81 protein-coding genes and 2 tRNA genes (1 of these 83 running past the window's edge) are annotated in these 115,343 nt (G+C 41.9%); 36 read left to right on the top strand and 47 right to left on the bottom strand.

The genetic code is table 11. From position 1 onward, the window contains the following. Positions 1-261, top strand: the end of a protein-coding gene (locus tag BWI44_RS01605; RefSeq protein ID WP_007667929.1) for a thymidylate synthase. Its footprint begins 534 nt before the window's first position; 261 of the gene's 795 nt are visible here — the last part of the coding sequence; its start codon lies off the left edge, out of view; its stop codon occupies positions 259-261. Positions 262-279: 18 nt separating this feature from the next. Continuing rightward, on the top strand, positions 280-768 hold the full coding sequence (locus BWI44_RS01600; RefSeq protein WP_195208328.1) for a dihydrofolate reductase: 489 nt from the start codon (positions 280-282) through the stop codon (positions 766-768). Between the two features lie 3 nt (positions 769-771). Here the strand turns inward: BWI44_RS01600 and BWI44_RS01595 are convergent, their stop codons facing one another. Beyond that, complete coding sequence (locus BWI44_RS01595; RefSeq protein ID WP_007667933.1) at positions 772-1,248, bottom strand: Lrp/AsnC family transcriptional regulator; 477 nt, start codon at positions 1,246-1,248, stop codon at positions 772-774. 216 nt (positions 1,249-1,464) lie between these two features. Between BWI44_RS01595 and BWI44_RS01590 the strand changes: the two genes are divergently transcribed. Both BWI44_RS01590 and BWI44_RS01585 read left to right on the top strand, forming a co-directional pair. After that, the gene (locus BWI44_RS01590) at positions 1,465-2,742 is read left to right on the top strand and encodes an IgA Peptidase M64 (protein ID WP_007667935.1); all 1,278 of its coding nucleotides are present in this window, start codon (positions 1,465-1,467) and stop codon (positions 2,740-2,742) included. Positions 2,743-2,772: 30 nt separating this feature from the next. Continuing rightward, positions 2,773-3,309 (top strand): GNAT family N-acetyltransferase, encoded by a 537-nt coding sequence (locus tag BWI44_RS01585; protein WP_117707788.1) that lies wholly within the window; start codon positions 2,773-2,775, stop codon positions 3,307-3,309. A gap of 60 nt (positions 3,310-3,369) precedes the next feature. On the opposite strand, the gene BWI44_RS01580 is transcribed toward BWI44_RS01585, so the two are convergent. The 9 genes from BWI44_RS01580 to BWI44_RS01540 all read right to left on the bottom strand — a co-directional run bounded on the left by BWI44_RS01580 (position 3,370) and on the right by BWI44_RS01540 (position 9,339). Then, complete coding sequence (locus tag BWI44_RS01580) at positions 3,370-3,834, bottom strand: ExbD/TolR family protein (RefSeq protein WP_007210400.1); 465 nt, start codon at positions 3,832-3,834, stop codon at positions 3,370-3,372. Further along, on the bottom strand, positions 3,834-4,427 hold the full coding sequence (locus tag BWI44_RS01575; protein ID WP_118296224.1) for an ExbD/TolR family protein: 594 nt from the start codon (positions 4,425-4,427) through the stop codon (positions 3,834-3,836). The genes BWI44_RS01580 and BWI44_RS01575 overlap by 1 nt, the downstream gene beginning before the upstream one ends. 36 nt (positions 4,428-4,463) lie before the next feature. Beyond that, complete coding sequence (locus tag BWI44_RS01570) at positions 4,464-4,949, bottom strand: hypothetical protein (protein WP_007218977.1); 486 nt, start codon at positions 4,947-4,949, stop codon at positions 4,464-4,466. A gap of 5 nt (positions 4,950-4,954) precedes the next feature. Then, a complete protein-coding gene (locus BWI44_RS01565; RefSeq protein ID WP_007659875.1) occupies positions 4,955-5,758 on the bottom strand; it encodes a MotA/TolQ/ExbB proton channel family protein in 804 nt (267 codons plus the stop codon). Between the two features lie 80 nt (positions 5,759-5,838). After that, positions 5,839-5,926, bottom strand: a tRNA-Ser gene (locus BWI44_RS01560). 162 nt (positions 5,927-6,088) lie between these two features. After that, on the bottom strand, positions 6,089-6,868 hold the full coding sequence (locus tag BWI44_RS01555; RefSeq protein ID WP_138292926.1) for a TatD family hydrolase: 780 nt from the start codon (positions 6,866-6,868) through the stop codon (positions 6,089-6,091). Beyond that, complete coding sequence (locus BWI44_RS01550) at positions 6,865-7,578, bottom strand: hypothetical protein (RefSeq protein WP_007659880.1); 714 nt, start codon at positions 7,576-7,578, stop codon at positions 6,865-6,867. The genes BWI44_RS01555 and BWI44_RS01550 overlap by 4 nt, the downstream gene beginning before the upstream one ends. A gap of 18 nt (positions 7,579-7,596) precedes the next feature. After that, the gene (locus BWI44_RS01545; RefSeq protein WP_195208330.1) at positions 7,597-8,571 is read right to left on the bottom strand and encodes a polyprenyl synthetase family protein; all 975 of its coding nucleotides are present in this window, start codon (positions 8,569-8,571) and stop codon (positions 7,597-7,599) included. Positions 8,572-8,652: 81 nt separating this feature from the next. Continuing rightward, on the bottom strand, positions 8,653-9,339 hold the full coding sequence (locus BWI44_RS01540) for an energy transducer TonB (RefSeq protein WP_007659882.1): 687 nt from the start codon (positions 9,337-9,339) through the stop codon (positions 8,653-8,655). 206 nt (positions 9,340-9,545) lie between these two features. Here BWI44_RS01540 and porQ point away from each other — a divergent pair, with 206 nt between their 5' ends. The 4 genes from porQ (at position 9,546) to pfkA (ending at position 13,239) form a co-directional block, all read left to right on the top strand. After that, positions 9,546-10,511: a type IX secretion system protein PorQ gene (gene porQ / locus BWI44_RS01535; RefSeq protein ID WP_195208331.1), complete on the top strand. Its 966-nt coding sequence runs from the start codon at positions 9,546-9,548 to the stop codon at positions 10,509-10,511. 22 nt (positions 10,512-10,533) lie between these two features. After that, positions 10,534-11,223: a (d)CMP kinase gene (gene cmk, locus BWI44_RS01530; protein WP_021967041.1), complete on the top strand. Its 690-nt coding sequence runs from the start codon at positions 10,534-10,536 to the stop codon at positions 11,221-11,223. A 62-nt stretch (positions 11,224-11,285) separates the two neighbouring features. Then, positions 11,286-12,158, top strand: coding sequence for a 4-hydroxy-3-methylbut-2-enyl diphosphate reductase (locus BWI44_RS01525; protein ID WP_007659888.1), 873 nt, complete (start codon positions 11,286-11,288; stop codon positions 12,156-12,158). A gap of 100 nt (positions 12,159-12,258) precedes the next feature. After that, complete coding sequence (gene pfkA, locus BWI44_RS01520) at positions 12,259-13,239, top strand: 6-phosphofructokinase (protein WP_007659890.1); 981 nt, start codon at positions 12,259-12,261, stop codon at positions 13,237-13,239. Positions 13,240-13,296: 57 nt separating this feature from the next. Here the strand turns inward: pfkA and BWI44_RS01515 are convergent, their stop codons facing one another. The 6 genes from BWI44_RS01515 to BWI44_RS01490 form a co-directional block, all read right to left on the bottom strand. Further along, complete coding sequence (locus BWI44_RS01515; protein WP_195208332.1) at positions 13,297-14,142, bottom strand: SDR family oxidoreductase; 846 nt, start codon at positions 14,140-14,142, stop codon at positions 13,297-13,299. Further along, a complete protein-coding gene (locus BWI44_RS01510; protein ID WP_007659896.1) occupies positions 14,142-15,362 on the bottom strand; it encodes an NADH:flavin oxidoreductase in 1,221 nt (406 codons plus the stop codon). The genes BWI44_RS01515 and BWI44_RS01510 overlap by 1 nt, the downstream gene beginning before the upstream one ends. A 37-nt stretch (positions 15,363-15,399) precedes the next feature. After that, entirely contained in the window at positions 15,400-16,161 is a 762-nt protein-coding gene (locus BWI44_RS01505) for a DUF1295 domain-containing protein (protein ID WP_195208333.1), read from the bottom strand. 786 nt (positions 16,162-16,947) lie between these two features. After that, on the bottom strand, positions 16,948-18,291 hold the full coding sequence (locus tag BWI44_RS01500) for a citrate/2-methylcitrate synthase (protein WP_138292921.1): 1,344 nt from the start codon (positions 18,289-18,291) through the stop codon (positions 16,948-16,950). A gap of 25 nt (positions 18,292-18,316) precedes the next feature. Further along, complete coding sequence (icd, locus tag BWI44_RS01495; RefSeq protein WP_044154606.1) at positions 18,317-19,465, bottom strand: NADP-dependent isocitrate dehydrogenase; 1,149 nt, start codon at positions 19,463-19,465, stop codon at positions 18,317-18,319. A 4-nt stretch (positions 19,466-19,469) separates the two neighbouring features. Further along, the gene (locus BWI44_RS01490) at positions 19,470-21,713 is read right to left on the bottom strand and encodes an aconitate hydratase (RefSeq protein ID WP_007659903.1); all 2,244 of its coding nucleotides are present in this window, start codon (positions 21,711-21,713) and stop codon (positions 19,470-19,472) included. A 182-nt stretch (positions 21,714-21,895) separates the two neighbouring features. Between BWI44_RS01490 and BWI44_RS01485 the strand changes: the two genes are divergently transcribed. After that, a complete protein-coding gene (locus tag BWI44_RS01485) occupies positions 21,896-23,785 on the top strand; it encodes an AAA domain-containing protein (protein ID WP_195208334.1) in 1,890 nt (629 codons plus the stop codon). An 80-nt stretch (positions 23,786-23,865) separates the two neighbouring features. Here the strand turns inward: BWI44_RS01485 and BWI44_RS01480 are convergent, their stop codons facing one another. From BWI44_RS01480 to BWI44_RS01415, 14 genes are all read right to left on the bottom strand, one after another. Further along, the gene (locus tag BWI44_RS01480; protein WP_195208335.1) at positions 23,866-25,791 is read right to left on the bottom strand and encodes an LruC domain-containing protein; all 1,926 of its coding nucleotides are present in this window, start codon (positions 25,789-25,791) and stop codon (positions 23,866-23,868) included. Between the two features lie 308 nt (positions 25,792-26,099). Beyond that, entirely contained in the window at positions 26,100-27,143 is a 1,044-nt protein-coding gene (gene ilvC, locus BWI44_RS01475; RefSeq protein ID WP_007659909.1) for a ketol-acid reductoisomerase, read from the bottom strand. Between the two features lie 52 nt (positions 27,144-27,195). Continuing rightward, a complete protein-coding gene (locus BWI44_RS01470) occupies positions 27,196-27,948 on the bottom strand; it encodes an acyl-[acyl-carrier-protein] thioesterase (protein WP_138292918.1) in 753 nt (250 codons plus the stop codon). After that, entirely contained in the window at positions 27,941-28,510 is a 570-nt protein-coding gene (ilvN, locus tag BWI44_RS01465; protein ID WP_138292917.1) for an acetolactate synthase small subunit, read from the bottom strand. Before ilvN ends, BWI44_RS01470 begins: the two co-directional genes overlap by 8 nt. A gap of 34 nt (positions 28,511-28,544) precedes the next feature. Next, positions 28,545-30,239, bottom strand: coding sequence for a biosynthetic-type acetolactate synthase large subunit (ilvB, locus tag BWI44_RS01460; RefSeq protein WP_195208336.1), 1,695 nt, complete (start codon positions 30,237-30,239; stop codon positions 28,545-28,547). A 45-nt stretch (positions 30,240-30,284) separates the two neighbouring features. Next, the gene (ilvD, locus tag BWI44_RS01455) at positions 30,285-32,087 is read right to left on the bottom strand and encodes a dihydroxy-acid dehydratase (protein ID WP_195208337.1); all 1,803 of its coding nucleotides are present in this window, start codon (positions 32,085-32,087) and stop codon (positions 30,285-30,287) included. A gap of 397 nt (positions 32,088-32,484) precedes the next feature. Then, positions 32,485-34,026 carry a Gfo/Idh/MocA family protein gene (locus tag BWI44_RS01450; protein ID WP_195208338.1) on the bottom strand — a complete coding sequence of 514 codons (1,542 nt, stop codon included), beginning with the start codon at positions 34,024-34,026 and terminating at the stop codon, positions 32,485-32,487. Positions 34,027-34,112: 86 nt separating this feature from the next. Continuing rightward, positions 34,113-36,188: a glycoside hydrolase family 2 protein gene (locus tag BWI44_RS01445; protein ID WP_394368892.1), complete on the bottom strand. Its 2,076-nt coding sequence runs from the start codon at positions 36,186-36,188 to the stop codon at positions 34,113-34,115. A 90-nt stretch (positions 36,189-36,278) separates the two neighbouring features. Next, positions 36,279-37,394 (bottom strand): glycoside hydrolase family 88/105 protein, encoded by a 1,116-nt coding sequence (locus BWI44_RS01440; protein ID WP_195208340.1) that lies wholly within the window; start codon positions 37,392-37,394, stop codon positions 36,279-36,281. Positions 37,395-37,471: 77 nt separating this feature from the next. Next, entirely contained in the window at positions 37,472-38,905 is a 1,434-nt protein-coding gene (locus BWI44_RS01435) for an alpha-L-fucosidase (RefSeq protein ID WP_195208341.1), read from the bottom strand. Between the two features lie 94 nt (positions 38,906-38,999). Beyond that, positions 39,000-43,025, bottom strand: coding sequence for a hybrid sensor histidine kinase/response regulator transcription factor (locus BWI44_RS01430; protein WP_195208342.1), 4,026 nt, complete (start codon positions 43,023-43,025; stop codon positions 39,000-39,002). A gap of 135 nt (positions 43,026-43,160) precedes the next feature. After that, entirely contained in the window at positions 43,161-44,324 is a 1,164-nt protein-coding gene (locus tag BWI44_RS01425) for an Ig-like domain-containing protein (RefSeq protein WP_195208343.1), read from the bottom strand. Between the two features lie 21 nt (positions 44,325-44,345). After that, positions 44,346-46,334, bottom strand: a complete 1,989-nt coding sequence (locus BWI44_RS01420) for a RagB/SusD family nutrient uptake outer membrane protein (protein WP_195208344.1) — start codon at positions 46,332-46,334, stop codon at positions 44,346-44,348. A 21-nt stretch (positions 46,335-46,355) separates the two neighbouring features. Further along, positions 46,356-49,613: a SusC/RagA family TonB-linked outer membrane protein gene (locus BWI44_RS01415; RefSeq protein ID WP_195208345.1), complete on the bottom strand. Its 3,258-nt coding sequence runs from the start codon at positions 49,611-49,613 to the stop codon at positions 46,356-46,358. Between the two features lie 434 nt (positions 49,614-50,047). Between BWI44_RS01415 and BWI44_RS01410 the strand changes: the two genes are divergently transcribed. Continuing rightward, complete coding sequence (locus BWI44_RS01410) at positions 50,048-50,626, top strand: FKBP-type peptidyl-prolyl cis-trans isomerase (RefSeq protein ID WP_195208346.1); 579 nt, start codon at positions 50,048-50,050, stop codon at positions 50,624-50,626. A gap of 112 nt (positions 50,627-50,738) precedes the next feature. Here the strand turns inward: BWI44_RS01410 and BWI44_RS01405 are convergent, their stop codons facing one another. Next, the gene (locus BWI44_RS01405) at positions 50,739-52,025 is read right to left on the bottom strand and encodes an L-cysteine desulfidase family protein (protein WP_195208347.1); all 1,287 of its coding nucleotides are present in this window, start codon (positions 52,023-52,025) and stop codon (positions 50,739-50,741) included. A 132-nt stretch (positions 52,026-52,157) separates the two neighbouring features. On the opposite strand from BWI44_RS01405, the gene BWI44_RS01400 reads away from it, so the two are divergent. Both BWI44_RS01400 and BWI44_RS01395 read left to right on the top strand, forming a co-directional pair. Further along, complete coding sequence (locus tag BWI44_RS01400; protein WP_138292913.1) at positions 52,158-53,291, top strand: PCMD domain-containing protein; 1,134 nt, start codon at positions 52,158-52,160, stop codon at positions 53,289-53,291. Between the two features lie 11 nt (positions 53,292-53,302). Further along, positions 53,303-54,091, top strand: coding sequence for a porin family protein (locus BWI44_RS01395; RefSeq protein WP_044534027.1), 789 nt, complete (start codon positions 53,303-53,305; stop codon positions 54,089-54,091). Positions 54,092-54,371: 280 nt separating this feature from the next. Here BWI44_RS01395 and BWI44_RS01390 read toward each other — a convergent pair whose 3' ends face one another. Together BWI44_RS01390 and BWI44_RS01385 are read right to left on the bottom strand one after the other, a co-directional pair. Then, complete coding sequence (locus BWI44_RS01390; RefSeq protein ID WP_138292912.1) at positions 54,372-55,868, bottom strand: PCMD domain-containing protein; 1,497 nt, start codon at positions 55,866-55,868, stop codon at positions 54,372-54,374. 310 nt (positions 55,869-56,178) lie between these two features. Continuing rightward, positions 56,179-57,141: a DUF4925 domain-containing protein gene (locus BWI44_RS01385; protein ID WP_138292911.1), complete on the bottom strand. Its 963-nt coding sequence runs from the start codon at positions 57,139-57,141 to the stop codon at positions 56,179-56,181. Between the two features lie 461 nt (positions 57,142-57,602). Between BWI44_RS01385 and aroC the strand changes: the two genes are divergently transcribed. Together aroC and BWI44_RS01375 are read left to right on the top strand one after the other, a co-directional pair. Beyond that, entirely contained in the window at positions 57,603-58,679 is a 1,077-nt protein-coding gene (gene aroC, locus BWI44_RS01380) for a chorismate synthase (RefSeq protein WP_007659949.1), read from the top strand. Between the two features lie 112 nt (positions 58,680-58,791). Then, on the top strand, positions 58,792-60,147 hold the full coding sequence (locus BWI44_RS01375; protein WP_195208348.1) for a dipeptidase: 1,356 nt from the start codon (positions 58,792-58,794) through the stop codon (positions 60,145-60,147). A gap of 75 nt (positions 60,148-60,222) precedes the next feature. Here the strand turns inward: BWI44_RS01375 and porE are convergent, their stop codons facing one another. Together porE and BWI44_RS01365 are read right to left on the bottom strand one after the other, a co-directional pair. Next, a complete protein-coding gene (porE, locus tag BWI44_RS01370; protein ID WP_195208349.1) occupies positions 60,223-62,223 on the bottom strand; it encodes a PorE family type IX secretion system protein in 2,001 nt (666 codons plus the stop codon). Positions 62,224-62,283: 60 nt separating this feature from the next. Then, positions 62,284-64,440 (bottom strand): DNA topoisomerase 3, encoded by a 2,157-nt coding sequence (locus tag BWI44_RS01365; protein ID WP_195208350.1) that lies wholly within the window; start codon positions 64,438-64,440, stop codon positions 62,284-62,286. Between the two features lie 437 nt (positions 64,441-64,877). Here BWI44_RS01365 and BWI44_RS01360 point away from each other — a divergent pair, with 437 nt between their 5' ends. From BWI44_RS01360 to BWI44_RS01325, 8 genes are all read left to right on the top strand, one after another. Continuing rightward, positions 64,878-68,900, top strand: coding sequence for a hybrid sensor histidine kinase/response regulator transcription factor (locus tag BWI44_RS01360; RefSeq protein WP_195208351.1), 4,023 nt, complete (start codon positions 64,878-64,880; stop codon positions 68,898-68,900). Between the two features lie 237 nt (positions 68,901-69,137). Further along, positions 69,138-70,544, top strand: coding sequence for an alpha-L-fucosidase (locus BWI44_RS01355; protein ID WP_195208352.1), 1,407 nt, complete (start codon positions 69,138-69,140; stop codon positions 70,542-70,544). Between the two features lie 44 nt (positions 70,545-70,588). Then, positions 70,589-73,702, top strand: coding sequence for a SusC/RagA family TonB-linked outer membrane protein (locus BWI44_RS01350; protein ID WP_195208353.1), 3,114 nt, complete (start codon positions 70,589-70,591; stop codon positions 73,700-73,702). 36 nt (positions 73,703-73,738) lie between these two features. Beyond that, positions 73,739-75,433 (top strand): RagB/SusD family nutrient uptake outer membrane protein, encoded by a 1,695-nt coding sequence (locus BWI44_RS01345; protein WP_195208354.1) that lies wholly within the window; start codon positions 73,739-73,741, stop codon positions 75,431-75,433. Positions 75,434-75,654: 221 nt separating this feature from the next. After that, positions 75,655-77,643, top strand: coding sequence for a heparin-sulfate lyase HepC (gene hepC / locus BWI44_RS01340; RefSeq protein WP_195208355.1), 1,989 nt, complete (start codon positions 75,655-75,657; stop codon positions 77,641-77,643). A gap of 27 nt (positions 77,644-77,670) precedes the next feature. Then, positions 77,671-80,055 carry a PDZ domain-containing protein gene (locus BWI44_RS01335; protein ID WP_195208356.1) on the top strand — a complete coding sequence of 795 codons (2,385 nt, stop codon included), beginning with the start codon at positions 77,671-77,673 and terminating at the stop codon, positions 80,053-80,055. Between the two features lie 39 nt (positions 80,056-80,094). Further along, positions 80,095-81,357, top strand: a complete 1,263-nt coding sequence (locus tag BWI44_RS01330; protein ID WP_195208357.1) for a DUF4995 domain-containing protein — start codon at positions 80,095-80,097, stop codon at positions 81,355-81,357. Positions 81,358-81,561: 204 nt separating this feature from the next. After that, entirely contained in the window at positions 81,562-81,999 is a 438-nt protein-coding gene (locus tag BWI44_RS01325) for a DUF6078 family protein (protein WP_130069860.1), read from the top strand. A 356-nt stretch (positions 82,000-82,355) separates the two neighbouring features. On the opposite strand, the gene BWI44_RS01320 is transcribed toward BWI44_RS01325, so the two are convergent. The 3 genes from BWI44_RS01320 to mutA form a co-directional block, all read right to left on the bottom strand. Further along, positions 82,356-85,724, bottom strand: coding sequence for a glycosyl hydrolase family 28-related protein (locus BWI44_RS01320; protein WP_195208358.1), 3,369 nt, complete (start codon positions 85,722-85,724; stop codon positions 82,356-82,358). A gap of 183 nt (positions 85,725-85,907) precedes the next feature. Next, positions 85,908-88,055 carry a methylmalonyl-CoA mutase gene (gene scpA / locus BWI44_RS01315; RefSeq protein WP_007659955.1) on the bottom strand — a complete coding sequence of 716 codons (2,148 nt, stop codon included), beginning with the start codon at positions 88,053-88,055 and terminating at the stop codon, positions 85,908-85,910. Between the two features lies 1 nt (position 88,056). Then, entirely contained in the window at positions 88,057-89,916 is a 1,860-nt protein-coding gene (gene mutA, locus BWI44_RS01310; protein WP_195208359.1) for a methylmalonyl-CoA mutase small subunit, read from the bottom strand. A 354-nt stretch (positions 89,917-90,270) separates the two neighbouring features. On the opposite strand from mutA, the gene BWI44_RS01305 reads away from it, so the two are divergent. Then, entirely contained in the window at positions 90,271-91,932 is a 1,662-nt protein-coding gene (locus BWI44_RS01305) for a putative transporter (RefSeq protein ID WP_021967551.1), read from the top strand. 193 nt (positions 91,933-92,125) lie between these two features. Here BWI44_RS01305 and BWI44_RS01300 read toward each other — a convergent pair whose 3' ends face one another. Together BWI44_RS01300 and BWI44_RS01295 are read right to left on the bottom strand one after the other, a co-directional pair. Next, positions 92,126-92,752: a cytidylate kinase-like family protein gene (locus BWI44_RS01300; RefSeq protein WP_007659959.1), complete on the bottom strand. Its 627-nt coding sequence runs from the start codon at positions 92,750-92,752 to the stop codon at positions 92,126-92,128. A 125-nt stretch (positions 92,753-92,877) separates the two neighbouring features. After that, complete coding sequence (locus tag BWI44_RS01295) at positions 92,878-94,230, bottom strand: MATE family efflux transporter (RefSeq protein WP_195208477.1); 1,353 nt, start codon at positions 94,228-94,230, stop codon at positions 92,878-92,880. Positions 94,231-94,453: 223 nt separating this feature from the next. On the opposite strand from BWI44_RS01295, the gene lysS reads away from it, so the two are divergent. The 4 genes from lysS to BWI44_RS01275 all read left to right on the top strand — a co-directional run bounded on the left by lysS (position 94,454) and on the right by BWI44_RS01275 (position 99,576). Continuing rightward, entirely contained in the window at positions 94,454-96,184 is a 1,731-nt protein-coding gene (gene lysS, locus BWI44_RS01290) for a lysine--tRNA ligase (protein WP_138291901.1), read from the top strand. A 101-nt stretch (positions 96,185-96,285) separates the two neighbouring features. Next, a complete protein-coding gene (locus BWI44_RS01285) occupies positions 96,286-97,281 on the top strand; it encodes an NAD(P)H-dependent glycerol-3-phosphate dehydrogenase (RefSeq protein ID WP_007210337.1) in 996 nt (331 codons plus the stop codon). 109 nt (positions 97,282-97,390) lie between these two features. Beyond that, a complete protein-coding gene (locus BWI44_RS01280; RefSeq protein ID WP_117706887.1) occupies positions 97,391-98,728 on the top strand; it encodes a glucose-6-phosphate isomerase in 1,338 nt (445 codons plus the stop codon). A 101-nt stretch (positions 98,729-98,829) separates the two neighbouring features. Next, complete coding sequence (locus BWI44_RS01275) at positions 98,830-99,576, top strand: inorganic diphosphatase (RefSeq protein WP_195208360.1); 747 nt, start codon at positions 98,830-98,832, stop codon at positions 99,574-99,576. A gap of 21 nt (positions 99,577-99,597) precedes the next feature. Here the strand turns inward: BWI44_RS01275 and BWI44_RS01270 are convergent, their stop codons facing one another. Continuing rightward, positions 99,598-99,942 carry a helix-turn-helix domain-containing protein gene (locus tag BWI44_RS01270; RefSeq protein WP_007659966.1) on the bottom strand — a complete coding sequence of 115 codons (345 nt, stop codon included), beginning with the start codon at positions 99,940-99,942 and terminating at the stop codon, positions 99,598-99,600. A 149-nt stretch (positions 99,943-100,091) separates the two neighbouring features. Here BWI44_RS01270 and BWI44_RS01265 point away from each other — a divergent pair, with 149 nt between their 5' ends. Next, entirely contained in the window at positions 100,092-100,676 is a 585-nt protein-coding gene (locus BWI44_RS01265; RefSeq protein ID WP_117706885.1) for a hypothetical protein, read from the top strand. An 11-nt stretch (positions 100,677-100,687) separates the two neighbouring features. Then, positions 100,688-100,975: a UpxY family transcription antiterminator gene (locus tag BWI44_RS01260; protein ID WP_022391624.1), complete on the top strand. Its 288-nt coding sequence runs from the start codon at positions 100,688-100,690 to the stop codon at positions 100,973-100,975. 56 nt (positions 100,976-101,031) lie between these two features. Here the strand turns inward: BWI44_RS01260 and BWI44_RS01255 are convergent. Further along, positions 101,032-101,104, bottom strand: a tRNA-Arg gene (locus BWI44_RS01255). A gap of 204 nt (positions 101,105-101,308) precedes the next feature. Between BWI44_RS01255 and asnA the strand changes: the two genes are divergently transcribed. Both asnA and ung read left to right on the top strand, forming a co-directional pair. Continuing rightward, positions 101,309-102,346 (top strand): aspartate--ammonia ligase, encoded by a 1,038-nt coding sequence (gene asnA, locus BWI44_RS01250; protein WP_007659981.1) that lies wholly within the window; start codon positions 101,309-101,311, stop codon positions 102,344-102,346. A 147-nt stretch (positions 102,347-102,493) separates the two neighbouring features. After that, positions 102,494-103,156, top strand: a complete 663-nt coding sequence (gene ung / locus BWI44_RS01245) for a uracil-DNA glycosylase (protein WP_021967653.1) — start codon at positions 102,494-102,496, stop codon at positions 103,154-103,156. A 19-nt stretch (positions 103,157-103,175) separates the two neighbouring features. Here the strand turns inward: ung and BWI44_RS01240 are convergent, their stop codons facing one another. The 3 genes from BWI44_RS01240 to BWI44_RS01230 all read right to left on the bottom strand — a co-directional run bounded on the left by BWI44_RS01240 (position 103,176) and on the right by BWI44_RS01230 (position 108,287). Next, on the bottom strand, positions 103,176-105,953 hold the full coding sequence (locus tag BWI44_RS01240) for a putative LPS assembly protein LptD (RefSeq protein ID WP_117694062.1): 2,778 nt from the start codon (positions 105,951-105,953) through the stop codon (positions 103,176-103,178). A gap of 79 nt (positions 105,954-106,032) precedes the next feature. Next, positions 106,033-106,569, bottom strand: a complete 537-nt coding sequence (locus tag BWI44_RS01235; RefSeq protein WP_117694051.1) for an HD domain-containing protein — start codon at positions 106,567-106,569, stop codon at positions 106,033-106,035. Then, positions 106,566-108,287 (bottom strand): ArnT family glycosyltransferase, encoded by a 1,722-nt coding sequence (locus BWI44_RS01230; RefSeq protein ID WP_195208361.1) that lies wholly within the window; start codon positions 108,285-108,287, stop codon positions 106,566-106,568. The genes BWI44_RS01235 and BWI44_RS01230 overlap by 4 nt, the downstream gene beginning before the upstream one ends. 86 nt (positions 108,288-108,373) lie before the next feature. Here BWI44_RS01230 and BWI44_RS01225 point away from each other — a divergent pair, with 86 nt between their 5' ends. Together BWI44_RS01225 and BWI44_RS01220 are read left to right on the top strand one after the other, a co-directional pair. Next, a complete protein-coding gene (locus tag BWI44_RS01225; RefSeq protein WP_118216614.1) occupies positions 108,374-108,754 on the top strand; it encodes a GtrA family protein in 381 nt (126 codons plus the stop codon). Between the two features lie 50 nt (positions 108,755-108,804). After that, positions 108,805-109,758: a glycosyltransferase family 2 protein gene (locus BWI44_RS01220; protein WP_195208362.1), complete on the top strand. Its 954-nt coding sequence runs from the start codon at positions 108,805-108,807 to the stop codon at positions 109,756-109,758. A gap of 12 nt (positions 109,759-109,770) precedes the next feature. On the opposite strand, the gene BWI44_RS01215 is transcribed toward BWI44_RS01220, so the two are convergent. Both BWI44_RS01215 and BWI44_RS01210 read right to left on the bottom strand, forming a co-directional pair. Continuing rightward, positions 109,771-110,622, bottom strand: coding sequence for a helix-turn-helix domain-containing protein (locus tag BWI44_RS01215; protein ID WP_167507336.1), 852 nt, complete (start codon positions 110,620-110,622; stop codon positions 109,771-109,773). 518 nt (positions 110,623-111,140) lie between these two features. Further along, entirely contained in the window at positions 111,141-112,100 is a 960-nt protein-coding gene (locus BWI44_RS01210) for a transporter (RefSeq protein ID WP_286810502.1), read from the bottom strand. A gap of 140 nt (positions 112,101-112,240) precedes the next feature. On the opposite strand from BWI44_RS01210, the gene BWI44_RS01205 reads away from it, so the two are divergent. From BWI44_RS01205 to BWI44_RS01195, 3 genes are all read left to right on the top strand, one after another. Beyond that, positions 112,241-113,485, top strand: a complete 1,245-nt coding sequence (locus BWI44_RS01205; RefSeq protein WP_195208364.1) for an N-acetylmuramoyl-L-alanine amidase family protein — start codon at positions 112,241-112,243, stop codon at positions 113,483-113,485. Positions 113,486-113,507: 22 nt separating this feature from the next. Next, complete coding sequence (locus BWI44_RS01200) at positions 113,508-114,401, top strand: MlaD family protein (RefSeq protein WP_044154614.1); 894 nt, start codon at positions 113,508-113,510, stop codon at positions 114,399-114,401. A gap of 350 nt (positions 114,402-114,751) precedes the next feature. Continuing rightward, positions 114,752-115,343 (top strand): DnaA ATPase domain-containing protein (locus BWI44_RS01195; protein WP_286810500.1); only part of this gene is annotated, 592 nt, incomplete at its 3' end.

The following is a 115,343-nucleotide window of genomic DNA, read 5'->3' as shown; positions in this document are numbered from 1 at the left end:
GCGTCTTATGCTCTACTGTTGCAGATGATGGCACAGATAACCGGATTGAAGGCAGGAGACTTCATTCACACGCTTGGTGATGCGCATATTTATCTGAATCATCTGGAGCAGGTGAAACTACAACTTTCCCGTGAACCACGCCCATTGCCACAAATGAAAATAAACCCGGACGTGAAGAGTATCTTTGATTTCCAATATGAAGATTTCGAATTGGTAAATTACGACCCGCATCCGCATATTGCCGGTAAAGTTTCTGTTTAACAAATCATAAATCCAATCATGGTTAGTATCATCGCCGCCGTAGACCGTAACTTAGGGATCGGCTTTCAAAATAAACTGTTATTCTGGCTTCCCAATGATTTGAAGCGTTTCAAGGCATTAACCACAGGGAACACAATAATCATGGGAAGAAAAACATTTGAATCTCTGCCTAAAGGCGCACTGCCCAATCGTAGGAACGTAGTGCTTTCATCCAATCCTGCAACTCTGTGCCCCGGCGCAGAAGTATTTCCCACTCTTGAAGCAGCTTTGCAGAGCTGTCAACCGGAGGAACAAGTATATATTATTGGCGGTGCAAGTGTTTATAAGCAAGCAATGCCATTGGCAGATATGCTTTGTCTGACAGAAATCGCTGCCGAAGCACCTCAGGTAGATGTTTATTTCCCGGCTGTGGATTTTGCGATATGGCACGAAAAAAGCAGGGAGTCTCATCTCGTTGACGAGAAACATCCCTGCTCCTATGCATTTGTGGATTATATCCGTAAGTAATTCCTAATCTTCATCGACCTCCACCATGATTGGCATCTGCCGCTTAATGGCTTCATGGAAAGATATCAGTGTTTCAGTGCGCGCTAACCCCAGTGGCTGTAATTTATCATGGATAATGCTCAGCAAATGGTGGTTATTGCGTGCGTAAAGTTTGATAAACATATCATATTTACCTGTCGTAAAGTGACATTCCACAATTTCCGGAATAGCTTCAAGCGCCTTTGTCACTGCGTCAAATGATTCCGGATCTTTCAGGTAAATACCAATATAGGCACAAGTTTCATAACCGATCTTTTCCGGATCGATAACGTATTCCGATCCTTTTAAGATACCTAAATTCGTCAGTTTTTGTATGCGTTGATGTATGGCTGCGCCGGAAACATTACAAGCTCTTGCCACTTCCAGAAAAGGAATACGGGCATTATCTGCAATCAATTTCAGTATCTGCTCGTCTAAAGTATCCAATTGATGATGTCCCATTTCTTAATTTATGATTAATAAATAACGATTGCTTTACCGTATTCTCATACAGTAATATGCAAAGTTAGCAAAATCTTTCCCAATTAAAATACGATTTATTACTTTTCTTGCTAAAAAATGAATAAACCCACACTCGGCTTTATTTTCTCATACATGCATGAAAGTTATGCGCTCAATTTGCATTATCTTTGCCTATAACTACAAAATAAGATTGCTATGAAAAAATATCTTGTACTTGCATTATGCTTGCTGATACTAACAGTAGGCCATGCGCAAAACTACACTGAGTATTTTGCCGATAAGACATTGCGTGTTGATTATATCTTTACAGGAGACGCTTCTTGCCAAAATGTTTGTCTGGACGAGCTATCCGTACTTCCATCATGGGCCGGAAGACGCCATCATTTGGCCGAACTACCTTTGCAAGGTAACGGACAAATTATCATGAAGGATTTGGAAAGTGGAAAAACAGTCTATACGACTTCTTTTTCTTCCCTCTTTCAAGAATGGCTGGAGACGGATGAAGCTAAGGTCATCAGCAAAGGATTTGAAAATACATTTTTACTCCCCTATCCACTCCGCCCCGTGGAAATAGAAATCACATTGTTAAGTCCGAGAAAAGAAGTGCGTACATGTCTGAAACACACTGTTCGCCCGGATGATGTACTTATTCATCAAAAAGGGACTGCACATATCACTCCGCATAAGTACCTGCTAAAAAGTGGTGAAACAGATAAATGTATCGACGTAGCCATCCTTGCCGAAGGATATACGCCTGCCGAGATGGACGTATTCTATCAGGATGCGGAAATCGCCTGTAAGAGTCTATTTTCACACGAACCATTCAAAAGTATGAAAGATCGCTTCAATATTGTAGCAGTCGCCAGTCCTTCTGACGACAGTGGTGTAAGTGTCCCCCGTTTAGGAGAATGGAAGCATACGGCTTTTAACTCGCATTTCAGCACATTCTATTCTGATCGTTACCTGACAACCCGGTGTGTCAAATCCATACACGATGCTTTAGCCGGAATACCTTATGAACACATTATTATTCTCGCCAATACTGAAGAATATGGTGGTGGCGGTATCTATAATGCATATACTTTAACCACTGCACACCATCCGATGTTCCGCCCGGTAGTTGTGCATGAATTTGGGCACAGCTTCGGAGGATTAGCTGACGAGTACTTCTACAATGATGACGTCATGACAGATACTTACCCATTGGATACAGAACCTTGGGAACAGAACATAAGTACACGCGTAGATTTTGCTTCAAAATGGGAAGATATGCTTGTCAAAGGTACTCCTGTCCCTACCCCTGTCAGCGAACAGGCTAAGTATCCGGTAGGAGTGTATGAAGGAGGCGGATATTCTGCCAAAGGGATATTCCGTCCTGCTGATAACTGCCGCATGCGTACCAATGAACATCCTACATTTTGTCCGGTATGCCAACGAGCACTGCAAAGACTAATTGATTTTTATACAAAATAATAAGAGAACTAAACTTTAAAGACCAACATTATGATCAGACTTCAACGCATCAGCACCGCTGATGGATTTTTGTATGAGTACATGGAACAGTTGATAACCGCTGCCTTCCCACCGGAAGAACACCGCCCCTTAGAGGAGCTTCGTCTGTACACCGATAGCAGACCTCACTTCTATAACAATATTATTTTCCATCATGATACCCCTGTAGGATTCATTACCTATTGGGATTTCGGCAAATTCTACTATGTCGAACATTTCGCCGTAGATCCAGCCCAGCGTAATGGCGGACATGGAAAGAATGTTTTAAATCATTTATGTCAGTTGCTTCAACACCCTATTGTCCTGGAAGTGGAAATGCCGGAAGAAGAAATGGCCCAAAGACGTATTAATTTCTATAAGCGCCAAGGATTCGTGCTCTGGGAAAAACCATATCTTCAACCTCCATACAGACCTACAGATGAATATCTTCCAATGTTGCTTATGGCTCATGGAGATTTAGAGTGTGAAAGAGATTTTGAAACAGTAAAAGACTCTATATACAAAGAAGTATATAATGTAAGGGGATAAAAAATAAAGGGTGCTTATTTCGAATAAGCACCCTTTATTTTTTATAGTTTGATTAACTTTTTACTGACGCGGTTGCGCAGAATAGTTAAGTTTCAATGCATAAGCTTTACGAAGAGCTTCTTTGATATCTGTAACGATACCCATTTTCGTATCTTGGTCAACTTTCAAAGAAACAGTCATCTGAGGCTGATCTTCCTCCTTCATACTGGCACGTTCACCAATAATGTAGTCCTGAATTTCAGCAACTTCAGCATAGCTATCATTCAATTGGATACGGCTTTCATTGCCCAGTTTCTTACGAAACTCAGCTGTAGGTTTTCCTACATAGATAAACGTAACCAAAGATTTCTTTTCCAGTTTTTCCAATTCTGTAGCTTGCGGAACCTTAAACTCAACCTTTAATGTTACCTCACGCATTGTTGTTACAATCATAAAGAAGAACAACAGAGTAAAGATAAGGTCAGGCAGAGAAGAAGTATTCAACGCAGGCATTTCGCGTTTACCAGTCTTATTAAATTTTCCCATTACTTCTTTTCTCCGTACTTTTTAGGTTCTGCCTCAGAAATCTTCTGAGGATATACATCACGAATTGCTTTTTGTTGATCTTCATCCAAAGCGGCATAATTTTTGCCAAACTTTTCCTGAGACAATTCTTCTCTCAGCTCATTATAAGCAGCCACCAGTTCATTCTGAACAGCCAAATATGCCTTGTAGGAAGATCCACGGTCGCAACGCAAAGAAACTACATGCTTTTCCGTAACCTGCATAGTACCAAAGAAAGGTATCTCTTTTGCATGCTTTTCCGGTTTGGTTTCATCATTATACGGGTTAGCAATGAATTCTTTTGCCTTATCTCTCAATTGATCTACATTGATATAGTCTCCATTAGCCATCAACTGGTCGTTCATGTTTAGGAAGACTGTCATAACGTTACGCTCCTTAACCTTATCTGAATCATCCTTTCTATCTTCTGTTTCGGGTGGTGGCGGCAAACGTCTTGCCAAACCACGGTCCGTATCCATAGAAGTCGTAATCAAGAAGAAGATCAACAATAGGAAAGCAATATCCGCTGTAGAACTTGAGTTTATATCAGGAACTTTTCTTTTTCCTTTTGCCATTGTAATTACTCCATTAGATCGAGTTCCCTCAATCGATTATGATAATTTCTTTTTAATACTACTGAAAAGCATTGCAAGAACAGTTGCTCCCAGTAAGAAATAAATAGTATACAGGAACATATCAGTAACCTTTAGCCAGAACGGAACATTATCAGTTCCACTATAACCTGGTATATTCATCTGTTCTCCACTACCCATAGACCAAGCAACGATCATTACGACAACCAATAAAATAACACCTAGTAGTGATTTCAAAGCTTTTACAGGATTATCTTTTAATGCGCTACCAAATTGCAGGATAAACGCAGCTACCATTGCAACAACAGTCAAAGCAAACAAACCATACATCAAGTACAGCAGACTTTCTGTCTGTGCAGGCTGCCACATCTCGGGATCAACACCCGTCAGTACTGCATCGCCCTGAGCATCTCCACCGAAGTAGAATAAGCCCAATACTACTAAAATAGCGGCGAATAAAACATACAGTACGTAATATGATACTCTATATGATAATTTAGCCATTTCTCTTATTTTTTGTATTTCAAGTTATATTTGATAACCATATCCAACAGAGTGATAGAAGAATCTTCCATTTCGCTGGTCAAAGCCTCGATCTTAGACAGGATATAATTGTAGAATACCTGCAGAATCAAAGCAACGATCAAACCGAAAATAGTTGTAATCAAGGCAACTTTCATACCACCTGCTACAACCGTCGGAGAGATATCACCTACTTGTTGGATCTTATCAAATGCCTGCACCATACCAATTACAGTACCCAAGAATCCCAAAGACGGAGCCATTGCGATGAACAGTGTGATCCAAGAGCAACCTTTTTCCAAGTAACCAGCTTGTACACCACCATAAGATACTACTGACTTCTCAACTACGTCAAGACCTTGATCAATTCTCAATAAGCCTTGGTAATAGATAGAAGCGATAGGACCTCTTGTATTACGTGCGATGTCTTTAGCAGCTTCTACGTCGCCTTTTTCCAAAGCAGCTTCAATAGCAGCCAAGAATTTCTTTGTGTTGATTTCAGCCAAGCTCAGATAAATGATACGTTCAATACAGAATGCAAGACCGATAACCAAAGCGATAGCAACCAAACTCATGAAAGATGCAGTACCTTCAATAAATTTAGTCTTGATTTCCTTGTGAATACCACCTTCTTCTGCCTCTACAGTAGCATCACCAGCAGGAGCTGCTTGAGCTGCAGGAGCAGCTTGTTCTGTTTGTTCAGCTGCAGGAGCATCTTGAGCCTGAGCAAGTTGAGTTGAGCCAAATGTTAAGACTCCCATCACAGCAACAATTGCAAATAACTTTTTCATTGTGTGTCTAATTTTTAAGATTAATTAATTAAATTGTTTATTATATTCATTTATTATTTTTGTTTCCTTCTTTCATTCTGCGGAGAGACGGGGATTCGAACCCCGGATACCCTTTAGAGGTATACACGCTTTCCAGGCGTGCCTCTTCAACCACTCGAGCATCTCTCCAATAGACGCCTCTTTCAAAAACGGCTGCAAATTACAAAAAAAATGCGAACCACAAGCGTTTTCAGCTACAAATGTATTCTTTTTTTCGTTCTTGCCCCTCATTCTCTCCGTTTTATCTTTAATAAAATCTCAAAATTAATAAACTTTAAAATCTTTACGATGTTATTTGAGCATTCCAAACACTTTTAAAGCGTTCTCGGAAGTAACACGTCCAACGGCCTCCGGAGACATCCGGTAGATATCAGAAACCTTCATCAAAGTATCCTTCACATAGGCGCTTTCATTTCTCTTACCACGATTCGGAACCGGAGTGAGATAAGGGGAATCCGTTTCAAGAACAATCTTCTCCAAAGGTATTTTAGTCAAAACTTCCGGAAGGCGCGACTTTTTAAAAGTGACCACACCATTAATTCCAATTAGAAAACCTGAAAACTCCAGAATCCGGGCAGCCTCATCATCAGTACCCGTGAAACTGTGAAAAACTCCTTTTAAAGAAGTATTCTTGTAAGGTTCCAGTACATTATATATATAGCCAAAGGCATCCCGACAATGAATAACGACAGGAAGGTCATATTCCAAAGCCCAATTGATTTGCTTATCTAATACAATCTGCTGTTCTTTCAGAAAAGTTTTATCCCAATAAAGATCCATACCAACCTCCCCTATTGCAATATACTTATTGAAAGACTTTAGTTCACGAGCCACAATCTCCAGTTCTTTTTCATAATCGGCATTAACAGAAGTAGGATGCAGTCCTATCATAGGAAAACAATAATCATTATAGGTATTACATACCGATAACATTGAATCAATTGTCGTACTGTCGATATTAGGCATAAAGATATGAGTGATTCCTGCAGAACGGGCACGCTCAATAACTTGCGGTAAATCTTCTGAAAATTCTTCTAAAAAGAGATGGGAATGTGTATCTATCAGTCTCATTTGTTTACTTCTTCTTTTCGTTTTTCACCGGTACGGTAATAGTAAATTAATCCGTAATCACGGCACAAATCCAAACGTTTCTCATTTGGAGAAACATCTTCAAACTTTTTTTCAACCTGGTTCCAAATATCTAAAATCAATTCATCTGCTGTGGTTCGCATAGCAGAAAGAGATTCTAAACTACGCGCTGTCAAAGCTTGCAGATTTTTTTGTCGGTCATAACTATCTGTAAAGATATCATAATGCACTCTAACCTTGGCTATTGTAGGATTATAAATAGGAATTCCGCCCTGTGAAGTTCGTTTAGCCTCTCCATCTATAATTTTTCGTCCCCATTCCACTAATGCTGTTTCTGTTGATAAATCCGGAACATTTGTACTATCTCCCGGTAAGCCATAATATGCTTTGTGAGCAACACGTACTTCCGAACGTATTACAGCTAAATTCAATACCTGAATAAAATGAGATACATACAAACGCGCCATCTTTACATTGGCCTGATGCTTATGACCAGCCTGCGACTGACGTTCAAAACATTGCAAATAATAAGACTGGGCAGCCTCAAACCTCGTCAAGAAATTCCGGGCCTCTGTCAACGTCTTCAGGGAAACTGCCAAATCATAAAGGTTCTGGACATCAGCTTTCGCAACCACTGCTTTCAGTGCCCGTATTCTCGCCTGATCTGTATTTGGTAATCTTCTATAAGGCATAAATCCAAAAAGACACTATTAAACCTCTCTATGCATCAAATTCTCTATTACCTTTTTAAGTTCTTCTTTCTTTTCCTCTGCAACACTGACAGCCGCTAAACTTTCCATCGCACGATTGCTATACTCCAACATTTGATTCTCACAAATAGCTTTTACGCCAATCTGATTATAGAGTTCCGTAACGGCAGCAATCTTTTCAACGGGTTGAAAGGCTTTTGCATGAACCCAATAATTTAACTGCTCACGTTGACTTGAATCGGCATGTTCAAATGCCTTAATCAGCATATAAGTTTTTTTATTGCAAAGGATATCTCCACCAATATTTTTCCCAAAGACTTTGACATTACCATAAACATCCAAAAGATCATCTTTCAATTGGAAAGCAACTCCTATTTGCATTCCAAAATCATATAAACGATTTGCATCTTCTGCTGAAGCACCTCCCAAACGGGCACCGATTCGCAAACTTGCAGCTAATAAAACTGCTGTTTTCAGACGAATCATTTCCAGATATTCTTCCGCCGCTACATCATTTCTCTGTTCGAACTCCATATCCATTTGCTGACCTTCACATATTTCAAGGGCTGTTAGACTAAAAAGATCCATGACTTCCTTCAAAAAGGATGGAGAACATTCTGCCATAAATTGATAAGCTAAAATCAACATTGCATCGCCCGAAAGAATCGCAGTATTATCATTCCAGACTTTGTGGACCGTTTCTTTGCCTCTACGACGATCAGCACGATCCATCAAATCATCGTGAAGAAGGGTATAATTATGATAAACTTCAATACCTATAGCCGGAGCATAGATACGAGTCACATCTTCCTGATACAAATTATAAGCCATCAACATTAATACCGGGCGAATTCGCTTTCCACCCATAGACAGAACATATTCCACCGGAGCATACAATCCCTTTGGAGTACGCGTAAACTGTAAATCAGTAATATGAGAATTAATTTTTTCGAGAAGCTCGGAAGCTGTAAACATAGTGATTATAAATTAAGGAGAATAGTAAGAATAAAAAGAGGCTGCTTTATCGGCAGCCTCTTTATTTATATAGATAACGTATTACTGCAATCTGAACATTACAGGCACTGTATATTTAACGCGTACAGGTTTACCGCGCTGCATACCGGGTTTCCACTTCGGCATAGTACCAATCACACGGAGTGCTTCTTTATCCAAATACGGGTCAACACCTCTTATGACTTTAGCGTCTACAATACTACCGTCCTTATTAACAACGAATTGTACTGTTACACGACCTTGAGTACCGTTTTCCTGTGCAATAGTAGGATATTTGATGTTCTTGCTCAAGAATTGCATCAAACCAGCCATACCACCATTTGGGAATTCAGGCATTTGTTCTACAACCTCAAAAATGGTTTGTTCTTCCGGTTCTTCTTCAACAACAGTTACAGGTACATACTTTACCTCTACTGCCTGACCTGTTTCTTCAGAAGAAGCAATAACTGTTTCTTCCACATCAGCATCATCAGCTACGATTTCCAACGTTTCGTTAATCGGAGCTACTTCTGGAGGAGGAGGAGCTACTTTTTCTTCCTGCTCAGTGATAGGAACCATTTCTTCTTCAAAATAGAGATCAGTAAGCGCCTGGCTTGTATCGATCTTGATATCGCGCTTTGTCCATTCAAATGCTATAAACATAAAAGCCAGCACAATAACATAACCAATAAGCATCCAAGTCGATTTTTTGTTCTCCAAATCTGCTTTAGGTGTTTTCTTAATTTCCATAATTATAATATTATTTTAACGTGTTTCTCATTTTGGGCAAATATAGTACTTTTTCTGCAAAACGTTCATCCGTACTATCTTTTTTAAGACAATATACACCCATTTTTGTTTTTTTTATCCTTCAAAAAGCACACCTGCGCTTTTGTGCCACAAATGTAACGAGATATTTTAAAAATACCGTATCTTTGGCAATAATTTTAAATGAAATGTTGAAAAAGTCTTTTATTACGGCGCTACTACTACTGATTTTCTCCGTTTTACATGCGCAAGACGGAGCCAGCGCCTTCCAATTTTTAAAGCTTCCTTTTTCTGCCCACGCATCGGCATTGGGTGGAGAAAACATTTCTATTATAGAAGACGATTTAACGATGGCTGTCCAAAATCCCGCCCTTCTTTCGTGTGTGGCGGATAAAACTCTCAACCTGAATTATATGCTTTATATGGATGGTGTCAATGTTGGAGGAGCTGCATTCGTACGTACAGCAGGCGAGCGTTCCACCTGGGCGGTAACCGCTCAATATGTAAATTACGGAGAGTTAAAAGAAACCACCGAAGAAAATATAGAAATCGGCACTTTCTCTGCCAAAGATATTTCCATATCGGGCATTTATACCTATGATTTAAGTGATTATTGGAGTGGTGGTGTCCGCACAAACTTTATTTATTCTCATTATGATAAGTACTCTTCATTCGCAATTGGCATTGATTTGGGATTAAATTACTATCATCAGGAGTCAGACTTTTCCGCTTCACTTGTTGCACGCAATTTGGGAGGACAACTGAAAGCTTTCGAAGAACGACATGAAAAGCTACCTGCCGACGTACAGCTTGGTTTTAGCAAACGACTGGCACATGCTCCTTTCAGGCTCTCATTTACTCTACATGACCTGACACAATGGAGTACATCAGCCACAGCAGCAAACAATTTTGGAAAGAAATTGTTAAATCATATCGCCCTTGGCATTGATTTTCTCCCAACCAACAACTTTTACCTGGCAGCCGGATACAACTTCCGCCGTGGAGAAGAAATGAAAATAAACGGCTCCAGCCATTGGGCGGGTTTTACTTGTGGCACAGGTATTCAATTAAAACGATTGAAATTAGGGATGGCATACGCCAAATATCATGTGAGTTCATCCTCACTTATATTTAATTTGTCATATACCTTATAATATATAAATAGTATAACTCAACATGAAAAAGATAACTATCGCAATCGACGGTTTTTCCTCCTGTGGAAAAAGTACCATGGCAAAAGATCTTGCCCGTGAAATAGGTTACATATACATAGACAGTGGCGCCATGTATCGTGCAGTCACTTTATACAGTATAGAAAATGGCATCTTTAAAGGAAATGAGATTGATACGGAAAGACTTCAGAAAGAAATTGGTAATATTCATATTTCATTTCAACTAAATCCGTTGACCGGACGTCCTGACACCTATCTGAACGGAGTAAATGTAGAAAATAAAATCCGTAGTATGGAAGTTTCTTCTCGCGTCAGCCCTATCGCAACTTTAGGCTTTGTACGCGAAGCAATGGTGGCACAACAACAGGCAATGGGTAATTCCAAAGGTATTGTCATGGATGGACGTGATATTGGAACTACGGTTTTTCCCGATGCAGAACTAAAAATATTTGTAACTGCCACCCCCGAGATCCGCGCACAGCGTCGTTATGACGAATTGAAAGCCAAAGGACAAGAAGCCAGTTTTGATGAAATACTTGAGAACGTAAAGCAACGGGATTATATCGATCAGAATCGTGAAGTAAGCCCACTTCGCAAAGCAGACGACGCATTGCTGTTAGACAACACAACCATGACTATTTCTCAACAAAAAGAATGGTTACAAAAGCAATTCGATAAAACCGTTAAGGGATAAAGGAAAAAGGGTTTAGCCCTTCCGATGACCTATTTACAATCTCTATATCAACATATTATATTATGGTAAAAGTAGAAATAGATGAGGGATCAGGCTTCTGCTTCGGCGTAGTCACTGCAATAAATAAAGCTGAAGAAGAGCTAACCAATGGCGGTACTTTGTATTGTCTGGGAGACATCGTGCACAATAGCCGTGAAGTGGAGCGCCTGAAAGAGATGGGCCTCATCACTATCAATCATGATGACTTTAATCATTTGCACGATGCCAAAGTTTTGCTGCGTGCCCATGGAGAACCGCCCGAAACTTATGAAATTGCCCGTCGCAATAATATTGAAATCATTGATGCCACTTGCCCGGTAGTACTCCGCTTACAAAAGAAAATCAAGCAAGAATATAATCAGAAAGATACCGAGGATAAACAAATCGTTATCTATGGAAAAACCGGTCATGCGGAAGTCCTTGGTTTAGTGGGACAAACTACCGGAGAAGCAATCGTTATAGAAAAGCTGGAAGAAGCTAAAAAACTGGATCTCACCAAGAGCATCCGTTTATATTCACAGACAACAAAGTCATTGGACGAATTCCAGAAAATCGTAGAATACATCAAAGAGCATATCTCGCCTGATGTCACATTCGAATATTATGATACCATCTGCCGGCAAGTAGCCAATCGTATTCCGAACATACGGAAATTTGCCGCTTCGCACGATCTGGTATTCTTTGTAAGTGGCAAGAAAAGTTCCAATGGGAAAATGCTGTTCAGCGAATGCAAAAAAATCAACCCTAATTCCCATTTGATAGACAGTGTTGAAGAGATAGACAATTCTCTGCTGACTGGAGCTTCCTCTATCGGAGTATGCGGAGCAACCTCCACTCCCAAATGGCTGATGGAAGAAATTTCAAAGGCCATTCAATCACGACTTACAGGACAATAAGTCACCGTTTTGAAACAACAAATTAACGTTAAATATGAATCACGCCCTCAGCTTTTTGCTATCTTTGCGTCGATTATTTAAACCAAACTAAAAGATTGTTATGGGAACAGTTAAGTGCATAGGTATTTTGACATCCGGTGGTGATGCACCGGGAATGAACGCTGCTATTCGTGCAGTAACACGTGCTGCTATTTACAACGGATTACAAGTAAAAGGTATATATAGAGGTTACAGAGGTCTGGTAACCGGCGAAATTAAAGAATTCAAAAGCCAGAACGTAAGTAATATCATACAATTAGGTGGTACTATCCTGAAAACAGCTCGTTGTCAGGAATTCACTACTCCCGAAGGACGCCAGATTGCGTATGATAATATGAAAAAGGAAGGCATTGATGCCTTGGTTATCATTGGTGGTGACGGTTCATTGACAGGTGCACGTATTTTCGCACAAGAGTTTGATGTACCTTGTATAGGATTGCCGGGTACTATCGATAATGACTTGTACGGAACAGATACGACTATCGGTTATGATACAGCTTTGAATACCATTCTGGATGCAGTGGATAAAATCCGCGATACCGCTACTTCTCATGAGCGTTTGTTTTTCGTGGAAGTAATGGGACGTGACGCTGGTTTCCTTGCATTGAACGGTGCCATCGCCTCAGGTGCAGAGGCCGCTATCATTCCAGAGTTCAGTACGGAAGTCGATCAACTGGAAGAATTCATCAAGAATGGTTTCCGCAAATCCAAAAACAGTAGTATTGTAATTGTTGCGGAAAGCGAACTGACAGGTGGAGCCATGCACTTTGCAGAGCGTGTGAAGAATGAATATCCTCAATACGATGTACGTGTTACCATCCTTGGCCACTTGCAGCGCGGTGGAAGTCCTACTGCTCACGACCGTATCCTTGCCAGCCGACTCGGCGCAGCAGCTATCGATGCCATCATGGAAGGACAACGGAACGTGATGATTGGTATCGAACATGATGAAGTAGTATACGTTCCTTTCACAAAAGCTATCAAGAATGATAAGCCAATCAAGAAAGACTTGGTAAATGTATTGAGAGAACTCTCTATTTAATTAGAATATAGTGAAATATGAAAAAGGCGCGGATGAAATTCATCCGTGCCTTTTTCATTATAGCCATTTTGCTACAATTTCTTCTGTCTTATCCCATAGTTCCTTCATCTGTACATGATGAAAGAATTTCTCTGAGAGCTGTTTAGAATGGCAACTTACATTCAATGTTCCGGTACGTTTTCCCGCATCCTCATCCAGCAACAAACTGATGGCTGTCGCTGCTCCTTGGCGAGGCGTACGTATGAAAGGGCGGAAAAAGATATCCGTCAGCGGATCAAACCACATATGCATCGTAATGATTTTGGTGGAAACAATACCCGGATCGGCAGCATTGACAATAATTCCTTTTTCTTTCACCTTCTCCGATAGAGCTATTGTAAACAAAGTTAATGCCAATTTCGTATTACTATAAATCGGAATACGCCAGAAAGCACCTCTCTTTCCACGCAAAAAGAAGTCAGGGAAATCCAGTCTACCGATGGCATAAGTACAAGACACCATATTTACAATCCGGCTTCCCTCTTCCATCAATGGTAACAATTTACGAGTCAATAGATAGGGAGCTACATAATTGACACTCACCGTACGTTCCAATCCATCTTCGGTTATACGACGTTTCGTTTCCATGGTGCCGGCATTGTTCATTAACAAGGTGATAGCTTCTCCACGCTGAAGAAGTTCATTGGCAAAAGAAGCCGTAGAAGATAAAGAAGCAAGATTGACCGGTACTATTTCCAATGCTATATTTCCTGTTTCCCGCATTATTAACTGACGTTTCTCTTCTGCGATTTCTGGATCACGACACGCCATAATGACTTTATATCCGGCGGCAGCAACAGCGCGTGTAATCTCCATTCCCATACCTCCATCTGCTCCGGTTATAACAGCAAGTTTCTGTTTCATTATCCTTTTGCTTCTATTTTTGTAATTTCCCGCTTCAAGCCAGCCGGAAGTTCTTCATTCAAATGCTGATGACATGCCATTTCAATGGAATACATCCGTGCAATACAATAATTACTATGTTTACAATTACAGCGTGCTTTCTCTTCTTCACGCATTCGGTTCACAAAACCCGGTTCATTAAGCAGGGCACGCGCCATCTGCACAGCTTCAAAACCATCATTCAGTACCTCATCTATTTTTTCACGCGAAACTAAACCACCTACATATACCAATGGTATCTTAATTCCTGCCCGGAACTTCATCGCATCTTCCAAGAAATAAGCCTCTTTGAAAGGAACGGTCGGTATCATCCACTTTCCTACCATTCGCACTCCATACTTCAGCCACCAGCAATTCATATAATGAGTCATAGTACGGATAGGCATCCGACCACGCATCACATACATAGGAGCCTTACTAACAAAGCCTCCACTTAATACTAATGCATGAGCTCCTGATTGCTCCAAGCGTTTTGCCACCTGCATAGTCTCATCCATTTCCATCCCGCCACGGAAACCATCACGCATATTCATTTTTACCAATACAGCCATATCCGTTCCGGCAGCTTTCATCACCTCCTCTATTACCATATCCATAAAGCGCATTCGATTCTCCAAGGAGCCACCAAAGCAGTCCTTACGGCGATTCGTATAAGGAGAAAGGAACTGAGAAATCAAATATCCATGTCCGGCATGTATTTCAACAGCATCAAAGCCTGCCTCACGAGCCAAATTCACAGCATGGCCGTACGCACGTGCCATCTCCGGCAATTCCTCTTTTTTCAAGCCACGAACAAAAGTCGGTGAGTAAAGATTGAAACCGGTGGAAGCTCCGACAGGAGTAACACCACAGATACTTTTATGTGACATATTGCCACAATGTCCCAACTGGATAGCTGCCGCTGCACCTTCGGCATGTACAGCATCAGTCAGTTCTTTTAATCCGGGGATAATTTCAGGCCGCATCCACAATTGGCGGTCGAACGACAAACCACTTTGGGTGACAGCTGCATAGGCCACAGTAGTCATTCCAACACCACCAGCCGCAACTGAACGGTGATAGTCAAGCAACATTTGCGAAGGGGCATTACCCGGACACATACTTTCAAATGCCGCCGAACGGATAGTACGATTCCGTAAAGTCAGCGGACCAAAAGTTACAGGAGTAAATAACTTGCTCATGAGTATTATTTATGATTTGTGATTTATAAGTGAGAGATTAATAGAGGAACGGAAAAACACGTTTCCGGTTTCCCACCGCATCTCCAAATTCCTCTTTATAACGATGCCAGATGGCATTGGCACGAGGAACCAGGTTAGCCACTGTCCACCACAGGAAAACCAGTCCGGAAACCGACCATGTCAATATAGCCCATCCCGCCCATTCTATAATTTCACCAAAGTAATTGGCAGAAGTGACATAACGATACATCCCCTGCGATGGAAGATAATGCCGCGTATCTCCCGGTTTACGAAGATGGCGGATTACATAATCCGAATACCAGTTGATTCCCATTCCGGTAAAGAATAGCAATACTCCAATAATAAACTGGGGAGTCATCAGCCAGTCCGGTGTATAAAGAGTTTCAGGAGCCAGATAAAAAAGCCATTCTCCTTGCATAAAGCCATTCAGGAGGTTGAACAGCATTCCCATCATCATAATGACAAGCGGCATACGGCTCTTTCCCTTCAGCAGGAAAGGAAACACAAAGGCGCGCTGGAAATAATGTAATTGAAATAAGAGAAAGAAAATTAGGGGAGCAATTGAATTATATCGTGCTGAATTCCACCAAAGTAACAACATCACAATAAACACAGGTGCCTCCATCAGCATCCATGCCAATTTATTATTGATAGAAATGCCCCAAGATGCAGTACGGAACATTCCATATCCCGCTTTGACAAAATAAAGTGCGATAAAAACAAACAGTGCGATGATGCTCATTGCACCAAGAAATAGCTGAAAAGTCCCTTGTTCCATACTTGTTTCGATTTAAGTACAGGCAAAGATATATAAAAAGAAGGAAAAAGAAAACTTCCTCCCCTTAATTAGTTTACAAAGACGTTAGCGAATTATTCCAAAAACAATGAATTTTAAATCAAAGTGATAAGTTAGCGATTTACGTCAGAAATGAGTACAAAGTTACTTACAAAAGCAAACAGGATGAGACATAGTTGTATACTTAGGGTATCTCAGTCCCATACTTAGGGCATCTCAGTATGATACTTAGGGTACCTCAGTCGTATACTGAGATAGGGTTATTATACGCCTCTAATAGTCAACTAGTTACAAAGACGCTTTTAGTTTTAATAAATCAGAACAAACAGTTTAGAAAAAACGGTCTCATTACTATACGGTTATGAGTTAAACCAATGCTTGAAATTTACTCTTCTATATTTACATCTGACCCGAGTCGTTATGTGAGGGTACCTCAGTCATTATGTGAGATGCAGTCCTCTTAAAATCCTGAAATACAGAGCACTACAACCTCACATTTTCATCTTTTTATTTAAAAATCAAGATTTTCGGACAAAAGTGAACGGCAATTTATCTTTAAACTTATAATTGACTACACGAAAGCAGTCGCCATCAACGGACTAAAAACTCATTTCTGAGCGGTTATGAATATAATTTTAGGCGCGGATTACGCGGATTACACGGATTAATGGCTGCGCTATCACACTATATTACAGAAAAAGAATCCGTGTAATCCGCGCCTAAATTATTATCAGCATTTAGTTCATTACTTTCCCGTTTTACTCCTATTTATCGCTTCTTAATAGGTACATAAACCGTATCTTCGAGTACATTTTTGTATGCCGGACGAATGATACGCTTACCTTCAAAATTCAATTCTTCATTACGGTGCGCACACCAGCCGACGATACGAGCCATGGCAAACAACGGCGTAAAAATTTCCTGTGGTAACCCAATCATTTCATAAACAAAGCCGGAATAGAAATCAACGTTGCTCGATACCGTCTTTCCATTGTTCTTCACACGACCGAAGGTTTCGATAGCACGTTCCTCCAAGAGTTCAAGGAAAGCAAATTCGCGCTCTTTACCCTTTTCCCGGGCAAGATCACGAGCCAATTCTTTCAGTAAGATAGCACGTGGATCGGAAATCGTATAAACAGCATGTCCGATACCATAAATCAATCCCGTCTTGTTATAAACTTCCTTATTCAGCATACGGGTGAAGTAAGTGTCGATCTCATCCACACTTGTCCAGTCCTGAATATTCTCCTGTAAGTGATGGAACATATCGGCCACCTGAATATTTGCACCGCCATGAAGCGGGCCTTTCAACGAACCGATACCTGCGGCAATGGATGAGTATGTATCCGTTCCGGTAGAAGAAGTAACACGAACCGTGAAAGTGGAGTTATTACCACCACCATGCTCAGCCTGAAGCACCAACAAAAGGTCGAGCGTACGCGCCTCCAACTGTGTATAATTACGTTTCAGCATATAGAGGAAATTTTCGGCAATAGAAAGATTTTCCTGCGGATGGCGAATATGCAATGAACGCCCGAAAGTGGCATGGCGCAGCATATTATATGCATAAGCAATAATAGTCGGGAACTTGGAAATCAAATCAATGCTCTGCCGCATCAGATTGTCACGGGAAGTATCATCGGCAGCAGGATCAAAACGATACATCTCAAGTACACTGCGTGCCAGAATATTCATAATATTACTCCCTTCCAGTTCGATAATATTCATCTTGGTTTTCTGCTCCAACGGCATATTATCATTAATCAGTTCACGGAAAGAAGCCAACTCCTCCTTATCGGGCAAATTACCGGACAGTAACAGATAAGCCACTTCTTCAAATCCGAAACGCTTCTCTTTAACAAAAGCATGAACAATATCCTCTACATCATAACCACGGTAGAACAACTTACCCGGGATAGGTTTCAAGCCACCGCCCGGAACACGTTCATAACCCACTACATTACCAATTCTGGTGAGCCCGACCAAAACACCCGTGCCGTCTTCATTGCGCAAACCGCGTTTCACATCAAATTTGGAGAATAATTCGGTATCAATCCGAACCGCTTCCTTCATATTCTCGGAAAGCTTATAAACTAAATATTCCTTCTTCATTTTCGTATCGTTTTAATCGTTAGTATTATTTTTCAATTCTTTCCACTATCTCCCGAGTAAAGGCAGAAGTGGACAAAGAGACACCGCCGGGCATGAAGCGCGCCAAGTCAGCGGTAGCACGGGCATCAAGGAAACTTTGTTCCAAGGCATGTTCTATCAAGGAAGCAGATTCTTTCCAACCGAAGTATTCGAGCATCATTACGGCAGACAGAATGATGGAACAGGGATTCACAATATCTTTGCCTGCAATATTCGGTGCCGTACCATGGGTGGCTTCAAAGATGGCATGTCCGGTCTGGTAGTTGATATTTGCTCCGGGAGCAATGCCGATACCGCCCACCATGGCAGCCAACTGATCGGAAACATAATCTCCATTCAGATTAAGAGTAGCAATCACAGAGTATTCTTCAGGAATCAACAAGGTATTTTGCAGGAAAGCATCCGCAATGCAGTCTTTTATCACCAGCTTTCCGTCAGCCAATGCTTCTCCAAATTCACGTTCAGCCAATTCGTAGCCCCACTTTTTGAAACCACCTTCGGTAAACTTCATAATATTTCCCTTGTGCACCAATGTCACGGAAGGCAGGTTATTCTCAAGTGCATACCGACATGCAGCCCGCACCAATCGTTCCGTTCCTTCTTTTGAAACAGGTTTCACACCGAAAGAAGATGTCTTGGGGAACCGTACTTTCTTTACCCCCATCTCATCGTGCAGAAACTTATAGAACTTCTCTGCCTCCGGTGTACCGGCTTCCCACTCGATACCTGCATAAATATCTTCCGTATTTTCACGGAATACACACATGTTCACCTTCTCCGGATGACGAACCGGAGAGTGAATGCCCTGATACCAACGAACCGGTCGCAGGCATACATACAAGTCCAGTGTCTGGCGCAATGCCACGTTTAGTGAACGGATACCACCACCGACAGGTGTAGTCAGCGGACCTTTGATACCCACTTTGTAATCACGGAAAGCTTCCATCGTTTCATCAGGTAACCACAGGCCACATTTTTCAAAAGCCCGTTCGCCTGCCCACACTTCCATCCATTCAATTTGCCGTTGGCCGCTATATGCTTTCTGCACGGCAGCATTCACAATAGCTTGCATAGAAGGAGTAATTTCAACTCCTACCCCATCACCGGTAATAAAAGGTACTGTAATTTTATCCATCTTTCTATCTTGCATTAAGAGCAGAACCGGCACGGAACCAGCCTATCTGCTGTTCATTATACGTATGTTGAGCCTCGAAGCTATCCTTAGTACCATCTTCGTGGTGAAGGACAATCTTAAGATTACGGCCGGGAGCAAAGTCCGTCAATCCGATTACCGAAATCAAATCATGTTCCTGAATCTTATCATAATCGGCTTTATCGACAAAAGTCAATGCCAGCATACCTTGTTTCTTTAGGTTCGTTTCATGGATACGGGCAAAACTCTTTGCCAGGATCACACGGACATTCAGGAAACGGGGTTCCATAGCAGCATGTTCACGACTGGAACCTTCACCATAGTTTTCTTCGGCTACTACAATGGAAGAAATCCTTTCAGACTTATACATCTTTGCCGTACCGGAAACCGGACCGTACGTATTAGTCGAACGATTCCAGACACTGTTAGTTTCTCCATTGAAAGCATTCACAGCACCCATCAGCATATTGTCTGAGATATTCTCCAGATGTCCACGGAACCGAAGCCACGGACCTGCCATTGAGATATGGTCTGTAGTACACTTGCCCTGTGCCTTAATCAGTAATGGCATATTAAGCAAATCAGTTCCTTCCCAGGCAGGGAATGGTTGTAACAATTGGAGTCGTTGTGAATGAGGGTTCACATTGATTTCCGTCTTCTCACAACTGGGAGCCATATACCCTTCACTACCTTCGGCAAATCCTTTCGGCGGCAATTCTTCACCCACGGGCTCGGAAAGCTTTACCTTTTCTCCTTCGCGATTCACCAATACATCTGTCAGCGGATTGAAACAAAGGTCTCCGGCAATCGTCAGTGCCATCGTCAATTCGGGGGAAGCGACAAAGGCATACGTATTCGGATTACCGTCTGCACGTTTGGCAAAATTACGGTTGAAAGAGGTTACGATAGAATTCTTACGAGTAGGGTTGTCTGTCTCACGTTTCCACTGACCAATACAGGGACCACAGGCGTTTGCCATAATTGTAGCACCGACTTTCTCAAAAGTATCTATCATCCCATCCCGCTCTGCCGTAGCACGTATCCGTTCGGAACCGGGGTTCACAATCAGGGGAGCAGCTACTTTCAGATGTTTCTCTTCAACCTGGCGGGCCAGGGAAACGGCACGACTTAAATCCTGATAGGATGAATTGGTGCATGAACCTATCAATCCGACTTCCATCTTACGCGGATAACCGTTAACCAATACTTTTTCTGCTAACTCAGAAATAGGCGTAGCGGCATCGGGAGTAAAAGGACCATTAATATAAGGTTCCAGCCTGGAAAGGTCAATCTCAATTACCTGATCGTAATACTTCTCCGGGGCAATCATGATGTCGGCATCTGCACGAAGATCACCCGCCACAGAATCAGCCATCTCTGCCACTTCTTCTCTTCCGGTAGCTTTCAGATAAGTAGCCATACGATCATCATAAGGAAAAAGTGACGTGGTGGCACCGACTTCGGCACCCATATTACAAATAGTTGCCTTACCGGTAGCGGACAAAGAAGCCGTGCCCGGTCCAAAATATTCAATGATTGCATTTGTACCACCTTTAACCGTCAGGATACCTGCCAACTTCAGAATTACATCTTTGGGAGCCACCCAACCATTTAGTGCACCTTTCAGATGTACACCAATCAAGCGAGGCATTTTCAATTCCCATTCCATACCGGTCATCACATCCACCGCATCGGCACCGCCGACACCGATAGCAACCATACCCAAACCACCTGCATTGGGTGTATGAGAGTCCGTTCCTACCATCATTCCACCAGGAAATGCATAATTTTCCAATACTACCTGATGTATAATACCCGCACCCGGCTGCCAGAAACCGATACCGTATCGGGAAGAAACATCACGCAAGAAATCGTATACTTCTTCATTTGTCTTGGTAGCAGTGGCAATATCTTCCCGGGCTCCTCTATAGGCCTGTATCAGATGGTCGCAATGTACTGTCGAAGGTACGGCAACTTGTTCGCGACCTGCATTCATAAATTGCAGCAATGCCATTTGTGCGGTTGCATCCTGCATTGCTACACGGTCAGGGCGGAAGTTTACATAATCTTCTCCCCGTTTGTAGTCTTTTACTCCCTTCTCATCAAACAGATGAGTATACAAAATCTTTTCTGCTAATGTCAGCGGACGTTGCAGTACCGCCCGCACGTGTTCCATTTTCCCCTTATAAGAAGCATAAAAGGCCTTTAACATAGTTACGTCATACACCATAATCACATTTATTTTTTAGTTTTTCAATATTGTAAAGATTACAAATTAATATAATAAACAAACTAAAATCGTTAAAGGTTTAACAAATTAAAACTTTTCTTCCTCCAAAAGCGAAGAATGATTACCTTTGCGAAAAATTTGGGCGATAAATGATAATTTATCAGCCTCTATCATTATTATATATGAATAACAAGTTCCCTTCTCCAACCGACCATCTTCAGCGACAAGAACTGCTCCTGCGTATGGAATATGAATTCGAAAAAGAAGAATTCAAAAGGCAGACTGAAACCATGGGTATCGCCCGCAAGGTGAAACGGGGACTCTGTTGGTATCCTGCCACTCCCGGACGAAGTTACTACAATTCGCTGAATCAATTAGTAATAGAAATTACACATACGGAAGATACTGATATAGAACATAATTTTGAATTCGGGCGTCCCGTCTGTTTTTTCCGCAAAGGATATGATGGGAAGATTACTTATTTCAATTCCATCGGTACCATCAGCTATGCCAACGAAACCCGCATGGTTGTTGCGATGCCCGGTGCAGGTGCTATACTGGAAGTGCAATCTGCCGAAAACCTCGGAGTGCAGCTTTATTTTGATGAAACGTCCTACCGCACTATGTTCGAAGCCCTCTCCGATGTAATTCGTGCCAAGGGTAATCGATTAGCAGAATTGAGAGATATTATGTTGGGAACTCTGAAACCCGGATTCCGTGAACTTTACCCTGTCCGTTTTCCCTGGCTGAACTCCACACAAGAGAATGCAGTGAATAAAGTGTTGTACTCACGTGATGTCTCTATAGTACACGGCCCTCCGGGAACAGGAAAAACTACTACTCTTGTAGAAGCCATCTATGAAACATTACACCGCGAACCTCAAGTACTGGTTTGCGCCCAAAGTAATACAGCTGTCGACTGGATCAGTGAAAAACTCGTAGACCGTGGTGTGAATGTTCTGCGCATTGGTAATCCTACCCGAGTAAATGACAAGATGCTTTCTTTCACGTATGAACGCCGCTTTGAAGGACATCCGGCTTACTCTGAATTATGGAGTATCCGCAAAGCCATACGTGAAATGGGCAGAAAACATCGGGGCAGTTATGAGGAACGGGAAAGTGCCCGCAATCGCATGAGCCGTCTGCGTGATCGTGCCACACAATTGGAAATACAAATCAATGCCGATCTTTTCGACAATGCCCATGTCATAGCCTCCACCCTCATCAGTAGCAATCACCGCATATTAAACGGACGTCGCTTCGGTACACTCTTTATTGATGAAGCCGCTCAAGCCTTAGAAGCTGCTTGCTGGATAGCTATCCGCAAGGCTGACCGTGTAGTGCTGGCAGGCGATCATTGCCAGCTTCCACCTACTATAAAATGTTATGAAGCTGCCCGTGGAGGACTGGAATCTACATTGATGGAAAGAGTCGTTGCCAATAAACCCAGTACCGTCTCCCTATTGAAAGTACAATACCGTATGCATGAGGAGATCATGAAATTCCCCTCACAATGGTTTTACAACGGAGAACTGGAAGCGGCTCCGGAAATACGATACCGCGGCATTCTCGATTGGGATACGCCTATCAGTTGGATAGATACCTCTGAAATGGACTTTAAGGAAGAATTCGTAGGTGAAACCTTTGGGCGTATCAATAAAGCAGAAGCCGATTTACTGCTTCAGGAATTAAAAGTTTATATTAACCGGATCGGCGGAAAGCGTGTCTTAGAAGAACGGATTGATTTCGGTATCATCTCTCCTTACAAAGCGCAGGTGCAATATCTCCGTAATAAGATTAAAGCAAGCGGGTCACTCAAACCCTATCGCAGTCTACTCACTGTTAACACTGTAGATGGTTTCCAGGGACAGGAACGTGATGTCATCTTCATCAGCCTTGTACGTGCCAATGAAGAAGGACAGATAGGCTTCCTCAACGACCTGCGAAGAATGAATGTCGCCATAACCCGTGCCCGAATGAAGCTGGTGATACTGGGTGAAGCTAATACACTAAAGCATCATAAATTCTATCACAAACTTATTGAGTATATCCAACAGATTTCAAAAACATAAAAAAGATTTCGCAACTTCATACAAGTCATTTCCTGCATGAAATTGCGCAATCTCTTATTTCCCAGAAAAGCCTCCCGCTTTTATTTCTTATACCAATCCTTATACTCGCTACCGTTAGATTTCACCCATTTGATAAACTCCGGATAAGTAATATCTACACTTTCGGTTTCAGTGGTACTAAAATCTTCCGCATCAACCAACTGAATGGCGAATGGATAATTCTCTGCCGCCACATAGTAGATACCATTGTTTGGCGAAGACAAGTCTTTGCCTGTATGGAACAAACTCATATTAGCTTTTTCTGTTGGCTTATAGTTTACCAGATGAACTTCACAACGATTGCTACCCAAATTCTCATGAACCATGATAAACGGATTATAAGGAGCTACTCCGAAAGTTTCATGATCTACAGGAGTAGTCAGGGTATTTTTAATCTTATAAGATGCTGTCTTTGTATTATTCTCTGTAGCCGAAAGAGCATTAGTAAACACATTAACCGTAGCTTTGGCAAGTTCGCGGTCCAAACCCTGACTGGTATCTGAAATGTTGTCAAACTCAGTAACTACATTCGAACGATCCGTATTCATCTGATAAGCAAAACCATTTTTAAAGGAAGCTCCAGACCAAAGTGCTGTAAATGTATCTTCTGTAGAAAGTACCTGGTTACTCGTATTAAACGACAGGACAGAATTATACTTCACAATAACATCGTTCAAATCATAATCACCTTTATTGGGCCAGTTGTCTTCAAAAGCTAAAATTCCTTTATAAGTCATGCGATAGGCGACAGAACGGTCATCATCTGTTCCCGGATCAGGTTTTACCTCCGGAACCTCAGGAGCTATCGCTTCTATAGGATTGGACCAGACATTAAACTGTACATCATTATAATCCTGATCAATCGTATAATCTTCAAATGATAGCACTACAAAATCATTGATACGGAAAGCAGCCGTATATGTACGCCCATTAGAGTTCGCTTTAGGAGTTGAATAAAGAGTTATATTTCCTTTATTACCGTTCTTCTTAAAAGAATCATTAAAAAGAAACCAGCCTATCTTTACTCCATTAGGAAATACAGTACCCTGATCTACTCCATTCTCATCAATATAATGCAGTTTGACACATTCTCCCCCCTTCAAACCAACAGGTTTTGCTTTAGCATCTCGGGTATGCGTATTAGGAAATATAATATACTTCTTTGTAGCTGCTATTTTCGCTTTAGTAGCTTCACCCCTATAACAGTAGTAACCAAAAGCACTTGCAGCTGAACTGGTTCCTCCAATAAAGCGAACGGAAATTTCAACATCTCTTTTTTCAGGATCATTCACTTCAAAATCTACAGACTGGCGATAATCAACAGGGCAATTTCCCCCTTCTGGAATCACTTTTCTAATAGTATTCAATATAGTATTGGATAATTTCAGTTCTCCTTCAGTATTCAGATAATTCGGACGACCATTAGTTTGCCACGTTCCCAGAACACCAAACCCGTTAGGAGCATTCCACGTAACTGCAGCAGCGCGTGTCTCCGGAGTATTATTAGTCAATTCCCATTCAATATCAGCATTAATCACATTGTCCGTTATAGTAGTCCGCACCAATCCCGGAACTCCAACATACGAAGTATAGATATAAGCATCCGCTCCGTGATCTGCCGCCACAATTTCTTTGGCGTGATACTCACCATTCTCATCAGTCATACGGGTAATCGCAGGGTTTATATCAGTACGCAAAACAGTCTGTCCATTTTCATCTGTAGTAAACGGATCTTCAAAATAGACATTGAAAAGCACTTTATAACCTTCAGGAACATCATACTTCACATTCAACTGAATAGTAGAAGTAGTGGCAAAATCAAAAGAATTAGGTTTATCTTCATCACCACCACCATTAGGATCATAAACATCACGGGTACATCCCGATACCATCAAAATAACCAATACACTGCATAGTAAATAGTAGAATACGCCATGTATTGCATAGAAGTTTGCTCTCTTCGTCATAGAAATATGTTTTATGTTGTTAATTCGATACAAAAGTAGCAAATTATATTCATTTATTATATTATTCGAAAAATAAATTATTATAATATGCAATTTTTAGCAAAAGATGATCAACAATTACTCTTTTTCCGAAATAGATAATGTATTTGCTCACATTACAGAGTCTATTTTGTCCAAACAGATCGTATGTTTTGGGTAATTACATATGTTTTACCCCAAAAGAAGTTATGCTTCCGGCAATTTCATACTTTGTTATACAAAATGAGAGGAGCAACTTGCATTACTCCTCTCATTTCTCCCAAGAAAGATTAGTTATTTTCCGGACGCAACTGGCGAACCGTAACAGCAGTCTGCCACATTTCGCTTTCGCGCAACTGACGAAGTTCTTCGTTCAGTTTCTCACGATAATCGGGCTGAGAGTTGCTGTCGATAGAGATCTGAGCCTCGTTACCAGACTTAACGCTTGCATACAATTTCTGAACTACCGGTTTGATAGCATCGTGGAACGGAGTCATCCAGTCCAGAGCACCGCGTTGTGCAGTAGTTGAACAGTTAGCATACATCCAGTCCATACCATTCTTTGCGAACAACGGCATCAATGACTGAGTCAATTCTTCTACAGTTTCATTGAATGCTTCTGACGGAGTATGACCGTTTTCACGCAATACTTCATACTGAGCCAACAGCAATCCCTGAATAGCTCCCATCAATGAACCACGCTCACCTGTCAGGTCAGAAGTAGCTTCACGTTGGAAAGTAGTTTCAAACAAATATCCTGAACCTATACCGATACCCAATGCGATGGTACGATCCATAGCCTTGCCTGTAGCATCCTGATAGATAGCGTAAGAAGAGTTCAAGCCACGACCTTCGAGGAACATGGTACGCAATGAAGTACCCGAACCTTTAGGAGCTACCATAATTACATCGATATCTTTCTGAGGAACTACACCTGTACGGTCGTTCCAAGTAATAGCAAAGCCATGAGAGAAGTAAAGAGCTTTTCCCGGAGTCAGGTAAGGTTTGATCGTAGGCCATACAGACATTACGGCTGCATCAGACAACAAGCACATAATGATAGTACCTTTCTCACAAGCCTCCTCAATGCCAAACAGTGTTTCACCCGGCACCCATCCGTCAGCAATTGCCTTCTCATAAGTCTTACCCGGACGCTGTCCAACGATTACATTGAAACCATTATCGCGCAGATTGCACGCCTGTCCCGGTCCCTGTACACCATAACCGATCACTGCAATTGTTTCATCTTTCAAAATTTCACGTGCTTTTTCCAAAGGAAATTCTTCGCGGGTCATTACGTTCTCAGTAACACCGCCAAAATTCAATTGTGCCATTTTCTTTTTTAGTTTTTTATTTGTGGCTTGCGCCAGCTAATGATTAATAAAATTATTTCTCTGTAAATATCACTTTCGAACGACAAACGACTTCGCTGCCATTCTTTTTCACTTCAATATCGAAAGCTCCGTCTCCCAACTCATCTTTATAAAGAGTGAGCTCGTCATCGTAATAACTTTCGGCTACATAAGCCATTTCAAAACGACGGATACGCTTTTCCTTATACATCTCTATCGGAAACAAGTCCATGATATGTTCGATGTAGCGGATACTGTTCACATGTCCGTTGATGTCGATATCACTATATTTAGCTTTCAGTGTAGCTACCGGTTCGGTAGAAGTCACTTTGATGCGTGAAGGTTTCTCGATAGGGCAAGGTTCATCGCACACATAATCTACAATGCTACCTCCATGCAATGCCAGCAAGTCGGCAGGCTTGCGGGTATTGAGGTTAATCATAGCCCACACGGAACGTGCATAGCCAATCTTCCTTCCGTCTTTGTCCAACAAAGCAAAGTTACGATCCGTGAAAAGGCGATACACATTCTCCACCCAAGTCCAGATGGTAAAGTCCTCATACTGAAAAGGCATTTCATCCAGTTCGATAGCAAGGCGGGAGAGAACCCATGTGTAGTTGTCTTCATTCAATGTAGCTATACCGAATCCACGATCGCTGGCATGAAAACCGGCGCAATTCAGCAAATGGTTTCCCAACACGCCCATGGTAAGACGCCCAGTAAAGTCCACATGGAAAGGTTCCGCTACAAACTGATATTTTCCTATCTTACTACTATTCTCACTCATTATTTTGCTCCCTTTCTTTTTTCAAGCGATATTTCGTTTCACGGTCAGCAAGATATTCGTTCACACGCTCGAAGCAACTGGTGGTGATGGCCACACGTCCCGAACGAACAAACTGAAGTACACAGTCGAGGGCACGCAATTCATCATAAAGGTTGGTGATTTCCTCACCCATACCGTTCTTTTCAACGATAGCAAACACAGCATTCACCTCTACAATACGTGCATTATACTTACGGATCACTTTAGATACTTCCGGTTTTTCTTCCAGTATCGGGGTTGTTATCTTATACAATGCAATCTCATGCTGATAGATCTCATCATCCGTGAAGTAGTGTGCTTGCAGCACATCTATCTTCTTGGTGATTTGCTTGGTTACTTTCTCAATGGTGTCTTTATCCGTCCATGCGGTAATGGTGTACTTATGTACGCCCTTGATGGACGAAGCCGAAACATTCAGACTCTCGATATTGATCTGGCGACGGGTAAACACTGCGGTTACCTGGTTCAGCAAACCGGCGAAGTTCTCCGAATGAACGATTATCGTATATAATGTCTTATCCATACTAAATTAAGAATTAAGAATGATGAATGAAGAATTAACATTCCAGCAACATCTGGTTTACCGAACCACCCGGAGGCGTCATCGGCAATACATTACCTTCTTCCATAACGCAGGCTTCCAACAGGAACGGACCATCCGTAGCAAGCATTTCCTCTATTGCCCCTTTCAGTTCTTCACGCGTCATTACACGGCGTGAAGGAATGTCGTAGGCAGAAGCTATCTTCATATAATCCGGATTCAGCATCGGAGTGAACGAATAACGACGATTGAAGAACATCGCTTGCCACTGGCGTACATTACCCAAGAAGTTATTATTCAGCAAGATCATCTTAACGGGAGCCTTCTGTTCCATAATGGTTCCCATCTCCTGAATGTTCATTTGCAGACCACCATCACCCATAAATACACATACAGTACGGTCAGGACGTCCAAAAGTAGCACCGATTGCAGCGGGAAGCCCGAAGCCCATTGTACCCAGTCCACCCGAAGTTACAATGCTGCGTTCCTTACTATACTTAAAGTAACGGGCAGACATCATCTGATTCTGGCCAACATCAGTTACCAATACAGCTTCATGATTCGTTGCCTCACTTACGGCACGGATCACTTCTCCCATACTCAACGATTTGCTTGCCGGATGCAATTCAGGACGGATCACCTTTTCTTCCTCTACTTTTTCGTAAGGCAAGAAGCTATCCAGCCATTCCGGATGAGTAGCAGGTTTCAGAAGTGCCGTAACGGCAGCAAGAGTCTCCTTACAGTCACCCAACACGGCAATATCTGTCTTCACATTCTTATCTATCTCAGCAGGGTCTATATCGAAATGAATGATTTTCGCCTGTTTGGCATACGTATCCAACTTTCCGGTTACCCGGTCGTCAAAGCGCATACCTACGGCGATAAGTACATCGCACTTATTCGTATTGATGTTCGGTCCCAAGTTACCATGCATACCCAACATACCTTTATTTAAAGGATGCGCAGTAGGCAAAGCAGAAAGTCCTAACAGGGTACAACCGGCAGGCATTCCAGCTTTTTCGATAAAGGCACGCAGTTCTTGTTGCGCATCACCTAACTCAACGCCCTGCCCTACCAATACCAACGGACGTTCAGCGCTATTAATCAGTTCAGCAGCCTGTTTCACAGCCTCTTCATCCATTTCAGGAACAGGTTGGTAACTGCGGATGTAATCTAACGTTGTAGGGGTATATTCACTTTTCTCTACTTGTGCATTCTTGGCAAAGTCCAATACAACAGGACCGGGACGACCGCTTTTGGCAATATAAAAAGCACGGGCCACGGCCCAAGGCACATCTTCGGCACTACGTATCTGATAGCTCCACTTCGTGATAGGCTGCGTAATACCTACCAGGTCAACTTCCTGGAAAGCATCCGTCCCGAGGAATCCCGTACCTACCTGACCGGCAATTACTACCAAAGGGGTACTGTCTATCATAGCATCTGCGATACCTGTTATCGTATTCGTCGCTCCGGGACCACTCGTCACCAGGCAAACACCTACTTCGCCTGATACGCGGGCAAAACCTTGCGCAGCATGAGTAGCACCCTGTTCGTGTCGAACCAAGATGTGATTCAATGTCTTCCGATGGTCGTATAAAGCGTCAAATACCGGCATGATGGAGCCACCCGGATATCCGAAAATGGTCTTTACTCCCTGATGTTCCAAGGAACGCATCAATGCTTCAGCGCCTGTTATTATATCTTTCATTCTATTAATGGATAATGGAATTCTATTTCATTTGTCAATTCTCGGTTAATCAATCAGTCTCACTGCGCCCTTATCGGCAGAACTTACCATGCTGGCATATGCCTTCAGACTCTTTGAGACTTCGCGTTGACGGGTGACGGGAGTTATCGGGCGGGCAGCCAGTTCCTCATCCGTCAGTTTGACGTTGATAGCGCGTCCGGGAATATCAATCTCGATGATGTCACCATCCTGAATCTTACCGATATTACCTCCGGCAGCTGCTTCGGGAGAAATATGTCCGATACTCAATCCTGACGTACCGCCACTAAAACGACCGTCAGTAATCAGTGCACATTCCTTGCCCAGATGGCGCGATTTGATATAAGAAGTCGGATAGAGCATTTCCTGCATACCGGGACCGCCTTTCGGACCTTCGTGTGTGATGACCACAACATCACCGCTGACCACTTTTCCGGCAAGGATGCCTTCGCAAGCAGCGTCTTGTGAGTCGAACACTTTAGCAGGACCCGTAAATTTCCAGATACTTTCATCCACACCTGCTGTTTTCACTACACAACCATCCTGAGCGATATTACCTTTCAGTACTGCCAAACCACCGTCTTTGCTGTAAGCATGTTCCAGATCGCGAATACAACCTCCGGCACGGTCAGTATCTAATTCTTTATAATAGACATCCTGCGAACCCAGTACCAGATTAAACTTTCCGGCAGCAGCGCTCTTATATTTCTTCACAGCTTCTTCGCAAACATTCGGGCTGGTAATACCGTATTTATCGATTACATCCGTCAGCGACCTACCGTCTACACGCTTTACGCTCGTATCGACTAATCCGCCTTTGGCAAGCTCGCTCATAATAGCGATGATGCCTCCGGCACGATTTACGTCTTGAATGTGATACTTCTGAGTATTCGGGGCAACCTTACACAGACAGGGAGTCTTACGTGACAACATGTCAATGTCATCCATACTGAAATCTACCTCTGCCTCGTGCGCTACAGCCAAGAGGTGAAGCACTGTGTTGGTTGAACCACCCATCGCAATATCCAGCGTCATGGCATTCAAGAAAGCCTGACGGGTAGCGATGCTACGGGGAAGCACACTGTCATCCCCATCTTTATAATATTTATAAGCATTTTCAACAATCAGTTTGGCAGCATCCTTGAACAGTTGCGTGCGATTGGCATGAGTAGCCACAATCGTACCATTGCCTGGCAATGCCAGTCCGATAGCTTCGTTCAGACAGTTCATCGAGTTAGCGGTAAACATACCGGAACAACAACCACAAGAAGGACAAGCATGTTGTTCTATCTGAGCCACATCGGCATCACTTACACTTTCATCAGCCGACTTAATCATAGCATCAATCAAATCCAGATGCTGACCGTTCCATTCGCCGGCTTCCATCGGTCCGCCTGAAACGAATATAGTAGGGATATTAAGACGCATTGTTGCCATCAACATACCCGGAGTAATCTTGTCGCAGTTACTGATGCAGATCATCGCATCCGCTTTATGCGCATTCACCATATACTCTACGCTGTCGGCAATGATGTCACGTGAAGGAAGCGAATAAAGCATTCCATCGTGTCCCATCGCAATACCATCGTCAATGGCAATCGTGTTAAATTCGGCAGCAAAGCATCCCAGCTTCTCAATCTCAGCTTTCACCTGTTGTCCGATTTCGTGCAGATGCACATGTCCCGGGACAAACTGTGTAAATGAGTTGACTATTGCGATAATAGGTTTTCCTAATTGCTCTTTCTTCATGCCATTTGCCATCCACAACGCACGAGCCCCTGCCATACGGCGGCCTTGCGTGCTGAACGAACTGCGTAATTGGTGTTTCATCTTCAAATCTCCTTTTAATTAAAAAGCCTTCCTCACATAATAGTGAGAAAGGCTCCTAAATTGATATCTTAACGTACGAATACATACACAACCTTTCTCACGCTCTTGATTCCAGGACCACGACGCGAATAATATGCAAGACTGCCAGGTTAATAGATGTATGTAAGTTCATAACTTTATTTACTTTACTGTTTTCGTTAATCGTGCTGCAAAGGTAAGGGCTTTTTTATAAACTCCAAACAATTTGAAGAAAAAAATGAGATTATTATGATTAATCGTAAGTAAACGCCGCTTTTAAATCTTATTTTATCACTTTCATATGCATAAAAAATGAGTGGTTAGTATAACCGGCAAACGCCTTCCTACTAACCACTCATCCCCAAAAACCAGCTATTATTTAATTTTCGGCTTCCGCCCATTCTTTAGCTCCCCGCTTCTTCAGTTCGGCAGTGAAAGCTTCCGCCTTTTCTTCAGCAATCTTCTCATCTTCAGGACTTGCATAAGCATGTCTGTAGCCTTTCACAACATTCCATTCTCCACGGGTAAAATCAGGAAATGCCACGGCTGCACAATTATTATCCATAGAAAGAGTTCCAAGTTCGGCCAGACAGCACCATTCCGCCAAGTCATAGACATCCATATCCAGCGGCAAACCGTTCTGCAGGCAGTACACCAGACGGCAATCCATAATGAAGTCCATACCTCCGTGGCCGCCTACCTTCTTAGCCAACTCACCGTATTTCGTCAATATCGGATGCTGGTATTTCTCTACAAGCGCATCCATTTCGGCCTTCGGCAGGAATCCGTGTGAATTCAAGTCATCTATCTTAGGCTGAACACCCGAAGCACTCAACTGTTCCGCATCGAGAGCATATCCTCTGACCGGATATTTATTGGCGAAACCTTTCGTACCCGTAAGCTGGTAAAGACGGTTATAAGGTTGCGGTGTCATTACATTGTGTTGGATCTCAATGACCTTACCGTTCTCCGTGCGAATCATAGTTGTAGTGTGGTCGCCATTACGAAAGTTATTACAGATAGAGTCTGTTCTTTCTTCTACCAATCCCTTGCCGATAACCGATTTGGTGTCCATAGCTACCAACGTTTTCATGCGATCGCCACGATGAATATCGAGTACTTGTGCCACCGGACCAAGACCGTGAGTGGCATATACATCACCCCGATGCTTCATGTTGTAATCCAGACGCCAGCCCAATTTGTCGTTCTCGCCTGCCTTCCAGTAATGATTCCAGAATGGAGCAAGGTTGTGTATATAAGCGCCTTGAGCGCGGATTACCTCACCGAACACACCATTCTGCGCCATATTCAGTGTATTCATTTCATACCAGTCGTAGCAGCAGTTCTCCAAGATGAAACAATGCTTACGGTTGGCTTCGCTCATGTTAATCAAATCCCAGCATTCCTGCAGGTTCATGGCCGAAGGCACTTCTATAGCTACATGCTTGCCGTTCTCCAAAGCACATTTAGCCACAGAGAAGTGGTGCAGCCAGTCGGCGGCAATATAAACCAAGTCTATATCATCGCGTTTGCAAAGTTCTTCATAACCTTTCTCTCCCGAATAAACGGCAGCTTTCGGCATGGACGCCTCTTTCAAATACTTTTGGCATTTCTCAGCACGCGATTGTTCATAATCGCATAACGCCACAACCTGTGTACCCGGTATATACGTAAAACGCTTCACCGCACCGGGACCACGCATGCCCAAGCCAACAAATCCTACACGCACAAACTCCATCTTCGGAGTAGTCAGGCCTAACACACTTTTTTGTCCGGCCGGACGTTCAGGAGTTTCCACTACAATAGTTCCTTTTTCCCACTGCCAATTCGTGCCATACTCATTAGTCTGTCGAGTGGAAGTTTGCGGTGAGCATGCGCACATCATAGCACAAAGCCCTAATAATAAAAATTTAAAGTTCATATTTCAATATCTAAATTAAAGTTATTCAGTTTCGTCAGTATTCAACTTTAGTTAACGAGGCTTCAGTTGCCCAAACAACAAGAAACTTACCAGCTGCCATGCTCCTTCTTAAACTCAAAGAATTCAGCCTCCCGATTACACTCTCCATTATAATTCCATTCGATCTCATCCGAATACTCTTTTCCCTGATAAGAAATGACTGCTTTCAATACATTCTTACCGTCATTCAACACTACCTTGTCGAATATATAGTGCACATCAGTATAGCCTTTCTTTACGCCCGTCAGTTCCTGATCATTGAGATATACTTTTGGAGTACCTATATTGGAGTACACTGTAACAGAAGTCTCTTTCCTCTCGCGCAAAGCATTCCTACGTTGCGTCAAGTAGAGAACCGGCTCCTTGCTCCAATTGGCTTTATACCAGAAGTAGGAATCTTTCTTTATTTTACGGTCAAAAGTCATCATACCTTTCATGTTACGGGCCTCTACACTACCCCTTCTCGACGTAGGTACTGCAAAATCGAACATGTTCCATAAATAGGAAGCTATAATATAAGGATGCTGAGCAATAACGCTCCATTGATATTCGTGCGTCTTAGTCTGGAAAGTCTCCGGATAGAAAGGACTTGTCCAGTTCAGGGCATCGCCCAGGATTTCAGTCTGATGGTCAATATTGGCATCCGCGCCATATTCTGTCAGCATCAAGCGTTGCCAAGGATATTCTTTCTCCATCTTCTCCACCCAAGGCTTGATATCCTGTATCTTTCTTTCGTACCAACCGAAGTAACGATTCATGCCTTGTATGTCCGCATTCTGGTTGACCGGATGATTGACATGCCCATAGCCGTTGACCGATACCGTATAGCGGTCCGGGTCTTCCTGTTTGCATAGGTCATGGATAGACTGCGTAAGGGATGCAGTATAACCATGCGGATGATACACCTCGTTATGAATCCCCCACACGTAGATGGAAGGATGATTGAAACTCTGGCGGATAAGTTCACGCATTTGCTGATGGGCATTGTCCCACTCTTGTCCGGAAACACGGTTCACAAAAGGAATCTCCACCCAGATAACCAATCCCAACGTATCACAACGCGAGTAAATATAATCGGACTGCTGGTAATGCGCAAAGCGAACGGTAGTTGCACCGATATCCATTATCTGCGCTAAGTCAAAATCATGCTCTTTATTGGTAAGGGCACTACCTAATCCCCACCAATCCTGATGGCGGGTCACACCATACATCGGATATTTCTTTCCATTCAGGAAGAAGCCCTCACCCGCTACCACTTCATACTTGCGAAGCCCCAGCGGTTGAACGACCTCGTCTATCACCTGTCCGTTCTGCAGCAGGCGTGATACGACTTTGTACAAATAAGGATTTTCACGTCCCTGCCATAAGTGAGGACTGTTCAGTTTAAAATATGAAGAATAGACCTGCACGCCTTGTGGAGTAAGTTCAAAAGATTGATTATGCTTTTTCACCAATTTGCCGTCCATGTCATACACAGCATTCTCCAGCACCAAGGGAGCCGGAGCCAACGTTGCATTGTCCACTTTCACCTTTACAGTCACTTCGGCCGATTTCTTTGAAACATTCTTTTGAGTAATATACACACCGGAAGAGGCATGATCGTTCACAACAATGCTGCAAGGTTCCGTCACCACCAGCCACACCGGACGGTAGATTCCACCGTAAACACCAAACAATACGTGATTCGTAGGAATAACATCGGGACGTGCAGTATTGTCCGCCTTCACTACTATTTCGTTTTCTTTGCCGAACTTCACCTGCGAACCAATCTCGCATACAAAAGCAGAATAAGCCCCCTTATGCGTTCCAACCAGATAACCGTTCATATAAACCTCGGCACAAGAACCTACACCCTCAAAGCGCAGGAAGATACGTTTGCCTTCCAGACTTTCGGGAAAAGTGCATTTTTTCCGATAATAGGCCGCACCTTCATAAAAAGCCGACGCTTTCTTTTGCATATCATCCGCATTCCAAGTATGGGGAATAGTTACCTCCTGCCAATCTGCATTCCACTTCTGTGCAGCTTGCATGGCTTCTTTGGAAAACGGGCCTTTCTTAAATTCCCAACCGTCGTTAAACGATGTCACATCGCGCGCATCAACCTTATCGGATATGCCTAACATCAACAAAACGACCAGTAAAAACAATGTCTTATTTTTCATTATCAGATAATTGATTTATTTCACTTTCTACATTAATCACTGACAGAAGGGTTATTTACCTGCTATCTTATAGATTTGGCAACCGGACAACAGGAATGCACCCACTCCATAGACTTCGGTCATATCTCGCGTCACTTTACGAGGATCGGCACCAATCGGCTGTACATAGCCCAGTTTTCCATTCGGCTCCACCGCATCTATCATCGCTTGCCAGCCTTTCTCAATAACCGGCATGAAAGTAGCTTCATCAAGCAGTCCCTCGTTCACACCATAAGCCAAAGCATAAACGATAAAACCCGTTGCACTTGTTTCAGGCGATGGATAAGATGCAGGGTCGAGCAAGCTGGCATGCCAGTACCCGTCCGGACTCTGCAGACCGGCCACGCGGGTGGCTAATGTCACAAACAAGTCTTGATAAAAAGTACGTGAAGGTTCGTCCTGGGGAAGTACTTGTAGTATTTCGGCCAGTCCTCCCAACACCCAGCCATTGCCGCGCCCCCAAAACATTTTCTTGCCATTAGCTTCACGTTTGGCAAAATAGCGGCGGTCGCGGTAGAACAGATGTTCTTCCCTATCGTACAAATAATCGTAGGTGGCCTTATATTCCTTATTCAGAAAGTCCAGATATTTTTTGTCTTTGGTCAGCACATACAGTTTGGCATAAACAGGGGGAGCCATAAACAATGCATCACACCAAGACCAACGATCCAGCGTCTCCAGCTTGCTATAGTCGAGTTCCAAGGTCGTTTCAGCAGGATTTTCTACCACCCAGTTGGCACGTGCCATAACGGGAGCTATCATTTTCTTATTGCCATATTTTAAGTAAAGGTCGATAAAAGGCTGTCCAACGGCAATAAAATCGGCATGATACATCCACTTCCCTACCTGGAAATGATTACGTCGTCCGATACGGAGTAACCACTGGTAATATGAATCGTCATTATCTTCTTTCTCTGTGAGTTCGGCCCAATCCAGCATGCCCATGTACAAGGCGGCATGCGTCCAGTCTAAATCATCGTGTTCCGCTTCCTTGTTAGGATTGGCAATCTGCCAGTCGGCCACCCGTTTCATAATGGATTTAATGGCAGCCTTGTCAAAATTTTGCTGTGCTGCGGCCTGCATTACAGTTATTAAGAAGAAAGAAAGAAAAAGGAGAAGCTTCTTCATAACAATATATATAATTTAAAGGTTAGAATATTGTGGCTAAAGAAATTAGCATTAACAGGACTGCAAACTTATAAGAATCAAGTTAATGCATCACGATATCTATCGGCAGCATTTGCATTTTCCTCTATCTGCAACTTGATGACAAAAGGACCATTGGGTTCTTTTGCAGGCATATCCACATTATACTCATTACGTGCAGTTTCCTTCACGGGTACTTCTTTTCCATTCAGCAAAACAGCTTTTGTGACTTTAGTGTCTTTCGGTGTCTTTACAACCAGATGTTTTGAATAAGGAGGATTGAAGACAACCATATATACGTCTTTTCCTTTGCGGGTATAATAGCCCCAGGATTGTTTGTCCCAACCGGCATAATCGCAGCCATAAATGCATTCGCCATTTTCTTTCATCCACGGGCCAATAGCATCAACCAAATCCTTTTCTTCCTGTCGGAAATCTCCGTCGGCTTGCGGTCCGAAATTCACGACCATATTTCCTCCCATAGAAACGGCATGTACTATGCGTTCCAGCACTTCTAAAGGAGTCTTTACATAACTAATAGACCAATCTTTGTGATAGCCCCATTGATTCTCGGGAATCGTCATACATGCTTCCCAATCCCAGCGGGTCACTTTCAAATCTTTCACCGGGTCGGGCAGGCGGCGTTCATAACCAGATTCATAATCCCCCATCAGATGACCGTTACTGTCGAAATGTCGCTTACCATAATCGTCGGCACGCAAGCGGCTGTTAATAGTCACACCCGGCAACATATCTTTCAACATTCGTTCTGCATGGGCTGTCCACCAACCATTCTTCTTGATGCTGGCATCCCAAGTACCGTCAAACCAGAAGTCTTTCACGGTAGGATAACGGGTGGCAAGTTCTTTCAGTTGATTATCCGTAAACTCCAAGAAGCGACTGAAAGCAGCCTCATCTTCTTCCGACTTAATGTCATACCGATAGTCGGGATTGCTCCAGTCCATTACAGAGAAATAGAAATGCACATCAATACCTTCATCATTGTAGGCTTTTACCATTTCGCCCAAAAGATCTTTTTTATAAGGTGTTTGTGCCACTGTGTATTTACTGTATTTACTTGGCCATAAACAGAAACCTTCATGGTGCTTCGTAGTGATTTTGACATACTTCACTCCCATTTTCTTCGCCATTTTCGCCCAAGCTTTGGCATTAAACTTTTCAGGATTCCACTGATCCATCAGCTTCAGCCACTCGTCTGCCGGAACCTTCGCCCATGACTTCAGCCATTCGGCAGCTCCATTATATACTTTTCCGTTCCATTCTCCTCCTGGAATGGCGTAAAGCCCCCAGTGTATAAAAGCCCCCAGTCTATTATCGCGGAATTTCTGCATAGCATCATCCTGACGCTTTCCCAGACGGTCGGCTCCATATTTTAAAGAGATTTCCTGATCGGCAGGTAATATCTGCTTTTGAGCAAATGTGCCAACAGCGAATAATGACAGTAAAACCGTTAATTGCAAAACGTGTTTCATAATTACTAAATTTAAATGTTTTTGCAAAGGACGCCAATTCTCCCCTCAACGTTTTGCTCTATTTGCTATTTGTTTTATCCAAATCACCCCGGAGCTATTTTTTATGCTTTACAGCAAAGGATGTAGGGGTTTCACCAAACACTTTCTTAAACGAATTGGTAAAATATGCCTGGCTCTCTATGCCTATCTCCATCATCACTTCCCGCATCGTCATATTTTCTTCGATAATCAATCTGGCAGCTTTACGCAAACGGCAATTCAACACAAATTCCACAACCGATTTTCCTGTCAGACTTTTAACTTTCGTATAAAGTTTACTCCTGCTCATTGACAATTCCTCAGCTATCAGATTCACATCCATTTGCGGCTGATCCATATTAGCCTCGATAAAAGCAATAAGCTGTTTAAGGAATTTGCCATCTTGTTCATTAGAAGACAACTCACTGCTATCCGCATAATAATTCTTGGCGTAATGCTCCTTCAATTGCTGCTGGTTTCTGAAAATATTCTGAATGGACAATTTCAGATAAGTCAAATCAATCGGTTTCTCAAAATAAAGGTCCGCCCCCGAATCAACTCCCTCAATCTTGCTTTCAAGGCTGGTTTTAGCAGTCAGTAATATAACGGGGATATGTGAAGTGCTCATGTTTTTCTTTATATCATTACATAAAGAAACCCCATCTTTGTTGGGCATCATGATATCACTTATAATCAAATCAAAATCCACCTCTTCCATCAGTTTCAATGCTTCAATTCCATCACTTGCCTGCATCACTTGGAATTCATCCGATAACGACTCGGCAATCAGCATTCGCAGGTCGTCATTATCCTCGGTTATCAGTATTTTCTTCTTATTCGAAGGCAAGAACTCCTCCTCCATATCCTTTATAGCAATAGGTATAGTCTCTTCCCCCGTCGATTTCACTATTGTTTCCTGAATAGTTTCTTTCTGTTTCATGAAATCCGTATCATTAAAGACACTGCAGTCGAGAGGTAAGCAGACAATCATATCCGTACCCATCTCCCTTTCACTATAGATGGAGATATTGCCTTTATGCAACAATACCAGGCTTTTTACAAGCGCCAAGCCAATTCCCGTACCCAGATGTGAATCCGCATTTACAGTATTCACTTTATAAAACCTTTCGAAAACACTGCTTATAGACTCCCGGGATATACCTACTCCCGTATCGCTGACAATTATGGAAAAAACATCGTTCATGCTTTCACCTACTGTGTAACTGTTCTTGTACTGAGATACAAAATCCTTTCCGCATCTTGTTTCCAGAAGAATCTTTCCCTTGCCCTGCGTATATTTGAAAGCATTGTTCAGCAAGTTCATAACAATCTTCTCAATAATGTTCTTATCAGCACAAATATTCTCCGGCAGCGTCTCATCACATTTTATCTGGAAGTCAATGCCCCGTTGCCGTGCATAATCAATAAAATCATTGGCTACTTCTTTCACAAAAAGATTGATGTCCAAGGGTTGTAATTCCAGTTTCATCATACCATTCTCTATCGTCCTGAAGTCCATAAGTTCGTTCACCAGATTCAGCAGACGCTGCACGTTGCCATTCAATATCCGATAATAGTATTCCTTCAAACCCTCACGCCGCAACTTGTCCAAAGCTGCAAGGATAAGAGAAAGCGGAGTACGGAAATCATGCGATATATTGGTAAAGAAACGCAGTTGCGCCTGATGGATTTGCTCCTTCTTATCTTTCTCTATATTTTCCTGATAAAGCAACAGCTTCAACTTCTTCTTTTCGGCATAGTGGCGATAAACCAGATAAGCAATCCCCATCACTGTCAGTATATAAAAAAGATATGCGGGCAAGCTGAACCACGGAGCAGTTTTTCTTATTACCTTTATCACCGTAGGCTTGTCGCTCCATACGCCGTCATTATTGGCGGCACACACTTCAAAGTAATAAGTGCCTGCCGGTACTTTGGAGTACATAATCATGCGTTGTTGAGAATTCACGGTAATCCAAGAATCATTATATCCCTTCAGCCGGAACTTGAACCGATTCTTCTCGGGAATATAATAATTGTCAGAAGAAAACTGAAAACCAAAGTTCATTTGGTCATAGTCAAGAATAACGGTGCTGAGTGAATCATTGGGCGTATAATTGGGATGCACGGATTCGTGGTCGATGTAGAAATCGGAAATGATGGCTTTAGGCTTATAACTATTATATGAAATTGTCTTCGGGTCAATGACTGTAAATCCGCTCGTTCCTCCGAAATACAATAATCCGTCACTCCCCTTCATGGATGCCAACGGATAATAGACCTGTCCCTGCGTATTCTCCCTTTCATCGAATTTCATCAGATTGTTACCGGCTATATTATAGCAATACAGTCCGTTGTCGGTTCCCATCCAAACATTTCCATCGTCATAACAAATACTATAAACAGAGTAGATATCCTGCTGCAATACATCTTTAAGTGAGACAAAACTTGAGGTATTGGTATCAAACCTGATAAGTCCGTTACCGATGGTACCAATCCAGATATTGCCCGAATCATCCAGACAGAAAGTGAACAACCCCAGATACGTAGAGTCATTGGGAATTATTTTCTCCACAGCACGCGTGTTGATATCCATGCGGTAAAGTGCTTCATTACTGATGGCCCACAACGTCTTCTCTCCTTGCCGCAAAATATCGAACAGGTAGGCATAGTTGCGCGTACTGTCCAAACTGAAATGGGTAAACGACTTACTACGGAAAGAGAAATAAGATATTTTCGGCATGGGGTACTGATAAGCCACCCACATACCGGAGTCTCCTTCAAGAATCGTTTTCCGGACATCATTCACCAGCAAAGAACCGACGCCACTTTGAGAAGACTTGTAATTAGCGACTTTCCGCTGCTCTGAATTATAAAGATCTATACCGCCTCTAAATGTAGAAATCCAAAGATTGCGATTGGCATCTATCACTAATGACTTTATGTTATTGGATGTTACACTATTCTTGCCGGTAAAGGAGCTGAACTCTCCGGTAGCTTTGTTCATCCGGTTAACTCCTCCTCCTTCCGTACCTATCCAAAGATAATCCCGTTCTTCGGCAAATGCACTTACCGGAGCATAATTCAATCCGCTGTTCCGGGTATGATAAGTCTTAAAAGTACTGCTCTCGTTTATGTTCACATAGCATAAAGTTCCGGAATATGTGCCGACCCAGACATTAGACTGCCTGTCTTCGTATATTTCCCAAATAGAGTTATTAGGTAAGCTAAAAGGATCTGTTCCGGAATGTTTATATTGCGCCAGTTTTCTTGTAGAAGGATCGAGTATATACAGTCCGTCTATGGTTCCAAGCCATATCTTTCCTTTCTTGTCTATATAGAATGTACGCAATGAACTGCCATCGTATTCAGGAAGAGGTTTATAGTGATCTTCAACCTTAAAAGAAGATAAATCTATCTTATACAACCCGTCTTTATTAATGAACACCCACAATTTCCCCATATGCGTTTGGGCAAAGCGGATATTCCCGTTACCGGAATTTGGCAGGGTAAGACAAAGTACAAAATCATTTTCCGCATAATTGAAGCGATAAATTTTTCGATTGATAAATGTGTATAAATCCTTGTTATGAAAGCAAAAGGCCGTATTGCTATTAGCAGATGCTTTTCCATCATAGCTGGGAGTATTGAGCGCTCCCGTATTTGTGTCCAGTATATTCCATTTGCTATTATATCTGATCCAGATATTATCCAGTTTATCAACCTGAACGTGCGTAACCGCATCATAGATTTTTTCAAACCGGTCCGAAGTTCGCTCATAGCGGTATAATCCATTATTTGTATTTACATATAAATAACCGGAAGAATCGGATGCCATGTTATTGAATATCCACCTTTTGATGGGAGCCATCGCAGCAAAATAAGGGTAGTATTTTTTGTAGTGATAGCCATCAAAACGATAGAGTTCATAATCCATCATCACCCAGATAAAACCATCCTTATCCTGCTCTATCGCTTTTACTCCGTCATAGTAAAAGCCACCGTCGGGCGACATGGTCCTGAATTTATATTTTTCAGTGGCTACAGAAGCCGATACTATGTAAAAAAGAGTCAGTAAGAGCAGTAATAGTCTGTTTTTCATAAGAATTCTATCGGATTAAAGATTAAACTTCATAAAGGGCACTAAATTATTAAAAAAGAGGTATAGAAAAAAGAAAAATGAAGGGAACTCTTACCAAAAGACTTCCCTTCAATTTTATCCACTTATCAAAAGCAGTTACCTGTTATAAACAAATACTTGTAAATCTCCTACGGAAACATTGCCGGATTCAGAATAATTCCAATCAGTCTTTCCATCTCTCAAATGACCCTTGATAAAGTTTATTCTGATATATCGGGCTTCAATAGGTTCAACCTGGAACAATTGATAGTCATCTACCTTCAAAGGTGTTGTGACGCACTCGCCCAAGTCTGTCCATGCCTCACCTTCCGCCTTTTTAGCCTCCAGCTTGAAAGTATGACATTGCAAATGAGCATAATTCAAAACACGATGTCTATAACCTAACTGGCCGAACTTGATAACTTCTCCTAAATCGATATCCAGATAACACGCCGGGTCATAAATAGGACGAACTAAAATATCGGGACACCAGAATGTAGTATTATTGTCATCAAACAGATTCTTCATATCACCTTCCTTCGTTCCCAGATTACAAGAGTAGCTCCATTTGTCCGAGAACGGGAAGCCCACATACAACGGAGCTTCAGCAGCAACTTTCACTCTACAAACGGCCGATTGTTTACCTCTATCATTAGCTGTTACCAAAATATTTGTCAACGCTCCGGTTTCTCCCACTACAGTAATCAAGCCATTCCGGTCAACTGTCGCCACTGTTTCATCTTCTGAAGAGTAAGTAACGCTCTTATCGGTAGCATTGGCCGGATTAATGGTGACATACTGGGCCAGATTAAAGGTTTTGCCGCTTTCCACCTCTGCGGTTTGTCCGCCGGATTGAATCGTGATACTTGAGACAAGCACTATATTGCTAACCACCCTGACGGGATATCTGACAAATGTACCCGAACCGTCGTCAACCTTCACAATAATGGTGTCTGTACCCAACGGAGACGGGATGGCACCTGTAGCGGGTGTTGTCAGTTTAGGAGTGATCAAACCATCCGCACTCAAATCAATGGCACCGGTAGGTTCACCCGCAAAGTGGTAGCTAACGGTATTTTCTCTTGCACTTTCAGGCATAATGAACGGTTTCAGTTGCAAAGGCTGTCCTTCCGTCACAACCACACCAAAAATGTCACTTTCGAGATTCGTTGCATTTTCAACGGTAATGTTTACCGCCTTTCCAAAGTCATCGTCATCGCACCCCGTAAACAGTGCTCCGAACGAAAGCATCCCTACTAAGAAATATATATTCTTTTTCATAATCTTACGCTATTTAATCGGTTATCTATTAATGTCTTTCCAACCCGGATTCTGTATCAGTAGCGGATTCATAAGCATCTCACTCAAAGGTATCGGATAATAGTAACGCTTATCATCCCAAGGTTGCACACCTTTGATAACGGTAGTAGAGGTAGGATAAGGAATAATGAAACCATCATCATCCACAATTACCTTATTGCCCACTTCTCCGATAGGAACAGTTACTTTGTATGGAAAATCCTTATACGTTTCATCATTACGGTTCTTGCTATACAGTTCAGTCTTTTCCTGTGTCATCTTCATACCTCTCACAGGAACTGTGAAAAGTTTACCGGCTTTCCATCTCATCAGGTCTTCATAACGCATACCTTCCATCATCATTTCTACCCGACGTTCGCGTCTGATTTCACGGATAATCGGAGATACGGAATAATCCAGTTTCTGTGCATAGATAGCATCCAAACGCGGGTCGGCAGGAATATTGGATAAGGTCAACTTTGCATTCGGATATTTTGCGAAGTCGAATCCGGCTCTCTCTCTCAATGCATTGACGGTGATGTCCAAGTCTTCATTGGTGATTTCACCTAATTCGGCTCTGGCTTCTGCATAAATCAGTAATAATTCCCCATAGCGGAACATGTGTGCCGTCTGCACACCTTTGGGATTAGCTTCCCATTCTGCGTAATCAGGCATCCAGTGTTTAATGAAACGATAACCCGTTACCGTAGAATTATACTTTTTCATCGGTGAGCCACCTCCTGTATCATAAGTTATCATCGGATAAATAATGCCGGATTCCTCAAGGCTATATGTGTTATCGTCCGCATCAAAGATCGAAGCATACTCACCCGGCTTGCAAACCGTTTGTGTCAAGCGGGGGTCACGGTTATCCAGTTCTTCCCACATTCCGTCATACCCTTTGAACAACGGGTTCGTCTCATAGTTGCCTTCCGTACCTCCCAAGTAAACAGGACGTCCGTCTTCGCACAGATAATCTTCAAGCATGGCGACCGTAGCCCCCAGACAATAACGTGTGTGGTTGTTCATTCCCCAATAGCGCGGATTGTCATGTCCCAACTTTACGCCATCATATACGCGCGACAAAATAGTCTCGTTATTACCTTCGGTCTCGGGAGAACCTTTCTGCACGAACAATTGCCAGTACGAATCTTTTGCTGTGGCATGTTTAAAGAGCGAATATCTTTTCTTTTCAATAATCCTCCAGGCAGCATCACGACTCAGGCCTAATAATTCATTGGCTGTAGATTGCAGATTCAGTTCCGTGTGATATTTACGGAAAGTTCCTTCGAACAGGCAGAAACGCGCTTTCAGGAACAATGCCATATCTTGGTTGATATGCCCGCATGAGTTATCATTATCCTCCAGGTTCTCAATGGCAAAATCAAAACATTTCAGTATATTCTGAACCAACTCCGCACGCGGCATACGGGCACCGTAAAGTTCCGGAGAAGCCGTGTCCAATTCTTTGTCCAGCCAAGGCACTTCGCCCAAAGCCAGCAGTTTGATATAATAATCCCATGCTTTGAAGAAGTAAGCCTGGGCAGCGTATTTTTTCAATGTTTCCGGATCGCCTACTTCTGCATAATGGTTCAGGAAGTAGTTTACCTTACGGAGTTTTTCCCACTGCCAGGGCGCATCGAAGTTCTTGGAAGCCGAATTCGGAGTATCATAAGTACCGCCTAATTTGCCATCAATGCCGCCTGCATATACAGTGTTGTCGCTAAATGCATCGCCAAAAATAATCTGACTGCCGGCTTTCACTGCCAGGAAGCCTTTGTCATGCGAAGTATTATTAGTTCCGCTAACGCCATGTCCATAGACATAATATCTATAAATCCCGTCCAGATATAGCTGCAAATCGGCTTCTTTTGTAAAGAATGTACCGTCTGCCATATCATCTATCGGATCCCGTTGCATGAAGTCATCGTTGCAAGACGACAAAGATGCCACCAAGATCACAAGTAAAGCTATAATCGAATATTTTTTCATAATCTCTTTTGATTTAAAACATTAAAAACCTACTTGAATACCTACGCTGAATGTACGTTTCGGGGGATATGCGTCAGACAGATAGTCCGCGTCATAATATTTGGGCATATCCGAGATTGTAAACAGGTTATAAGCAGCTACGTTCAGTCTCAGCTTCTGCAATCCGATTTTATTGATCAGCATTTTCGGGAAGGTATATCCCAGGATCACTTGCTTCAATTTTATGTAGGAAGCATCGAGCAGATAACCGGTTTGGGCATAACTGCCAAGACCGGAACCATACATCGGGAACTTGGCGTCCGTTCTTTCGGGCGTCCACGAATTGTTGTATGTTTCCCATGAGCCGGCTCCGTTGCCCCAATAACTGGAAACTGATGACAACCAATAATCCCTTTTACCTACGCCCTGGAACATCAAATCCAAGTCAAAGCCCTTGTACTGGAAGTTAGCTGTAACATTGTAGCGATAGCGCGGTGAGTTATTACCAATCACCTTTCTATCTCCCGGATCACCTACGGTACTCAAACCACTGGTAATAACACCGTCATTATCCAAATCTTTATACCAAACATATCCCGGATAAGCTTGTCCACCTTTGAAATACGGTCCATGATATAACGGTTTCCCGTTCGCACCTACACCGTCGAAATCACCTTCCTGAAGAATACCACCGGTTACATACCCCCAGATATCACCTACGGTATATCCTTTATACAAGACACCGTCACCAATCTTATTGGTAGGATTGGAAGGGTAGCTTACTACTTTAGCCTTATCATCCGAAAGTGCGACACCTACACTATAACTGAATCCGTTAGCCAATTTGTCCGACCATTTCGCTTGAAGTTCAAATCCGGTTGTTTTCAGAATACCTGCATTCTCAAAAGGCAAGTCATCATCACCTATCAACGCAGGATAATCTTTTCCTCCCGGAATCAAGATATCAGTCACCTTTCTTTCGAATATATCGGCAGTGAACGTTAATCTGTTCTGCAAGAAAGTGAAGTCGAAACCAAGATTCTTGGTAGTTGATTTTTCCCAAGTCAGATTAGGATTGATCAATGAAGGGGTATTGATACCGGTCGGATAACGTGTACCATCGAACAAGAAGTAACCTTCCGACGTTCCGAAAACAGACTGATATGGATAGCTGGAACCGGGTTGGCTACCCAGGCGTCCCCATGAAGCTCTAATCTTGAAGTTATCCAACCACTCTTTTGACCAATCCATGAATTTTTCTTCCGAAACTCTCCATCCCAATGACACAGTGGGGAAGAACTGGAAACGGGAGTCTTTCGGGAATTTAGAGCTACCATCGTAACGGGCATCCACTTCTATCAGATATCTGCTCATGTAGTTGTACATGACACGGCCGAATAGAGCGCGCGATGCAACTTCATAATGAGAGTTGGACGAAGTATTAGCCGTGACATCCTGTACCAGTGTAGGATTCAGAATATACGGATCGAGCATATTTTTCAGATAAATGGAAGAACCTGCATAAGATTCCTCTTCCTGGTTAATACCCAACAGCACGGATACATTGTGCTTTTCTTTGAAAGTCGAGTTATAATCGGCATATACGTTGATAGAGTATCTATCCGTCGTAGAACGTGTGACTTCACCTGTATTTTCAGTGGCCCACCGAGTTTCGAGAGCAGTCCATGAATTATTAACGCGCGCCTGCTTGGGATGCGTCTTTTCTCTCTGATAAGTAGTCGGTGTAACCGAGAGGTCTGCCTTTATTTTCAATATCTTGGGCAGAATTATAAATTCAGGGCTGATGGAAAGAATTGTCTTCCGTCTGGAAGTGATGCTACGCCCGCCCGCATACAAATAACTCACCGGATTTTCCGTCGGATGATTCGGCAGAAAGTCGTCAGGACCGGTCAATACCGGTTGATATATATAGTTCTCCGGATAGTAGGATTTAGCGTATTGCCAAAGATTCGAACCATCTGTCTGTTGCGTCGGCCCTTCATAATCGAACACGTTATATGATGCCTTGGCAGCCACATTAAACCAGTTTGTTACTTTGGCATTGATACTAAGCATAGCATTGTACCTTTTCAGCCGGTCTGTCTTAATTTCATACATACCTTTTTGGTCTTGCATACCCAGAGAGATGTAGTAACTGATCCTGTCACCACCACCGCTGATAGAAAGATTATGCTTTTGAGTAGGAGTCCAGTCTTTCACCAGTTCTTTATAAGGATTGGTATTACCTACCCACTGAATGGCATCTCCCTCCATAAAATAAGGTTTGTTGTTCACGGGATCTTTTATGTAAGCCTGCATGTGCTCCATCATATCCTTGTCGTGTTGGGAATATTCTGCAATGGCACCTGTCCATACATCCTTATCCTTCAATGCCTTATAAATATGGTATGAATCCATGATATCAGGCAATGCATAAGGTTGGTCGAAAGCCAGATTATAAGAATAATCTATTTTCGCTTTCTGTTTGAAAGTACCTCCCTTCGTTGTAACCAATATCACACCAAAAGTAGCTCTCGTACCGTAGATAGCGGCAGCAGAGGCATCTTTCAGGAACGACATATTATCAATATCGTTAGGGTTCAACTGGTTCAAGTCTTCGGAAGTAATTTCCACACCATCCAATAAAATCAACGGAGAGCCGGAAACTACATCAAACTTGTTCTTGTCGTCATTAGATGTACCTCTCTGGCGAAATGTCGTGGCACCACGGATATTTAATGAAGGCACTTTGTTGGGGTCGCCACCGGCGATGCTGATGTTTAGGCCCGGAACCATACCTTGCAGAGCTTGCCCGATATTGGCAACCGGTCTGTTTTCCAATGCTTCGGCTCCAACAGAAGCAACAGATGCAGTCAGGTTCCCTTTTTTCTGAGATTGGAAACCGATTACCACCACTTCATCTATCATTTTGGAATCTTCGGCTAAAGTAACATTGATAGTCCTCTGATTGCCGACATTCACTTCTTTAGTAGTATATCCCACAAAAGAGAATGACAGCACACTCTTGCTTCCGGGTACAGATACACTATAGTTGCCGTCAATGTCTGTGATGGCACCGGTACCAGTCCCTTTTACCATTACCGTCACTCCAATCATGGGTTCGCCATTAGTGTCTTTCACAACACCCGTAATCCGCAGTTCCTGGTCAACCCCCATCGCAACATCCGTAACGGCATATACCGTTTGAGATGTTCCTGCAGACAAAAAGAAAAAGCATAGGAAAAGCATCAAATATTGATGTTTGTTCCAACCTTTAATTAGCATTTTTGCATCTTTCATAATGTTTAAATTAAAATTAACGCTGCAAATCTATGCGTATTAAAATTTTAAGTTTTACTATTTTAGCTTTTTCTTTTGCTCAAATTCAAGACACATAGATAACACATTGAATATCAACACAAACAATTCATCAACAATGCAAAATTCCATTCATACGGAAACGCAATTCCAAGGCATCCTCACTGCCGTCCGACAGGACCATCACCCTACTTGAGGCATACTTGCTCCATACCAACCCCGTACTTTCTCCACTCGGAGGTACTTCTGCCCGAAGAATGTACAGAGCAAGTATGTCCCGAATAAGGTTCAGGTAAGATTCAGGTAGGTTATTTTCTATTTTCGATTTTCAATTTTTAGTTTTTATCGGATGAACCAGATTTATTTCGTACCTTTGGCGCTTCTAAAAAAGAAACCATCAATTTATTAAAAAGAAAATGGAAACAGTAGAAAACAAGTACATTACCGTAGCTTATAAATTATACGCTATAGAAAATGGTGAGAAAGATTTCACCGAAGAAGCCACTACCGAACACCCATTCCAGTTTATTTCCGGTCTGGGTCTGACTTTAGAGCCTTTCGAAGATCAAGTGAAAGATCTGAAAGCAGGTGATAAGTTTGATTTCACTATCGCTTGCGCAGATGCTTATGGTGATTTCGACGAGGAACATGTAATAGACCTTCCGAAGCAAATCTTCGAAGTGGACGGTAAGTTCGATAACGAACGTATTGTAGTCGGCAACATAGTGCCCTTGATGACCTCCGACGGTCAACGTATCAACGGAACCGTACAAGAAATTAAAGCAGATGTAGTTGTAATGGATATGAACCACCCTCTGGCAGGTTGCGACCTGAACTTTGTGGGCGAAATCGTAGAAAACCGTCCGGCAACTAATGAAGAACTTGCTGAAATCGCCCGTATGATGAGTGGCGGCGGATGCAGCTGCGGTTGCGACGACTGTGGTGACGGTTGCAGCGACCATGAACATGGATGCGAAGGGGGATGCTGCCATTAAAGAATTGATAATTGACAATTGACAATTGCTGCGCTGTATGCTCTATGCTGCATAGTAATTGTCAATTATCAATTGTCAATTGTCAATTTTTCAATCGTCAATTGCCAATTCCTCAACTCTTTCCCGTCATTATCTCCAGCACTAATTTATCCGTTTCATTCATTCCTTTAGACCCGATCTTGGTCAGATTACGTATACTCTGGTCCACATCTTCATCAATAATGCCTTCTACAGAAGTCACGCAACGGTTTTCCATAGCCATGATGGCAGAAAGAACAGCAGTAGATACACCGGTGGTTACTTTCAACGCACAGCTGGGCTTCGCACCGTCACAAATCATGCCTGTGAGGTTGGCTATCATATTCTGAACGGCATAAGCCACCTGATCGTAAGTTCCTCCCATCAACCAAGTAATACCGCAACTGGAACCTGTAGCAGCAACGACACAACCGCACAGAGCAGATAAACGTCCCAGACTTTGTTTAATGTAGATTACCGTCAGATGACTCAACATCAGGGCACGTATCAGTTCTTCTTCCGATTTATCATTCTCTTCGGCATAGACCAATACCGGCAGAGTGGCAGATATGCCTTGGTTTCCACTACCCGAATTACTCATTACCGGAATCATAGCTCCTGCCATACGGGCGTCGCAAGCTCCCGAAGTATAAGAAAGGATATGCGAGAAAACACTGTCACCCATCACCTTGTGCTCATAAGTGCCGCGCAGCATCTTACCCAAACCATGACCATAATTTCCTTCGAAAGAACGTTCGGCGGCCGCTTTGTTCAGGCGCGCTGTTTCAAGAATAAAGCTGATCTCATCCAGCGGAGTATTCAGGGCAAAATCATAGACCTTACGCAAGGTCAGTTCCAGGCATTCTTCTTCAGCTTCGGCATCCGCCGTATGTTGCTTTTGTAGCAGTACCTCGCCATTGCGTTCTATATATATAAAGGTGGTATGCCCTCCGGCAATCACAGCAGTTGCTTTATCACCTCCTGCCTCACAGCATACTTCAATATATAGTTTCTCTTCAATATTCTCTTTCAAGGAAATATGAATGCGCTTTTCCTCAATGAAACGTTTCCCCTCTTCCACTGCATCAGGCGTACTGTCCTTCAGCACTTCCAACTGATATTCCGATTTTCCTATCAGTGCCCCCAGTGCAATAGCGATAGGCAGGCCGATCATTCCGGTACCCGGAATGCCCACTCCCATAGCGTTTTTCAGAATATTAGCACTTAGCAACACATTTATTTTTTCCGGATTTGTCCCCAGTGTTTCTGTTGCTTTAGCTACGCACAATGCCACTGCAATGGGCTCTGTACACCCAATAGCCGGCACCACTTCCTGATGTATCAGGTCGATTATCCGTTTTCTCTCCGTTTCCGTTATCATTATTTCACTGATTTTAATGGACACAAATTTAGAAAAAATGTTTTTAATACGTGCGCAAAGTCTTCTATTTCAAAAAAGAAACTTAACTTTGCGCACGAGTTTTACATTATTAATAACCAAAAACTGAATTAAATGAAGATTAAAACGCTAACCTCGTGTTTCTTTTTGGCATTTGCCATATCTTCTTGTATACAAGACGAAGCGCTAAATTCAGAAGCAGCCATAGATGGCTGTACAGGTGCGGATGTGCAATTGGCAAACATAAACGCAGATGAAAAAAAAGTCGATGTATATGTGCACAAAGGTGCAAACCTTGCAAAACAACAACTAAACTTCGCCTTGCCGGAAGGTGCATCCATCAAACCCAATGATCGCAGAGATGGTGATATAGGAAACATATACAACTTTAGCGAAGGAGATCATTCGCGGTCATTTACGGTGACTTCCGAAGATAATGTTTGGAAACCCGTTTATGAAATAAACGTCCAGCCAACAGAATTACCGACTTCCTATCATTTCGAGGAGTTATTAGTTGCCCAAAATACTCCTTATCACATTTTTTACGAATTTGAGTCTAGTACTTCACAAGGGATTTCAAAAGTATTGCAATGGTCCAGTGGTAATCCCGGTTATAAGCTGACTGGTATGTCTAAACTTCCTACAGACTATCCTACCGTACAAGTCGCAGGAGGATATAACGAGAAATGTGTCAAGTTGGAAACTAAAGATACCGGAAGTTTCGGCGCCATGGTAAAGATGTATATTGCTGCCGGCAACTTATTTATCGGAGCTTTTGATCTTGCCAATGCACTTAAAGATGCTCCTAAAGCAACAACTTTTGGTTTCCAGTTCTACAAACGACCGAAAACTTTGAAAGGATATTATAAATTTAAAGCAGGACCGGTTTATACTGAGAACGGGGAGCCTCAAACTGGAAAGAAAGATCGATTTGATATCTATGCTGTCATGTATGAGGCCGAAGATAACTCATTTATGTTGGATGGAACCAATTCTCTTACTTCGGATAAAGTAGTATCTTTAGCCAGAATTAGTGCAGAAGAAGCATTGGAAACTGATCAATGGACACCGTTCAATCTCCCTTTCAAAGCTCAGAATGGTAAAGAGATTAGTGAAACGGAACTTCAGAAAGGCAAATATAAACTTGGCATTGTATTCTCTTCAAGTGTAGACGGTGCTTATTTCAGAGGTGCCGTAGGCAGCACGCTATATATTGATGAAGTAGAACTTATTTGCGAAGAGAACTAAAAAAGATAATCATGAAGAAATATAACATTATTATTGTCACATTACTGTTAACAGTAGTTGGAGCTACGTCAATAAAAGCTCAGGAAGATAGAACCCATATTCTCGGCCAGTCTTATCTTCGTGGTTGGGAATATTCATTAAAGGCAGGATTCAGTATCGGAGGAACCGCTCCTCTGCCTTTGCCCGAAGAAATACGCAAGATAGACAGTTATGTTCCCAGTATGGCAATCTCTATTGAAGGTAATGCTACCAAATGGCTGGATGAAAAAAAAATATGGGGCTTGACTTTAGGCTTGCGCCTCGAAACTAAAAATATGACTACTGAAGCCACCGTTAAGAATTATGGTATGAAAATTATCAATACTAACGGTGGTGAATTAGAGGGCTTATGGACGGGAGGTGTAAAGACTAAAGTAAAAAACTCCTATCTTACTGTTCCCGTTCTTGCTAACTACAAAATAAGCAAACGCTGGAAACTTGTAGCTGGTCCTTATTTCTCCTATTTACTTGAAGGAGATTTCTCCGGTCATGTATATGAGGGGCACCTCCGCACTCCGGACCAAACGGGCTCACGCGTAGACTTTACGGATGAAAGTATTGCTACATATGACTTCTCTGATGATTTGCGCAAATTCCAATGGGGCATACAATTAGGTGGAGAATGGAAAGCTTTCAAGCATCTGAATGTTTATGCTGATCTTACATGGGGATTAAATGACATCTTTAAAAAGGACTTTGACACAATATCATTTGCCATGTATCCTATCTATCTGAATATAGGATTTGGATATTCGTTCTAAAACAGTTTTTTAAGCTTATTTCCTTAAATATTAAACAAAAAAAGCGGGAGTTTATCTATGATTGACAACTCCCGCTTTTCTTATCTTAGCAACTCTTACTTTTTCCTTATATTCTACCGTAATAGCCCCAAGAACCGGCTTGTGATGTAACAATATTAATCTCCAATGTAGTCTAACTAAATTGTAAAGAGTCATAAATATTGATATAATCATAAATAAAATGCTGAAAGTCAAACTTGCGATCAACTTCCAGCATTATTATTTTATAGTATGAATACCCTTATTCTCCAATTATTTCCAGCTCATCGATCCACAACGTACTGCCGCCAGCACCCTTGAACGAATCACCCTCCTTACTTGAAGAACAGACTATTGCCAACTTATATTCTTTACCTGCTTCATAAGTTTTTCCATTCACATAAGTAAATGGTATATCAAAGTAGGTATATGCAGCTTTTGCAGTACCATCCGCCAATACAGCCGCAGCCACACGATATGCAGAAGTATTAATATCATGCCCTGTTAAGATCACTTCATTACCCTCAGCATCTTTTGCCTCATATAATACAGCCTGGATAGCACACTCATCCGTGATTTCCGGGCGCTCTACTACCTCTGCCGGTTTAGTAGCGCCAGTACCATCAATAAACTTGGCACCCGGTGTATACTTATACCATCCCCTAAAATAGGCTGGCTTCTTATCATAAGAAATACCAAATTTCGTACTATTTAAGCGATCTTTCAAATCAAGTTCAAATTTTCCAGTAAAAACAGAACCTGATGTAATAGCCGGTACCAATGAATTCATTTTCGCACTTGTATCCATAGTCACCAGCTTAGCAGCAGCTGCACCTGCAACGATATCTTCAGTTTCTTTATATAAAGGAAAACCTTCTATACCATAGAGCCATAAAAGAGAAGCAGCAGTCGCACTGGTAGCCAATACCTCTTCAACCGGTTCATCATGTTGAGATTTACCAGCACCAACAGATTTCCATTCATCAAACGGATATTTCATCACCACCTGACGACCAGCCAACGAAACAACATATTCTTTTACTGTTCCATCCTCCGCTATAACTGTATAAGTAACATCAGAAGCGAAGTTCTGCTTTATACCTGTTGCAGGAGTAATAGACGCTTTTGAAGAGATTGCAATAGTAGGCACAAGTGCTGCCAATTCTTCATTTGTAGCACCATCAATTACCTTAAAAGCAATCTTACCCGTCACATCATCAATTACCGGCTGCTCAGTAACAATCGTAGCACCTTCAAATACAAAGCTGGTAATTTTTGCCTCTGAACTTTCAGACCCTGTTAATTTAGTACCTTTATATACAACCTTAACTTTCTGGCCTAATTGTAATACATCAATATTCAGATCTGCTTCTACTTTTCCATTATTAATGGTACCAGCTACGTCTACATTACACTTACCAATGCCGCTTAAATTCAGTTCTTGACTACCTGTAAATGTATAAGAAGTACCATTTTGCTTCAGAACGCATTTTTCCAATTTAATAGTTAGGTTCATTCCCATGAAACTGAAGTCCTTCAATTCCAAACTAACGATATTATTCCCAGCCTTTGCAATTGTAATGTTCTTTGGCATCCCATTTGCAATAGAAGTCCCATCTAATTCAATATCTAAAGTACCTTTATAGGTACCTGCCAATTCTTCCTCAATCGGATAAACAGGGTCATCATCATCACTACAAGCAGTGAACAAACTCATTGAACAAATCAATGCAAACAAATAAAATAAATTCTTCTTCATAAAATCATCTTGTTTAGTTAATACAAGCCTTCTCATCGAAGGTTACAATGTCCTATTTTACTTTAATAGAAATTAAGTGTGCAAAGAAACAGCTTTTGAAACATATAAAAAAGGTCTGTTCTACGTTTTAATGTTCCATTTTTAATCTACATTTTAAATACCATATGAATAACATAAGTACAGAAGGCTCTTAATTATAAAAAACAATTAAAGGTATCTAATTGTTTTTTCACTTCAACAGAACTACTTATAAAACAAAAAAGGAGCTGAATCAAAAGATTCAGCTCCTCCATAATTTATCACTAAGATATTATCTCATTAAGTCCAAACCTAAATTAAAGCTTGTTGTTACTTCCCAATATCCGCCTATCATCTGAATAAACATTCCAGCAGCTTGTGCCTCCTCCGGCACAATTCCACCTTCTACCAATGCATTCCAAAGCAACATTAAATCATTCACTGATATAGGATCTCCCCAGTCATCCACTTCCCCCGTATCACGAAGGGTGAAAAGATTATCAAAAGCACTCTTATCTAAATAAATATAAGTATGGCCATTATCGGCAGTCTTTATATTCATAGGTATTCCATCTTTAGCCCAACCTAATATCTGACTAATAGTAGCATTTTGTATTCCACTAAGATCAGCTTTCAAAAGTCCACCAAGCAATGCTTTAACAGTAGCCGGATCTCCACTCAACACTTCATTAATAACATCGGCCATACCACTGGCATCAGCTCCAGTAGCTGCAGTCAAGATAGCAGGAATATTCAATTTTACAGTAAATTTTCCATTTCTCTCACTCCAATATGCCAGGTCTTTAGGAGAAGTAGTAAAACCACTTGTAGCAAAATTAGCCTTTATTTCACTTGCAGTAGGGAAAGCACCTGTAAAAAAGATAGACATTATAGAATTGGGGTCCAGTGCTATTGCCGGACTAGCAACATAATCAGCTATAATACTACCACTTTTATCTAAAGTAATTGAATTCAAAGCTTGAGGCAAAATAGAACCTCCAAGATACCGTAATAAAGCTGAAATTAAATCAGGGTAATTATCCTCACCAGTAAATTGCCAATCTGTGTACAATGCACTTGTTACAGGCCAATTCTTCATTACCTCTTTTTCTGTCCAGGTATAATCCGTAGCTGTATAATCTGCCATTTTATAAGTTCCAGTCCACGGGCTTACTTCATCGTCATCATCGCTACAAGCAGTAAACAAACTCATTGAACAGATCAATGCAAATAAATAAAATAAATTCTTCTTCATATTTTTCTTGTTTAGTAAATAATAGCTCCCCATCGCTGGGTAGTCATGTCTTTTTAATTGAATAAGATTTCGAAGTGCAAAATAACAGTTTTTAAAGATATTACACAAGGTCTATTCTAAAGATGAGCTGTTCCTTTTTTAAGCATCCAAACTTTAATTATCACCTTTTATAAAAAACGACTTGCCAATAAAGTGAATTCACAACGCTATTAAACACTTGTGGCTGCGTAGGCTCACACTTGTAGGAGTGTGAGCTCTCACTTATGCAAGTGAAGGTCAACGCAGCCGCAAGTGTTTTCTCAAGAAGCTATAAAAACATCTCATTCCATAAAAAATATAATATTTCTCCCTCTTCATGAGAAAAATCCATAACTATTTGTTATCTTTATGCAACCAAAAGCTTTTATTCAAAGGATTTGGCATGAATAAACCTTATACATAAACCATTAAAGCAAAAGATTATGTTCAACTCATTCGGCAACATTCTCCGCCTTACCAGCTTTGGGGAGTCACATGGTAAAGGCATCGGAGGCGTCATAGATGGATTTCCCGCGGGCATCCGCATTGACATGGATTTCGTGCAAGCGGAACTGGACCGTCGTCGTCCCGGACAGTCTCTTATTACTACGGCCCGGAAAGAAGGCGATAAAGTAGAATTCCTTTCAGGTATCTTTGAAGGCAAATCAACAGGATGTCCCATTGGATTCATTGTGTGGAATGAGAATCAGCATTCCAGTGATTATGATAATATGAAGGAGGTATACCGTCCTTCGCATGCTGACTATACTTATAAGGTGAAATATGGCATCCGTGATTATCGTGGCGGCGGTCGCTCATCAGCACGCGAAACCATTTCGCGCGTAGTGGCAGGTGCCCTTGCCAAACAGGCACTCCGTCAACTGGGTGTAAAAATCACAGCATATACCTCGCAGGTAGGACCAATCCGTCTGGAAGAGAATTATACTGCTTATGATCTTGATTTAATAGAAACGAATCCAGTACGCTGTCCGGATCCGGTAAAGGCAAAAGAAATGGAGGAACTTATTTTCAAGACCAAAGGAGAAGGTGATACCATTGGCGGCGTAGTGACCTGTGTCATCAAAGGATGCCCCATCGGATTAGGCCAACCCGTATTCGGTAAGTTACATGCAGCTCTTGCTTCCGGTATGCTCAGCATCAATGCAGCTAAAGCATTTGAATACGGTGACGGATTTAAAGGTCTGAAACAAAAAGGCTCAGAGCAGAATGATGTATTCTTCAATAACTGCGGACGCATTGAAACGAAAACCAATCATTCCGGTGGTATCCAAGGCGGTATAAGTAACGGACAGGACATCTTCTTCCGGGTTGCCTTTAAACCGGTAGCTACTGTATTGATGGAGCAACATACAGTCAATATAGATGGCGTAGATACAACATTGAAAGCCCGCGGTCGTCATGATCCATGCGTTTTGCCACGCGCAGTGCCTATAGTAGAAGCTATGGCTGCCTTGACAATACTGGATTTTTATCTGATTGACCGTACTACACAGTTATAAGAATGATAAAGTGGTAAAGTGATAAGATGATAAAGTGACATCACCCTATCATCTTATCATTTTATCACCCTATCATCTTATCACCCTATCACCTTATCATATATATATATTTATGAACGAAATACAGAAATACATCTCAGAGAATGAATCGAAGATGCTGGAAGACTTGTTCAGCCTCATCCGTATCCCAAGTATCAGTGCAAAACCTGAACATCATGACGACATGTTGGCTTGTGCAGAGCGCTGGGCACAACTATTGCTTGAAGCTGGTGCAGACGAAGCACTGGTAATGCCATCGAAAGGCAATCCGATTGTTTTCGGGCAAAAGATAGTAGACCCGGCAGCAAAGACAGTTTTGGTATATGCACATTATGATGTAATGCCGGCAGAACCGTTGGAGCTATGGAAAAGCAACCCCTTTGAACCGGAAATCCGCGATGGGCACATTTGGGCCCGTGGTGCCGATGACGACAAAGGACAATCATTTATACAAGTAAAGGCATTCGAATATCTGGTGAAACATGGCATGCTTAAGAACAATGTCAAATTCATCTTTGAGGGTGAAGAAGAAATCGGTTCACCCAGTCTGGAAGCTTTCTGTGAGGAGCATAAAGAATTATTAAAAGCAGATATTATTCTGGTATCGGATACCAGTATGTTGGGTGCCGACCTGCCCTCACTGACTACAGGTCTTCGCGGACTGGCATACTGGGAAATTGAAGTAACCGGCCCTAACCGTGACTTACACTCAGGACATTTCGGAGGTGCCGTTGCCAATCCCATTAATGTATTATGTGGAATGATTGCCAAAGTAGTAGATGCTGATGGACGTATCACAGTGCCCGGTTTCTACGATGATGTAGAAGAAGTTCCACAGGCGGAACGTGACATGATCACCCATATTCCTTTCGATGAAGAAAAATATAAGGCAGCCATTGGCGTAAAAGAGCTATCCGGAGAAAAAGGATACAGCACTCTGGAGCGTAACAGTTGCCGTCCCTCTTTCGACGTTTGTGGCATTTGGGGCGGATATACCGGCGAAGGTTCCAAGACTGTGCTTCCCTCAAAAGCTACAGCCAAAGTTTCTTGTCGCCTGGTTCCCCATCAGGATCATCACAAGATTTCCCAAATGTTTGCAGATTATATCCTAAGCATCGCTCCGGATACCGTACAGGTAAAAGTGACACCCATGCATGGAGGACAGGGCTATGTATGCCCAATTAGCCTTCCAGCCTATCAGGCTGCCGAGAAAGGTTTTGAAAAAGCATTCGGAAAGAAACCACTTGCAGTACGTCGGGGAGGAAGTATTCCTATCATCTCCACATTCGAGCAAGTACTTGGAATCAAGACTGTACTTATGGGATTCGGACTGGAATCAAATGCTATCCATTCACCGAATGAGAACTTCCCATTGAATATTTTCCGAAAAGGAATCGAAGCAGTCGTTGAATTCCATTTAAGGTATTAGCTACAAGTTACAAGCTACGAGCTACAAGTGCTGCGCTATCGTTCTGCATAGCACTTGTAACTCGTAGCTTGTAACTCATTGATATGTCGTTCGCAAGACTTTAAATTCTGTGCGACGATTAATAGCATTACAAATCTCCTGCTGTTCCAGTGGGAGATTTTTTATAAACTCTTCTGTCAATACATCTCCCACCTTCAGAAAAGGTGCAGATTTCAGAGTAAAATTAGTTACTGTCTTAGGCTGTTGCTCTCCATACCCTTTCGGCGTGAGACGTTCCGAATCAATGCCTCCTTTAATAAGATAGCGTACCACAGATTCTGCACGACGTTGCGAAAGGCGGAGATTATAATCATCATTCCCCTTATAATCGCAATGTGCGGAGAGTTCGATAGTAACATTCGGATTATTGTTCAATAATTGTATCAACTCATCCAAAGCTACAGTAGATTCCGAAGTCAGGTCAGCCCGGTCAAACTCATAGAAAATATTCTCTATCAGTACAGGACGGGTAATGGAAGATAAAGGAAACTCAAGTTCATAATGGCGATCCTCATTAACATCTTCCGTCATCAACTCCTCTTTGTCATTCAGATAACCACGACAAGAAGCAAGCAAGGCATAACGGCATCCCGGCGTAAGTTCCTGAGTAAAAGTTCCATCCTTCTTCACATTGATCTTCATATAAGTACCATCCTCTCCCACCAAAGTAACCAGCGCATCAGAAAGTACATCCCCCTCTTTATCATAAACCAATCCTTTCAAGATATGATGTACCTCCGGAAGCTCAAAACTGTAAATGTGATCCCACCCACGAGCATCTCCCCGGTTAGAAGAGAAAAAGCCCCGATTGGGCGCACCCGGTTCGAACGTCATACCAAAATCATCACTTTGTGAATTTACCGGAGATTTCATATTCTCAATATGCCAACGCCCCGTCAGGCTATCCGGCACAGCACGAAAGATATCCAGACCACCCATGCCGGGATGTCCGGTGGAAGAGAAATACAGGGTACCATCCGGTGCAAAAGAGGGAAACATTTCATCACCGGAAGTATTAATTTCAGGCCCCAGGTTATCGACATAACCGAAACCATCACGAGTCACGTTGATACGCCATAAATCCAACCCTCCCTGTCCACCTGGCATATCAGATACGAAATATAGATAATCACCTGCAGGAGATAATGCAGGGTGGGCAACAGAAGAAAGGGTATCATTCAGGATTGCACACTTCTGAGGACTCCCCCACTCTGCCCCGGCACGTTGAGAAACATATATCTCTGCATAAGCCGGTGCATTGGGCAATGTCCGGCAACGAGTGAAATACATCGTTTTACCATCTGCCGAAAAAGAACAAGCCCCTTCTTCGAATTCACTGTTTACTTCCGAAGCAAGCGGTTCAGGCTTTTGCCATTGCTTCTTTTCATTTCGCTTGGAGTGGAATATATCAGCACTTTTCATGCCGGTAATACCATTCAGATCGGCACCTTTGGCCTCGTTACGGGTAGAAGTTAAATATAGGATATCAGGATCATTACCCGCATACATGGGAGAATAATCACTACGGCGGGAAACAAGAATAGGGATACGCTTTACAATATGACGGGTAGGATTTTTTTTCCACTCCTGTGCCAGCAGACAAGAAGCAATTCCTATATGCGCCAAGGAATCTTTACGCCCTTTTATATCAGACTGGTTCTGTGCATAAGCAAGATAATTCTCATAATAAGGTATGGCAGCAGCATATTCGCCATTCTTACGAAGCATCTCCGCCAGATAAAAATGAGAAAGAGTATCCGGATGGCGATAACGGACGGCATTCATATAGGCAGCTTTAGCCTTCAACGTGTAATTGATACGGCGGTAGCAGTCACCTTGTTTATAGGCAAGCACACCTCGTTGCGAACGATCTTTGGGAGGAGTACGGGTATAGGCCGTTTTGTAATGGCGTGCAGCATCAAAGTATTCTCCACGGGCATAACTTTGTTCTGCCTGACGCAGACTCCGCCCCACTCCACAGGAAGTGAGAAATAAGATAGCACAAAGAAAAAATAAAAACAGTTTATATAATTTCATGCCTCACAAGTTATCATTCACATAAACTGAAAAGTCGACTGATTATTGTATGACCATCATTTATTCAAATGGTTTACGGAAAGTACATCCGTTCTTCCACTCCGAGCAACCATAAGCCGTTTTCCCCTTGATTATGGTTCCTTTGCCACACAATGGGCAAGTTTGTCCCTCAATAGATTGTATTTGAGAAGTGCCAGCAGCATTTGTTTCCACAACCTTCTTGCGCGGTTTACTTTGGCGTTTAGGCTTGGCAGCATCGTTCTCTTTTACCGCCTTTCCACCCCGCTTCTTACTACCACCGGATATTTCCTCCACCGCCTGCACAATAGTAATATGACGATTGCTATTATCTGAAAGCACACTCATCACAACCTCAGAAACCATCTGTTTCAATTCCTCAAGAAATTGTGCAGCATCATAGGTCTTTTTCTCAATCTCACGAAGTTTCTTTTCCCAAATACCCGTTAGTTCGGCAGATTTCAATAACTCTTCATGGATAATCTGGATAAGCTCGACTCCTGTAGGTGTAGCTATCAGGTTCTTCTTCTCTTTGCGAATATAATTACGTTTAAATAAAGTCTCAATAATAGCGGCACGCGTGGACGGACGACCGATTCCATTCTCTTTCAATGCATCCCTCAATTCATCGTTATCCACCAACTTACCCGCTGTTTCCATAGCACGCAGTAAAGTAGCTTCAGTATAAGGACGGGGAGGTTGTGTCCATTTCTCATATAAATCGGGTACATGAGGACCACTTTCACCTTTCACAAAAGCCGGCAATACATTTTCTTCATCTCCCGGATCTTTTTCTTCCTGTGACTGTGCACCCGGAGTTCCGAATATAACTCTCCAACCAGGTTCCAAAATCTGTTTTCCGGTAGTCTTGAATTCTATTTCTTCCACTACACCCAGTACGGTAGTAGTAGCGAACTTACAATCGGGATAGAATACAGCTATGAATCGACGGGCTATCAAGTCGAATACACGGCGCTCCATGTCTGTCAGGTTCTGCGGATATTGCCCGGTAGGAATAATGGCATGGTGATCTGTTACCTTTGAATTATCGAATACCTTCTTTGACTTCAATAAAGTGGTCCCATCCAAAGGTGTTGTAAATGTTGCATAATCACGCAAACCCTTCAAGATACCCGGACATTTCGGATAAATGTCATCACTCAGAAAGGTGGTATCTACACGAGGATAGGTAGCCACTTTCTTTTCATATAATGACTGGATGATTTTCAAGGTCTCATCGGCAGAATAAGCAAACTTCTTATTACATTCCACCTGTAAGGAAGTCAAGTCAAACAAACGGGGGGGAGCTTCTTTTCCTTCCTTCTTGGTTACATCCGTAATCATAAAAGGAGAATTCCTGATCTGTTCCAGCAGTGCCATACCCTGTTCCTGGTTGGCAATAGGATCAATACCTCTATTCTCTTCTTCCTTTTTGGGTTTCTTCCCGACAGCAATGGCTTCCTTATTTTTCTCTGCTTCCAGAATCAGTTCTTCTTCACTCTTCCTGATGATAGCAGAGAATGTCGTATCCCGATATACAGTCTTCAATTCCCAATATTGCTTGGGGACAAAGTTCTCTATTTCCAACTGCCGGTTCACAATCAACGCTAATGTAGGTGTCTGCACACGACCAATAGAAAGTACCTGCTTATTCTGCCCATACTTCATAGTATAAAGACGTGTGGCATTCATTCCCAATAACCAGTCGCCTATTGCGCGACTTAATCCTGCCTCATAAAGCGGTTGGAACTCTTTCTGATCTTTCAATTTGGCAAAACCCTCCCGAATGGCTTCTTCCGTCAAGGATGAAATCCACAGACGCTTTACCGGACAACGTGCACCGGCTTTCTGCATCACCCAACGCTGAATTAACTCTCCTTCCTGTCCGGCATCACCACAGTTTATGATCATGTCGGCTTTCTGCATAAGAGTCTCTATCGTATGGAATTGCTTTTCATAAATAGGGTTACTGATCAGTTTTATTCCGAAACGCGGTGGTATCATAGGCAAGCTTCCCAAGCTCCATGATTTCCAGTTCGGGGTATATTCGTGCGGTTCCTTGAGTGTACAGAGGTGACCGAATGTCCAGGTCACCTGATATCCGTTTCCTTCGATATAGCCGTCTCTTCTATCTTTCGCTCCTAATACATCAGCTATATCACGCGCCACAGAGGGCTTTTCGGCAATACAAACTATCATTCATTATTCTTTTAGCGGAGCAAAGGTACAAAAAAGAGAGGAATGATAAAAGAATTGGCATTGAGATATTCTTTATCTTCCAATATAAGACCATATCACATTTTTAAAGTAACAAAATAAGAGAATCAGACTCCATAAGCCCCATTCGCCTCACTTTCAACAAAACCCAAAGAGTTTTCAACAATATTAGAATCAATATACCCAGAAATCTAAAATCATTAAACAAATCCAAATGAGAAATACCTTTTTTATGCATACTTTTACAAATAAAAATTCAGCATCTTTATTACATCAAGAAATAAAATTATGAGGAAAATGTCATATCAATTACTTATTTCCACTGCACGTTCTGCACATGTTTTATTTTCAGCCTATCTATTGGTCTTTCCCCGATTATTTATATCTTTGTTTCACAATGTTTCTCTATAAATTTAATTATGACAAGACTTTGCGTATACCTCATTTTCTTTTTCTCAGCATTTCCAATATATGCTCAGTTCTCAAACACAATAAACTTTGTCCACATTGGACTTGAGCAAGGATTATCACAAAGTACGATACTTGACATTGTACAAGATGATCGAGGAAATATGTGGTTTGCCACCTACGATGGTCTAAACAAATATGACGGATATACTTTTACCGTATATCAGCACAATGAGAATTATACAGCCAGCATATCAGGAGATATTATACGAACTCTCAAAATAGATAGTCAAAAAAGGCTTTGGGCGGGAACCGAAGAAGGACTTTCGCTCTATGCTTCGGGCAGAGATCATTTTGTGAACTTCTATCCAATTAAAGATGAACATATACCGATTATTGATATTGAAGAAATTAATTCAGAAGAACTTCTTATATGTACAGAAAAAGGGATATTTCTTTTTAACACAGAAAGTCATACATTCAGCGTTGATAAACTTCCAACATCTTTAGTATCACTTTCCGCCACATGTCTCAAAAGAGAAGGAGATAATGTCTACATCGGCACCCCACGACAAGGTGTATTTATTTACTCCATATCCGGCAACACATTAAAATCTTTTCCTATTCCACAACTAAGAGGAACGGAAATATTAGCTATTTTGCAACAATCTTCTACTCGTCTATGGGTAGCAACAGAAGGTAAAGGACTTTTCCGCATCAATCCACAGACATTAGCAACCAACATATATCGTAAAAGAGGAGAACATCAACTCAGTTCTGATTATGTACGTGTACTTGCCACTGATCAGCAAAATCAATTATGGGTAGGAACTTTTACCGCGCTCAATATTTACAACGAAGAAAAAGATACTTTCACCACCTATGACCGAGATCTGCAAAAACAAACAAGTTTATCACAAACCTCCGTTCGAAGTATCTTTATGGACTCTCAAGGAGGCATGTGGGTTGGCACTTACTTTGGAGGTCTGAACTACTATCACCCTCTCAAAAGTTGTTTCCAAAACATACGATATATGTCTGAACGGAACTCGCTAAACGATAATGTAATCACATGCATCATAGAAGATAAACAAAAAGGGCTATGGATAGGTACTAACGGCGGAGGAGTGAACCACTACAACAAAGAAACAAACACCTTTACCCATTACACTCAAAAAGAAGGATTAGGATCAAATGATATAAAAACAATCTATATAGACGAAACTAAAAATTTAGTTTATATTGGTACACATGCCGGAGGGATTAGTATCCTGCACCGCCATTCCAAACGCATTGAAACGTACAATTCCAATATAAAACACGCATATTCCATAGTGCCAGCCAACAACGGAGACCTTTGGATAAGTACACTTGATTCTATTGTACGCTTTAATCCACATAAGAAGACATTCATAACTTATGCCACTGACCAAGACAAAAAGGCAATAAAGACGAATCATATTACTACTATTTTCCGCGACAGTGAACAGCGCTTGTGGCTCTGCGGTGAAAAAGGGATTAGTACCTATATTGAAATCGGAGACGAGCTAAAGAGTATTTTATTATTGCCTGAAGGTTCTTCTGTCAATCATAATTTTATCAACAGTATATACGAATCTCACAATGGTCTTTTTTGGATAAGTACCCGAAGTGGTCTATACCGTTATGATATAAATAAGAAAGAATTCAAGCAATACACTACAGCCAACGGACTTCCCAACAATATAGTGCACGGGGTTCTGGAAGACTCTTATGGAGAACTCTGGATAAGTACTAACAAAGGATTGAGTCGCTTCCAACCGCAAACAGAAAAAATCAGGAATTATACAGATAACGACGGATTGCAGAGTAACCAATTCACTAATAATTCTTTCTGCCATACTGAAAATGGAGAAATGTATTTCGGAGGAATTAACGGTATTACTACTTTTCATCCAGATCAATTAATGGATAACCCCTATACTCCACCGGTTGTCATCAAGCGATTACGACTTTTCAATAAAACAGTCCTTCCCGGTGACGATTCCGGTATACTACAAAAAAATATCAATATCACGGAAAGCATTACATTAACAGCTGCCCAATCAGTGTTTTCGCTGGAATTCGTTGTTTCAAATTATATTTCCGGCAATCATAACACATTTGCATACAAATTGGATGGATACGATAAAGAATGGTATTACTCAGATATTTTGCGTACAGCCTCCTACTCAAATCTGCCACACGGCACTTATCGCTTTCTTGTCAAAGCGTCCAACAACAACGGAAAATGGAATGAGAAACCAACCGAACTGGAAATTATAATTCTACCTGTATGGTATAAAACATGGTGGGCTATCTTACTATTTGGATTTGTTCTTATAATGATTTTCACTTTCATCTTTCGATATTTCTGGATGCGAAAAAATATGAAGATGCAACTCCAAATGGAACGCATGGACAAAGAGAAACAAAAGGAAGTAAACGAAATGAAGCTACGTTTCTTTATAAACATCTCACACGAGTTACGTACTCCACTCACCCTAATTCTTGCTCCTCTACAAGAAATTATGGATAAGGTGAGCGACCGCTGGATACATAAACAGCTAGAACATATACAACGAAACACGAATCGATTGCTGCACCTAGTAAACCAACTAATGGATTACCGACGTGCTGAATTAGGCGTATTTAACCTTAAAGTTAAATACAATATTATTCACCAAACTATTGAAGAGAGTTTTCTCTTTTACCAGAAAATGGCTCAATATAAAAAAATAGACTATAACTTCTACTCTGAAGTAGAAGGACAAAACATCCTCTGTGACCCCAGCTATCTGGAACTGATAACCAACAATCTGCTTTCCAATGCTTTTAAATACACTGGGGAAGGAAAAAGCATCATTATAACACTGAAAGAGGAGAATGATATGTTATTACTTCAGGTGAAAGACACTGGAAGTGGTATACCTAACGACAAACAAGAACGAATTTTTGAACGTTTCTACCAAGTAGATAACGAACATCTGGGCAGCGGTATTGGCTTATCCTTAGTACAGCGATTAGTAGATTTGCATCATGGAAGGATTGAACTGGAAAGCCAAGAAGGTGTTGGGAGTGTCTTTTCTGTATTTTTACCAACAGACGAGTCTGTCTATAAACCTGAAGAAAAAGCCACAGAACAAGAAACTGAAGTTCATACAACCAACAATCAAGATATGTACATTACAGATACAGGAGACATACAAGAAAAAGAAGACATAACTGAGACAAATAAAAATAATAAAGAAAGCATATTGATCGTGGAGGACAATATCGATATTCTACAATACTTGAGCGACGAGTTAGGTAAAAATTACCAAATCCTAAAAGCTCAAAATGGAGAAGAAGCAATAGCTATAATAAAAGAACAAGAAGTAGACCTTGTTTTGACCGATATAATGATGCCCGTCATGGATGGAATACAACTATGTAAACTCATTAAACAAAATTTGCGCACTTGCCATATCCTCGTCATTATTCTTTCTGCTAAGACTGATTTTAAAGAGCAATTGGAAGGTTTACAAGTAGGAGCAGATGACTATATCCCCAAACCGTTTTCGTTAGTTATGATTACGACTAAAATAAAGAATTTATTCCGAACACGGCACCGCGCTATAGAATATTACTCCAAATCTTTAGAAATCGAGCCCGAAAAAATAGCACTCAACCCATTAGACGAAGATTTATTAAAAAAGGCGGTTGAAGTTATGGAAAAACACATGGATGATGCCGAATTTACAACAGACGAATTCGCCCGTGAGATGTGTATGAGTCGTTCCAACCTTCACCTTAAAATGAAGGCATTGACTGGTGAATCGACCAATGAATTTATTCGCAAGATGCGATTCAATTATGCTTGCAAATTGCTAAAAGAAGGGAAATATACAGTGTCTGAAATTAGTAGCATGGTTGGTTACGTACCTTCCTACTTTGCTACAAGTTTCAAGAAATATTTTGGTTGCCTGCCATCAGAATATGGAAAAAACGGCAAAAGCAATCATAGCCAAACCTAAAAAAGAAATTGAAAATCCACTTCATATTTCCACTTAAATAGCCTGTTTACAGGCTATTTAAGTATATATTACACAAAAACGAAAGCTACTTCAACAAAAACAAAAGCATTCTATACAATACATCAAGTCGTTTCTACAAGAGCAAAGCGAATATAAAAAAAACAACCCTACCTTTACATCAAACAAAAAAACGGGAATAATGAAAAACATTAATAATAACTCCATTTAAACGAGACAATGAAAAAACTATTAATCTTATTAACCGGGATCAGTTTATCACTTATAGTGAATGGTCAAAACAATTTAGTCTCTAAAGAACAAACCTTTATCCACGAAACTTCCAAAGAATACGAATGGCCCACAGATCCATCCGTATTAGAGAAGATAGAAAAGTGGCAAGATGCAAAATTGGGCATTATGTTCCACTGGGGGATATATTCAGTTCCCGGCATTGCAGAATCATGGGCATTGTGTTCAGAAGACCGATGGTTTACAGATCGCCGCAGAGAGGCACGTCCGGAAACTACTTATTGTGAGTTTAAGAAATGGTATTGGGGATTATCCGAATCCTTCAAGCCAAGCCGTTTTGAGCCAACCGAATGGGCTACATTTATGAAGAAAGTAGGATTCAGATATCTGATATTCACTACCAAACACCATGACGGTTTCTGTATGTTCGACTCCAAATATACAGATTATACCGTCACCAAAGGCCCCTATAAGAAAGGAAAATACAGCAATATTACCTACCATGTCTTTGAAGCTTTTCGCAAATCAGATTTCATGGTCGGAGCTTATTTCTCAAAACCGGACTGGCATAATGAAAATTACTGGGATCCGTTTTTTGCAACCCCTACACGCAATCCCAATTACGATCTTAAGAAATACCCTGAAAAATGGGCTAAATATCAAGAATATACTGCCAATCAGATTGATGAGTTGATGTCTGACTACGGTAGAATCGATATTCTTTGGTTAGACGGCGGATGGGTAAGAAAACCTCAACAAGATATTAAGTTAGATGAAATAGTACATAATGCCCGCAAAAAACAACCGGGATTAATAACTGTTGACAGAACTATTCCCGGCAGAAATGAGAATTACCAAACTCCAGAACAAACAATTCCGCAAGAACAGCAAAATTTCCCATGGGAAAGTTGCATAACATTCAGCAATACCTGGGGATGGAATCCTAATCCAAAATACAAAACTTCAGAATGGGTAATAAACACTCTGGCAGAAGTGGTTGCCAAAGGGGGATGCCTTCTATTGAATGTAGGTCCTGATGGAGAAGGTAATATCGATGACATTGTATATCAACGCTTAGAAAAAGTTGGCGAATGGCTCCATAAGAATGGTACAGCCATCTATGATACGCGTACAACACCTAACTATCATTTCGGAAACATATGGTTTACAGCCAATAAAAATGGAAAAACGTTGTATGCAATCTACGCACTCCCTGAAAATGAAAAGCTCCCCGCATATATCGAATGGGAAGGTAATATCCCCACCGGTAAAATCACGCTGTTGCAAAACGGAAAACAAATGAAATATACCTGTAGAAACGGAAAAACAAGAATCACTCTACCCAAAGGAATAAAAGAAGAATCATTGGTTTTCCGCTTCAATAAGGCTCAATAAAAGATAACACTAATTTCTAATACATAAACTAACACTAAAAAATTATGGACAAAAGAAGATTTTACGCAAAACGAATGCTCATGCTTTCGTTACTAACTTGCGCTTGTTGCCTTCCGGTACAAACTAAGGCAAATGATGCACTAACATCAACAGGGCGGAACTCTATTGAGAGCATCTTGCAAAACAGAAGAATTTCAGGTGTTGTAAAAGACAGCCAAGGCCCTATAACCGGTGCTAATGTTTCTATTAAAGGAACCACGATTGGAGCTATTACCGACATAAACGGTAAGTTTAGTTTTGATGCACCGCCAAAAGGAGTTCTCGTTATTTCATTCATCGGGTACATAACGCAAGAAGTATCTGTAGAGGGTAAAAATGAATTCTCTGTTATTTTAAAAGAAGATACAGAAATGCTGGATGAAGTAGTCGTAACAGGATATATCGCACAGAAAAAAGTGAATTTAACCGGTGCCATATCTTCCGTTAATGGTGAAGAATTGACTAAAATCACAGCAACCAGTTCTGCACAAGCATTGCAAGGGAAACTACCAGGCGTGCAAATCACAGCGGGAGACGGTGCTCCCGGATCTGCATCCAAAATTCAAGTGCGCGGTATAGGCTCAGTCATGTCAGGAACACAACCATTGGTTATCGTTGATGGCTTTGAAGGTACATTGGATAACATTGCCATGGGGGACATCGAAACTATTTCGGTTCTGAAAGATGCGGCATCAGCAGCTATTTACGGTTCAAAAGCTGCCAATGGCGTTATTCTCATCACCACCAAAAGAGGTAAAACAGGAGCTATGCAGGTAGAAGTTTCCGCTGAATATGGGTGGCAAAGCGTTTCTCACATGCCGGATGTGCTGAATGCTACAGAATTGGCAATCAAGCAGAATGAAGAAGCCGTATGGAGTAATCAGACTCTGCCTTGGAGTGGCAGTCATGCGCCTGAAACTCTCGGCAAAGGATTTAACTGGTGGGATTACGCTTATAAGAATAATGCTCCGATACAAAACTACTATCTTTCCATGAAAGGTGGTACTGAAAAGGCTAAATATGCTATTTCAGCCGGATATATCAAACAAGAAGGGGTCATTCATCTGACAGATTATGATCGTTTCAACTTCCGTTCTAATTTTGACTATGCTTTCAACAAGAAATTTAAAATAGGAGTCAATATAGAAGCCAGTATCGCCAATACTGATAGCCGTGAGGATATCTATCACTATTCTAAAAACGCTCTACTCATCCACCCAAGCGTTCCACAATATATGCCTGATGGTTCATACGGACTTCCCCTTCGTAGCCTCCCCGGACAGTATGATGCAGGACAGGCAATGCCTTTGTCCATGATGTACCTCAGCGATCCAAACTATGTAAGACTGATTGAAGGTAACACCTTTACCACGCGAGCAAACTTTTTCCTGGAATGGGAAATCCTTAAAGGACTGAAATTTAAATCTGTTTATAACCAACAATATATATGGAGCAAAAAGAACTATTGGAAATCCAGTTATACAGTGTATGATTATGAAACTCCTGAAAGCATTTATGCCACAGAAGCTAATGCTGAGGCCATTAGTAACTATTCAGACAGTCAGAAATGGGAGATACAAGAGTTGTTTACTTACAACAGAACATTTGCAAAAAAACATACTTTAGGAGTACTTGCCGGATTTACAGCGGAGAAAGCTAAATCAGGAAATCTTTCCGGTAAGAAAACAGGCTTTCCCGGTAATGAGTTGCGTGTAATTGATGCAGGTAACACTATTGATTATTTAAATGGCAGTATGGCAGAAAATTCCGTAGTTTCTCTTTTCGGACAAGTGAATTATGACTATATGGGCAAATATCTCTTCCAGGCCAATATCCGAAGAGATGGTTCATCAGTTTTTGCACCAGGGAATCAATGGGGAACATTCCCCTCTATATCAGCCGGATGGCGCATCAGTGAAGAAGAGTTTATGAAAGACATTTCCTGGCTGAACAATTTAAAGCTAAGAGTAGGTTATGGTACATTGGGAAATGCCAATATCAAATCGTTTGCATGGGTAAGCAGTTACAAACTGACCGATCGTTATCCTTTAGGAACCCCTAATGCAATATATCCGGCTTATTACCAAACAGACATGAGCAATAAGGACATCAAATGGGAAAGTACTACTACTACCAATATAGGTGTTGATGCAACAGTATTGGACAATAGGTTGAATTTTACATTTGACTGGTATGACAAACGTACAAATGACATGTTGTTTACCGCTACCATTCCTTATTCTACAGGATATCTGAATGGTCCCGTCATTAATGTCGGTGAGGTGATGAATCGCGGATGGGAAATCAGTGCAAGCTGGAATGACAATATTAAAAAATTCCATTACGGCATATCCATCAACCTTGCACACAATAAAAATGAAGTGACAAATATGGGAGGGGTAGCTCCATTCCAAATAGAAAATGACCTTTGGATTAAAGAAGGATATCCTATCAATTCTTATTTTGGCTATAAGACAATAGGCATTTATCAAAACTGGGATGAAGTCAATAACAGCGTAAAACCAAATGGCGACATTCGTCCGGGTAACTATATTATCCAAAATACCAACGGAGATGATAAAATAGATACAGAAGATAAGACCTTCCTTGGCAGCCGTGACCCCAAATTAGTATATGGAATTAACCTAACGGCAGAATGGCAAGGCATTGATCTTTCTGTAGCTACGAGTGGAGAATCAAAAAAATGTGTCTACTATGATAACAGCTATGGTGGAGTAAATCCCAGATTCTGTAATATTTATAAAGAATATTTCGACAATCGTACTATTGTTGGCGAAGATGGCAATGTAACTGTTTCCGGTAAGTATCCTGCAATGACAGGACTCGGTACCAATGCTCCGGAAGGTCATAAAAAGGTAATGCAGAATACCAGTTTCTTCCGTATAAAGAATATTCAGATAGGTTATACTTTACCCAAAAGTTTCACACAGAAGATGAGGATTAGCAACCTGCGCATTTTCTTTAATGCAGTAAACCCCTTCTTGTTTACAAAATACGTAGGATTCGATCCGGAAACCACCAGTACCCAACAGGATGGCACTGTGAGATACTATCCGGTAAGTAAATCTGTATCAATGGGACTTTCATTGAAATTTTAATGTAAAATCATCTCCAAACATAAAACATAGAGAAATATGAAAAAGATATATCTAATAATAGGAATAATAACAAGTATACTCTTGTCTTCTTGCGAAGATTTCCTGACAACTTATCCTCAGAATCAATTGACTGCAGGTACATTTTTCAAAACTGACGATGATTTTGCAGCAGCAGCCAATGGTATGTATTCGGTCATGACCGGATATCCCTCAGAATTCTTTCCGATGATTGATGGAATTACTCCTTTTGCAGGAGAAACGGCAACCAGTCGTTGCGGTGTATTCAATCCATACAACGGACGTCTCCCGATGGTTTCTTCCAGCCTGGATTTCACCCGCCAATGTTGGCAAAATATGTACAAAGGAATCGCATGTGCCAATAATATTCTTACTAATACGGAAAAGCCCGCTAACGTTAGCCAGCAGGTGTTCGACAGAACATTGGGAGAAGCCTACTTTATACGTGGATATGCTTATTTTACCTTGGTTACTCTATTTGGAGATATACCCTTATTCACAGAACCGCAGGTTAGTTATGACCAAGTTTTAAAGCCCAGAACTCCAAAGTCAGAAGTCATCACTCAGATTATTGCAGATTTTGAGAAGGCAAAACAATTGCTGCCCTCCGTTAAAGAATATCGTGGCACAGCCAACCTGGGACGCGCTTCCAAAGGTGCCGCCCAAGCATTTTTAGGGAAAGTGTACGTATATGAAAAAAGATGGACAGATGCAAAAAAGGAATTCGCAGCATTGGTTGATGTACAAGATGCTGATTATGACTTAACTCCTCACTATTATGATCAATTCTGGCCAGATGGTGAAAATGGAATAGAATCCATTTATGAAATTCAATATGACCCATCCCGCCCCGCTGCCACGGGACAATATGCAATGAACCGCTTCATGGACTTTATAAATCCGCCTGCCGAAGCGAATATGAATTTCACAGGAGGATTTGGTTATCTGGAACCAACCGAATATTACTGTGATTTATTTGAGACTCTTAATGGGTATAAAGTGGCCAGCACATATATTGACCGTACAGATGCGACTCCCGGTCCTGTATTCAATTACAACTATGAGTCAAAGGATCCTAAATTTAATGCTACTGCACCCTACGAAATCAGAGATCCCCGTTTGAAATATACAGTTTGGTATGAGGATTCACCTGCCGTTGAAGAGTTTATACAGAAGACAGGGCAAGACAATGCAAACTTCAAGAGCAGATATTCTAAAACCAGCAATCATTGCGTAGTAAAATACATCGTTGGGAAACTCGGAGGAAAAGGTGGCTACAGCCCAATGAATATGATTGTGATGCGCTATGCAGACGTCCTTTTACTATATGCAGAAACTTGCATTCATGAGAATGATTTGCCCAAGGCCGTTTCATTAATCAATAGAGTAAGAAATAGAGTCAATATGCCTTCAGTTGAGCAAATCGGTACTATTCAGGGTGTAGACATTGCCGGTAATAAAGAAAATCTAATGAGATATCTGCAACAAGAACGTTTCCGTGAGTTAGGTTTCGAGTGGGGACACATGATGTTTGATATGGCACGTTGGGATATTCTGGTCAGCGAACTGAAGGATTACTGGACACAAGGGCGTGATGGTTGGCCAACATTTTCCAGTACAGCACTTCAATTTACAAAAGATTGTTACTTATTCCCGATTCCGGAGCAGGAAATGACTTCTAACCCGCTATTGAAACAGAATCCGGGCTATTAAGTAACGTTTAAAAAATAAAGTGGTATAACAGGCTTTATTATTTCTCCAATAGGAAAAATATTATTTCCCAATAGGAGAAAAATAAGCTAATCCTTTTTAACGTTTTTATGAAAATGTATGAGAGGAATACTTTGCAGTATTATACTCAATTTATTCCTCTCTCTCTTTCATCTCATAAAAAAATAGGATATTCATTATAAATACTAACTTCATACATAAATATGAAAAAGCTGCCAAAGATAATACTCTGCTTTTATCTGTGTCTTTTTACTAATACGGTATGGGCACAATCATTGAATGAAGATGCATTTACTTTGCTGAATTTAAACTACCCGGGATTGGAAGAGGTAAACCGATTATATAATGAGGGAAACAAGGAAGATGCTGCACAAGCTCTTCTAAAATACTATCAGAATCGTAAAAGCATAATTAATCCTGCCATTAACCTTGATAGCATTACCATCAGCAAACAAGAGCAAGAATGGGCAGACGAAGCATTGAAGCATACATTTTATGTACATGATGGTTATCGGCCCTTCAATTATGGGAAAGACATCAATTGGCAATACTGGCCGGTGAAAGATAATGAACTACGCTGGCAATTGCACCGCCATAAGTGGTTTATTCCCATGGGAAAAGCATATTATTTAAGTAAAGACGAAAAATATGCCAAAGAATGGGTCTATCAATATAGAGACTGGGTTCGAAAGAATCCCTTACTCGAAATTGATGCACAAGAGTATGAAATACTAAGTCATAGTAAAACCAAAGACGTGGCAGAGAATGTGCGATTTGCCTGGCGTCCATTAGAGACAAGCCACCGTCTGGCAGACCAAATTAATCAATTTACACTCTTTCTTTCATCACCTTCATTTACAGCGGACTTTCTGACGGAGTTTCTCGTGAACTACCGGCGTCACGCCTTTCATGTGCTTCATAACTATTCAGCAGAAGGAAACCATCTATTATTCGAAGCGCAACGCATGATTTATGCAGGTGTCTTCTTCCCCGAATTTAAAGAAGCTGTTTCATGGAGAGAAAGTGGTATCAAGATTCTGAATAGGGAAATAGAAAAACAAGTATATGAGGATGGAGGTCAGTATGAACTAGACTTGGGCTACCATGCCGCTTGTATTGATATATTTCAAAAAGCATTGTTCATGGCAGAGTCCAATGGATTTCACAATGAATTTCCACAATCATATATCAAGACTGTAGAGAATATGATTGTATTCTTTCTGAATCTTAATTTCCCCGATTATACGTACCCGTGCTTCAGCGATGCCAGCCGGAATAACACATGGGACAGATTCCGGAATTGGGCAAAATTATTTCCAGACAATAAACAAATACGCTATTTTGCTACACTGGGGAAGGAAGGCAAAGCACCGGATAATTTATCGAAAGGCTTCCTAACTTCCGGTTTCTTTACATTTCGCAACGGGTGGGATAAAGATGCCACAATAATGATGATAAAAGCCGGTCCAAAGGGAGAATGGCATTGTCAACCCGATAATGGCACTTTCGAACTGTGGTTTAACGGCAAGAACCTGTTTCCGGATTCAGGCTCATACGTATATGGCGGTGACAAAGAAGTAGCGAAACTCCGTAATTGGTTTCGACAGACAGCCGTACATAACACACTGACGTTAAACAACAAGGATTTAGAGACTACGCAGTCCGTAACCAAGCAGTGGAAAACAGATGGTGATATACAAGTACTGGTAACAGAGAATCCAAGTTATAAGGAACTTAAGCATCGGCGTTTCATCTTTTTTATAGATGCTTCTTACTTCGTTATTGTAGATGAGGCTATAGGCACAGCGCAAGGAACCATAAATCTGCACTATCAACTCTGTGACGGAAAAGTAAACGTTGATTCTCAAAATAAAAAATTAGCTACCGCCTACGAGGGCAATAGCAATGTAGTGTTGCAGTGCTTCGCAAATAAAGAAGTAAAGATGGAAGAGGAAGAAGGGTGGTATTCCACATCCTATCGCCATCGTACTAAGCGCCCTGCCTTTGCCTTTAATGTTGAAAAAACAAGTGAAGAAACAGTGAGTTATATAACTGTAATATATCCAGTCAAAGATATAAATAAGAAAGTTGATATTTCAGCTAAGTTTCAAGAAAAAACAAGAAACAGCGTAGAACTTGAAGTGAAAATAAATGGCAAAAAGAAAACACTGAAATGTCAGCTACAAGAGTGAAGGGTAAAACGGTAAAGCAATACTAAAATGGGAAGGAAAATCATCATTTATTTGTTTCTGCTATGCTTTGTCAGAACAAATTACGCATACTCACAGGCGCAATATTTTGTGTCTCCCAATGGAAAAGATACAGGAAAAGGAGACATCGATTCTCCCTTTCTAAGTATAGAAAAAGCGAAGCAAGAGTCACGCAAGCAAAATGGAATTACAACCATTTACCTGCGTGAAGGTGTATATCGGTTAGAACAACCACTCGTTTTAACTTCCGAAGATGGAAATGGAGAAAAGCAACTTATAATTTGTGCATATCCTGAAGAAAAAGTAATTATTACAAGCGGAGTAACTCTTCATCCCAACTGGGAACATTATAAAAAAAATATCATGAAATCCTCTGTTAAGGAATCGGTGATAATGGATCAGCTATTTGTCAATGGCAGCTATCGTCCAATGGCCCGATACCCCAATTTTGACTCTACTGCAGTCAGGTTTAACGGCACCTCAGCTCAAGCCACCTCCACTGAAAGAATAAAGAAGTGGAAGGCTCCCAAGAAGGGATATCTGCATGTCATGCATGCATCAGACTGGGGAGATATTCATTATCAAATTGTTGAAAAAAACAAGAATAACACACTGCGATTAGAAGGAGGCTGGCAGAACAACCGTCCCTCTGCCGGACATATACAGAATCGAATGGTAGAAAATATATTTGAAGAACTGGATGCGCCGGGAGAATGGTATTATGACAAAGAAAATAGAATACTCTATTATTATCCCATGCCTGATGAGAATATGGAAGAGATTACATTAGAAACGCCCCAACTGAAGCATCTGGTTGAATTGAGAGGCAGTAAGGAAAGGCCGATACAGAATATTACTATAAAAGATATTGAGTTTACTCAAACCACCCGAACTTTTATGGAACATTATGAGCCCTTGTTGCGCTCGGACTGGGCTATATATCGGGGAGGTAGCATTCTATTGGAGGGCAGTGAAAACTGCAGAATACAAGATTGTAATTTTTATAATTTGGGAGGTAACGCAATATTCTTCTCTGATTATAACTACCAATCTTCTGTCACTGGTTGTCATTTGTCTCAAATAGGTGCCAGTGGCATCTGTTTCGTAGGTGATCCTGAAGCCGTGCGTTCTCCTTCATTCAGATATGAAGAATCCGTGGCTATACCACAGATTGACCGTATCACCGGTTCTAAAACAGAAAATTATCCAACAGAATGTTTAGTCTATGACAATTTGATTCATCATATAGGGCTTTACGAAAAACAAGTTGCCGGAGTTCAGTTGTCAATGTGCAGTTCCATCACTATCAGTCACAACAGCATCTACCATACCCCACGTGCAGGTATCAATATAAGCGAAGGTACTTGGGGAGGGCATATTATCGAGTATAATGATGTTTTCAACACTGTAAGAGAAACGGGTGATCACGGTTCGCTCAACTCCTGGGGAAGAGACCGCTTTTGGAGAAGCAATCGTTCCCAAATGGACAGCTTGGTTACAGCAGAGCCTGATATCATCCTCCTTGACGCTAAAAAAGAAAATATAATACGATACAACCGATTCAGATGTGACCGTGGTTGGGATATTGACCTGGATGATGGTTCCAGTAATTATCACATCTACAATAATCTTTGCTTAAGTGGAGGGATAAAGTTAAGAGAAGGCTTTTATCGAGTTGTAGAAAATAATATAATAGTTAATAATACATTCCATCCACATGTATGGTTTAAAAACAGTGGTGATGTATTTGTCAGAAATCTGATAATGCGTCCTTATCGTCCTATCAGAGTTTCTGATTGGGGAGCAGAGACAGATTACAATTTATTTACTGACAGCCTGTCCTATCAGGAGGCAATTAAAAATCATACAGACAAGCATTCTGTTGTTTATCCCGTGACATTCAAAAACGCCCTCATTGGCGATTTCAGTATTGTGGAGATATCAAAGATAACTCCTTTATGTGGTTTCAAGAACTTTGAGATGGATAAGTTCGGAGTGGTTTCTCCTAATTTAAAACAACTGGCTAAACACCCCCAAATGCCCCTCCCGACTATTTATGCACATAAAGCTAAAAGCATAGTCACTAAAAACTGGTCAGGATTGTCTTTAAAAGAACTGGATTCGGAAGAAGAACGTTCCGCTACCGGAATGGATTCTAAGCGAGGCGTATATGTCATTGCTGTTGATGCATTGGAAAGTCCATTACGTGACTTTATACAACCTAATGACGTGATTCTTTCATTGGCAGGAAACGATATTCACACATTGGCGGATATGATAAAACACACAAAACAGGCTGATTTTACCAAAGTAGTGGAAATTATCATTTTCCGAGATCAAAAGGAGAAACAGATATTAATCCCTGCAAATGTGGTCTATCAATCAGAAGATTAAGTAGTATAGTAATAATCATTTTATAATTCAATTTTTAGTATGAAAATAAACAGATCAATTATAGCCGCCCTATTATTGGGGCTCGTCAGTTGTCAAAAGAAAACAGATATGAATCAGGAATCATGGGTAAAAGAAACTTTAGATGTTGCTTCCTATCAATTGGAATTGACGGCAAATGAGCTTGCTGACTCTGCAAAGCTCCCCAGATCTGTATGGGCGGGATACGACATTGACTTTCTTACCAGCCAATTGGAACGAAGTCCCGATTCATTCCAAAAAGCTCTTTTACCTAATCCATCTGTTGAAATAACTGGTAAAAGGCATCTGACCGATATCTACGATTGGACCAGCGGTTTTTTCCCCGGGAGCCTATGGTACGCCTATGAGATGACAAAAAATGAAAAGTTAAAAGAACAAGCTATCCAATATACTAACTTGCTGAACCCGATAAGAAGTTTCAAAGATACGCATGATTTAGGTTTCATGATCAATTGCAGTTTCGGCAATGCTCTCCGCCTGGCTCCCAATGACAGCATCAAAAGCATAATTGTGGAAACAGCAAATAATCTCTGCTCACGTTTCAATCCGGAAATTGGCTGTATCCGCTCATGGGATTTCGGACACTGGAATTTTCCGGTTATCATTGATAATATGATGAACTTGGATTTACTATTTAATGCAACCCGGCTGACCGGAGACAGCACTTATTATAAAGTGGCTGTTAAACATGCCCAGACCACCATAAAACATCATTTCCGTCCGGATTATACATCTTATCATGTCATCAGCTACAACAATGACGGTACAGTGGAAAGTAAAGGTACTTATCAAGGTAAGAACGACGATTCCGCCTGGTCGCGCGGACAAGCTTGGGGAGTTTATGGCTACACTTCATGCTATCGCGAAACTGAAGATACTACATTTCTCCGGGAAGCCATAAACATTGCGGATATGATTATGAAAAGGGTAACTACTGACGACTGCATTCCATATTGGGATTATGATGCACCCACAGGTGAAACCACTCCGAGAGATGCCTCGGCAGCAGCCATCACAGCCTCAGCGCTACTTGAACTTAGCACCTTTGCTCCGGAAGGAAAGAAATATTTCGATTATGCCGAAACCATTCTGAAGAATCTTTCCAGCGATAAATATTTGGCAGCGAAAGGCACTAACCAAGGATTTGTATTAATGCACTCCACCGGTTCACTGCCCCACGGTTCGGAAATAGACGTACCACTGAATTATGCAGACTACTATTATCTGGAAGCTTTACAAAGATATAGGAATCTAACTAAGTAATCAGATTGTTTGATAGGGTAAATCCGTTACTGATGTATGATACGGAAGTAACGGATTTTTTATTTATAAAAGATAATCCGGATATTTCAGTCAAAGATACTTTATAAAAACAAATCATAATATCACAGAATATCATTCTATAATCTGCCTCAATCCGTAATATATATCGTACCTTTGCCGCACAATCATTAAATTGAAAACACAATGGAAAAAGAATCATTCGATTATTCAAGAGTTCCCCATAACTTTGGTCTGTGCGCAACGGCAGATTGCCCTCATGCCGACACTTGCCTACGCCGGATTGCATACACTCATACACCGGCAAGTGTAACTTTTCCGCCTACACTGAATCCGAAAACGATTGAAGCCAGGACAGGGAAGTGCGAATATTACCGTTCCAACCAGAAAGTGCGCTATGCCAAAGGTTTTGTCCGCACCACGGAAGCACTGGCTGTCAGTGCATCAGGAACATTCCGCTACGGGCTGATAGGCACGTGGGGAATCAGAAAATATTATCAGAAACGGAAAGGAGAAACCTTGTTGTCGCCTTCCGAACAACAAAAAGTGATGGCACTGGCCAAGAAGTTGGGTTTGCAACAGGAAGAGTATTTCGATAGCTATGTAGAAGAATATAGCTGGTAACAAGGTTTCCGCTATCTACCATACAACGGACGACCAGTCATATCTTACAAACAAACAGCCGTGCCTCGGCAGGTGAATGAATTTCACCTTACGAGGACACGGCTGCTTTCATTTCATGGTAACAACCTTCACCCCACACGGTAACTTCATTTACACGCCGAGGTAAAGGTCGTTACATACCGAAGTAAAAGCCGTTACAATAAGCGGTAAAAGTCGTTACATACTGCGGTAAATGCTTTTACATTATCAGAAAAACATTTGGTAAATGCAATACATTGAGAATCAACACAAATACTAAAAACAAACAATTTATAATTCTCATCAACCAAACGCAAAATCATACCCCGGTCAAGGCTTTATTCTTTAAAGAACAGTTTCTTCCGCAACACATTCGTGCCATCACTGGCCACCACAATATAGAATCCGCCTTGCATGCCGGATAATTGCAAGGAATTAGTATTCACTTGCTGTGATAATATGCGTCGTCCCGACAAATCAATGATTTCAACTTGATTGTCTACATCGCTCTTCAATCCACTCCAAGCCAACCGACCGTCATAATAATAAATCTCTCCGGCTGATTCTATGACCTCAGGTGATATACTTGTAGGAGTATCGTCCACCAATGCCGCATAGAGCTCGTGGATAGACCAATACCCGCCCTTCGTCCCGGTCTGGATAATTTTGAAATGTGTTGCTGTCTCTTCCGGGAAACCGATAATCAGGACGGAAGTACCGTTTTTCCCTTCGGCTACAAGTTTCCAGTCAGCGTTAGCGCCATTCTTCACATACAGTTCGTAACCGGCAGGACCGTCACCGGGACTTTTTGAAGAATCCAAAATTATTCTGTTCAGCTTATTGGCTGCATTCATATTCACAGTAACCATCTGACCAGCTTTTTGTGACTGTCCTGTATCCCATCGCGTGGATACATTATTGTCAATGGCATTACGGGCGTTTCCATTGTTCACATTGGCGGTAATACTCCACTTAGTACGGCTCAACAAGGCATCGGTAGCCTCAAAAACGGGGGTAAGCGTGAGATTGCAATCCCATTCACCCATCAACTTAATCCTCCACGATTCTACGTCGAGGACACTGGCACCGACAAATGCCTGCTTCTCATGACTTGAATTAGCAATACTGGCGTCAGACTTCATATTTACTACTGCATTGTGCATCCTGGCCTTTCCGGTTGATTTAGGCAAATAGAAATGATAAACGTTACCGGTAGTCGAAAAATTGGCCAGATTCAATACCAAGTTCCCATTATTAATAACAGTCGAATGTTTGGGTCCTCCCCAAAGGTCTATGCCATAAAACTCAGCATTTCCTGTAAATGTTTCACCCAAAGTAATGTAACGGGTATCAGGAAAAGCAGTACTCTTTGCTTCAAGGGCAACTAACTGCGTATTCACCAGCGGAAAACCTGCACTGCCCAGCGCATTGAACATGGCAGAATTCATCGAACCGTCTATACCAAGCCCAAGTGCCTTTCCAGAAGCAGCCCTGCCTGCACCGGACTTATCGAACACAATCCCCTCGTATCCTCCGTAATGGAAATCATTGTAAAGAATCTCATCCGTACAGTCTTCCACCGTAATAAAACGAAGTTCCTTCATATTCTGATCGTATGCCTTGCCATTATCAGCATCGGCATTATTAGACCAAGATCCAAATTTTGTTTCAGCACCACAAGCATAGACAATGGTATTGAACTGCATGTTATTAACCATACCGCCTTGCGAACCTCCGCCTATACGAATCACATTCTTGAAAGCATGTCCTGCCAGATAGTCCACATAGTGGTTATCGCACTTGTTACTGAACAAATCCAGTCCGTTCCAAGCTGCACGTATGCCGACGTTGACAATATAGATATCTTTCCCCTTCCCCTGAATGGTGTACGGATACTGTGCCATCGCAGGCAACATGGAAGAGAGTTGTTCAGGATAATTAATGGATATTCCACGAACACCACTACCGGCTTCAAGTTTCAAGAATGATTCTCCAGAAGGCTGTCCTTTACCGGCATATACCTCAAAAATGGTTCCGTGCCCACGGGGAATACTCCCGAAATCGGCTGCACCACGTAGTTCTACTCCGGTAGGCACAGTAAGAGTCCCGAGCATCTTATACCGCCCGCCGGGAAGATAGACAATACCACCCCCATCAGCTTTGGCTTTATCCAGGGCACTTTGTATAGCTGCAGTAGCATCCTTCGCACTGTTAAGGCCATTGCGGATCGCATTTTGGATACTCTGCGTATTCGTAGAAGAATTGAAAGGCACAACGAAAGGTTCAATACCGAAATCGAGGACATTATAAAGCACCACACGGGCAGGTTTTGTTTCAGGCACACGCAAGTCAGGAAATTCCGGCAGCTTGCTCCTCTCTGTCAGAGCTGTGTGATCTATATGACATTCAAACAGCGAATTGTTTTGAACATCTGCTTTCTTTGCGAAGCGGTTACCCTTAAGAATGCAACGTGCATCCGAACCTATGAAAACTTGCGGAGTAGTATTATTGAAGTCACAATCCGAAGCGACAAAATCACCTGACATACTATTCACCGCTCCCCTTTTTACAGTACATTGCTCCATCATCAAGCGAGAAGAAGAACCGGATTCCATAAGTACAGCATTCTCACGAGCGGATATTTCACATCCGTAAAGCTGAACAGGTCCGTCGGCAGAAGATACAACGATACCATTTTCACAATTCTCCATCTCTACGCGAGTAAACATAATGCCGGAGGAAGAACTACCATCAACATGAATACCAGTCTGGCAGTCTTTCAGATGAAAGCTGTAATTATGACCGTTCGGATTGCCGTCACCGGACATGCTATTTCCGGTCTTAAAACCACAATTATATCCTTCGACATCGACGAAACAGGTGTAAGACCAGTCATTACGACGCATTGTTATACCTACCCCATTTTGATAGATCCAATCTGTGAAAGCGGAACCTGCTTTCGGTGCCCCTTCAAGCCCTGAACCTGCCCAATAATCAGGAGAAAAGTATATCTGCTCAAAACGACCGACGTCAGCTATGTTATCAATCTCAATACCACGGCTCAGTGGGGTTCCATATACATCATAGATATTAGGGCAACCGCCACCGTTCTTTCTGGAAAGGATAATGCCGCTGTAAGAATTCACCAATGTTACATGACGGACATTACAATATTCATTACCCCACACACCATCACGGCCATAAAGCACTGTCGGCGGATAGGGCTTTATATGATCCGGATTCTGGTGTGGGTACCAAATGGAAAGATAGGTCAAGGCAGTGGAAGGCTCCATGGTAATGAAAGATTTCGACTCAAGTTCATCTCCCCCGGCATTGTCTACCATCAGAATGGTTCCCTGTATGGCTACTCCTTTGGTCGGCCGTTTCCATTCGCCACGCAGCGTCACACCTGTAGGAATATAAAGTTTTCCGGTAATACGATAACGGCCGGCAGGAACAAAAAGCACACCGCCACGCCTGTTCTCACCGAGTTTATTAAGTGCTGTTTGGAAAATACTCCACGAGTCTTTCACTCCGGTAGGATCTGCTCCAAAGTCAGCTACAACGTCATACGTTGCCACACCGACGTCATCCGCCGGATATTCATCCGACACAATCAGTTTCCAGTTACCAGGCTTATCACTCGATTGTGCCTGCACACTTACAGCTAATAAAGCTGAGATAAAAAGAAGTAATAATTTTTTCATGCTACATCAATTAATTAGATTACGGATATCAAAGAAATGATGTCGCAAATATCCACCGGAGTGATTAAAGAAAAGATTAATATGACATTAAAAACCAACTAATTTTATCTCTATATACTTAAAATGCGAGAGGCAGGATATTAATACAACACCCTGCCTCTCTAAAATTATATGAATAAAGATTTATTCTTCGTCCATCAAGATTTCCAGAATCTGACAAGCAGCTTTGGCAACCGGAGTTCCGGGACCAAAAATAGCAGCCACACCGGCTTTATACAAGAAATCATAGTCCTGTGCAGGAATCACTCCACCTGCAATTACGATGATATCCTCACGGCCCAGCTTCTTCAGTTCGTCAATGATCTGCGGAACCAACGTCTTGTGTCCGGCAGCCAATGAAGATACGCCCACTACATGAACGTCGTTTTCAACAGCTTCGCGGGCAGCTTCGGCAGGCGTCTGGAACAACGGTCCCATATCCACGTCGAAACCACAGTCGGCATATCCGGTCGCAACTACTTTAGCGCCACGGTCGTGACCGTCCTGACCCATTTTGGCAACCATAATACGGGGCTGACGTCCCTCTTTCTTCGCAAACTTCTCGGCCAATTCGCAAGCACGCTTGAAGTCGCTGTCATTCTTACTTTCTGATGAATACACGCCTGATATAGTTCTGATTACTGCTTTATAACGTCCTACAATTTTTTCACAAGCATAAGAGATTTCTCCCAATGTAGCGCGAACACGGGCAGCTTCTACTGCCAGTTCCAGTAAATTGCCTTCCTTGGTTTCCACGCATTTGGTAATAGCTTCCAATGCTTTCTGTACTTCAGCCTCGTTTCTTCCTTCTTTCAAGCGTTTCAGGTTTTCAATCTGTTCCAGACGAACAGCCGTATTGTCGATTTCGAGGATATCAATCGGAGCTTCTTTCTCCAGACGATATTTATTCACACCAACGATAGTCTGAGAACCGGAGTCGATACGAGCCTGTGTACGCGCAGCAGCTTCTTCGATACGCATCTTAGGAATACCAGTTTCGATAGCCTTTGCCATACCACCCAGTTTTTCTACTTCCTGAATAAGCTCCCAAGCCTTGTGAGCCAGTTCGTTTGTCAGAGACTCTACATAATAAGAACCTCCCCATGGGTCAACGTTCTTACAGATATAAGTTTCTTCCTGGATATAAATCTGAGTATTACGGGCAATACGGGCAGAGAAGTCTGTCGGCAATGCGATAGCCTCATCAAGAGCATTGGTATGCAGAGACTGGGTATGTCCCAAAGCAGCAGCCATAGCCTCGATACAAGTACGGCCTACATTATTGAACGGATCCTGTTCAGTCAACGACCAACCGGAAGTCTGGGAGTGTGTACGCAAAGCCAGTGATTTCGGATTCTTCGGATTGAACTGTTTAACGATCTTTGCCCAAAGCATACGAGCCGCACGCATCTTGGCAATTTCCATGAAGTGATTGGTACCGATAGCCCAGAAGAAAGACAAACGCGGAGCAAAAGCATCGATATCTATGCCTGCGGCAACACCGGCACGAAGGTATTCAAGACCGTCGGCCAACGTATAAGCCAACTCAATGTCTGCCGTAGCTCCCGCTTCCTGCATGTGGTAACCGGAGATAGAGATAGAGTTGAACTTCGGCATCTTCTGAGAAGTATATTCGAAAATATCGGATATGATCTTCATGGAGAATGCAGGCGGATAAATATAGGTATTACGCACCATGAATTCTTTCAGAATGTCGTTCTGGATAGTACCTGCCATTTCTTCCAATTTAGCACCTTGTTCCAGACCAGCATTGATATAGAATGCCAGAATTGGAAGGACAGCACCATTCATAGTCATGGACACAGACATCTTGTTCAAAGGAATACCGTCAAAAAGAACCTTCATATTCTCCAGTGAGCAGATAGATACACCGGCCTTGCCCACATCACCTACCACACGTTCATGGTCAGGGTCGTAGCCGCGGTGTGTAGCCAAGTCGAAGGCTACAGACAAACCTTTCTGTCCGGAAGCCAGATTACGACGGTAGAATGCATTTGATTCTTCAGCTGTAGAGAATCCGGCATACTGACGGATTGTCCAGGGGCGTAGTGTGTACATCACTGAGTACGGGCCACGCAGATAAGGAGGCAGACCGGCAGCATAGCCCAAATGTTCCATGCCTTCCAGGTCTTCTTTTGTATAAACAGGCTTCACTTCAATGTGTTCCGGCGTTTTCCAATCAGCATGGATGCCGTTAGCCTTTTGCCACTCAGCACCGTTAGCGGGCTTGAATGCGGCATATATATCTAAGTTTTTAAAATCTTTTCTCATCTTACTTCAAAAGTTTAGCGTTGTATTCCTTTAATGTTTCCAGTACGTTGACACGAACATGGATGAAGTTCTCGATACCGGCAGCTTTCAGCTCGTCCATATTAGCAGGAGCACCGGCTACGATAAACATAGCACGACCATTCAGAACCTTGAAAGCCGGAACAGCGTATTCTGCATATTCATCATCACTGGAACAAAGTACCACGATATCAGCCTTAGCAGCCATCGCAGCTTCCACACCAGCTTCTACAGTCGGGAAGCCCAGGTTATCAACAACCTCATATCCGGCACAAGCCAGGAAGTTACAAGAGTACTGAGCACGTGCCTGACGCATAGCCAGATTACCGATAGTCAGCATAAAGGCTTTCGGACGCTTGCCTGAAGCTTCTGTTTCGAGGCGTAATGCTTCGAATTCACTGGCAGCACGGTCAAAGTTGAGTGTAGCCACATCTTTTTCACAAGTATCATGACCACCACAGCAGCAAGTAGCTTCCAATGGTTTCTTCTCGCCTGCCTTCTCATTAAAGTTCGGGAACTGATTCGTACCCAGCAACACTTCGCGACGTTGAGCAACAGCTTTATGACGAGCCTTGTTACTTTCGTTCACAGCTGCCTGCACCGTACCTGCTTTTACAGCAGCATAAAAGCCACCTTCCTCTTCAACAGCCAGGAAAAGTTCCCAAGCTTGTTTAGCAATGGACACAGTCAGATTTTCAATATAGTAAGAACCGGCAGCAGGGTCAATCACCTTATCGAAGTGAGACTCCTCTTTCAGCAACAATTGCTGGTTGCGGGCCATACGTTCCGAAAATTCATTCGGAGCATCGTAAGTCTTATCGAACGGAGTTACTGTCATTGAATCCACACCTGCCAGTGCAGCACTCATAGCCTCTGTCTGCGTACGCAACAGGTTTACATGAGCATCAAATAAAGTAAGGTTGAACGTAGAAGTCTCAGCATGTATGTGCATTTTGGCAGCACATTGAGCATCGGCATCATAAGAAGCTACGATGTTTGCCCACAACATACGGGCAGCACGGAACTTAGCAATCTCAAGGAAGTAATTAGAGCTGATACCAAAGTTGAATTTAATCTTCTTGGCAACAAGAGCAGCAGGAACTCCTGCTTCTGTCAGTTGATTCATATATTCATTACCCCAAGCAAGAGCATAGCCCAGTTCCTGGGAAATGTATGCTCCGGCATTGTTCAGCGTCAAAGCTGTCACATTCAGTACACGGTATTTCGGCAGAGCAGTAGTTGCTTCAATCAGAGCTTTGGCTGTTTGCACCATATCACCCTTTTCTTTGCCTTTTGCCAGCATCTTGTCGAAGAAATCGTAACCAATGGAACCCTGCAACTTTGCCAAGTCATAACCTTTCTTCTGGAAGTAAGCCACCAAAAGCTCTGCAAGTGCTACCACGTGTCCCTGACAAGTATAGAAGTTCAGTTCTACACACTCAGCGCAGATTCCCTCAAGCAAAGTCTCGATGTATTCGGCATTGAGTTCTTTTGCCTTTACACGGAAAGCCAGTGAATCGATACCTTTATTCAGGATGTCCAGTGCTTTCGCATTGGCTTCCTTAGGGCATTCCACTTTAATTTCCTGGCGAACAAGCCACTCGTTGTTGTCTTTCTTGGTACCTCTGAGATAAGGGAATTCACCGGGAAGTGCATTCGTCGTTTTCAATTCTTCGAGGTCTTCCATGCGGTAGAAAGGTTTTACCTTGAATCCTTCGTTTGTTTTCCAAACGAGTTTCTTCTCAAAATCAGCGCCTTTCAGGTCAGCTGTTACTTTCTCCATCCACTGTTCGGTGGTGGTGGGAGCAAAGTCCGAGAAGAGTTTTTCTTTACTGTCTGCCATAGTTTATTTTATAATTAATAAAGATAATAAGTAATCTCTTCATTTACCTATTTGTCTAGAATAGGATTCGCAAATATACTCAATAACTTAATAATACAAGGTCTTTTAAGTAAAATTCGCATGGAGAAATGACATTCTGCAAGTATGATTTTCGTATGTATATACATGATTGCAAAGTACACTTTACATTTTAGAGTATAAACTAATATCCTTGCATACTACCCAATTAGCCTCTGACACCTTTACCTATATTCCAAAAGAAAAACTCCAGCAAACCCTTTGCCACCTCCCTTTTAATGCCTACCTTTGCGCGAAAATTCAATAAGCTAATAAAAAAGATAAACAAAAGTAACTATGGATTGGTTAGAGAGTTTGTTATGGGACCCTGCCTCCGTCGCCCATATTGTATGCTTGTATGCATTCGTAATATCTGTCGGCGTGCTTTTGGGTAAGATTAAAATTTTCGGGATATCACTAGGTGTCACATTTGTGCTTTTCACTGGTATTCTGATGGGACATTTCGGTTTTACGGGTGAGACACACATTTTGCACTTTATCCGCGAATTCGGGTTAATTTTATTTGTATTCTGTATCGGTCTGCAAGTAGGACCGTCATTCTTTTCTTCTTTTAAAAAAGGTGGAATGACCCTGAACATGCTTGCAGTAGGCATTGTGGTACTGAATATAGCAGTAGCTCTGGGTATTTATTTCATCGACGGGGGAATCGACCTTCCCATGATGGTAGGTATCCTATATGGTGCTGTCACCAATACTCCGGGTTTGGGTGCCGCACAGGAAGCCTTGAATCAGTTAAGCTACACAGGTGATCCTATCGCACTGGGATATGCTTGCGCTTACCCCCTTGGTGTTGTCGGCATCATCGGTTCTATCATTGCCGTCCGCTACATCTGCCGGGTGAACCTGAAAAAAGAAGAAGATGAACTGGCCGTTCAGACTTCTGACATGAAACATATGCCCCACATGTTACATCTGGAAGTCCGCAACGAATCTATCGACGGGAAAAAGCTCATCCAGATCAAGGAGTTTATGGGACGTCCTTTTGTATGCTCACGCATCCGTCACGAGGGACACGTCAGCATCCCTAACCAAGACACTGAATTCCATATCGGCGACCAGGTATTTATTGTATGTTCCGAAGAAGACGCTGAAGCAGTAACCGCTTTCATCGGTAAAGAAATTCAGGTAGACTGGGAAAAACAAGACATGCCGATGGTTTCACGCCGTATATTGGTGACAAAATCCGAAATCAATGGCAAAAAATTAGGCAGCCTCCATTTCCGTAGTATGTACGGAGTAAACGTAACCCGTATCAATCGTTCCGGTATGGACTTGTTTGCTGATCCGAACCTGATACTACAAGTAGGTGACCGTGTAATGGTCGTTGGCCAGCAAGATGCCGTAGAGCGTGTTGCAGGAGTACTGGGTAATCAACTGAAACGTCTGGATACGCCTAATATTGTGACTATCTTCGTGGGTATCTTCCTGGGTATCTTGCTGGGTAGTCTTCCTATCGCTTTTCCGGGCATACCCACTCCAGTCAAGCTCGGTCTGGCAGGTGGTCCGCTGGTAGTAGCTATTCTCATCGGTCGCTTCGGTCATAAGCTGAAACTGGTGACTTATACAACTATGAGTGCCAACCTGATGCTACGTGAAATCGGTATCGTACTCTTCCTTGCCAGCGTAGGTATCGAAGCCGGCGCTCACTTTGTAGAAACAGTGGTAGAAGGCTCCGGTTTGCTGTATGTAGGCTATGGTTTCCTGATCACTGTTATTCCTTTGCTGATTATCGGTATGATTGCCCGCTTCTACTGCAAAGTAAATTACTTCACCCTGATGGGATTAATTGCCGGTAGTAACACAGACCCTCCTGCATTAGCTTATGCTAACCAGGCATCCGGCAATGATGCTCCGGCAGTAGGTTACTCTACTGTTTATCCGCTGACAATGTTCCTGCGTATTCTGGCAGGCCAGATGATATTGCTGACAATGATGTAATGTCAGATGATATAAAAGAAAAGAGAGATTACGCAATTGTAGTCTCTCTTTTTTTTGTTCTGTTTTTCCCCTTCATATTACCAAAACCGTATTTTCTCCGTACTTGCTCCATGTCTATACACTTAGACTTGGTATGGAGTTGGTACGGGCTTGATACGGAGAAGGTATGGTCCGGGTTAGAAATTGTTCTGTTTTACTTTATTTTAAGTTTCACAAAATCTTCTATAAAATCGATAGTCTTTTCAATCCCCAGCACGGAAGAATCAATGCACAGATGATAGGTTGCCGCAGCTCCCCAGGTCTTGTAGCTATAATAGTTATAATATTCCGAACGTTTTTTATCAGCCTTATTCATCATATTTTCGGCTTCTTCTTCTGAAACATGATGTGAAGCGCACAAGCGGGCAACGCGTGCTTCATGCGAAGCGGAAATAAAGATATTGGCACAACGAGGATGATCACGCAGTATATAATCAGCACAACGGCCTACAAAAAGGCAGGATTTCTCTGCTGCCAACTGGCGGATTACATCGCTCTGCACCTTGAAAAGTGCATCGTTACTGAGGCAATTCTGGGTTGGTAAAGCACCATCTCCCACAAAAGGGAAACGCATGCCGAAGAGTCCGCCGATAATCCCTTGCGAAGCACGCTCATCGGCTTTCTCAAAGAACTCACGGCATAGACCGCTCTCCTTGGAAGCCAGAGTTATTAACTCCTTGTCATAGAAATCGATACCCAAACGGGCTGCCAACTTCTCCCCTATCTCCTTTCCGCCACTTCCCAATTGGCGACCGATGTTCACAACGAATTTCTTATTCATAGCTTCAATCTAAATATTGGTTTACTAATAGCAAAAGTAAGGATTTATAGGAAAGAAACAAAAAAATAATCTATACTAATTTTCCGGTTATAACTAACTTTACCACGAACCGCATGTTTTTCACACTATCCTTCGCCTCTTTTAAATTTACGGAACTGGCTAACCAACATCACCATTGCCACCAAACTGGCAAGCAAATCGGAAACCGGCATACTATACCAAACACCGGCCGCACCGAAGAAATGGGGAAGAATTATCAGTGCCGGAAGCAAGAAAAGCATCTGGCGGGTAAGAGACAAGAAGATAGCCTTGCTCGCCATCCCGATACTCTGGAAGAAATTCGACGTCACCATCTGGAAACCGATTATCGGGAAGAACATCACTACAATACGCAGTCCACGTGCCGAAATAGCTATCAATTCTTCGTCAGAAGTAAATATGGAAACCACCAGATCGGGTATAATCATCCCCATCAGGAAACCTGATGTGGTGACAACCGTAGCAAAAATTATAGTCAGTTTCAGCACCCGGGAAACACGTGCATATTGCTGCGCACCAAAGTTATATCCGGCAATAGGCTGCATGCCCTGATTCAATCCCATCACGATCATTACGAATATAAATACCAGGCGGTTGACAATACCGAATGCACCGATAGACAAGTCTCCGCCATAGCGCTTCAACCCCTGATTAATGACAATTACAATAAAACATGCTGCCAGATTCATCAGGAAAGGAGACATACCGATAGCAAGCGAATCCATCACAATCTTACGGCGCAGGCGGAATATGCCGCGATGGAAATGCAGCAGTTCGTCTTTGTTGCTGAATATCTTGAATTGCCACAACAGTGAAATAACCTGTGCTATGATAGTAGCAATGGCAGCTCCACGAATCCCCCAGCCGAAACCGTAAATAAACAAAGGGTCAAGTATCGTATTGATGGCTACTGTAGCGATAGTGGCGTACATTGCCTTTTGCGGATGTCCGGAAGAGCGTAGAACAGCATTTAAGCCAAGATAAAGATGAGTGACAACATTGCCCAGCAAAATAATCTGCATGTATTCGCGGGCGTACTTCACTGTTTCGTCACTACCCCCAAAGAAGTAAAGGATGGGATCGAGGAATATCATCGTAACAACCGTAAATGCCAATCCCAGCACGATATTTAGCACCAGTACATTACCCAAAATACGCTGGGCTGTATCGTAATCTTTTTGTCCCAGTTTAACCGAAACCAATGTGGAAGCTCCAACTCCTACCAACGAGCCAAACGCAGCAGCAAGATTCATCAGGGGAAAAGTTAGCGCCAATCCCGAAATAGCCATTGTGCCTACTCCGTGACCGATAAAAATGCTATCCACCATATTATATAAAGAAGATGCCGTCATAGCGATAATTGCCGGTACGGCATATTGCATCAGTAGCTTTCCAATCTGTTCTGTTCCCAACGCTGTGGGTGCCTTTTGTCCTGTCATAATACCTATTTCCTCTATTTTAGGGTACAAAGGTACTGATTTTCCCATAAGCAAACAAAAAAAGGAGAACAAAGAGATTATCGCTACTTCAAAGAGAAATTCATTCACTCCACTGAGAATGTACACGTTGACTTTAAACTTTTCCTAATTCTCCCCTTCTTCATGCCATTATATGAAAAATGTTTCGTATTTTTGCTCCCAAATTGTGTTAATGTACAACGAAATGAATGTATTAGAACTAAGTGAACAGGAAATCATTCGACGTAATAGTATGAATGAACTTCGCGCGATGGGCATCGACCCCTATCCCGCTGCAGAGTATGTAACCAATGCTTTCTCTACAGATATAAAAGCGGAATTTAAAGATGACGCAGAACCTCGCAAGGTATCCGTAGCCGGACGTATGATGACGCGCCGGGTGATGGGTAAAGCTTCGTTCGTTGAATTGCAGGACTCCAAAGGTCGCATTCAGGTGTATATCACTCGCGACGATATCTGTCCGGGAGAAGACAAGGAACTCTACAATACTGTATTCAAACGCCTGCTCGACTTAGGCGACTTCATTGGAATCGAAGGTTTTGTTTTCCGTACTCAGATGGGCGAAATCAGTATCCACGCCCAGAAGTTGACCGTATTGGCAAAATCCATCAAGCCACTGCCTATCGTAAAATACAAAGACGGTGTAGCTTATGACTCTTTTGAAGATCCTGAACTGCGTTATCGCCAACGTTACGTCGACCTTATTGTAAATGACGGCGTAAAAGATACATTCTTAAAGCGTGCCACTGTCATTAAGACTATGCGTGCCGTACTGGATGAAGCCGGCTATACCGAAGTGGAAACTCCCATTCTGCAATCTATAGCAGGTGGAGCAAGCGCCCGCCCGTTCATTACCCACCACAACTCACTGAATATTGACCTGTATCTGCGTATCGCTACCGAGCTTTACCTGAAACGTCTGATTGTAGGTGGTTTTGAGGGTGTTTATGAAATCGGTAAGAACTTCCGTAACGAAGGTATGGACAAGAACCATAATCCGGAGTTCACCTGTATGGAGCTTTACGTACAATATAAGGATTACAATTGGATGATGAGCTTTACCGAAAAATTGCTGGAACGTATCTGCATTGCCGTAAATGGCAGCGAAGAGACTACCATCGACGGTAAGACTATCAGTTTCAAGGCACCATATCGCCGCTTGCCTATCCTGGATGCTATCAAGGAGAAAACCGGTTACGACCTCAATGACAAGAGTGAGGAAGAAATCCGCCAGATCTGTAAAGAGCTGAAAATGGAGATTGATGACACCATGGGCAAGGGTAAGCTAATAGATGAAATATTCGGTGAATTCTGTGAAGGAACCTTCATCCAACCAACATTCATCACTGACTATCCTGTTGAAATGAGTCCGTTGACCAAGATGCACCGCAGCAAACCGGGTCTGACTGAACGTTTTGAATTGATGGTGAATGGTAAAGAACTTGCCAATGCGTACAGTGAGTTGAATGATCCCATCGATCAGGAAGAGCGTTTCAAAGATCAGTTACGCCTGAGCGAAAAGGGTGACGATGAAGCAATGTTCATCGACCAAGACTTCTTGCGTGCTCTGCAATTCGGTATGCCTCCCACATCTGGTATCGGTATCGGTATCGACCGTCTTACTATGCTGATGACAGGTAAGTCATATATTCAGGAAGTGCTATTCTTCCCGCAAATGCGTCCCGAGAAGGTTACCCCGAAAGATGCTCCGGCCAAATATATGGAACTGGGTATTGCTGAAGACTGGATACCCGTTATCCAGAAAGCCGGCTACAACACAATAGAAGACATGAAAGGTGTAAATCCGCAAAAGTTGCATCAGGACATTTGCGGTATCAACAAAAAATACAAATTGGAACTGACCAACCCGTCTGTAAACGACGTAGAAGGCTGGATCGAAAAAATTAAGAATTAAAGAATTAAAAATTAAATAAGAAGATTAAAGATCGAACGAGGGAAAGGAGTTTACTTTCCTTTCCCTCTTTTAATTTTTAATTATTAATTATTAATTTCGATATGAAACTACCCGGAAAGATAGCCATAATGGGCGGAGGAAGCTGGGCTACAGCCATTGCAAAAATGGTACTTGCTCAGGCTGAGTCGATTAACTGGTATATGCGACGAGATGATCGTATAACTGATTTTAAACGACTGGGCCATAACCCTGCCTACCTGACGGGCGTCAAATTTGACATGAAACGTATCAATTTCTCCTCAAACATCAACGATGTGGTGAAGGAGTCTGATACGCTGATATTTGTCACCCCTTCCCCATATCTCAAAGCCCACTTAAAGAAACTGAAAACGCGGATACGGGATAAATTCATCATCACTGCTATTAAAGGAATCGTACCCGATGACAATCTGATCGTATCGGAGTACTTCACAAAAGAATATGGCGTTCCACCTGAAAATATTGCTGTATTGGCAGGTCCCTGCCATGCGGAAGAAGTAGCCCTGGAACGTCTCTCTTATCTCACCATTGCCTGCCCGGACACAGACAAAGCATGTACCATCGCCCGTCGTCTGGCCAGTTCATTCATTAAAACATCTGTCAGTAATGACGTAGCCGGTATAGAATACAGCTCTGTACTGAAAAACGTGTACGCCATTGCCGCAGGTATTTGCAGTGGTCTGAAATATGGTGATAATTTCCAGGCAGTATTGATATCCAATGCCGTACAGGAAATGAATCGTTTCCTGCAAACGGTACATCCGTTGAACAGAAACGTGAATGATTCTGTTTATTTAGGTGACTTGCTGGTGACAGGGTATTCTAATTTCAGCCGTAACCGTACATTTGGTACAATGATCGGTAAGGGATACTCTGTGAAAAGTGCGCAGATAGAAATGGAGATGATTGCCGAAGGATACTACGGAACAAAGTGTATCAAGGAAATCAACAAACATCACCATGTCAATATGCCGATACTGGATGCTGTCTATAACATCTTGTACGAACGCATTTCACCCATGATAGAAATCAAGTTGCTGACTGACTCGCTCAGATAGAAGTATAATAAACAACATACAATAAACATCTTTTAAATCAAAAGCAACTCAGTTCCCCCTTTTCCATGGGAAAGGGATGAGAGGAGAGGCTTTTAAAACCTAGAATATTATGATTAGTTTGAACATCGAAAAGACTTTTGGATTTATCTCCAAAGCATCTGTTGCTGCTTACGAAGCTCAGGTAAAGGCTGCGCAGGAAGCATTGGAAAACGGTACCGGAAAAGGAAATGACTTCCTGGGCTGGTTGCACCTCCCTTCATCTATCAGTCAAGAGCATCTGGCCGACCTGAAAGCTACTGCACAGGTTATGCGCGACAATTGCGATGTAGTAATCGTTGCCGGTATCGGCGGAAGCTACCTCGGCGCACGTGCAGTTATCGAGGCTTTATCAAACAGTTTCACCTGGTTACAGGAAAAGAAAAATGCGCCTGTCATGATCTATGCAGGACACAATATCAGCGAAGATTATTTGTATGAACTGACCGAATTCCTGAAAGACAAGAAATTCGGTGTCATCAATATCTCCAAATCAGGAACTACTACCGAAACTGCTCTTGCTTTCCGCCTGCTGAAAAAGCAATGCGAAAACCAACGCGGTAAGGATATGGCTAAGAAAGTAATCGTTGCCATCACGGATGCAAAGAAAGGCGCTGCCCGCATTACAGCCGATAAAGAAGGCTACAAATCATTCATTATCCCCGATAACGTAGGAGGACGTTTCTCCGTACTGACTCCGGTAGGTTTATTGCCGATTGCAATAGCTGGCTTCGACATCGAAAAATTAGTTGCCGGTGCTGCGGATATGGAAAAGGCTTGCGGAGTAAATGTTCCGTTTGCAGAGAACTTGGCTGCACAATATGCCGCTACTCGTAACGAGTTGTACAAGAATGGCAAGAAGATTGAAATTCTTGTGAACTTCTGCCCGAAACTGCACTATGTAAGCGAATGGTGGAAACAACTTTACGGAGAATCGGAAGGTAAGGAAAATAAAGGTATTTTCCCGGCTGCTGTAGACTTCTCTACCGACCTGCACTCCATGGGACAATGGATTCAGGAAGGCGAACGCACTATCTTTGAAACTGTAATCTCTGTAGAGAAAGTAGACCACAAACTGGAAGTACCTTCTGATGAAGCAAACCTGGACGGCCTGAACTTCCTGGCAGGTAAGCGTGTGGACGAAGTAAACAAGATGGCCGAACTGGGTACTCAGTTGGCTCACGTAGACGGTGGTGTGCCTAATATGCGTATCATTATCGAGAAACTGGACGAATATAACATCGGTCAGTTGCTTTATTTCTTTGAAATCGGTTGTGGTATCAGCGGTTATCTGCTGGGCGTTAATCCATTTAACCAACCGGGTGTAGAAGCATACAAGAAGAATATGTTTGCTCTGCTGAATAAGCCGGGATACGAAGAAGAGTCAAAAGCTATCCAGGCAAGACTCTAAAGAGGCATAAGTTAAACACAGATAGACGAGGTGTGAATGATTAAACTCATTTGCACCTCGTTTTTTTATTGTATCTTTGCAGCCATAAAACAATAGGTATTATGTTTCAAGAAGCTATCGCCCGTTATCTTCAATCCAGCGGGTACTCACAAATTCAATTGAAATCTGTCCTTTTTGATATGGACGGTGTATTGTTCAACTCTATGCCTTACCATGCCGATGCTTGGCACAAGGTTATGGAACGCCATGGCCTCCATCTGAGCCGTGAAGAAGCTTATCTACATGAGGGGAGAACCGGAGCTGCTACCATAAATATCGTTTATCAGCGGCAATACGGTAAAGATGCCACCCCTGAAATGATAAAGAGCATATATGCAGAAAAGAGTGCTGAGTTCAACAGTAATCCTGAACCGGAACGTATGCCCGGCGCATGGGAAGTACTGCAAAAAATAAAAGCAGACGGACTGGTCCCTATGGTAGTTACCGGCTCCGGGCAACATTCATTGTTAGACCGGCTGTCACACAACTTCCCCGGTATGTTTCACCGAGAATTGATGGTAACCGCCTTTGATGTAAAATATGGTAAGCCCCATCCGGAACCCTATCTGATGGCTCTGCAGAAAGGGGGAGTAAAACCCAATGAAGCTATCGTGGTGGAAAATGCACCTATGGGCGTACAAGCTGGTGTAGCCGCAGGTATATTCACTATAGCCGTCAACACAGGTCCTATCAATGGACAAGTATTATTAGATGCGGGAGCAAATGTACTATTCCCGTCCATGCAGGCATTTTGTGATAATTGGGAGAAATTACATGAAGCATTCGGACAAATAAACCGGACACTTTGATATTTTTGGAAAAGAAGAAAATCATTTCAGTAGCTCCGCTATTTTTTTCTTCAAGTTTAATTTTATGATTTCCTCCGGCTTTAATTCCAACTCTATCAGAACCTTAGCAGTCGGCACTTTGTAAGCTTCGTCTTTTTTATCACAATTTATCTGTTCCTTACTAATAGAATATAACAGAGCAAAATCATAATCCAAAGCCTTTGATACGTTATAGAGAGTATCTGTATCAATGCTTTTTCGTGTCAACATATAATCAACACTTTGAGGCTTAACTTGCAGTCTTCTTGCAAGTTCCGCCTTTGTCACTTGCTTTTCAGCCATGACATTTTTTATAATTTCACCTATGTATATATTGGGCTTTTCCATTTTAATGAAGGTACGATTTATAATTTAGACCTAAAGGGCGAAAAACAATATTTCATCTGTTTACACATTCTATTTTATTCATAAATTGTTTGTTTAATCAGATATATTTTGATACTTTTGTCACAAAATCATATAAACATATAACAGCTATGACGTTATTGATCCTTATACTTATAGCCATTCCTATCTGTATTTTGATAATTTTACTATGGATATACAATGACTATCGCAAATACAAAAAACAGCACAGTTTCCTACTTTTGCTTTTTTGGACTTTACCAGCCACTATGCAAGCCCAATATGTAGACAAAGACTGTTGCATAAGCTTTAAATGGCATGAAAACCAACAAGGTAAACTGGAATGTATAAACGGAAATCTCACCTATGAGTTCATTCCTAATGAAAGTTTCTGGAAAATAGTTATCCGGAATAATTCATCTGAGACTGCACAAGTCAATTGGAATAATGCACAATTCATCATCAACGGACGTGCCTCTGGACTGCTACTTTACCCGGTATCAGAATCTTCTCCCGCAAAAGAGATAATAAACGGTAATAGTGAAATTAGTGAAACCTGTACGGCAAGTATTCTGATAGAAGGTACAAAAAGTAAAAAGATATATAACCCAAAAGATATTCGAAAAGGTAATAAGATAACGGTCAGCATAATTCTTCCTATAGCCATTGCTAACAAACCTCAATTCTTCACAACCTTCGATTTCATAATTAAGTAAACCTACTAATCATGACACTTCAAGACATAAAAGAACATCTCAACGAAACGCGGAACTGGTACATCGTACTAACATCACCCCGGAAAGAAAGAAAAATAAGGGAGAGTCTGAATAATAAAGATATCATAACCTATCTCCCTACCACTTATGTACAATATAAATGGAAGGAGAAGATAAGAAAAATACAGATTCCAACTATCAACAGGTGCATATTCATTTATGCCACTGATTCGGAAGTAAAGACACTTAAAGTGGCATACTCAATACTTCCATTGGAAATGATAAAAATGGCAGATTAACATGTTATATAAGAAAGAGGGGATACTATTTAAAGTATCCCCTCTTTCTTATATAGTGACCCGGGTGGGACTCAAACCCACGACCTTCAGAACCGGAATCTGACGCTCTATTCACTAAGCTACCAGGCCTTAAATGCGGGGGCAAAAGTATAAAAAATCCGGGCATATTCCTAATGATTTATCTTTTTTTACTGCAAAGACTTCAAAATAAGAATGTTATTTTGAGAGCAACAAGCAGTTAATAAGAAACAATTTGATAACAAACTCACCCAAAACCGATGCAAATATAAATATTATACCTATATTTGCCGGACAAAAACATAGTATACACTTATGAGTTATCTAATAAAACCAGAAGGGTACAAACCCTTATTGGACTTAAAACAAACAGAATTAGGAATCAAACAGATTAAAGAGTTCTTTCAGTTGAACCTTTCATCGGAATTACGTTTGCGTCGCGTCACCGCCCCGCTTTTTGTATTAAAAGGAATGGGTATCAATGATGACCTGAACGGAGTGGAACGTGCTGTATCATTCCCTATCAAAGATTTGGGAGACGCACAAGCTGAAGTTGTACATTCACTTGCCAAATGGAAACGACTGACATTGGCAGACTATAATATAGAACCCGGATATGGCATCTATACGGATATGAATGCCATACGCTCAGATGAAGAACTGGGAAACTTACATTCGCTCTATGTAGACCAATGGGACTGGGAACGTGTTATCACTGCTGAGAACCGGAATGTGGACTTCCTAAAAGAAATAGTAACCCGCATTTATGCCGCCATGATCCGCACAGAATATATGGTGTATGAGATGTATCCGGAAATCAAGCCTTGCCTGCCTCAAAAGCTACACTTCATTCACGCTGAAGAATTGCGCCAACTCTATCCGGACCTGGAACCCAAATGCCGCGAACATGCTATTACCAAAAAGTATGGTGCAGTATTCATTATCGGTATCGGTTGTAAGTTAAGTGACGGAGAGAAGCACGACGGACGTGCCCCTGACTACGATGACTATACTTCAGAAGGTCTGAATGGCCTCCCCGGACTGAATGGTGACCTTTTGCTATGGGATGATGTACTCCAACGCAGTATTGAACTCTCATCCATGGGTATCCGTGTAGACAAAGAAGCCTTGCAACGCCAGTTAAAACAGGAAGGAGAAGAGAAACGTCTGGAACTTTACTTCCACAAGCGCTTGATGAGTGATACATTACCTCTGTCCATAGGTGGCGGTATAGGGCAATCACGCCTTTGTATGTTCTATCTCCGCAAAGCACATATCGGTGAAATTCAAGCCAGTATCTGGCCGGAAGATATGCGTCAAGAATGTAAGGAACATAATATCTATCTGATTTAATATCCCCTGAATAACAGGAAAAGGCAGAGATCTTCTGATTTCTGCCTTTTTGTTTATCATACACTCAAAGAAATAAAAACAATGTCCTGTCACCAAAACCGGATAAAAATACTATCTTAGCATCCGAAACTTTTAACACACAAAATTATGAATGTTCAAATAGAAGAAAGTTGGAAAATACGTTTGGAACCGGAATTCGAAAAAGACTATTTCCGCACACTAACAAATTTTGTACGGGAAGAATATAGCCAGTATCCGATATATCCTCCGGGAAAGTTGATATTCAATGCTTTCAATCTTTGCCCATTCGACAAAGTGAAAGTAGTCATTATCGGCCAGGATCCTTACCATGGTCCCGGACAGGCTCACGGGTTATGTTTTTCCGTCAATGACGGGGTTCGTTTCCCCCCTTCGCTGATTAATATATTCAAAGAAATTAAGGATGATATTGGCACCGATGCGCCCAACACAGGCAATCTGACCCGCTGGGCCGAGCAGGGAGTTCTGCTCTTGAATGCCACACTGACCGTTCGTGCCCATCAGGCAGGTTCTCACCAAAATCGCGGCTGGGAAACATTTACTGATGCAGCCATACGTGCTCTTGCCGAACAACGGGAACACCTTGTTTTTATTCTCTGGGGATCATATGCACAACGTAAAGGCGCATTTATTGATCGTAGCAAGCACTTGGTACTGACATCTGCACACCCCTCCCCTCTATCAGCTTACAATGGTTTCTTTGGAAACAAACATTTCAGCAGAGCAAACGCTTACTTAAAGGAACATGGGGAACAGGAAATTGCATGGTAAGAAAGGATATTAAACTCTCTTAGTACCACTTGATATTCGTCTGAGTCTGACTCTTTTTGTCATATTTCAAGTCTTGTAGAATGCTCGCATTCGCGCGAATCACAAAACTATAATACTTCCATGTGCCAAAAGGAGAAAGGCTTGCAGACATACTGAAACAGTGCAGGTCACGCGTTATATTGAAAGAGGTTTGCACAATCTTCTTAACATTAAAGTCATAACCGGAGTTGAAACTGACAGCCCATTTATTTGAGATTTTTATATTACCATTGATATTGAGGGCATTCAGGCTAAATTTATACGGATAGCGCATACTCTCTCTATTGATAGGCTTTGTATTATCTTCCGTGATATTAAAACCTGTACTCAGATTTATGGACCAAGGCATCTTAAACTCCTGATACCCATCACTATCTACAGCAGCTTTTTCTTTCTTTCGTTTTGTAGGAGCACCTGACTCAGAATCATCAGTCTCATCACCTTCACTATCCGTATCAGTTTGCCCATTTCCCTTACCATCATCATCCGCTTTTTCTCCGGTAAAGAATGCTTTCCATTTCTTCCACGTGTCATTATTAAGCGTGTAACTGAAAGAAGTTCCGTATCCCTGGAAACGCCCGAAACGCCCATAAGACCATTCCGTACGATTACTTGTTATTACATTACCATTCTTATCAAAGTCGTAAGCATAAGTAGCAAAGACTGAACTCATACTAAAGGTATAGCTCTTGCTCAATTTCAAACGCAGATTCAGGGTAAGATTACTCCATGGGCGTACCTGAGCAGCCGTGTTGTATGAGATGCTGGCACCCAATTCATCAATCAAACTCACCTTACGTATAGAGTCGTTCTTATCCCTATATTTCATTTCCAGGTTATTGGAAATCTGGAATGAAATATTTCCCGACCTACCTTGTCCCGGCACACCAAACATTTGATCAGCATATGGAGAGTAAACAACGGTATCCTGTGTTCCGTCTGCATTGGGCTTAAGATAAGTATCATAGTAGCCATAACGGGAAGAACCAAAGTCCGGCGATGCACTGATGCTGATAGAAGGAGTGATGACATGACGAATCTGTATCTCTTTCTTCTTCATGAACAAAGGCTTATACATACCATAAATCTTTGTATTGACACCTAGGCTCGCACTATAATTATATACCCGGTGGAAACCGTAGACTGTATCAGTATTCACAACCTGCCCACTGGTACCTGAATTCGGATCCCAGTCCTTCATCACCTTACGGGTGTACCAACGCTCCGTATAGCTAACAGACGGGGTTACATTAAAGTATTTGAATAACGTAAATGTTGCACTGACAGGTATCTCATGTTTCATACCATTCTTCCAGTCCTTGATCAGATTAGACTTGAACAGAAGGTTATCTTTTGTAGTAATACTGTTAGAAAGGCGTCCGCTATAACGAACAGAGATCTTCTCATACCACTTCTCATTTCCTACTGCATTCTTCCGTTTAAAAGGGAAAATGGTGCTCAGGGTAATGTTCAGGTCCGGTAAAGTCACGGCAATAGATGAGTCTTTCATATTCTGTGCAATGTTACCGGTAGCTGCTATAGAAAGTTTCTGATCGGGGAAGTTACGCGAATAGCTGACACTGGATGTTTTAGTATTTTGTGTCATAGCCTGCGAGTTATACATATTACCGATATTGGTGCGCTCGTAACTACTGGAAGAGAAGTTCACACTGGCCGAGAATGAAGAGTTAGGATTAGCCTTCGGATCCTGGCGGTGCGACCATACAACTTTAAAATCTTTTGCCACCATATAGTCTTCCAAACCCTTGTCACCCGTCTTGGTCACCTGATAACTGGCCTGAAACAGACCTGAGAATTTATAACGGACATTGTAATTAGTTTCTGCATTCAGCGCCCATGAACCTTTCGTGAAAATATCCCCCCTTAACTTTAAGTCCATCTTATCGCTAATGGCAAAGTAGTAACCACCATCCGTCAGACCAAAACCACGAGCAGAGTCATCCATATAGCTCGGCATTATGAAACCGGACGAATAGCTGCTGGAGAAAGGAAAGAAGAAAAAGGGAACAGCAAGAGGCAACGGAACATCTTCAATTACCAGATATGCAGGTCCCGTCACAACATTTTTCTTGGGACGCACCTTGGCATAAGTCATCTGCATATAGAAGTGTGGATGATCATGATTATCGCAAGTGGTATAACGACCGCTTTTCATGTACAACTCATCATTCATACCCTTCTTGGCATTATTACCAGTAACATATCCCTCACCCTGCTGGCTGACTACATTACTAATAAGCCCTTTCTTACTTTTAAAATTATACCGTATCGTATTTGTTTCATAAGGTGTATCTCCATCTTTGAAGACGGGTCTTCCCTTTATCACCTTTAACGAATCTTCCACACCATGAGCAAAGACCGTACTACTGTCCATATTCATGGTTATCACTTCAGCGGCCAGTTCTATATTTTGGTAATTCACTTTGCCGTCGCCATACAAGTTGGCCACACCACCTTGTGTAAACACAATGGAGTCATTAGCTTCATAAATAACCGGAGCATCCAGCGGTTGCTTCTTCTTGGCAGGCTGCAACTGAATCGTATCGTTTTGCAGCGTATCTCCTCTCAACAGGGTATCTCCCTCTTGCACACCTCCTATATTAAAGGTATCAGTCCGTTCGATTCCTGTAGGAACAGTCCTTCCACGCCGACGTTGCGAAAAAGCCTCGTCAGGGATCAGGAGTAAGACTAGTAGTAGTATGAATGATATGAATGTATTTGCTTTCAATGGCGTAATCAACTAATAGTTTCCGCTTGAAGGGGCAAAAGTACGTAAATTATACGGATAATCTCCCTTTTTAAAGAAATTTAGAATGCTACAAGAACTGTTCGCACCAATGGTCAAAACGTTCCAAGCCTACATTACCGAAATTAGAGATACTTTTCCGAGCCTTCTCTACCGTTTTTTCCCGTTCCAGATGGGTTTTGGAATAAAACTTATCGGCAAAGCAAATTACTTGCTCTTCCATACTCACCGGAAGCATATCCCGATGAGGTACAGGCAAGTTTTGTGCAACAATATCGTTCAGAGAGAGTCCTGCGCCTGTATGTCTTTCACATACCAATGCATGACGGGGATACCCTTCCCGGCGCATCAAATCAGCTCCCAGATAACCGTGACAGATATAAGGCTGATTACCAAAACAGAAGATACCCGGAGCATCAGTCAGAAAAATGCCAATATCATGAAGCATACCCGCTTCATATAAAAAGTCTTTATCCAAGTTAAGTTCCGGATGACCGTCTGCAATGCAGAGAGCCTTCTCAGCTACCAGACGGCTATGCACCAATAAGATATGCTTCCGCTCATTATCTTCCGGATAATATGCATCAATCAATTCTATCGGATTCATTTTTCACTGAATTTATAAATCAATACCTTATCGCGTAAATCACAGCTGCGATAAGGAGTAAGATAGATTTCCTCCAACTGATATTTATCTGAATACTCTTTCAGAAAGTCCTCTTTGGTTCGTTCGGAAAGCATCACATATCCCGTTCCGGAAAGACCGGGAGTAAAATTCCTCATCCGATCATTCAGATAGTAATTAGTGCAATAAAAACGAATCAGTCGTGTAGTGTACGAATACATGACCCCGTCCTGCACATAAGTATTTACTTCTTCTGCCAGACGCTTGTCTGATTTCGTAGACAGTACCGTAGGTTGATAAACACCGTCTAAGGAAACAAACAGGCACAAGATACAACCGGCTATACCATATAATAATGAACGAGGATCCGCCTTTTTTGCCAATGCAATCAACATACAGACACCTGCAATTGGCGGCAAAGCCACAAGCAACCATTTAGAGAATGACAAATCCACATTCTCCAATGCATTCATGAATCCTACGTTTTCCATGGCATGCTTTCCCGTTCCCCAAACACTATCAGGAATCAGTCCGAGACGCACCACAGCAAACGTTATCGTGAGCAACAAAGCCAGCGAAGCAAAGATATAAGCCGAAATTTTAAAGACTTTCGCTCCCCGCTGTACCAAAGCCAGCAGATACTCGGCTATCAACACCGCCATAAAGGGATAGATAGGAAGCAGATAAACACTTCTTTTACTCTTAGGAATACAATAGAACACAAAAATAAAGAGTATAACTACCCATGTGAATAATTGCAGAGGCGATTGTGAACGGAATTTATTCCAGGCTTTCTTTATACGTTCACCGAAAGATGAACCTTCAGGCAATAAGCTTATATTTTTCCATTTCAAACCAAAGAGAGAAATCAACAGTACTAAAGTCCAAGGTATCCATCCCCAAATAATGGTCAGGAAATTATACCATAGCGGATTTTCATGCGAATCATAAGACATCTTACCCATGAAACGGCCTGTATTTTCTTCCAGCATTAAATCTATAAAAGATTGGCCTCCCTGTACATAAGCCGCACTAATCCAAGCAGCATATGGAATCAGGGAAAGTATTCCTATCACAAATAACCGGAAAAATGTTTTCCAGAAAGGACGTCTGCGTAATAATTGGTAGAGACCGATACTGACACAAGGGAAAATGGAACCTACCGGCCCCTTGGTCAACGTGGCGCAGCCCATCAATAAAATAGCCAGCCATGGAATTCCGCGACATTCTTTCTCATCCCAGCGGAACAACAGACATAATGAAATGACAATAAATGATACCTGCACCATATCGACACGGCAAGCTACCGCTGCCCGGTGTACTTCAAAAGATGAGAGAAGAAGGATAGAAGCAAGAAAAGCCGTCTTCACACCCTTACGCTTTGCTATAAAAGAAAAAAACACCAGCTGCATAGCCAGAAATGCAAGAGCAGACGGCAGGCGGGACGAATATTCCGTCACTCCCCCCAGAAGCGATGACACAGTAGCAATTGCCCAATAAAAGAAAGGAGGTTTATAAGCTATATCAGTTCCATAATTTACCGGAAGTATCCAATTGCCGCTCTCCAGCATAGAGAATGCGACGATAGCCTCACGCGGTTCTCCTTTAGAATAAAATATAGTTTCTCCCAGAAAAGGGAGTATCACAAGCACACTGAGCAGTGCTATAAACCAGAATGCTTTCTTCCTATCATCTGACATATATTTCTGTTTTTAATGATTTCTGGGCGCAAAAGTACAAATTATTCTGCAACAATCCCTAACTTTGCCATCTCAATTCAATGAATATGAAGAGACTGAAACAACTACCAGCATTTGTCCGTTTCATTATGGTAGGCATCTTTGCTACCGCCTTGCACTATGGAATATATATTATACTCCAGCAAATCATCAATGTCAACATAGCCTACAGCATAGGTTACGTGCTCAGTTTCATTGCCAATTTTTACCTGACAGCCTTTTTCACTTTCAGAAAAAAGCCTTCTTGGAAAAAGGCTTTTGGGTTTGGCGGAGCACATCTGATCAATTATCTTCTACATATGAGTTTATTGAATCTATTCCTCTGGCTTGGAATATCGAAGCCATTTGCACCTATACCGGTATTCGCCATCGGTATTCCGGTAAACTTCTTGCTGGTTAGATTCGTTTTCAAATACAAAGGAAAATAATTTGCTTTTCTCCCGATTTCTTACGAATATTGCAAAAAGAACTATTGATTATGAAAGAAGCTCCAGTACTTGCTATCGTAGTACCTTGTTATAAGGAAGAAGCTGTTTTACACGAAACACATAAACGGCTCAGCCAGTTGCTCGATCGGCTGGCAACTGAAGAGCGTATATCTCCCAAAAGCTATATACTGTACGTAAACGATGGCAGTACAGACCGTACCTGGGAAATCATTAAGGAGTTCTATAAAAATACGTCGTATGCCTGCGGGCTGAACCTGGCTGGAAATGTGGGGCATCAAAACGCACTTATGGCCGGACTGAATGCTGTAAAGGAACGTTGCGATGCAGCTATTTCCATTGATGCCGACTTGCAGGATGACGTCAATGTCATCCCCGAGATGGTGGAACGCTATATGGAAGGCAATGATATTATTTATGGTGTACGACGTGAACGCAAGACTGATACTTTCTTCAAACGCACCACCGCCCTCGCTTTCTATCGACTGATGAAAACGATGGGGGCTAAATCGGTCTACAATCATGCAGATTATCGATTAATGAGTAGCCGTGCCATCCAGCAACTCTGTCGTTTCCGCGAACGTAACCTTTACCTTCGCGGCTTGGTGCCTCTCATTGGTTATCAAACTGCCTGCGTTTATTATAATCGTGACAAACGTTTCGCTGGAGAGTCGAAATATCCTTTTAAAAAGATGCTGAATTTTGCCATTGACGGAATTACGTCTTTTTCAGTCAAGCCTGTACGCATGATATTCTGGCTGGGGTGTATTTTCCTTTTAATAGCTCTCTGCGTCACTATCTGGACCCTACGTGCATATTTTCTTCACGATACTGTACCCGGCTGGTCATCCCTGATGATTTCCCTTTGGTTAGTAGGTGGCACTATACTGGTATCCTTGGGAATTGTGGGCGAGTACATCGGAAAGATCTACATTGAAGTAAAAGATCGTCCACGCTACAACGAGGAGGAATTATTATTACGCTAAAAGAGAAAAGAATTATTTGTCTCTGTACTTCAATGGAGAGACTCCTGTATGCCTACGGAAGAAACGGCAAAAAGTAGCCAGATTATCAAAACCTAATGATATACCTATCTCTTTTATGGTAGCACTGGTAGATTTCAGCTGCGTTTTTGCATCTATAATAATAAGGTAGTCTATCACATCCAAAGCAGTCATATTGGTACAACTCTTAATATTACGGCACAAATTCTCCTTCGAAGTCCCTAATTCTTTTGCATAGAATGAGATTCCTCGTTCTGTTCTATAATGTATCGCAACCAATTTAAGAAATTGACGGCTCATCCTGACATTTTTGGGGGATTTAGCCCATCTCTCTTCCAAATTATCCTGATAATACATTGCAATACTCGTATGAATACAAGCACCCAACATACTTCTCAATACCTCTTTATTATTATAGATTTCCGGAACTTCGCGTATAATTTTCCATAACGATATGGAGCGTAGCATATAAAGTTCCAAATTCTCAGATATACGTTTAACAGGCTCCTCAAAGATAATAAACAGATAATCAAATGCTTTTTTAAAAAACTCCACCTCATGCATTATCTTCGGAGAAAAGCCAGCATATGAAAAACAAAGATCTGGTGAAACGTTATGAATCTGTAGAAAAGAGTTATCCAGCAAAGTGATGTAATCATTCTCGCGAACAATATATTTTCCATAATTTAATGTAACCTCCATACTTCCTTTTATACATACCACAAAGATAGTTCCCTTTACATGATAAGGATTCTCCAAATACTCCTGCAAATCATCTGCCGAAACATTTTCCCTAGCTACAATATCTTCCGATATTTCAAAAAGAAGTCTACTTTCTTCCATCATAATTTTTTCTAGTAAATTTCCACAAAAGTACATTTAATCCGGGCAAATGCACATTCACTCCATTCTTTCAATAACCCCTTTAGAGTTAAAGTTTGTCAACATATCAACAATTGAACATTTTCGCGAATATCCGTATTCCTTTTTTGCTCGCCTTTTTTGGTTTTGGTCGAATTAAGAAAGAACTTTGTAGCATTAATCAAGTTATTGAATATTAAGATTTATACTATCTTAATACAAGTAAAGAAAAGGGAACGTCATTTGATCAGTAACATCGATCTTATATATTCCTACTTTTCTTTAAAAAGGAGCAAACACAAAGATTTTCTGCCCTGCGATATCTAATAAAAAGCACTTAAGATATCGCAACAGCACAACGCATCAACATAGAGAGCGAGGTTAAAATTGCACTACAACCTCAAGATTGCTTGATAAGGACACCCCCCTACCGATTAAAGGTATATTATCGGAAACGGTAGGGGGATATCCAAGGCAATCCCCCTTGAGAATGCTAAACGTTTTTAAGGCACAGATTGTTTCTTTCTTTTCTTCCATAATTGCCAACTATTAATCAAATTTTGCCACAGAACATAAGATCCCGGCCCTACAGAAGATAAAGGATTTAAATAAGTATAAGCCATCCAAATGGCAAGAACGGTATTCTTCTGCCCCAAAGCCTGTCCTCCACTGATCCGATCATTATAATGCCCACCAATCCTTTTACCCAAAAAGAATTGCAGACAACAAGTAATCAATCCTGCAAGAGCTATCAGAATTTCAACAGAAACCGGCGCATCACTATTTACCAATGAACGGACTGTCTGTCCGGATACGATGGCAAGCGCCACACCCCATAGATAAAAAGCAAGATCATGGAAACCTAACAAGAAATGATGTACACGCGGCATAAATAGCCGTAGGAACCATGCCAGAAGAAAAGGGAAAAGCAATAAAGGAAAGACTTTACTAAGAATCTTCAAAAAGGCTGCAAAGAAAGTCATATCAGCATGAGGTTCCACCAATGGAAAGACTAATGGGACTGCCACTGCTGCCAACAAATTAGATAATAAAGTATAGGTAGTCAATGTAGACGCACTGCCTCCCAATTTTCCGGTAATAACAGCCGCCGCTGTAGCCGTTGGACAAATAAGACAAACCATAGCTCCTTCAAACACTTCCCTGTAAACATCCGGCATCGGACAACATACCAGCAAAGCAGCAAGTGCCAGGCAAGACAACGTCTGAATTAACAGCAACCAGCCATGCCATGCTTTTGGTTTCAATTCATTCAGATTCTCCACCTTACAAAAGGTCAGTAATAGCTGGGCAAATATCAGCAGAGGGGTTATGTACGCAATCAAATCACTGATATATGGTTTGGTAGGCGCCAAGAAAGGGACATTCGCAAGGATGAAGTACCCCAAAGTACCTGAAAGCATTGCCATTGGCAACGTCCAGTTCTTAAGAAAACGAACTAACATACCTTTTTCTATTTAATTTGCGGGTGCAAAGTTAGTCCCTTTTAAAGAAATCTATCACAAATCCGGGAGAAAAGTGACAAAACTTCACACAAAGCATCAGTTTTCTATAAATTTCCACTACATTTGCAACGGCTTTTAGTATGAAACTCTATAAACGATACATATTATATATAAGTATTTGCTTCGGGCTGTTCATCTCTCCTTTTTGTACCACCAGCATCGAAGCGAAAGATTTCGTTGTCGTTATTGACGCCGGACACGGTGGGCATGATCCTGGCGCTTTAGGCAAATTCTCCAAAGAAAAGACCATCAATCTAAATGTTGCCCTCAAATTGGGAAAACAAATAAAGAGGAACTGTCCGGACGTAAAAGTGGTATATACTCGCGAACGGGATGTATTTATCCCTCTTGGCCGACGTGCGGATATTGCCAATAACGCTAAAGCCGACCTGTTCATTTCCATTCATACCAATTCTGTGGCAGGTAGTAAAACAGCCAAAGGCGCCTCTACATGGACACTCGGTTTAGCTAAGTCGGACGCTAATTTGGAAGTAGCCAAGCGGGAGAACTCCGTGATTTTATACGAAAGTGATTACAAAACACGTTATGCAGGATTTAATCCGAATTCTGCAGAATCGTACATCATCTTTGAATTCATGCAAGACAAATACATGTCTCAAAGTGTGCATCTGGCTTCACTGGTACAAAAGGAGTTCCGCCATACCTGTAAACGTGCAGACCGTGGTGTGCACCAGGCCGGTTTCCTGGTACTCAAAGCCAGTGCCATGCCCAGTATCCTGGTAGAACTCGGTTTTATATCCAACCCGGAAGAGGAACGTTATCTAAACTCGGAAACCGGAAGTACTACATTGGCAAACGGAATCTTCCGCGCTTTCCTGTCCTATAAACGTGAACACGAAATACGTATGACAGGAAGTAGCCGTACCATATTACCGGAAGAAACAGATGCCGGCAATGTAGAGGAATCAGATACTACCAACGAAAAGACTGAGGAATCTCCCGAAATCCCCCAAAAACCAGCGGCAGCCTCTCCCAATACTACCAGAACAAAACAAAATGCAGGAAAAGTTACCGAATCGCAAACCGATTCCGGCAGTCCAGTGTTTAAAATACAAATACTCACCTCTTCACGTCCTATCGCAGCCAATGATAAAAGACTGAAAGGTTTGAAAGGTGTGGAACATTTCCAGGAAGGTGGACTTTATAAATATACATACGGTTCATCAACAGACTATAACAAGGTAGTACGTACCAAACGTGAAATAACGCCAAAGTTTAAGGACGCTTTTATCATCGCTTTTAAGAATGGTAAGAAGATAAACGTTCAAACGGCTATCGAGGAGTTCAAAAAGAAAAAGAAATAAATAATAAGACTATAACATCATGATGAAGTATCTTACGAAAGAGGTTAGAATAGGAATAGCGGGTATTGTTGCCCTCTGCATATTAGTATACGGTATTAATTACCTGAAAGGTATCCACCTGTTTAAGCCTACCAACTATTTCTACGTCAAGTTCCATAACATAAATGGATTAACCAAATCAAGTCCGGTCTTTGCCGATGGCTTCCGTGTAGGTATTGTACGCGATCTTTATTATGACTACACACAATCCGGAAAAGTCATAGCAGAAATCGATGTAGATCCGGAATTGCGCATTCCGAAAGGTAGTACTGCTGAACTGACCTCTGAACTTATGGGAGGTGTCAAAATGAATCTATTGCTGGCAAATAACCCGCGCGAAAAGTACCAGACAGGCGATACCTTACAAGGTAGTGTCAACAATGGCGTCATGGACCAAGTAGCCGCAGTTATGCCACAAGTAGAGAAAATGCTTCCCAAGCTGGACTCAATTCTTGCCTCACTAAATACGATACTTGGAGATCCGGCAATCCCGGGTACGCTTCATAGCGTACAAAACACGATGGCGAACATGGAAGTGACCAGCCAACAATTACAGGCTATCATGAGTAAAGATATTCCCCAACTCACGCAAAAGCTGAATACTATCGGGGATAACTTCATCACAGTCAGTAATAACTTGAAAGAAATAGATTATGCCGCTGCGTTTGCCAGCATAGACTCTACATTAGCTAATGTAAAAATGATTACAGACCAGTTAGGCAGGAAAGACAATACGATTGGTTTATTATTAAATGATCCGTCGCTCTACAACAATCTGAATGCCACAACAGCCAATGCAGCCAGCCTTCTTGAAGACCTGAAATCGCACCCCAAAAGGTACGTTCATTTCTCCTTGTTCGGCAAAAAAGATAAGTAGGGAAAAACTTATTAAATAGAATAAGTCTAAATAACAGGAGCAAACAGGTTTGAAAGAAAAAGCCGCGGTAAGTCCATGTAGGAACTAAAGTATTCCCTTCTGCACAATCCATCAGAAAGTTTAAAATCCTGTTATTTAAGTGCATATTATATTATAATACAGATACTTATAAAAATGCAATAGCCCTCAAAAGGGGCTATTTACATGTAAATAGATAAGTGATTGAAAGTAAAGAGCTTATTACTTTTAACAGAAAAACAAGAAAAAACACATTTGTTTTTCTCAAATAAGATTGCGAATTTTGCAAGCGTAGAAGTTTTGCTTAATTAATAAATGTATTCAGAGCCGTTATGAGTGAATTAAATCATGTCGGGCTATGGAACCGCTGTCTTGAAATCATCAGAGACAATGTTCCGGAGCAGACATACAAAACATGGTTTCTCCCCATCATACCTTTAAAATATGAGGACAAGACGCTGGTCGTACAGGTACCCAGCCAGTTCTTCTATGAGTTTTTGGAGGACAAGTTTGTTGACTTGTTACGTAAAACTCTATATAAAGTCATTGGTGATGGTACCAAGTTATTGTATAATGTAATGGTGGATAAGAGTTCACGTACTACCGTTAATCTCGAATCTACCCCCCGCACCATTATTCCACAGAAAAAGATAATCGGCAAAGAGATACCGCAAGCGCCTATTGCAGATTTAGATCCACATCTGAATCCTGAATACAACTTCGAAACATTTATTGAAGGCTATAGCAACAAACTTTCACGCAGCGTAGCAGAAGCTGTCGCTCAGAATCCGGCAAAAACAATTTTCAATCCGCTGTTTTTCTATGGAGCGTCAGGTGTAGGCAAGACACATCTCGCAAATGCTATCGGCACAAAAATTAAAGAACTCTATCCGGACAAAAGAGTATTATATGTATCGGCACATT

This window comes from Bacteroides sp. Phil13, assembly GCF_001940965.1.
In the GTDB taxonomy this organism is placed as follows: Bacteria; Bacteroidota; Bacteroidia; order Bacteroidales; family Bacteroidaceae; genus Bacteroides; species Bacteroides intestinalis.
This window is presented reverse-complemented; position numbering and strand designations above follow the sequence as displayed.

Bases quoted from the DNA above. Each gene is read 5' to 3' on its own strand.
- BWI44_RS01335 (WP_195208356.1), top strand. From the start codon at position 77,671: ATGGGAAGGAAAATCATCATTTATTTGTTTCTGCTATGCTTTGTCAGA.
- cmk (WP_021967041.1), top strand. From the start codon at position 10,534: ATGAAAAAGATAACTATCGCAATCGACGGTTTTTCCTCCTGTGGAAAA.
- BWI44_RS01230 (WP_195208361.1), bottom strand. From the start codon at position 108,287: ATGTCAGATGATAGGAAGAAAGCATTCTGGTTTATAGCACTGCTCAGT.
- porQ (WP_195208331.1), top strand. From the start codon at position 9,546: ATGTTGAAAAAGTCTTTTATTACGGCGCTACTACTACTGATTTTCTCC.
- BWI44_RS01405 (WP_195208347.1), bottom strand. From the start codon at position 52,025: ATGATAACGGAAACGGAGAGAAAACGGATAATCGACCTGATACATCAG.
- BWI44_RS01545 (WP_195208330.1), bottom strand. From the start codon at position 8,571: ATGTTTACAGCTTCCGAGCTTCTCGAAAAAATTAATTCTCATATTACT.
- BWI44_RS01540 (WP_007659882.1), bottom strand. From the start codon at position 9,339: ATGGAAATTAAGAAAACACCTAAAGCAGATTTGGAGAACAAAAAATCG.
- BWI44_RS01435 (WP_195208341.1), bottom strand. From the start codon at position 38,905: ATGAAACACGTTTTGCAATTAACGGTTTTACTGTCATTATTCGCTGTT.
- ung (WP_021967653.1), top strand. From the start codon at position 102,494: ATGAATGTTCAAATAGAAGAAAGTTGGAAAATACGTTTGGAACCGGAA.
- BWI44_RS01395 (WP_044534027.1), top strand. From the start codon at position 53,303: ATGAAGAAATATAACATTATTATTGTCACATTACTGTTAACAGTAGTT.
- porE (WP_195208349.1), bottom strand. From the start codon at position 62,223: ATGAAATTATATAAACTGTTTTTATTTTTTCTTTGTGCTATCTTATTT.
- BWI44_RS01575 (WP_118296224.1), bottom strand. From the start codon at position 4,427: ATGGCAAAAGGAAAAAGAAAAGTTCCTGATATAAACTCAAGTTCTACA.
- BWI44_RS01295 (WP_195208477.1), bottom strand. From the start codon at position 94,230: ATGACAGGACAAAAGGCACCCACAGCGTTGGGAACAGAACAGATTGGA.
- BWI44_RS01525 (WP_007659888.1), top strand. From the start codon at position 11,286: ATGGTAAAAGTAGAAATAGATGAGGGATCAGGCTTCTGCTTCGGCGTA.
- BWI44_RS01590 (WP_007667935.1), top strand. From the start codon at position 1,465: ATGAAAAAATATCTTGTACTTGCATTATGCTTGCTGATACTAACAGTA.
- mutA (WP_195208359.1), bottom strand. From the start codon at position 89,916: ATGGCAGACAGTAAAGAAAAACTCTTCTCGGACTTTGCTCCCACCACC.
- BWI44_RS01350 (WP_195208353.1), top strand. From the start codon at position 70,589: ATGGACAAAAGAAGATTTTACGCAAAACGAATGCTCATGCTTTCGTTA.
- BWI44_RS01445 (WP_394368892.1), bottom strand. From the start codon at position 36,188: ATGTTAGGCATATCCGATAAGGTTGATGCGCGCGATGTGACATCGTTT.
- BWI44_RS01580 (WP_007210400.1), bottom strand. From the start codon at position 3,834: ATGGGAAAATTTAATAAGACTGGTAAACGCGAAATGCCTGCGTTGAAT.
- BWI44_RS01450 (WP_195208338.1), bottom strand. From the start codon at position 34,026: ATGAACTTTAAATTTTTATTATTAGGGCTTTGTGCTATGATGTGCGCA.
- BWI44_RS01265 (WP_117706885.1), top strand. From the start codon at position 100,092: ATGACGTTATTGATCCTTATACTTATAGCCATTCCTATCTGTATTTTG.
- BWI44_RS01585 (WP_117707788.1), top strand. From the start codon at position 2,773: ATGATCAGACTTCAACGCATCAGCACCGCTGATGGATTTTTGTATGAG.
- BWI44_RS01345 (WP_195208354.1), top strand. From the start codon at position 73,739: ATGAAAAAGATATATCTAATAATAGGAATAATAACAAGTATACTCTTG.
- BWI44_RS01480 (WP_195208335.1), bottom strand. From the start codon at position 25,791: ATGACGAAGAGAGCAAACTTCTATGCAATACATGGCGTATTCTACTAT.
- BWI44_RS01440 (WP_195208340.1), bottom strand. From the start codon at position 37,394: ATGAAGAAGCTTCTCCTTTTTCTTTCTTTCTTCTTAATAACTGTAATG.
- BWI44_RS01225 (WP_118216614.1), top strand. From the start codon at position 108,374: ATGAAGAGACTGAAACAACTACCAGCATTTGTCCGTTTCATTATGGTA.
- BWI44_RS01510 (WP_007659896.1), bottom strand. From the start codon at position 15,362: ATGAGCAAGTTATTTACTCCTGTAACTTTTGGTCCGCTGACTTTACGG.
- BWI44_RS01550 (WP_007659880.1), bottom strand. From the start codon at position 7,578: ATGCCTTATAGAAGATTACCAAATACAGATCAGGCGAGAATACGGGCA.
- BWI44_RS01505 (WP_195208333.1), bottom strand. From the start codon at position 16,161: ATGGAACAAGGGACTTTTCAGCTATTTCTTGGTGCAATGAGCATCATC.
- BWI44_RS01430 (WP_195208342.1), bottom strand. From the start codon at position 43,025: ATGAAAAACAGACTATTACTGCTCTTACTGACTCTTTTTTACATAGTA.
- BWI44_RS01210 (WP_286810502.1), bottom strand. From the start codon at position 112,100: ATGTTAGTTCGTTTTCTTAAGAACTGGACGTTGCCAATGGCAATGCTT.
- BWI44_RS01420 (WP_195208344.1), bottom strand. From the start codon at position 46,334: ATGAAAAAATATTCGATTATAGCTTTACTTGTGATCTTGGTGGCATCT.
- BWI44_RS01485 (WP_195208334.1), top strand. From the start codon at position 21,896: ATGAATAACAAGTTCCCTTCTCCAACCGACCATCTTCAGCGACAAGAA.
- BWI44_RS01270 (WP_007659966.1), bottom strand. From the start codon at position 99,942: ATGGAAAAGCCCAATATATACATAGGTGAAATTATAAAAAATGTCATG.
- BWI44_RS01570 (WP_007218977.1), bottom strand. From the start codon at position 4,949: ATGGCTAAATTATCATATAGAGTATCATATTACGTACTGTATGTTTTA.
- BWI44_RS01400 (WP_138292913.1), top strand. From the start codon at position 52,158: ATGAAGATTAAAACGCTAACCTCGTGTTTCTTTTTGGCATTTGCCATA.
- aroC (WP_007659949.1), top strand. From the start codon at position 57,603: ATGTTCAACTCATTCGGCAACATTCTCCGCCTTACCAGCTTTGGGGAG.
- BWI44_RS01565 (WP_007659875.1), bottom strand. From the start codon at position 5,758: ATGAAAAAGTTATTTGCAATTGTTGCTGTGATGGGAGTCTTAACATTT.
- pfkA (WP_007659890.1), top strand. From the start codon at position 12,259: ATGGGAACAGTTAAGTGCATAGGTATTTTGACATCCGGTGGTGATGCA.
- BWI44_RS01385 (WP_138292911.1), bottom strand. From the start codon at position 57,141: ATGAAGAAGAATTTATTTTATTTATTTGCATTGATCTGTTCAATGAGT.
- BWI44_RS01555 (WP_138292926.1), bottom strand. From the start codon at position 6,868: ATGAGACTGATAGATACACATTCCCATCTCTTTTTAGAAGAATTTTCA.
- icd (WP_044154606.1), bottom strand. From the start codon at position 19,465: ATGGATAAAATTACAGTACCTTTTATTACCGGTGATGGGGTAGGAGTT.
- BWI44_RS01260 (WP_022391624.1), top strand. From the start codon at position 100,688: ATGACACTTCAAGACATAAAAGAACATCTCAACGAAACGCGGAACTGG.
- BWI44_RS01275 (WP_195208360.1), top strand. From the start codon at position 98,830: ATGTTTCAAGAAGCTATCGCCCGTTATCTTCAATCCAGCGGGTACTCA.
- ilvN (WP_138292917.1), bottom strand. From the start codon at position 28,510: ATGGATAAGACATTATATACGATAATCGTTCATTCGGAGAACTTCGCC.
- BWI44_RS01515 (WP_195208332.1), bottom strand. From the start codon at position 14,142: ATGAAACAGAAACTTGCTGTTATAACCGGAGCAGATGGAGGTATGGGA.
- BWI44_RS01300 (WP_007659959.1), bottom strand. From the start codon at position 92,752: ATGAATAAGAAATTCGTTGTGAACATCGGTCGCCAATTGGGAAGTGGC.
- BWI44_RS01470 (WP_138292918.1), bottom strand. From the start codon at position 27,948: ATGAGTGAGAATAGTAGTAAGATAGGAAAATATCAGTTTGTAGCGGAA.
- BWI44_RS01500 (WP_138292921.1), bottom strand. From the start codon at position 18,291: ATGAAGAAGGAATATTTAGTTTATAAGCTTTCCGAGAATATGAAGGAA.
- BWI44_RS01320 (WP_195208358.1), bottom strand. From the start codon at position 85,724: ATGAAAAAATTATTACTTCTTTTTATCTCAGCTTTATTAGCTGTAAGT.
- scpA (WP_007659955.1), bottom strand. From the start codon at position 88,055: ATGAGAAAAGATTTTAAAAACTTAGATATATATGCCGCATTCAAGCCC.
- BWI44_RS01280 (WP_117706887.1), top strand. From the start codon at position 97,391: ATGATTAGTTTGAACATCGAAAAGACTTTTGGATTTATCTCCAAAGCA.
- BWI44_RS01220 (WP_195208362.1), top strand. From the start codon at position 108,805: ATGAAAGAAGCTCCAGTACTTGCTATCGTAGTACCTTGTTATAAGGAA.
- BWI44_RS01355 (WP_195208352.1), top strand. From the start codon at position 69,138: ATGAAAAAACTATTAATCTTATTAACCGGGATCAGTTTATCACTTATA.
- BWI44_RS01410 (WP_195208346.1), top strand. From the start codon at position 50,048: ATGGAAACAGTAGAAAACAAGTACATTACCGTAGCTTATAAATTATAC.
- BWI44_RS01330 (WP_195208357.1), top strand. From the start codon at position 80,095: ATGAAAATAAACAGATCAATTATAGCCGCCCTATTATTGGGGCTCGTC.
- BWI44_RS01425 (WP_195208343.1), bottom strand. From the start codon at position 44,324: ATGAAAAAGAATATATATTTCTTAGTAGGGATGCTTTCGTTCGGAGCA.
- BWI44_RS01205 (WP_195208364.1), top strand. From the start codon at position 112,241: ATGAAACTCTATAAACGATACATATTATATATAAGTATTTGCTTCGGG.
- hepC (WP_195208355.1), top strand. From the start codon at position 75,655: ATGAAAAAGCTGCCAAAGATAATACTCTGCTTTTATCTGTGTCTTTTT.
- BWI44_RS01390 (WP_138292912.1), bottom strand. From the start codon at position 55,868: ATGAAGAAGAATTTATTTTATTTGTTTGCATTGATTTGTTCAATGAGT.
- BWI44_RS01490 (WP_007659903.1), bottom strand. From the start codon at position 21,713: ATGGTGTATGACGTAACTATGTTAAAGGCCTTTTATGCTTCTTATAAG.
- BWI44_RS01375 (WP_195208348.1), top strand. From the start codon at position 58,792: ATGAACGAAATACAGAAATACATCTCAGAGAATGAATCGAAGATGCTG.
- BWI44_RS01360 (WP_195208351.1), top strand. From the start codon at position 64,878: ATGACAAGACTTTGCGTATACCTCATTTTCTTTTTCTCAGCATTTCCA.
- BWI44_RS01325 (WP_130069860.1), top strand. From the start codon at position 81,562: ATGGAAAAAGAATCATTCGATTATTCAAGAGTTCCCCATAACTTTGGT.
- ilvD (WP_195208337.1), bottom strand. From the start codon at position 32,087: ATGAAACACCAATTACGCAGTTCGTTCAGCACGCAAGGCCGCCGTATG.
- ilvC (WP_007659909.1), bottom strand. From the start codon at position 27,143: ATGGCACAATTGAATTTTGGCGGTGTTACTGAGAACGTAATGACCCGC.
- BWI44_RS01285 (WP_007210337.1), top strand. From the start codon at position 96,286: ATGAAACTACCCGGAAAGATAGCCATAATGGGCGGAGGAAGCTGGGCT.
- asnA (WP_007659981.1), top strand. From the start codon at position 101,309: ATGAGTTATCTAATAAAACCAGAAGGGTACAAACCCTTATTGGACTTA.
- BWI44_RS01595 (WP_007667933.1), bottom strand. From the start codon at position 1,248: ATGGGACATCATCAATTGGATACTTTAGACGAGCAGATACTGAAATTG.
- lysS (WP_138291901.1), top strand. From the start codon at position 94,454: ATGAATGTATTAGAACTAAGTGAACAGGAAATCATTCGACGTAATAGT.
- BWI44_RS01305 (WP_021967551.1), top strand. From the start codon at position 90,271: ATGGATTGGTTAGAGAGTTTGTTATGGGACCCTGCCTCCGTCGCCCAT.
- BWI44_RS01235 (WP_117694051.1), bottom strand. From the start codon at position 106,569: ATGAATCCGATAGAATTGATTGATGCATATTATCCGGAAGATAATGAG.
- BWI44_RS01415 (WP_195208345.1), bottom strand. From the start codon at position 49,613: ATGAAAGATGCAAAAATGCTAATTAAAGGTTGGAACAAACATCAATAT.
- BWI44_RS01215 (WP_167507336.1), bottom strand. From the start codon at position 110,622: ATGATGGAAGAAAGTAGACTTCTTTTTGAAATATCGGAAGATATTGTA.
- BWI44_RS01365 (WP_195208350.1), bottom strand. From the start codon at position 64,440: ATGATAGTTTGTATTGCCGAAAAGCCCTCTGTGGCGCGTGATATAGCT.
- ilvB (WP_195208336.1), bottom strand. From the start codon at position 30,239: ATGAAAGATATAATAACAGGCGCTGAAGCATTGATGCGTTCCTTGGAA.
- BWI44_RS01600 (WP_195208328.1), top strand. From the start codon at position 280: ATGGTTAGTATCATCGCCGCCGTAGACCGTAACTTAGGGATCGGCTTT.
- BWI44_RS01200 (WP_044154614.1), top strand. From the start codon at position 113,508: ATGAAGTATCTTACGAAAGAGGTTAGAATAGGAATAGCGGGTATTGTT.